The organism is Desulfovibrio sp., assembly GCA_016208105.1.
Lineage (GTDB): Bacteria > Desulfobacterota > Desulfovibrionia > Desulfovibrionales > Desulfovibrionaceae > Fundidesulfovibrio.
Window position 1 is genome coordinate 228,460 of the sequence record JACQYS010000019.1, and the last position, 115,343, is coordinate 343,802.

Genomic DNA, 115,343 nt, shown 5'->3' on the forward strand with positions numbered 1-115,343 from the left:
ATGTTCAAGGTGGGCGATGTGGTGCGTGCCAAGGTGCTCACCGTTGACAAGCAGAGCGAGAAGTTCACCCTGGGCATCAAGCAGCTCTCCGACGATCCCTGGCACGACGTGCCCGCCCGCTACCCGGTGGGCGCCCTTGTGAAGGGCATCGTGACCAACATCACCGATTTCGGTCTGTTCGTGGAAGTGGAAGAAGGCATCGAAGGCCTGGTCCACGTCTCCGAGATCAGCCGCAAGAAGGTGAAGACACCGGCCGAGCTCTACAAGGAAAGCGACCAGATCGAAGCCCGCGTCATCCACGTGAGCGCCGACGAGCGTCGCCTGGGCCTGTCCATCAAGTCCCTCAAGGAGGACGAGGACAAGCGCAAGGCCAAAGAGTACCGTACTTCGGGCCCCGAAGTGGGCGTCGGCCTTGGCGACCTGCTGCGTCAGAAGCAAGAGCAAGAGGATGCTCAATAACACTACCAACGAACCAAAGAAGGGGTTCAGGCAGCGCCACCCGGTGCTGTTCACCTTCAGTGTTCTTATAGCGGCCATGGTCCTCACAATGGGGGCCATAGCCCTTCTCTCTTCAGCTTATCTGGACGACGAGGAATTCGCCTTCAGCCTCCCCGACTCCGAGCAGATCGGCATAGCCTACCTGGATGGAACCATTGAGTCCTCCAGCCGCCTGGTCACCTATCTGCGCAAGCTGCGCGAGGACCAGGACGTCAAGGGAGTTCTCCTTCGCGTGAACTCCGGAGGTGGTGGATTCGGGCCTTCCCAGGAAATTTTCCGCGCAGTGAAAAAACTGGCCGAGAAAAAGCCAGTGGTGGCCTCCTTCGGTTCCGTGGCTGCCAGCGGGGGGTATTACGCCGCCTGCCCGGCCAAGGTCATTTTCGCCCTGCCCGGCACCATCACCGGCTCCATCGGGGTTCGCAGCATGTTTCCCAACGTGCGCGGGGCTTCCGAAAAGCTCGGCTTCACCTTCTTCAGCTTCACCACCGGCAAGTTAAAAGACGCCGGTTCCCCCTTCAGGGATATGACCGAAGAGGACAGGGCGTACCTTCAGGAAATGATCACCGACCTGCGCGACATCTTCGTGGCCGATGTTGCCCAGGCCAGGAACTTGAACCCCACGGACATAAACGCACTGCAAGGCAAAGCCATGACCGCTGCCAACGCCCTGACCATCGGCCTGGTGGATAAAATGGGCGGCCAGGAAGAGGCCATGGAAGAGCTCAAAAAGCTTGCCGGAATCACCAAGAAGCGCCCCAAGCTGATCCGCGGTCCCAAGAAGGACCAGTCCCGCCTGGAGGAGTTCTTCGGCCGGCTTGGCGCCTCCTTCGTGCATGGCATGACCGCTTCCGAACCCGGCCTCGAACTGCGGGCCGAATGATTATGCCTCTTCGGTAACCATCCCGCTGCTTTCCCCACGTTCCATTGACACCTTGTATTCTTTCATGAAATCGTGACTGCAACATTGTCAGGCACGGTATTATCAGATGACGCAACACTGCTTGCGAAGCTTAACTGTCCTGCTCGTTGAGGACGACAACACCGCCCGGCAGGGCTTGGCCCTTGCCCTCGAAGCGAAGGTCTCCCGTGTATTCCAGGCGGATAACGGAGACTCGGGCTTTTCGCAGTACGCAAGCATTCGCCCCGATATCATCATCACCGACATCCGCATGCCCCGCATGGACGGATTGGCCATGGTCAGGGCCATCCGCGACAGCGGCGGCGACCCGTTCATCATCATCGCTTCCGGAGCGGGCGAGGAGCAGGCGTTTCTTGAAGCCATCGAACTCGGGGTGAACCTGTTCATAAAAAAGCCCTACAACGCAGAGGACATTTTCACAGGACTCGAACGCGCGGCCGCAGAAATCGCCAGGCGCCGCCACGACACCTACCGCCGGGCCCTATCCGACGGTTTGCTGGCCCATGTGCCGAACTGCCACCTTCTCTCAGACGGCGCAGCCGTCCTGTACTTCAACGATCCCCAAGCCATACTTCAATACCCGGCGCATGAGGGCCAGGAACTCGGGCCCTACCTTCGCGAAAATTTCACGGTTTCCATGCGCCAGGGAGTCGAGCAGTCGTCCCTTCCTTTGAACATGGATGCCTGGCTCACCAAGCACTCCGGGAGCGAATTCGTCCTGGCGGGCAACGGACAGAGCCGGAACGGCCATCCCGTCAGGTATCTGCTGAGGCTTGACCGGGTCCGCATCCACAGCCAGGAACGCCACCTCCTCACCTTCACGGACATCTCCCTTATCGAATCCGAACGTGAGCGCTTCTACCAGTTGGCGGGCCGGGATTACCTGACAGGAGTCGGCAACCGGCAGGCCTTTGAAACCGAACTCGCCAGGGAGATCGAACGGTCCAAGCGCTACGGTTCAGACTTAAGCCTTGTGATGTTGGACATCGACGATTTCAAATCCGTGAACGACACCTTGGGGCATCAGACCGGAGACGCCGTGCTGGTCGCCCTGGCCCGGTGCATGGCCGCCGAGGTGCGCGTCACGGACATCATCTGCCGTTTCGGGGGGGAAGAATTCATGGTGATCATGCCCCAGAGCGAGCTGGAAGGGGCTCTCAGCTGCGCGGGCAAGCTCGGACATTCCATCGCCGAGTACGATTTCGGCATCGGCAGGCGGATCACGGTCAGTTTGGGCGTGGCCCAATACCAACCGGGCGAATCGTCCCACACCCTGGTCCGCCGCGTGGACACGGCGCTCTACGAGGCCAAGGGGACAGGAAAAAACCGGGTGGTCACCGCCCTGGACGCACCCTTTTCTTGCAGCGACAATGAAGAGGCAGGCCCATCCTCAAGGTAGAAAGAGCCGGCATTACCTTATATTCCTCTGCTAGCAGCACCTATCCCAAGGCATTCACATTGGCCGGCCCCCGTCTGACGGGACGGTGGTATTCGACGTCCGGTCTTCCAAACAGCATGGCGTACCCAAGGACATGATCGTTGGGGATGCCGAGCTTGGCCACCAGGTCGGGGCACACGGCAAGGGCCATCATGAACAAGCCGTCCCACAGGGTTCCAAGCCCGTTCGCGCTCGCCAGAAGCTCAAAGGTGGCCAGGGCAATATGAGTGTCCTGGACAGGACACGGGGCGTCCTTGGGGGCGCTGGTCACGAGCATATGAGGAGCGCCCCGAAAGATGACGTCCTTGCCTTCGCTCCTCCAGGCGTTGACCACCCAACCGAGGTACTGGCCGACCAGACCATCCGGGAATCCACCGGCTTCATCCAGCGTCATGAGCCTGGTCAGGGTTTCCTGACGAAGGGTGGCCATGAACTCGCGGCTCTTGACCACCGTGAACAAAACGTCACGCGCATTCACCCCTGTAGGGGCGTGGCATGAAGCCTCCAGGAGTTCGTCAATAACGGCTGGGGGCAAGTTCTCATCCTTGTAGCGGCGTACCGAACGTCGCCATTTCACCAGATTTTCCATCTGCCCTGGACCAGGCAGGCTCTTGGCCAGTGAAGAGCTTGCATCAGGTTTCAGTCCCAGAATGGACAGGGCTCCCTCGGGGCAGACAGCGTAACAATGCTGACAGCGAAAGCACCGGGCTTCATCCGTCAGATCCGGAAGGTCGTTCATTACGATGATTCCGGCCGGACAGTCTGCCGCGCATTCACCGCAACGCACGCACCGGGTTTCATCAATACTGAACTGGAGCATCGCTTCTTTCTCCCTCAGTAACCTGCCCAACAGGGCGGGGATTGAAATCACTCACTGCAACAACGCGTTCTTCCAACGGACACGCTTGCCAGGCCCGCAAAAGCTCCTCCGCTTGGTCCGGGCTGCCCTGCTTCAAAACGGCAAGAGGTGCCCATTTATCAAACCGTTGCCCAGCGGATCTACATGGCCCTGGTGATCGCGAGCCCTCCTATTTCCTTGGCCGCCCCTTCCAGTTGCTCCTGCGAACCGAGCACCACCACCGGCGCGTCCTGCATGGCCCTGCGCATCACTTCTCCCGCGCCACGCAGATCATCCAGGGTGGTGTTCATCACTTGGCGGCGTACTTCCTGGCGTGCCTGGTCCGAATCGCCCGCCCAGTGTCTGGCGATGGCGGCATGGCCCTTGGCGTCGGGGAGCATGTAGGAATCGATGTCTCCCACTGTGCCGATAATGGCCCGCTCAAGCTCTTCAGCGCCAATATCAAGCCCTGCCAGGAAATCCCCGGCCTGCGCAAAGGCGTCCAGGGTTTTGGTGATGTTGGGGTCGCGGTAGGAGAGCATGGTCAGCACGCCGGACCAGCGGTCATACGAGCAGAAGGACCCGTAGGCGCCACCGCGCACGCGGACCCGCTCCCACAAATAGGCGTTGCGAAGATAACGGCAGGCCACCAGCATGGAACCGTGAGGCTCGTACCCGAGCTGGCTCAAATCGCGACCCTGAGCCACGAAGTTCACCTGCACCGGGGCCGAGAGTCCCTCTCGCCCGGCAAGCTCAAGTTCCGGCCAGTCAACGGGATCATACCCCCCATCCGGCAGCTTGGAGAGCATGTCGATCAGCCTTGGCTCGAATGCCTCGAAGTTTTTGGCGTCCAGGGTGACGTTCACGTGCAGGTTGCCCCTTCTTAGAATCTGTCTGCGAAGCTCGAACAGGCCGTCGCGAAGCCACGGCCAAGATTGGTCGAACCCGTTGGCCCAAGACCGCAGGGACTCGATGCCCGTAAGTCCGGACAGACGTTCCTCCGCCAGGGCGGCCCTGTGGAATCTGGCCTTGAGCCTGCGCGCCGCGTAAGCATGCCCGGAGGGCGCTATGCGGCGCTCAGCCCTGGCCTTGGCCTCGAAAAGCATCTCCCGGAAACGGGTTTCGTCTGCGAGATTGGAATTGGTCAGGGCGTCGGAGAGGATACCCAAGAAGTCAGCCGCCCTGTCAGGAGTGGCCTTGCCGGCAACAATAAGCCGCGAGGAAGCCGCTTGCGGCCCAGCTCCCCGCACCGCTGAAAGCGACACCTCCCGCCCGATCCCGCCTGTCTTTCGGGCCATGCGGTTGAGGAAAGCCGCGAAGTCCTCCCGGTCTGTTCCCATTTCGATAAGGCCCCTGCCGAACAGGGGAACCAAGGGCAAGAGCTCTGGGCTCACCCCGGACAGATCGAAACCCAACTCCAGGTAGATGACCCCGTTTGTGGGAAGGTCGTGGAAAAAGACGTTGCCGTCGCGCCAGACACCGGGAATCGCCTTGTTCTGTGTGGGCAGATCCTTCAAATGCAGCTTCGGGATGGCCGCCAAGGCTTCCGGGGAGTCCGGAGTATCCTGGAAAGCCTGAATTCGCGTAGCCAAATCCAGGGCCCGCTCTCGCTCCCTGGGCGTAAGCGCGGACTGGGCCGCCTCCAGGCGCTCGTTCTCTTTGGCCACCAGGCGTTCCCCCATCTCGGGATCAGGCAAGAGTTCCACCAGGACGCGGTGGGGGTTTTCCAAGAAATGTTCGCGCAGGAGCTCTTCCAGCACGTTCTTTTGTGATGCGAGCCTGGCTTTGAGCGCATCGAGCGGGGCCTGGAAACGGATTGGAGCCAGAGGGTCACCGCCGTGCAGCCAGGTGGTGAGCGCCCGGAGCATGAGCGAGAGTCCCCTGGGATAGGCCCCGGTGTTGTTCTCGCGCAGCCTGAATTCGATGGTGTTGATGGCCGCTTCGGCAGCATCCGGGTCCAGACCGTTTTTGTGAATTTCCTCCAAAGCGTTCAGCAAAAACGCTTCCGCTTCCGGCAGCCGGGCGGGTTCCACCCCTTTGAGCCCCAGGGAGAAATACATCTGGCGGAGTTCGGTTTCCAGGCCGCCACCGGACAGATCCTCGCCGAGCCCGGAACCGATGAGCGCCCTGCGTAGCGGCGAGCCCGGAAGGCCGATCAGGGCATGTTCGAGCACGGACAGGGCCAGCACCTGTTCCATGTCGCGTACCTCGGGCAGAAGCCAGTTCATTGTGAAGTACGCCTTGGGAGCGCTCCCTTCTTGCAGCTTGCCGCAATCGTAGAACGCCTCCACCTTCCTGGGCTCGCTGGCCCGTGCCTGGAGTCCTACCGCGGAATCGACCTGAATCGATTCGAAGTCCTTGAGGTACTCCTCCAGTATTTCCAGGCGGCGTTCTGGAGCATCGTCGCCGTAGAAGAAAAACTTGGCATTGGAAGGATGGTAGTAGCGGCGATGGAAGTCCTTGAACTGGGCGTAGGTGAGGCTTGGGATCACGGCCGGGTCTCCGCCGGAATCCACGCCGTAGGTCACGTCGGGAAACGTCTGTCTCTGGGACTGCTCGGACAGCAGGCTTTCCGGAGAGGAGTACGCTCCCTTCATTTCGTTGTAGACCACGCCCTTGAAGACGAGTCCGCCGTTTTGAGGATGAAAATGCCAGCCTTCCTGGCCAAAAATTTCTTCCGGGATGCGCGGGTAAAATACGGCGTCAAGATAGACGTCCACCAGGTTATAGAAGTCCGAGAGGTTGGCGCTGGCCACCGGGTAGCAGGTCTTGTCCGGGTAGGTGAAGGCGTTCAGAAAAGTCTGCAAGGAGCTTTTCAAAAGCTCCACGAACGGTTCCTTTACCGGGTACTTGCGTGACCCGCACAGCACCGAATGTTCCAGGATGTGTGGCAGGCCCGTGGAATCACTGGGGGGGGTGCGGAAACTCACCCCAAAGACCTTGTTGTCGTCAGGGCACGACAAGGAAAGCACTTCGGCTCCGGTGCGAGTATGGCGATAGAGCCTGGCATGAATGGCGTACTCCTCGATGGAGCCTTCGTGGACGAGTTCAAAAGCATGTGTGGCGGACATTGTCTCTCCAGTGAATGACGATGTCTGTTTGTAGCCCAGGGGGGGGCTTTCGCCAATACCAGCCGGTCCACCCTCGCCCAGAGTTGGCGAAAAGCGGGGCGAGCACAGCAACAAAACATTAAACTTTGTTCACATTTCACACAGGATTGTTCTTGCCTAACAGTCTGGGAACCTGCGCTATTGCTCGAAAAGCAGCGTTCTCGCAAAAATTTTGCCCGGCAATGTGACCAATTACTTGCTTAAACTTTTGAAATGAACTAGAGACAAAACTGTCTTCGGGAAAATCGCTTGCCCAGCAGGTGTTTTTTCAGGTAGTATTTTTGGGAGGAAACGTGCGATCCAGTGGGAAGTGTTCCCATGCGATCCGCGTCTTACTGGTTTTCTAGGGTGGCTCATTTTTTACGCGACAATCACATTGATTCGGAAGGAGGACTTATGTCGGGCATGAAAAAAATGCGTATTATCGTGGCCATGCTGATCATGGCCCTGGTCGGCACGGCTCTTCCGGCCGCTGCCAAGAAGATGGTCCCGAAGGTGGACAACTTCATCCTGTTCGTCGACCACTCCAGCTCCATGGCGTTTTCCTACAAGGGTCAGCGCTATGTGCAGTTTGGCGGCGTGTCCAAGATCATGATGGCCAAGTCCACCTTGGTCGAACTCAACAAGCTGATCCCCGCCCTGCCCTACAAGGCCGGCCTGGCCACCTTCGCTCCTTACAAGGAATACGCGAAGGTTGCTCCTTACGACAAGGCCGCCATGGATAAGGCCATCGCCCCCATCAAGACCGACTACGAGCCCTATGGCCGCATGACCCCCATGGGTGTTGGCCTGCAGGACCTCGACAAGGTTGTGGGCGGCCTGTCCGGCAAGACCGCTGTCATCATCCTCTCTGACGGCGACTCCAACCGTGGCGTCGACCCCGTTGCCGTTGCCAAGCAGATGCAGGCCAAATACGGCGACAAGATCTGCTTCAGCGTGATCAGCTACGCTGACAACAAGAACGGCGAGCGCATCAACAAGGAAATCGCCGCTCTGTCCAAGTGCGGCTGCTTCGCCCTGGGCGAAGAGATCCTTCGCAACCAGGCCGCTCGCGAAGACTTCCTGAAGTGCGCCCTGTACGACTTCATCGACGACGAAGTGGTGATCTTCCGCTCCATCTACTTCGACTTCGACAAGTACAACATCAAGAAGGAATTCATCCCGGTTCTTGACGAAGGCGTCGCCATCATCAAGTCCAAGCCCAACCTGGCCGTGATCCTCGAGGGCCACACCGACTCCATCGGCTCCGAGAAGTACAACATGGCTCTGTCCATCCGCCGCGCCAACAGCGTGAAGGCCTACTTCGTGAAGAAGGGCATTGACGCCGGCCGCATCACCGCAGTGGGCTTTGGCAAGATGAACCCCCGCTACGACAACAAGACCGCCGAAGGCCGCAAGATGAACCGCCGCGTGGAGATCAAGTTCAAGTCGAACTAGTCTCCCCTGGTTGATCAGCGAAACATGCAGGCGGGGCCGAAAGGCCCCGCCTGTTTTTTTGGGGCCCGGTTGCGGTTGCCCTGAAGGCCTTCATGGCTTATTTGTCTCAGCACTGCCAAGCTTGTGTTTGAAGGCGGAAAATCCGTCTGGACCTTATGGAGGTGCGTTCATGGTCAAACCCATTATCACTGTTCTAAGCTTAAGCCTTATACTTTCCGGCTGCGGCCTGCTCGGAGAGAAGCCTGCCCCGGCGCCTGTTGCACAGGTTCAACCCGAACCGACTCCGCCGCCGCCACCTCCGCCGCCGCCACCGCTTACTCATACTGTCAAGAAAGGCGACACCATCGCCGCTCTGGCCAAGAAATACGCAGTTCCTGCCAACCAGATCCTCGCAGCCAACAACCTGGCCAATGCCAAGGCAGTTAAGGCCGGAATGGTGCTGACAATACCCGGCAAGACAGCCCCCACTCCCAAACCGGTTGAAGACAAATCCGCACCCGTAGCGGCAAAAGAGAAAGAGCCCAAAGCCGGAAAGGGTTCCAAGAATGATCCGTACGGGGTCGAAGCTGCCACTGCGCCGACCAAAGGCAAGAAGTCGAGTTCGAAATTCGTCGACGACGACGCCACCTATGAGAGAACCAAGAGCGAGTTCCATGAATACGCCAAGAAGTGGCTGCAAAAATCAGCGGCTCTTGCTCAGAACACCAAAGATCGCAAGGAAGTAAAACAAGAAGACGGCCGCTATGTGGCCAGCTATTCCGTGATCATACTCGATACCATGCAGACCGAGGTCAAGCGGGTGCAGTATGACGATACTCCGTATGTCGGGCACATCACCTATCAGATCGAGGTCCATCGCACCTACGGTCCATCCGCGCAGGCCGCCGCCGCGTCCAAGGATGAAGAAGTCAAACAGGAATCCATGCGCGAGATATTCAGTTTTTCAAGGCAAAAACACGCCTGGCGCTAGTCCGCCCTTTTCAAGGCCCGTCCGCATACCAACGCGGACGGGCCTTTTGTTTTCCGCATTATTCATTCCCTTGCTACGGCCAGAAAGCGGACGCGAAGAACTGCTTCCCCAAAAGCTGTTCTTTAGACTATTTTCCATGTAGCCATTTTTCTGGATGATTTTTTTATCAAAATGTGTAGGATCGATCCCGCTAGGAATAATTCCTATTAAGAACGCGCCATCTCTGGAGGTTTGTATGTCCTGCGATAATAATGAGCATCATCACCACAAGCATCATGGGCATTGCTGCTGCGAGAAGCAGGCCCGGGTTGGTAAAGCCGTGGAAGACTTCACTATGGAGGTCTTCGATCCTGAGGAAGGCTTCTTTGGAGAAGTAAGCCTGGAAAAACTTAAGGCTGATAAGAAATGGACCGTACTGGTCTTCTACCCAGCTGATTTTACATTCGTATGCCCCACGGAATTGGCCGATCTGGCTGAAAAGCATGAGGCCTTGAAAAAGTTTGGATGCGAGGTGCTGGCGGTATCCACTGACACCAAGTTCAGCCATATGGCCTGGAAGACCAGCGAAAAGCTCTTGGAGAAGGTCCGTTACAAAATGGCGGCCGATCCCACTGGCAAGGTCTCCCGCTATTTTGGAGTCTATGACGACGAGTCCGGCCTGGCCCTGCGTGGCACGTTCGTCATCAATCCGGAGGGAGTCCTCGTCTGCTCTGAGGTCAACTTCTACAATGTCGGCCGCAATGCCGACGAACTGGTCCGCAAAATGGAAGCCAACCATTACCTGAAAGACCATCCGGCAGAGGCCTGCCCTGCCAAGTGGACCCCGGGCCAAAAGACCCTTACCCCTTCTGAGAAGTTGGTGGGCAAGGTTTACGAGGCTTTGAACAGCTGACGGTATATTCCTGGATGACACCGGCGTGTGCTTTACAGCGCCGGTGTCACTCTCCTTCTTTCCCGCTGCAAAGCGCCCCATCTCCCTTCAGTCTATCAGCCACAACCGGCTCCCTCTAGTTCAGCATCCGAGCTTTTCATCTTGACGCAACTAGACGACCGGTCTACTAAAGGCCCCGTGAGGAAAGACTCGCGAAACACCATACTCGAGGCGGCTGCGCCCCTCATCCACAGCCAAGGCTTCCACAAGACCGGGCTCAAGGAAATTCTGGACGCGGCCGGAGTACCTAAAGGCTCGTTCTACTTCTACTTCAAGTCAAAGGAGGAGTTCGGGCTGGCTCTTGTGGACTATCTGGCCCAGTCCATGCGCCAACTTTCCGCGCCGATTTTGCAAGACAAAACAGTGCCTCCGCTCGAAAGGCTCTCACGCTTTTTTACCATGCTCTCCCAGAGCCTTAAAGCCGCAGGCTTCGAACGTGGTTGCCCCATCGGTAACTTGGCCCAGGAGATGAGCGATCTCTCGCCTGGGATGCGCGAACACTTGAAAAACGCAATGGCGGCTTTCTGCAAAGGGACAACGGCTGTACTCCAGGAGGCGATGGAGAGCGGCGAATTGAGCGGAAACCTCGATCCGGCTGAGGCCGCTTCATTCATATTCGACGCATGGGAAGGAGCGCTATTGCGCATGAAGGCCGAAAAGAGCTCCGCGCCTTTGGAGCGGTTCCATTCTTTTATTTTCAATCGGTTGTTACGGTAGTTTTTTCTTTGCCGGCACAATAGACGACCGGTCAACTATAAACCAGGAGACACCTATGTTCTTACTGAAGACGCAAAGCCCAGAGAAGGCCACAGGCAAAACCGCCGAGGTTTACTCCGTGTTCCCCAAGCAGATCGGCGTGCCCATCCCCCTGCAGCTTCTTTCGGCAAGTCCTGGCATCCTTGAGCGCCAGGCAGATATGATCCGCTACTTCATGGGGCACCCTCGCCTGACGCCCGGCCTCCTGGCCTCCATCCGGTATGCAGTGGCTGCCAAGACCGGGCATAGCGCATGCGAAGCCCTCAACCAGGGATTGCTCAAGCAGATGGGGATGACCGAGGATGAGATAAAGGCGCTTCACATGTCACCTTCCACCGCTCCATTGGAAGAAAGTGAAGAAAAGATGTTCGCCTTCGTGATGCGGGCCTTTAACGACCCGGCTTCGGTAACACAGGCCGATATCGAATCCCTGCGTCATGCGGGATATACTGACGGGGACATCCTGGACGCCATGTACCACGCTTCGGGAATGTTGGCGGGATCGGTGCTGTTCAAGGCTTTCGTCAGGATGTAACAATAATAAGAGCCGGGGTCCCGGTAAAGCGGCCCCGGCTCAATCCGAAATAAAGAGCGTTTCTTTGCGTTCCGCGGGGTAATCGCACCGGACACCCAAGGTACGCTGCCGCGCGCTCGCAATCAGTTGAGCTTGCGCAGCAGCCTGAAAGAGCGCATGCCGTGCACCATCTCCTGCAGCCTGGTCCCGCCGCCACCGAGAAAGGCTTTCACCGGCAAGACCATTCCGGTGCGCACAAAACAGTAGAGCACGTTACGCAAGCGCTTTGCCCATGTGAGCTCCGGAAAAATCTCCTGTTTTAGCACCAACTCATAGGCCAGGGTCGGGTCGCCCCCTTGCTTGAGGGTTCCCAGGCAGGCATCGGCCGCCATCTCCCCCGTGCGCAGAGCGTAGTGGATACCTTCCCCGAAAAACGGTTCCACCAATCCTCCGGCATCCCCAACCAGCAGGGTTCGGCCTGAAAATGGGCGCTCAAGCCAGTTGCCGTAGGGAAGGGGGTGGCCTTTCACAGCCAGGCCGTGGTCTTCAGGCAAGCCGAGAAACCTCAAAAAATCCGACAGACAGTTGCGGATCATGCCGCTTGGTTTGTTTCTGTAGAGCCCGCAGATGCCCACGATGACCCGGTCCCGGTGGGGGAACGTCCAGCAGTAGCCCGCGTCGATGAAACCCGAATAGATGGTGGGGAAGTCGGCCAGCACGTCTTCGTGCAATCCCAACCGTGCAGCCAGCCAGTCTCGGGGAAGATAGATCTCCAAACCCATGCCCTGTTCCTGCCGCCATTTGTCCTGGTCGACTCGGCAGTGGGCTCGCACAACGCTCAACGCTCCGTCCGCTCCGATCAGAAATTGCCCGCGATATTCTCTTCCTAGCGAGGAGCGTACCACCGCGTTCACCGGATCGGCCCAGACCACGGCCTCGCCCTGGTGGACCCGCGCCCCGGCCTTCTCAGCGCGGTCCAGGCACCAGGCATCGAAAACCCTGCGCTCCACGAAATGAAAAGGATACACCAGCTCGCCCTCGGAAAGCGACGTCTGGCGATGGCGGATACGGTAATAAGAGCTCTTGTGGTTGATGATACCCAAAGACAGCAGATTCTCGGCGGACTCCCCGAACACCCGCCCGAGGGTGCGCACCGTCTTCCAGGTGAGAAGACCCGCGCAGAGTTTGTCCCGAGGAAATGTGGCCTTGTCCAGCACCAGCACCTTGGCCCCGGCCCCGGCCAGAACTGTGGCCGCTGCGGCCCCGGCAGGGCCTGCGCCCGCAATGAGTACGTCGTAGCCTGTCATCTTGCCCCCAGAGGGTCCACCTGATACCCGGTTGAGGGCTTGGAGGCAACGATGCACAATGGCAAGCGCCTGCGCGCGGTCGTGTTCGACTTCGACGGCACCCTGGCCCGCCCGGCCCTGGATTTCCCCCTGATGAAGCGCCGAATCGCCGCGCTGGCCCAGGAATACCTGAACACACCCGAGCCTGGCCAGACTCCCGCCCTGGAGTGGATAGAGGCACTGGCAAAGAACTTGGACGCAGACCAAGCTCGATCCTTCCGGGACCGGTCCCACGCCTTGATACAGGACATGGAGGAGGAAGCCGCCTCGCGCACAAGCCTTTTCGAGTTCGTCCGTCCGGCGCTCAGGCGCCTGAGCAGCCGGGGCATCGCCCCGGCGGTGATCACCCGGAACAACCGTCAGGCCGTGGCCACCGTTTTCCCGGACGCAAAAGACTACCTGTCAGCGCTTCTTACCCGCGAGGATGTCGGCGCCGTGAAACCAGACCCGACCCACCTGCTGGCCGCGCTGCAGGCTGTGGGAGTTGGTCCGTCCGAGGCACTCATGGTGGGCGACCACCCCTCGGATGTGCTCACGGCCAGACGGGCCGGAACGTTCGCCGGAGCCGTGGCCAGCGGAGGAACCCCGATGGAGGAGCTCCTGCGTGACGGGCCGGATTTCTTCGCGCCAGACGTGGGCGAGTTGCTGCGTAGCCTGGAAAAAGCAGGATGGGTCTAAGATAATAAGACGCCTCCGGCGGCCAAAGGGACCAGTCCCTTTGGAATCCCATATGGCTTCGCGGTGATCAATGCGGACACGGCCTGAACCGAAACCCCGGCAGGATAAACGTTTAGATCTCCTTGAACTCCAGCTGTCTGCACAAGGTCTTGTGCACCGGGCAGGCCTTGACCGCGCGCTTCAGTTTCTCGATGTTTTCCGGACTAAGAGCCCCCTGGTATTCCACCGAATACTCGAACACTGCCTTGGCCGGGTCTTGCCGGTCGAGATTCACTTGGACTCTCACCCCTTCCAAAGCGAGCCCATGTTTTTTCGCGTACATACGCGAAATGATGACGATGCAGTTGCCCAGCGCCGCTTCCAAGAGATCGTGGGGTTTGAAGCCTTCGCCCGAGCCCCCATGCTCCGGGGTGGTATCGGAAACCGCAAAGTTCTCTCCGTCGCTGAATCGGACCTGGAAATCCTTCTCCAGGCTTTCGCAGACAATCATGATTCCTCCACGTTCACTGTATTGAGTCCCTTAAACTGGCCGGCGAATAAGCGCCAAACCAGCGATCCCCAGCAGACACCGCCGGATTTCGTACGGAACGATCCCAAGCTTTGATAGAAAAGCTTCCAGACCGCCACCGGCCATGAATTCGCGGTAATGAGCGTAATGCTCCCGCCCGGCCAGACGCTCAACTGCCTTTATACCAAAGCCCGCAAACACCTGACCGGATGTTTTCGGACAAAGGTAGTCCACCACTGCGATCAGCCCGCCAGGGGCTGTGACCCTGATTATTTCGAAAACTATGGCCGGGCGCGCCTCTGGCGGCTTCTCGTGCAGGGCCATGGAAATGGATGTGAACCGGAACGTTCCGTCCGTGAAGGGTAGCCGCCCGGCATCTCCTTGAACCAGCCTGAGAAATCCGGACTGAGAGGCGCGGGCCAGCATGGAAGGAGAAAGATCAAGCCCAGTGGAGGGGATTCCTGCCCGGGCCAGGAACAGGCATTGCCTCCCTGTTCCGCAGCACACATCCAGCGCGCTGTCCGCGCCCGCAGCCACCGCAATGTTTGCCAGCTCCCGGCGCAAGGGATCGAGGGCCCATGCGGTGGCAGGATCGTAAAGCCGCGCCACCGAGGAATACTCGTCTGTGAGGAGGTGCATGCCTCATGCTCGCCGGTCAGTGGGAGACTAGGCCCGCCAAGGGAAAAACAGACGGCCCGTATCCCGTGTCAGGCTCATCTCCCACGCCCGTAGAGCGTTGCCAGGGCTTCAAGCCTCGTGGCCAGCACGTCGTTCAGTCCCTCTTCCCCGCACCGCCAAGTCCAGTTGCCCTTGGCCTTGGAGGGCATGTTCATGCGGGCCTCCTGGCCCAGTCCGAGCAGGTCCTGCATGGGCACGATGGCCAGTTTGGACACGCTCATGTAGGCCAGACGCACCATGGCCCAGGGCACGTCTTCCCGGGGCATCTCGCGGCCGATGTAGTCGAAGAAGATCTTCCTGTCCGCCTCGCTCGCGTCGTTTTTGAACCAACCCAGGGTGGTGTTGTTGTCGTGGGTGCCGGTATACGCCACGCTGTTCTCCACGTGGTGGTGCGGCGCGTCGCGATTTTCACCCACACCGTGCCCGAAAGCGAACTGCAGGACCTTCATCCCCGGAAAGCCGAAGCCGTCGCGTAGCTCGCGCACGTCCGGGGTGATAACTCCAAGGTCTTCAGCCAATATTGGCAGCACAGGGAAATGCCTGAGCATGGCCTTGAAAAAGGCCGGCCCGGGCGCATCCACCCAGGAACCATTTTCCGCGGTTTCTTCCTCTGCCGGAATCTCCCAATACCCGGCGAACCCCCGGAAGTGGTCCAACCGGACCAGATCGTAGAGCTTGAAATTGTGGGCAAGGCGCTTGATCCACCAGGAGAATCCCTCGGTCTTGTGAGCCGCCCAGTCGTAGACAGGGTTTCCCCAGCGCTGTCCGGTCTTGCTGAAGTAGTCCGGCGGCACTCCGGCCACGAAGAGAGGCTCCTTGTCCGGCCCGAGCTTGAAAAGTCCCGGATTGGACCACACGTCGGCGCTGTCCTGGGTGACGTAGATGGGTGCGTCACCGATGATCAGGATGTCGAGTTTTGAGGCGTATTCCTTGAGCCTGGACCACTGCTCGCTGAACAGGAACTGGACGAAGGCTTCCTTTACTACCTTGGCGGACAGCGCTTCGGCTCGTTCGGCCAAAGCGGCGGGGTCGCGGTCGCGCAGCTCACGAGGCCAGCGCGTCCAGGAAAGCCCGCCCAGGGAATGCTTGATGGCCTTGAACAGGCAGTAATCGTCAAGCCAGTGGGCGTTCTCTGTCCTGAAAATGGTGAAGGGGCAGTGCTGCTCAAGCGATGCTCCGTGCTTGGCGAATGCCGCATCCAGAAGCCGGTTCTTGAAGGAGGCCGCTTCCGGATAGGCCGCCCGGGAGGGGTCCAGATCTGGCAGAACGCCCAAATCTTGAGAAGTGATCCACCCGTCCTCGGCCATGAGTTCGGGGCTTATGAGCAGCGGGTTCCCGGCGAAAGCCGAGTCTGACGAATAGGGCGAGTCTCCGATGAAGCTGGAGGTCGGTGTGAGCGGCAGAATCTGCCAGCAGGACTGCCCGGCCCGAGCCAGAAAATCCAAAAAGACCCGAGCCCCGGGGCCCATGTCGCCCAGGCCGTAGGGTGACGGCAGGCTCGTGATATGGAGAAGAACTCCCGCGCCTCGTTTGTGCATCAAGCGTCTCCTGACTTAATCCGATGGGTTGGAGCACTCCAGGAATACCCGGTTGCGACCTTCCCGCTTGGCGGAATACAGACACTTGTCCGCCATGGTGATGAGACGCTCCATTTCCCCTGAGGAGCGGACCCGTTCGAGATACGCAGCACCTACGCTCACCGTTACGCCTATTCCGTGGTGGAGTGTTTTCTCAACCGCATCCCGGACCTTCTCCGCAACAACGTTCATATAGGCCCGTTCACACCCGGGCAGATAGACGATGAACTCCTCCCCGCCATACCTGCCCACCACGTCCGATCGACGAAGCACGCGACGCAGTGATCCTGCCACCGAAGCCAGCACCTTGTCACCCGTTTGGTGGCCATGGAGGTCGTTGACGTCCTTAAACCGGTCCACATCGATCATGAGAAGCCCGGCAGGCTGAACGTTTCGGACATTCAGAAACACCAGCGGCTCGATGACCCTGAAAAAACCCCTCCGGTTTAAAATACCAGTGAGCGGGTCCGTGTGCACCTGGACCACAAACAAGCGGGTCTCTTCCCAAATGCGAGCAAGAAGCTCCCCGATGAGTTCCATTTCCGGTGTAAGACGCCCGAAACGCTTGAGACCGTCCACAAAATGCTGAATATGGTCCTCATATTGGGTGTCGGGGCTGGTCATGGGCATGGGCAGGTTGGAGTCGTCGGCAAAGCGGAAGAGCGTTTCGAAGGCCGGGTGCATGAGTGCCGATTCAAGCCGGTAACAGAGCACAAAGGCCCTGTTCACGTCGTCACACCCCTGACAGAGAAACACCAGGCGTTCGACCTCGGCTCGCCCATGGGCCAGGCCTTGAAGCATTTTTTCGGGGTTCTCGAAAACCTGAGGCAAATGTCCATCCAGGGCGAAGGCTTTGAGTGCCTCCCAGAAGAGGACATGCTCCCTTTCTTCGTCGGCCATACTCCGCCAGAAAGCGGCCAGGTCTGGGTCTTTGAATGTGATTGAAAATTGTGAGTACACTTCCGATGCCTGACGGTCCATCGCAAGGCATGAATCGATGATGTCGATCAGAAGAATGTCTGTCATACACACCTTTTTGGTAGGAATTACCAAGTAAGATGCATCAGCAATCAGTCCTGTCAACCGGCGTTTTCGGAAAAACCGTCAACCACCTGGGCGATCCGCCCTTTGAAGGTTTCAATGAGCTTCAGGCTGTTTCTCAAAATAGCGGTTCGACTGCGCTCGGCCTTGTCTTTACGAGCCATGGCCTGTTCAATGGCCTCGCCAGCCAACCCTATCTGACGCTCAAGGCATAGCTCGGCTCGATCCGCATCCACTTGACCTGAAGCCACCAGGTACACCAAAGCCGGGACGAATGGCAGATCCAGACTTCCGTTGCCCTTAATGGCCAGGAGGATCTCAGAAAGGCTTGGCAGGGGAGTGAAATTCGCCGAGGCCATGCCGTAATAGGGCACAAACTGTGAATCGCGAGCAATGGTCTCCTGTCTGGCCTGGAGCAACTCCCGGTGCTTTTCGCTTACAAGCTTACCGTCGCTCCACAGAGGGGGAGCGGCTTCGGAAAAATCGCAGGCCAGCCGTTGGCTCAAGGCGCTCAGGGGCACATTCTGGAGCATCTCAGGAAACTTGGGGTCCAGGGGGAACGCCCGGCAGACCTGGGGACGGCGCTCATACATGCCGCAGGTATTGTTTTTGAGAAGTGCCGGACACTTGGTTGCGCCCGCCTCAAAGTTCCCAAGACTGCAAGCAGTTACTGACAAAAAAGTGATCACCCTCTCCCCAGTGGATTTGATCCGCCCAACCTGGAAGACCGTGTCGCGGCTCAGATCCGTGGCCAGTTTGTCCTTGCGGTATGCCAGGGCAGTGAGCAGGTCGTCATGGGAGATGGGGTAGTCCGGACGGTTCTTTTTAAAGTCGCCCAGATTCCACGTTTCCATGGAGAACACCAAGGCCAGAAGGAATTCCTGGTCGTAGTCCAGAGCCTCGGCCAGACCCAGCGGGATGCTGGCCCGGCAACACGATCCGCAGCGAGTACACTCGAAGTGCTTGGTTTCCATGTCCCGAAGGTGCCTTTTTTTGAGGATTGATCTCTCGATGGGCCAAACTGCTATTCTGGACACAGCTGGACGCAGCGTCAACCAAAAGAGCCTCCGCGGCCAGGGGGAAAGCCTACCCCCAGGATCATTACAGCTCCAACGCCTCTACCGGAGGCAAGAATCCGTAAGCCTCTGGACCCGACAATTTGCTTCGCGGATCGCCAAGCCGCCACACAGAGCAAAAAGGGAGTCCAGAGGGCACTAGCCCTTTGGCCGCCGGAGGCTTTTTCGCTGCTTATTCACCCGGCAGTGCGTATCAAATATCCAGCCCTCGAAAGCCAGAACGTCCGGGTCGACCTCGTCCGGTCCCGGCAGGCCGTAGTTCTCGTGGTGCCTGCTCCAGGCCCAGGCGGCCTGGACAGCACAGATGAGCGAGTCCAGGAAGTCTCCTTTGGCGTCTTCAACCATATGTCGGACATGAAGATCGTCCATCTTCACGGTGAAACCGTAGGTTTCACGCAATCCCTCCCCGAGCATCAGCCCGATCATGCGTTCGCGTTTTGCGACGCGCTCCAAGACCAGGTCTCGTTTGCCATCCTTGTACCCCTTGTCCCCGCAGAAACGCTCGGCAAAAACGCCAGGATACACCTCGAAAAGCTTGCGCGAATCGCCATTGGGGCGTTGCGGCACCACTTCGCAAGGACACTCCAGCAGAAGTCTTGCCCCTTGATGGAACATAAGCCCCACTGGCGGGAAATCCACGTGCTGGGGGCTGCAGGCATTGGCGGCATGCCCGGCGACGCGTTTTCGCTCGCGCACTCCCCGTGCGTCCGGCGGGCAGGTTTTCATGAGTGTCTTGAATTCGGCCTGGGTGAGACCAGAGATCGCCGTGAGATACTCTTCCCAGGCCACGGGCCACCGCAAATCCCGGATGTGTTCCGGAGCCTCCTGAAGAAGCCTGGCTGACTGGGAGAACGGAAAATCGCAGCCCATTGCCCAGGGGCCTGGGGAACGCAAAAGGTCAATCAGGGGGTCATAGCTGGCAAATGCTTCGAGGCTTTCGAGAACAAGTTCTTTCTGCTCCAGCCAGCAACGCGATATGGCAAGGGGTTTACCCCGCCCCGGGGCACTGGTGAAATCGAGACCGTAGATTCGCATTGCCACCGCCCAACGCTCAAACCCCGCAAAGCGATATGGGATTCCAACGGGACGCGTCCCTTTGGCCGCCGGAGGCTTCTTCTCTTATTCTTCCGCCTTCGCGGGCTTCAAAATAACCACCCCGAGCGGCGGCAGGGTGAGCCTGAGCGAGTACGGCCTGCCGTGGATCTCACTGTGCTGCGCCATCACGGCTCCTGCATTGCCCACTCCGGAGCCGTGGTACCACTGGGAGTCGGAGTTGAGCACTTCCCTCCACAGGCCGTCCTTGGGCACGCCAACCAGATAGTTCTCGCGCACTATGGGGGTGAAGTTGAAGCAGGCCAGGGTCATGTTCTGGTGCTCCTTGTCGAAACGCAGGAAAGAGAGAACGCTGGCTTCTGAGTCGTGAAAATCCACCCACTCGAAGCCTTTGTGCTGAAAGTCGGTCTGATGCAGGGCCGGATCGCTCTTGTAGTGTGCGTTCAAGTCCGAAAGCCAGCGGCGCACGCCGGCATGCCCTGGGTAGTCGAGCAGGTTCCACTCCACTTCGCCGTCGTGGTTCCACTCGGACCACTGGGCCAGTTCGCACCCCTGGAACAGAAGTTTCTTTCCAGGGTGAGACCACATGTAGCCGTAGAGCAGGCGAAGACCCGCGAACTTCTGCCAATCGTCGCCGGGCATCTTACGCACAAGCGAGCCTTTGCCGTGCACAACTTCGTCGTGGGAGAGAGGCAGCACGAAGTTCTCGTTGAAAGCGTACCAGATGGAGAAGGAGAGCTGGCCGTGATGATATTTGCGAAAGACGGGGTCCTTGGAGAAGTAGTTCAGGGTGTCGTGCATCCAGCCCATGTTCCACTTCATGCCGAAGCCAAGCCCCCCAAGGTAGGGGGGACGCGAGACCATACCCCAGTCCGTGGATTCCTCGGCGATGGTCTGGATGCCGGGGAAGTTGGTGTAGGCGGCCTCGTTCAAGCGGCGAAGCAGTTCGATGGCGCCCAGGTTCTCCTTGCCGCCGAAGCAGTTGGGTACCCACTCTCCGTCTTTGCGGGAGTAGTCCAGGTAGAGCATGGAAGCCACGGCGTCCACGCGCAGGCCGTCGGCATGGTAGCGGTCCAGCCAGAAGAGTGCCGAGGAGATCACGAAGGCGCGCACTTCATGGCGTTCGTAGTTGAAGATGTAGCTCTTCCAGTCCGGATGGTAGCCTTGGCGGGGGTCTTCGTGCTCGTAGAGGCAGGTGCCGTCGAAGCGTCCGAGGCCGTGGCCGTCGGTTGGAAAGTGCGAGGGCACCCAGTCCAGAATGACCCCGATACCCGCCCGGTGCAGGCAATCCATCAGGTACATGAAGTCCTGTGGAGTACCGAAACGGCTGGACGGCGCGAAATAACCCAAGGTCTGATAGCCCCAGGAGCCGTAAAAGGGGTGCTCCATCACGGGCAGGAACTCCACGTGGGTGAAGCCCATCTCCGTGAGGTAGCCGGGCAGCTGCTCGGCCAGCTCACGGTAAGAGAGCGAATCCCAGGTGTCGTGGTGGCGTTTCCAGGAACCGATGTGCATCTCGTAGACGGACATCGGAGCGTCGAAGGCGTTTCGCTCGGCGCGTTTGCCCATCCACTCCGCATCGTTCCATGTGAAGTCCATGTCCCAGACCACCGAGGCGGACCTGGGGGGGATCTCCCAGGCCATGGCGAATGGGTCGGCCTTTTCCAGGTGCTTGCCGTGCACCCGGGAGGTGATGTGGTACTTGTACACCGTGCCGGACCCGAGCCCCGGTACGAAACCTTCCCATATGCCGGAGCCGTCGAGGCGAACTGTCATGGGATGCCTTTTGCGATCCCACCCGTTGAAATCCCCAATGACCGACACCTGACGGGCGTTGGGGGCCCACACGGCAAAGAGCGTTCCCTCCTGGCCCTCCACGGTCATGGGGTGGGAACCCAGCTTCTCGTAGAGCCTGAAGTGGGTGCCTTCCTTGAAAAGGTAGATATCATGCTCGGTGAGCAGGCTCACCCCGTGAATGACGTTGCCGGACATGTCGTCTCCTGGATGCTGTGAAGATCAAACCATACAATAGGACAATTGCCCGGTGAGGGAAAGGGGCGTCGCGGTTCTTTCGCCGGATGCCCGCCAGCGCTGATGAGTCCGGCGTATCGGAAAAAGAGGAAACTTCGCGCGGATTTCAGCCTCGGGCCCAGGCGGGCACGTAACGGCGGGCGGTCCTGAGGTGACGGTCCAGTTCCATGGCTCCGGGCCGGATCGATTCCAAAAAACTCCAGAACTTGCCGGAATGGTTCAGGTGGACGGTATGGGCCAGCTCATGGGCCAGTACGTATCCGGCCAGTTCCGGAGGGAGAAAAAGCAGACGGGCGTTTAACGATATGACCCCTTTGGCGGAGCAGCTGCCCCACCGGGTACGTTGCAACCGTATCGTCACTGCAGAGAAGGTAAGATTGGTCCGGGCGGCCTCGGCTTCTAGCAAGGGAGGAAGCAGGCGGCCTGCCTCGCGTTTGAGCCATGTCCGCAGAGCCTGTGTCACCGAGTCCCGGCAGGCGATGTCCCCGGTAACGCCGAGACTCGAAAAGCCTTCGCTGCGCACCCGGACGCCTCCTCCTGTTTGGGGGGACAACCCGTTGGCGCCACAGTTCTTCGCCCTGTAGCGCACCGTCAGGAGGCTGCCCACCGCGCGCAGTTCCACCGTGGCTGGCGCAAGCGTTGCCTCCTCTCGCGCGGCCTGGGCCTTGTCCAAATGATGGTTCACCCAATTGAGGCGTTCCCGGACGATACCGGGGACCAGCCCGGGGTCGAACCCCTGGGGTGTGACCACCGTGAGCCCGGACTCTGGCGTGATCACCAGCCGGACTCTCTTGGCGCGAGCCGAAACACGCAGGGCAAAGGCCGGTAGAGGAGGGACATATGCCAACACGCTGGGATTATGGCCCAAGGCGGCTCTTGCTGTCAAAAATGGGATGCCGTATGGAAACGCCAAACAATCGCACAGAATTGTAAATTTCTTGTAGTAGGAGCCGTACCATGTCGTTCAGTATTCGAAGCCTCAGCATCCCCGGCAAACTGACCGCAAGCAGTCTGGCATTCGCTTTGCCCATCGCACTGTTGACCTATTACACCGTGCACGGCCTGGAAAAGGATATCGCATTCGCTCAGATGGAGATCAAAGGGAATGCCTACCTGAGGCCCCTCGTCAAATTGCTGGAACATGCTCCCAGGGGTGCTGAAAGCAAGAATGAGATGGACCAGGCCTTTACGGCGCTGGGGAAGGCCCAGTCTGAATTTGGAGCCGAACTCCAGTTTACGAATTCCGAGTTGGCAAAACGCGGACGGGAAAAGCTTCATCCAACCAAAGTGGAAACTGCCTGGCGCCAAACTAAGGACAAGCCGACTCCGGAATCCGTCGACGCAGTCATGGCAGATGTTAGGGGAATGATCGCCCATGCAGGAGACACCTCCAACCTCATCCTCGACCCTGACCTGGACAGCTACTACATGATGGACGTGGTGCTGCTGGCCCTGCCCCAGACCCAGGAACGTTTGGCAAAAGCCCTTCGCGACGCTCTGCCGCTCACCGGCGGCAACGACTTGACCACCGCTGAACGCAGCACGCTTCTGGTGTATGCGGCCATGCTGCGTGAATCAGACCTTGAACGCATAGTGGCCAGCATCAACACAGCCCTCAAGGAAGACGAGAACTTCTACGGCAGGTCCGAATCCCTCCAGGCCAACATCCCGGCCAAACTCGAAGCGTACTCCAAAGCGAACGAGGCATTCATCTCAGCCCTGAACCGGATGGCCAAAGGGGGCAAGCTAACAGACAAGGAACTCGCCAAACTGGGCGCCGAAGCCTTGTCTGCCAGTTTTTCCCTGTGGGAGGCCTCTTCGCGGGAACTCGACGTGCTGCTCGCCAAACGCATCGCCCACTACACTTCCAACAAACTATGGGCCCTGGGTTTGAGTCTTGCGGCCGTGGCGGTAGCGGGACTCAGTGTCATCCTCGTGGCCCGGGGCATCGTGAGGCAACTCGCCGGGATTCGCTCCTACTCCAGACAGGTGGCCAAGGGGGACCTCTCCGCGGCTCCCTGCACCGAGTGCGAAGCGGAGTTAGGCGAACTCTCCAACGACATTCAGGCAATGGTCAAAGAGTTGCGCAGCCGCCTAGGGTACACCCTTGGTTTGCAGAAGGCGTTCAAGGTCCCACTGCTTGTGGCTGACAGCGAGGCCCGGGTGACCTTCACCAACCGCGAGCTGCTCGACTTCATTGAGGTGACCGGAGAGCCCGAGGCCTGGGTAGGGCTCACAGTGGCTGAGCTGGTGCGCAACGACGCCACCAAGGAAACGGTCATGAGCAATTGCCTCAAAAAGAATCAGTGCGTGTACAAGGCCGAAATCGCCTTCACCACGCGCAAGGGCAACATCCGCCACGCCCTCGTTGATTCCGACCTCCTGCACGACCTCGACGGCAACACTATCGGCGTGGTGGGCGTCCTCTCTGACATAACAGACATTAAGCGCCACGAATCGGAGTTGGAACAGCGCAACAACTCTCTGGCCCAGGCCGTGGCCACATCCCAGGAAATTGCCGAGGGGCTGGGGCAAGCCATGCGCCGCCTGGCTGAATGCATCGCCGAAGCAGCCGAGGGAGCCACCTTGCAGAACCAGCGAGCCTCCCAGACCGTGGAGGCCATGGCCGCAATGAACGCCTCCGCCCAGCAGGTGTCCGACCTGGCCGGCGAAGCCTCACACGGCGCGGACAGTGCCAAAAGCACCGCGCTTGAAGGCGAGAACATGGTCCGCACCGCTGTGAAATCCATCTCCGAGGTGCAGAGCCAGGTGCTGGAGCTTCAGGAAAAGATGCGCGAACTGGGTGCCCAGGCTGAAAACGTGGGCAAGATTCTCCAAGTGATAGGCGACATTGCGGACCAGACAAACCTTCTGGCCTTAAACGCCGCCATCGAAGCCGCAAGGGCGGGCGAGGCCGGGCGTGGCTTCGCCGTGGTGGCCGACGAGGTACGCAAACTGGCTGAGAAGACCATGCAAGCCACCCACGAGGTGGGCTCCACCCTGGACAGCATCCGCACCGGAGCGGCCCAGACTCTTTCCGCTACCGAGCAAGCCGCCAGGGAGATAGTGGATTCCACGCGCCTGGCGCAGTCCTCGGGCGACTACCTGGGCCAGATCGTTTCCATCGTGCAGGGTTCTTCCGAACAAACCAAGGCAATCGCCCAGGCCGCCGGTGAACAGGCTCGGGCCAGCTCCCAGGCCAACCAGGCCATGGCGGAAATCGAGAACATCTCCTCACGCACAGCCCACGGAATGGAAGAGGCTTCCAAGGCCCTCGAGGATGTGAACCATCAGGCCACCAGCCTGGAAGAACTCATCAGGGGCATGCGCAGCTAGAAGCGGGCCAAGCCGTCAAACATCGTGTTTATTGGTTTCGATAGCAGATGTTGTTGGCGAAGCGTCGTTAGCGTACAGAGATAAAAACTCCGGGAAGGTGTAATGGTGCCACCAGAAATCGTAACGTTTTTCCCTTGGATCGCTGGCATTCTGGGACTTGTTTTCGGCAGTTTCTACACCGTCTGCGTGCACCGTTATCTTTCCGAGCAATCCATCGTGCTGCCGGGTTCGCACTGCCCGGCGTGCAAGCACCCCCTCAGGTGGTGGGAGAATATTCCGCTTCTCTCGTTTCTCCTGCTCCGCGGCCGGTGTTCAAACTGCAAAGCTCCCATCTCCTGGCGTTACCCCCTGCTGGAGGCGATAAGCTGCGCCTGGGCAGTGGCTTTAGCCATGCGCTTTGGACCAAGTCTGCCCTGGCTGGCCCTCATGGCCGTGGGCGGGGTTTTTCTGGTGACCTCGTTCATCGATCTTGAAATCTATATCCTGCCCAATATTCTCACCTATCCGGGCGCGCTCCTGGGCATTGCCACAGGAGTGTTCGCCCTGGGACTCACCTGGGAACAAAGCCTGATCGGGGCGGCTGTTGGTTCAGGCCTGTTCGGGCTGCTCCGCTTCGTGCACATGCGGGCAAGGGGAGTGGAAGGACTGGGACTTGGCGACGTGAAGCTGATGGCCATGATCGGGGGGCTTACGGGCTGGATCGGTCTGCCCCCGGCCATATTATTTGCCGCCCTAGGCGCGCTTGTTTTGGCGCCAGCTTTTAGGCTCGCTTCGAAAGAGTCCGGGCCGCTGCGCATCCCCTTCGGCCCGTTTTTGTGCCTCGGGTGCATGGTTTCCCTTCTGTGGGGCGACGCCTTCATGAGGCTTTTGGCTGGCAGGCTTTAGGAATGTCAGCGGGGATGAGGGGAGAAAAGAAGCTTCCGGCGGCCAAAGGGACCAGTCCCTTTGGAATCCCATGTTGCTTCGCGTCTTGCTCGCAGGCGTGGCGCTCAGGCAGACCTCACCGGTCCGTTCTTAAAGAGCCTTGCCGTATTTTGCCGTGACCTTTTCCACGTAGTTCTTGGTCTCGGCTATGGGCGGAACGCCTCCATGCTTGCTCACCGCTCCAGGCCCCGCATTGTATGCGGCCACGGCCAGCTTCACGTTCCCGCCGAATCGGTCCAGAAGCTGACGCATATAGCGCGTGCCAGCCTCTATGTTCTTGGACGCGTCGAAGCTGTCTTTGAGTTTCAAGTCCTTGGCCGTGCCGGGCATGATCTGCATGAGCCCCTGCGCCCCCTTGGGCGAGACCGCCCGGATGTCGAACCCGGACTCCACCTCCACCATGGCCCGGACCAGGGCCGGGTCCAGACCGTAGGTCTTGGCGTTGCGGTTGATGAGATACAGTACCTGGCGCTTGTCCACATTCTGCGGCAAGCGGAAATAAAAAAATGGTTTGAAGTCTTTGGTCGTCTGCGTGTCGCTCAAATGCACCACGCCGCTGGAATCCTGGTAATGATAGATTGTTTGCGCGTGAACGAGCTCTGCGGAAAAGAAGATTGCCACGACAATGGAAAAAACCGCCAGGAAGCGGAACGTCTGAAAATTCGCATTCCGCATCCTCATTGTCTTGTTGCCCATGAAACGCCAATAACCAGCCATACGCGCATTGGCAAGGTTTGGACTGAAACTCGATCCAGATTGAGAATAACTTTAGTGATCCGAAACGAAGAATTGAACCTATGCTGCTTCAGTTATTAGGCACTTTTCAAAGAAGTTTTGAGGCTAGCGCATCCCAATTTTGGGGATGGAGAAGTAATACTGCCCTGTCGAAGCTCCAGTGGAAACCTGGTAGCCATACACGAAGAACTGAAACATTGTGTGCTCTGCAGCCGTCATATATACGGTGTACTGTAGTGTAGGGCTAGACCCCGTATAATCCACAGTAATATCATCACACCCCGTTCCTGTGCAGCCGTGCCACGTCTTTATCACATAAGCGTACATGTTATAATGGGCATTGCTGGAGTTGGTTGACACCACCGCGGATGGACGGACCAGCTCGATGCGCACGGGCACGGGGCTCGCCGTACCAACCATCAGGGTCCTGGTTATGGACAGCAGCCCAGGAAGGCCTGAGCCGCCCGGGTCGGTTGACGAGGCGGAGGGATTAAAGGGTTTGTAGTCTGTTTTGTCATTAGCGCCGCCAAGATTGTGTACGTTGTCGTCGTATGCGAACGAGGATGACGTGGTGTATGTGTTGGTCGGTGGGGTAGTCGCGTTAGTGATATTCCAGGTGGTTCCCCAGAATATGTTGGCGATGTGGTGGTTGTCCGGGTCGTTGCGGCCGTCGTCGCTTACCCCGCTATGGCCACTGTTGGTATAGATGTCGAACTCTATTCCTATTTTCGGAGGACGGATTCCCTTACCATTTCCCCAATAGGGATACCCCGGCCCGGAATAGCCCAAGAACGATCCGTGTGAGACACTTGCCAACGGCCCACCCGCGTCTTGCGGCGTGTTCCAGGTGCCATTTTTTATGGCAAACACGAAACCGTCGGCTGCGGACCCCGAAGTGATGCTGTACGTGAAGTACACCCGAATGCCGTTTAATAGGCTCCCGATACCGTTGTTGAAGTTGGCAGAGGTAACGGAGTTGTTCGGCGCGCCGGCAAATCGCGGGTCGAAGCTTATGCCTGCGGTGTAGTTGGTGAGCGCGGAAGCATTGACGGACACTGACGTCGGAGAGGCAACAGCTGTCCCGGGTTTGGATTGAACGATGAAGATACCCGAATCCACAGGGGAGTTTATTACGTTCGTGACCTGATAGTTGGCCTCGAAAGGGGTACCTACATTCACGCTGCCTATGGACTTGACAGTGTAGTCATAGGTGTTTGGGCTGTTTTGCTTCACATCCAGGGTTATCTTCTGGTTCGTCCCCAGGTCAGTGGTGATCACCCTTCCATCGAGATCCTGCTCCATGGTCCGGCCACTATGATGCCCGATGTTGACTTCCCCGGCATAGGCCGAGGCGTAGTTTATGCCGGACTCCGCCAGCATCCGAGCCTGAGTGTCGAAGGTGAGCATCATCTCGTTTTTCTTTGATGTGTTGGAAACGGACAAAACGCCTGCCGTCAACGAAGCGATAATCGTGATGGCGGCCACCACCCACACCAGAGAGTAGCCCGCTTGGTTTGTCGTCGCCCTGAACCTCAGCCTCGACATGGCGCCCAACCTTATTGGAAGCGCTGGGTATTCAGCGCGATGTTCGTGTTATAGGTCTTATTGACATTGCCCTTCCACGTTGGGACTCGAACGGTGAGTTGAATCACAACGGGGGTTGGCGGGTTTGCTCCAAAATTCTGCTGTGTGGCAACAAATCCCGTCCCGCTGACCACGTTCCCCACCAACGTATTGTTGTTTATTTGGAGATTTGTTCCATTAAGTTGTATTATTGTCTGAGACACATCTGTCATGTAATAGTATGTCAAAACATTGCTCGAGATCCATGAGGATGTAAGCCGCTTTGTATCGGCATTCGCTATCTCATGGGTAATACGCGTCAAAGCTGCTTGAATGTTTTCTTCCGCAGCGGCCTCGTTCTTAGCCAAGAGCCATCCCTGCAACACATTCATCAACACGGGCAAAGCACCAGCAGCGACAATTCCCAAGATGACCAATGTCACAATCAGCTCAATAAGAGTCGTTCCCCGTTGGTTTTCTCTAGCACTAATCATGTCTTCATCCTGGCTCATTACGTTTGTAACACACCAGATCAAAACTGCTGAGTAAAAATATACGTTAGCGACTGACCAGTTGCCTTATCCGTAACAGTAAGCCGGAGAGACGGGTTGATGTCATTGGCGTTAAAGCGATAATTTGCATTCGTATTTATTGTATACAGTGAGTTCAACTTGTAGACACTGCTATTTGAAACAACTATGTTGCTGTTAAGCTGCGTGAGATTATGTAAATACGTCCCGCTATTGCTGTAATCCGTAATAATATTGGCCATCACAAGCTGCAAGCGAAGGGGCGGAGGCATCTGATCAAAGGGCTTCGAACTCGTGGTCACACCGGACAAAAAATAGGGCACGACCATGGCGGCCATTATCCCAACCAAAAGGATAGTGACGATCAGCTCGATAAGTGTGAAGCCCTTGTTGTTCATCACTTACACCTTGATCAGGGCACGTAACCCGTGCCTGGGGTGATCACCACGGGACTATATGAACAGTCTGTCACGGCAAAAGACATGGTCCCCGATGGCACACCACGCGTACTGAAAGTAACGGTTCCGGCTGCCACGCCACCAGTGGCGAAAGTGATGGTACTGTGGTCGACACCATTTCGCTGAAGCGTCCCGGTTTGCCCGCTCACCACGAAGGACCAGGGGACGATGTCAGCCATAGCTCTCGTCCTGGTGTTTCGCAAAGCACCTTTGAGGGTTTCAGCATCGGCATAGGCGTCGTAATTGGTGGTGGACCTGCGGGACATGACCACCACGCCGATGATGGCCACGAGCACCAAAGTTACGGCCAACTCCTTGAGCGTAAAACCCTGGCTCGCCGATTGGCCCCGGATATCCCGCGGCACAGATGCATGAATTCCTTGAAGGAGGGGCTCCGCACACACGCCTTGCGGCCCCAATTCAGGGGCCCAGGCTCCAGCCTCAGCTGGCAGCGTTTCAATGAAGAATATTTTTTCAAGCCATCGAGACAGCATCGTGACACCCTCCGGCGCGATTACCCCAACCGGTTCACGCGAAACCTAGCAAGTCTCTTTGCGCACTTAAGCCGGGCGGTACCCCCTTGGTCCCGCCCGGCTCGGGCTTACGCCCTTTAACTCAAACTTCCGAAGAAGTTATTGCAGTACGACCGTCTTGCCCTTGTCGGTGGCGGGGATATTGGCCAGCCTTTGACTGATGGAGTTCACAAGGCTGTTGGTTACCAGGATATCAACGCCAGTCGAGTTGTTCGAAGTGTTAGCGGTGTAACTGAGCGTGAAGTCGCCCACGTTGTTGTACGGAGCGCTGCTCAGAGTGGTTACCAGGTTGGTAAGGTTGAAGTTACCGGCGATCAACTGCTGGGAATAGACCATGGTGACGTTAGAGGCACCGGCCGCCACAGCACCCTTCACTGCGCCCGCAGCCGCCTGGTCCTGCATGTCCAGGTACCTGGGGATGGCCACGGCTGCCAGCATGCCCACGATAACCAGAACCGCGATAACTTCGATAAGGGTAAAGCCGCCCTGGCCGCTTCCGATGGTACGAGTCTTCATGATGTCTTCTCCTCTAATGGTGATTTGTATTCGCCTTCCCTGAGGCGTCCCTCTTCTCGCCTTTTCGCCCCAGGGTGGTGAAGTTTCCTGTCTGGGGGCCGGGCAGGATGTCCCGCGCCGATGCCCGACTTAAGCATTCACCGTGCCAACTTCCACCATGACAAGATAAGACAGCAAAATTATTGAGCTTTACCTCTCAACAAGTACCCAAAACAACTCCCGGCGCCCCTCTCTCCTACAAATTTTGGAGGTCCTTCAACGCGCTTTGAAGGCCCGCACGCCTTCTTTCGCATTGCTCGTGGCACCAAAAAGGGGAAGAAACGCACTTTCTACTTCGCTAGCCGGGGGATATTTGTACAGTGGAACAAACGGTTAAGAATCGTCGTCCCTACTCCCCTGGGGCAACTCTGGTTTTCAGAAGTGTAGGGCTGGCAACAATCCGCGGTTTTGAACCGCAGGTTCCTGTATACAGGGAGATGGCCCGGCAGATTGGATAACTTAGCGTCCGATGGCAGAGTTTAATTTCGTCCTATACTTTTCAATTTCCTTGATCAGCTCTTCATCCTCAGCAGGGGCTTTTGTCAGGGCCATATCTAGCAAAAGAAGGCCTTCCCGGCCCTTGCCCGATAAAGCAGCCACAATTCCCAGATCGTAGAGGTCTTTGGCCGGAGTATTCCATACCAACGGATTGGCAACATCCTTCAACGCCTCGTACCCCTTGGAATACTCTTCAAGCCTAACATACGCAGCATAAAGGTTGCGTTTGATGCTCACCCCTTCAACCGGGTTGGCTCGGTCAAGGGCCTTGAGGTTTAGTTTGACCGCTCGTTTAAAGTCGTTCTGCTCGAACGCGACTTGTGCACCCAGGGCATACCCCATGAAATGCTCTGGGTGCCTGCTTACCATCATTTCAGCATGAACAGCAGCTTTCTCCAATTGTCCTTCGGCCATGAGAATCTTTGTCACCACCGCGTTTGCCACAAGCCCTTCCGGATACACCGCCAGGAGCCTTTGTGCTTCCACAAGGGCCTTTGCCCTGGTTTCGCTATTCATCGCCTTGTAGTCGGCGCTTGCCATGCCGGCTATCGGCAAAGCTTCCATGCGGTATTTGCCCACAAGGCCAGGGTGTTTGTCCGAGTCGGCGTAGAGAACGGCGTAATCATCAAGAAAAACCGGCACGAGACGAGGGAAACCAGCCATTGTTTCAGCGAAGCCCTGGTCATCCTTGGCGATCATGATGAAATCGGGCGCATAACGCTCAAGCATTTTCCCCAAAACCGTTTTGTCGTGTGCGAAGTTGGAGCTTTGAAAGAAATCAAAGCTGCTAAAGAGCATGGTCTCCATGTCCATGAACAAACTGTATTTGGGATGCAGTCTCCAAACCAAATAACCGCCCGAGTTTGGTTCGTTCAGAATGCGGCCGCCGGGACCCTCTTTCTCAAGGAAGTCGCACACGCCTACCGGCAGTTGGCCATGGCTCAAGGGGAAATGCGGCCTGTATCCAAGATATCCAACCACAACAAATATGGTTCCGCAAACCATGGCCAGCCCGGTGGATACGGCGGCCCTCCAGGATATATCGCGAGTCTTTTGGCTCAACAGGAAAAGGGCATCCCCTATCAGAGGCAGCAGCAGCAGCACGAACTCATAAGTGAACCGGCGTGACTGAGGCAGCAGGAGGAGGCCTCCAGCAATGAGGATAAGGCGGCTTAAGCGAATCCGGCGCATTACGCACAGAACCGTGGCACTTACCCCCAGGATCACCATGAGCAGATTTGCCAGGGAACCTACTGCGTTGCTCACGGGATAGAGTGAGAACACCACAAGGTCGCTCAGTTTCGTGGCGCGGAGTTCGTTGATAACCAGTTCGTGGAACAAGGGCGCGGCAAATGGTTTGAGCAGAAGACCCGTCCCCGCCGGGGTGGCCAGCACCGTGTACATTGTGGCGATCAACGGCCACCGGAGCTGCCGCAACTCGTTCGGGACAGGACGGCGCAAAAGCTTCGCGATGAAATACTCGCAGAGATAGGCTCCGCAGATAAGAAGCATCACCGGATACTCGACTCCGTGCAGATTTACCCACACGACTCCGATGGCCGGCAGGAGCCACCCCAACTGCGGACGTTGATTGATAATCAGCATGAATACAGCAATGCCCATGTAGGAAAAAACGTGAGGCCGCAGAAGAAGATCACGGGGGAGTATGGCCATGGCGTACAAAATGGTGAGGCTCAGGACCAGCAGCGTGGCACCGTTTCCGCCCTGCCGGGCCTGCCCGGACAGATACCGGTAAACGAACCATACCGTGAGGATAAACAGAGCAGCCCGCACCAACACCAGGGCTTCGTACCCACCCAGTTTGAAAAACGTGTACAGGAACACCTGGTGAAGCCAGTAATAGTCCACCCAGGTACCTGCTGAAGCAAGGTAGGAGAAATACGGTCCGTCGGGCAGGCGGAGGTTTTCAAATATGTATCGCCCGCCAGCCAGATGATAGAAAAGGTCATTATCATAGGCGACTATTGGCCATAGCGCTAAGAGCACTCCCATACCGGCCAAGAGCGTCAAGACAAGGTAGGATCGGAAGGAATTAGCTCCTGGGTGCCCAAAATTCATCACTGAAACTCCTTAGCCCCTGCCAAACTCGTTTTTATGCGCTCGTTTCAAAAGCACGCACCGGCCATGAAGACCGGTGCACTTGTTCAGGTCAGTTCGGCTTGTAGGCAGCGGGGTCCAACCCGAGCTTTTTGATGCGATGCCAAAGACTGCGCTCTTTTATGCCAAGCATCTCGGCCGCCCGAACCTGAACCCCATGACTTTTGATAAGTGCCGCTATGATAAGGCTCTTCTCTATCTCTTCAAGACGCTCGTCCAAGTCCTTGGCCCTGCTCTCGGGCATTACTGGCAGTTGCGGCTCAGTGGCGGAAACGAGCCTGAGCTGTGCGGGCAAATGCTCGGGCAGAACCATGCCATGTTCATCTGCCAGGACCGCCGCCCGCTCCAGAGAGTTGCGCAATTCACGTACATTTCCCGGCCAGGAATACGCCATCAGCAGCTGCAGTGCTTCCGTTGAAAGAGTGAGCCCAGGCCCGAAGCGCTCAAGAAAGTGCGAGCACAGCATCGGAATGTCCTCAGGCCGGACGCGTAATGGCGGCAAGAGAATCGGGAAGACGTTCAAGCGATGGTAGAGATCTTCCCGGAACTCGTTGCGAGTGATCATTTCCTGGAGATTTTTGTTGGTGGCCGCAACCAGCCGGACATTGAACCGAACCGGCTTGGCCCCACCGACCCTCTCGGCCTCCCCGTTTTCAAGGGCACGCAAAATTTTGGCCTGTGTCTCCAAAGGCATGTCGCCTATCTCATCCAGAAAGAGTGTACCGTTGCTGGCCTGCTCGAACTTGCCTTTTTTTACGGCGATTGCCCCGGTGAAGGCCCCTTTTTCGTGCCCGAACAGCTCGCTCTCCATGAGTCCGGGGGGGATGGCCGCGCAGTTCACCGCCACGAAAGCCCTATCTTTGCGTTTGGAGTGGGAATGGATGGTGTTGGCGAACAAATCCTTGCCCGTTCCGGATTCCCCGGTCAGCAATACAGTTGCTTCCGAAGGAGCAACCTTGGCTACCTGGGACATCACTCCCCGCAAGGGTCTGCTCTCACCAATGACGCCCGGGAAAAGCGCCTTTGCGTCCAGGCTTTCCATCACCTGGGTGACGTGCTCGAACATTTGGCCCAGAGCTTCAATTTCTGCGCCACGGGCCCGTTCCATCCGTTCCGCTGGTTCCTTGAGCATCGGCAGTTTCTTGGCCCTTTCCAGAAACTCCTTTACGGGCTTCAACACCAGAGTTCCAAGCAGCATGGCTACGCCGAAAACAGCAAGACCGGTAACAGCCGCCGTGATGTAGCCGTTGCGGGCCGAAGCCCCTCCCTCAAGAAAACCGAATCGCCAAGCAGCCTCCGTTCCCAATACGCACAGCGAGGCGATCCCCCCCAGGATGAAGGGAATGAGCACGCCAAGGGATATGTCCACACGCACTCGCTGAAACATCTATTTCACCATCTTGGTCAAATCCCACATGGGGAGGAAAATGGCCAAAGCAAAAAAACCGACCACCCCGGCCAAACCGACTACCAGTATTGGATTGATTGCTTCCGACAACGAACTTACCGCATACTCCACTTCCGCATCATAATGGTTGGCCACGGCCATAAGCATCTCTTCCAGATTGCCGGTTTCCTCGCCCACGGCCACCATATTGATGACCATCGGAGTGAAGTATTTTGCCTGGCGTAGCGGAGAGGAAAGTCCGCGCCCTTCCTTGAGCAGCTCCTTGATGCGCGAGAACTCCAAGGCAATGGCCGCATTGCCTATAGTTCCTTCTAAGATATCCAGGGTGGCCAGCACGCTTATGCCGCTGGCCTGGAGAATGGAGAAGATGGAAGCAAAGCGGGACATAGCCGCCTTAGTAAAAAGAGGCCCGAAAATTGGGATGCGTAACCACAGGTTGTCCCACCAAAGACGGCCCCCTTTTGTTCTTAGAAATCTGATAAAAAGAAATATTCCAACAATGATTCCGCCTAAGAGATAATATCCGTAAGCATCGAAAAATTCATACAGATTTATTGCAATCACAGTTGGCGCTGGCAGTTCGATTTGAGCCCTTTTAAAACTAACCACAAACTTGGGCACCACGAAGTTTAACAACACGTAGAAAGCAGTACCCAAAGCAACGACTATTGTAGCCGGATACTGTAAAGCGGAGCGTATGTCCGATTTCACCTTATGTTCGTGCTCTATGAGATAGATGAGGCGGTTGAGCACCTCCGGGAGTGCTCCGGACTGCTCACCCGCCAGAACCATATTCTGGTAAAGCCCGGAAAATACCTTGGGATGGTTTGAAAAAGCCTCAAACAAGGTTTTGCCCTGTTTGATGTCCGCATTCATGATCGTGCAGACTTGCTTAAGCTTTTTATTCTCGGTTTGCTCTTCTAAGATACGCAAGATTTCGAGAATGGAAAGTCCGGCTTGCACCATGGTCCGGAACTGTTTGGTAAAAAGGATGAGATCTTTAAGCTTTACTGCGGTAAGCTTTATCTCGGTTTCTTCCCACCATCCCTCCAAGCCGCCTTTCACCCTGCCCCGGGAAATTGAAACAGGAATGTACCCCAAAGCCATAAGCTTCTGGCGTGCCTGATCAACCGACTCGGCTTCGATCACTCCGGATATGGTCCGGCCGGATTCGTTCAGGACTTGGTAGGAAAAAGAGGCCATGGAATTATTTGAGGATGATCTTGAGTCCCGAAGGAGTCTTTTCCACCACCGGCCGGATCGGAGCCGCCGAGGCGTCCTTGAGATAGACTGCCACCCTCAGTTTATCTGGATGAACGGCGCTGCGTACTTTGTCAATGCGTGAGGACCCGACGGACAATTCTCGTTCCGTTTTCCTTTCCCAGGCCCCGAAAAGATCCACCACGATTCTGGACGGGTTCGGCTTGAAGCCAGCCTCAAAGCGCTCGACAGGTTTGTCTGTAAGTATATCTAAGGTTTGCATTCCATCCGCAAAGTCCGCGCGAACTCCGGTGAAGCGAGGCAGGCCCCCAGAACGATTATTTCCCGGCTGTTCAGGAACGGTTGGTTCGGCACCCAGGAGGGAGGGGGCGTTCAGGTCCTGCGTCGGTTTAAAGGCATTGGGTTCTGTTTTTCCCTCTACAGACGTCTGATAATCCGGTTGCGGACCTGTAATGCCTTGAGCGGGCGTTCCCGTCTTATCCTGTCCGACAGTGGACAACTCCGCAGCCGGTTTGGTCTCCTGAGCAGGCGCGGACGCATCGGTGGGCACGCTCTCCTGCCTGGATGCCACGCTGGAGCGAAACCACGAAGCCACATCCGGCATGTGTACCTCCGGCATGGAAGCCCTGATCCGCCCGACTTCAAAAGGCACAAGCCCCAGATAAACCGCCGCACCCGCCACCGCCAGCAGGATGCAGAGCGCTCCGGCCAACGCCCATGGCCAGCGTCTGTGCCGAGGCAATCCCAAGGTACGCCAGCGCATGCAGCTGCGCACCACGCCCCACGTTACCCGTGGCCTTTCTTTTATTATAACAGCCAGAAGCGCTTGGTGGCACAACTGCACGATCTGACGCGGGAAACCGTCCGTGGCCAGAAATACAGCGAGCAACGCCCCAAAGCTGAAAAGCCCTTCCGGAGAAATATCCTTTGAGCACATGGCCAGCCGGGCCTGGATCAGCTCACGCGTGTCCTGGAAGTCCAGAGGCTCTATCCTGTAGCGCAAGTTCACCCTGTCAGCCAGGTTGGCCTTGGCTTCCAAAATCGGCTCAAATTCCAACTGGCCGAAGATGACGATCTGCAACAGCTTGTTTTCGTTGGTTTCGAAGTTGAGAAGCTCCCGGAGGATCTCCAGACACTCGAGAGACATCTTCTGGCCTTCGTCCACAATGAGGACCACGAGTTGGTCCTCTTCGACTGCAAGCCCCCACAGGGCATTTTTGATGTTTTCCCGAAGCTGCCAGTCGCTGGCCTGCCCCGCCGCCTGTGCATCCACCCCGAAAAAACCATTCAATTGGACAAGCAGCTCTCTGGCGTCTGAAAAGGTCGGGTCCAGAATGAGATGGGTGACTACTCCCTGGCGCTCCGCTAGCACCCGGATGAGCTGACGGCACAAGGTGGTCTTGCCCGTTCCCACGTGCCCCGTGACCACGGACAAGCCCCTCTTGAGGCGAATGGCTATCTCAAGAGCCTGCAGACATTCCCGGTGCTGTTTGGTGCGATAGAACAGCTCCGGGTCCGGGGAGTTGGAAAAAGGCTCCCGGCGAAGATTCAACACCTCGAAATACCGCATGTCAGCTGCCGGGTCTTCCAGGCTGCGGAACGGTTGGAGCCGGCCCCAAGGGTATCGGCTGCCGGTCTGGGGACCCTGGACGACCTGATGGAGTCTGGGGGGCCTGGGACATGGGCTGAGGCCCCTCAGCTATTGCCGTTCCGCCTTTGAGGATAGTGGGAGTGATGAATATGAGGACATCCTGCTTCGTGTCTTGCTTGCTCTTGTCGCCGAACAGATAACCGGCTGCGGGAATATCCTTGAGCCCGGGGAAACCCTGGCTCGATTTTGATTTGGTGTGTTTGGCCAGCCCTGAAATGATGATGGTGGAACCGTCCTCCACGATGAGTGTGGTGTTGGTCTCCTTCTTGCGGATGGGCGGATTGCCCTGCACCCATTGCGTCTGATCCGTGACCACTTCATCATTTTTTATGATGAGCTTCATACGCAGATTCCTGCCGTCGATGACATGCGGCGTCATTTCCAGGCGCAGCACCGCATCTATGAACTGCACGTTAGTACCGTTCTGAGAAACTGAGACATACGGCACCTTCTCGCCATTTTCGGTGAAGGCCATGCTGTTGTCCAAGGTGGTGAGCGATGGCTCGGAGAGGATGCTGACCTTGCCGTCCCGGGCCAGCGCGGTAAGCTGCATCTGGAGAATGTTGTTGTTGATATTGCCCCAAAGGAAGTTGATGGCCGCTCCCTGCGCCCCCAGGCCCGCACCCGGAGGCGAGCCTGTGTTTGTGATTGCGGCAGGGAAATTGAAGGCGTACCCGCGACTGGAAGGCCCAAGCCCGTAGGTGTTGGTATAGGTGACGGTACCGTCCGACGCAACGGTCCTATCGGTTGAGGACTGTATAAAGGCACTGTTGCCGCTGGGGTCCGCGATGGACTTGAAAAAGCCGCCCCATTGAAAACCTATGTCTTGCAAAGAGTCCTTGGTGGCCTCCACGATGAACGCCTTCAGGTGCACCTGGAGCCTTGGCTCGTCGAGTTTTTCAACGAGTTTCACCAGCATCTCAGCATGTTCTCTGGGGGCCTGGATGACGATGGAACTTGAATGCCTGTCGGCCACGACCAATCCCTTGATCTTCCCTGCAAGTTCATCGCTGCCCGAGGCGGCGCCAGCAGCCGGGGCGCCTGGCGCTCCGGGAGCAGCGCCGGGAGCACCACCTGGAGCCGCCCCAGAGGAAGCCAGGTATCCCTTCAGAGTTTTTTCCAACTCGGTGACGTCCGCGTAGTTCACCTGAACCTTAACGGTCACCATGGGCTCAACGGTTTTTTGCTTCTCGGTTTGGGCCATTTTCTCAGCAACGGCCTTCTTCATTTCGTTCTGGCCCTTCATATCTTCCAGTGTCATGACACGGATGATCTCCCCGTCCCAATCGTAGCTCAATCCGTTGGCATTGAGGATTGAATTGAAGGCCTGGTCCCAGGGAGTCTCGCTGACGTTTAGGTTCACCTTATGCTTACCCTGGTTCTCGGGAGCCTGGAGGGAGGCGGAGAGAATGATGTTTTGATTGGCGATGCGAGCCATGGAACGCAGCACCGCCTGAAGGTCCGTATTGTAGAAATTGAGCGACACCCGCATTGTGGGCAGGTTGCGTTTTGGCTTTTCGTCTATGATTTTTGCGTCTGACTTCACCTGGAGCTGGGAGAACTCCACTTTACGGTCCTGGTGCGTATAGGTTTTGTCTTTTGTTTCTTCTGCTACTTTCTCCCATTTCTCCATGAAGGGGTCTTTCTCTTTCTTGTCCGCACAGGCCGCAAGCAGGATGACAAGCCCCAGCATAGCCGCCCATAAAATTCGTATGTGGAAATGGATATTTTTCATTCAGCACTCCTTGGCGCGGCTGTCCACGCCCCCTACCGTCCGGTGAAGAAACTCGGGTCCTGGTAGGGAATGCGCACCTTGTTTTTGCGCACAACGCCCTGAAGCACCACTGCTTCAGGCGTAATCTCGCCAACCTCGAATCCACCGCTCTCGAGCTGCTCGCCCACCTGGTATTCACGGCCATTGATTACGGCCAGACTGCGGTCGCCGATGCGGATGAACCCGGTAAAATGAAATTTGTCACGGTCCACTTGCGCTTCAGGGTCGGGAGGTTTCGGCCCCAGGGGGTCACGCGGCCAGGCGTCCTGGGCATTGGTGACCGCATGTATTTCGCGGGGCGTAAGCTTCACCCTTTCCAAAGCTTGGAGCTGAGATTCCGCGGCCTTTCTTGAATCGGCCAACTTTTGTGGAGTCATCTCGGGAGAACGGGGAGCCGAGGACGGCCAAAGCAGATACACGACCGACGCCAGTATGGCCGCACCCATTCCGCCGAGCAGGATCCGTTCTCGCTTGGATATTTCCATATCCTACTCCGCGGCCACCCACACCGTGAGGGTGTAGTCCCTCGGCCCGTTGCCGGGTGCAACCCGAAGGGTTTCGATGTTCTCGAAACTGGCCATCATGGCCAATTCGCCAAGGAATGCCCTGAACTGCTCCAGCGAACCTCGTACGTGAATGTTCACTGCGAGCGATTTGGAACCCTTGCCAAGCGTGCTCGGGTCTGGGACTACTGATTGGGCTTCCAGCCCGGTTTTCACGATCAATTGCGCCATCGAATCCGTGAGTTCTGAAACGTCTTTCTGCCCGAGGCTTTGTCTCTCTGGAAGTTTAGGCGCCTTTACCCCTCCCGCCTGGGCGATTCCCAGCATTTTCATATAGATGGGGTGCAGTGCGCTTTGTTCCTCGATACGGTACTTCACCTGCTCGATCTGGCTGTCCTGCTCCAACAGGTGTTTCTGCATGGGGATGATGCCCAGAAGCACAAACAGTACGACCACTCCGGACCCGATAAGCAGATACAGCGCAGTCCTGGGGGGAAGATTGCTCAATAAATTTCTGGCGGACATCTATCGCCTCACCTGGCAGGAAAGGGTGAACCTAAGAACATCCTCCCCTGCAGCGGTCATTTCCACTGAACGCTTGCTCACCGAGGGCTCGCCCAAAAGAGGAGAGGTACGAAGCTGCACCAGGTAAGCCGACAGCAGCGACTCGAGTATTTGGCTGTCTCCCTTGACGTACCCCTCCAGAGTGAGCGTATCCATGGCTTCACGACCCTTTCCGGCCGGGCGCGGCCCTGGTTTCCCTTGGGTTTCCTGGGTCGTCTGAGGCTGCTCCTCCGGCGTGCCCAGATCCATGGAGATACTGAACAATTTGACATTCTCCGGTGTGAGGCCTGTTATGTCGCGCAGCACTGCGGCCGGCCTGCTCCGGTTGGCGAAACGACGCATGTTGTCTACCGCTTGGCGCACTTTGGAACCGGTGCTTAAAAGCAGGGGCATGTCCACTAAAGGTTGATACTCCCTGAGCCTTCCTTCTAAAACGCTGAGTTCTTGCTTTTTGACGTAGGATTGCGTCTGTTGCCAGATGAAAAAGCCAAGAATCACGACAGCCACGCCAAGCCAGCTGAGTGCCACCACCCGGTTGAGACTCTCGACCCGGTCTTCCTCCTCCTTCTGTTTGTAGGTGTGGAGGAGGTTGCAGGCAGACCTTTCCGCCCCGGTGAGCCCTAGAACTAGACCGTAGGGCTGCCGTTCCGCCAAAGAAAGGAACGGGGCTGCAATTTGAAGCCTTCCAAGGTTGTCCGGAGACAACGGGTCAAGCAGCCTGCAAGGCAGGCCGAGTTTCCCGCTCAGGTAATCAAGCATCCCTGGATCGCCGCCCAGGGGGCCGCTCAGGGTAAGGCTCCCTACCTGCTCGTTTCCCAAGGTGACCGCGTGGTGGGAAAAGGTCATCTGCACTTGCCGCAGCAGGCGCTCCCAGGCTGGCTTGAGCATCTCCAGCACGTCAGCGGTCGTGAAATTCCTGCCGGGGTGGCCCTCGGGGAGGGACTGTGGCCCGTCGGCAAAGTTTTCAATCAAAGCCAGCGACTCCTCCACACTAAGACCTGCGGGTTTTGCTTCGGCCACATCGGGCTTAGATGCCATAGACTCGATCTCTATTGGGATGGCTGAGGAAAAAACCGCCTCCTCGGGCACCACGGCAATCGACTCTCCGGACACAGGTTCCGATCCGACAATTGCTGGATGCGGAGTGAATTCCTTGGACGCTTCGGCCAAGGACTGAGCCATGGCCGAAAGCCCCCCCTTGAGCACCCGAACAATCTGGAGGTTTCCTCCGCTGAAAATTTCGATTCGTGAAAACTCGCCGCCAAGATGCAGGCAGGCTTGGGTTTTTTCGCCGTCCTCAACCCAGCCACCCCGCAAAAGGTTGCGCATTGAGACGGAAGGCAGCGTGATCCCGGCAAGCGGATAACCCGCCTGAAGAAAGAGATTCCTTAATTTCTCGAATTCTTCCCGCTTCACCGTATAGGCTAGCACGGAAAGGCGCGGAGCCCCCTTCTCAATCACTTCGCCCTGGAGCTCGTAGTCGAAAACCACCTCCGCGTCATCGAAGGAGGCCTCTTTCTTGGCGGTCCAGTAAATGGCGTTGGACAGCTGTTTCTTGTTGGTCTTGGGAACTTGCAGGAAGCGCAGATCAGCGGTTTCAGCAGGAACAACCGCCCAGACATCGGCATCGGCCTTGCCAAGAAAATCCTTCAAGGCCAGGCGAAGAACAAGGGAGAGTTCCGGGGCGTCCGGGCCTTGTTCTGGAATTGAAATGGTTTTGAATTCAAGTGCCCGGGAGCGCCCGGACCCCGAAGTGAGCTTGACCATGCGGATGACCCCGCCAGCAAGCTCCACCCCAAGGTGCACATTCTTGGAACTGCCTCCCGCGCCCGGGCCAGCCTTCAAAGAAAGTCCAAAATTCCACTTTCTTTTGGGCGCCAAGGGTTGTGGTGCGGGAGTTTCCACCCCGCCGCCCTTCTTCCCCGAACCCCTGATCATATCCAGGAGCTTATCGGTGGACGATGCTTTGGGAGACGTGTCCACTGCCGAATTCTCCAACCTGTGCTGCACGTTGTTGGAAAACAACGATGGCGATTTGCAGAGAAAAGTCAAGCGCTATCCCTGAGACGCAACACAAATTTCAATGCATTGTCATCGTGTCCAGGGTTTTCTCGCGTTGTCAAAAGCACTCAAACAGCAACCGGACCGCACCTTTCCCTCCTCATACTTACAACGCATATGCATGCCCCTCCAGGGAGCATCTTCATCACGTTTCCCAGGGATATGCTTTAGCCCACAGCGAAAAAATGATCTAAAACATCCGCGATGATCGCTACTGAAGATTCATCTCCAGAGAAACCCATCGGGCAAACAGCTCTTCCCTGAACTTGGACAGAAACACCTTCAACGCAAGAGTCTTCGAAGACAATTACAAAATAGCAATGTGTGGAACAGCCAAACAATCTTTACGGATCATACGCAATGACCCCATTGGACTGCCGGGCATGATGATGTATATGCTTGAAAGAGAAACCCCAGGGGAGAGCACATGGCCCAGATCGACGCCTTTTTCTCCATGATGCACGAACTCGGCGCATCCGACCTGCACCTGTCCAGTGGTTCCCAGCCAATTATCCGCCTGCATGGCGCGCTGCAGCGGGTAAAGTTCAAGGTTCTCGAGCACGAGGAGCTCAAAAAGCTCCTGTACGAGATTACGCCCGAGCCCAAAATCAAGGAATTCGAGGAAACCGGCGATGTGGACTTCGCCTACGCGGTGCCCGGGATCTCCCGCTACCGCGTGAATTTCTATTTGCAGAGCCGGGGGGTCGCAGCCGCTTTCCGCACCATCCCGGAGAAGATACTGTCTCTTGAAGACCTAGGCCTGCCCCCCATCCTCCAGGAATTCTGCAAGCTCCCCAAAGGACTGGTGTTGGTTACAGGCCCCACCGGTTCGGGCAAATCCACCACGCTGGCGGCCATGATCGACTACATCAACACCCAGCGCCAGGAACACATCCTCACCATCGAGGACCCCATTGAATTTTTACACCAGCCCAAGAACTGCCTCATCAACCAGCGAGAAGTCGGGCGCGACACCAAGAGCTTCAACTCCGCCCTGAGAGGGGCTCTGCGCGAAGACCCGGACGTTATTCTGGTCGGCGAAATGCGTGACCTGGAAACCATCCGGTTGGCCCTGGAAGCGGCCGAGACCGGCCACTTGGTGTTCTCAACACTTCACACCATAAGCGCCGCCAAAACCGTGGACCGCATCATCGAGGTGTTTCCTGGCGACCAGCAGGAGCAGATTCGCTCAGCCCTGTCGGAATCGCTTCGAGGCATCGTGGCGCAGACGCTTTTTAAACGCGCGGACAAACCCGGCCGCGTGGCTGCCCTGGAAATACTTGTGGCCCTGCCGTCTGTGCGCAACCTCATTCGCGAAAGGCGAACCTTCCAGATCAACTCCGTGATCGAGACTGGCAAGAACCAGGGGATGCAAACCCTGGACGACACCATCATGGAACTCTACGATGCTCGAAAAATCACAGCCGAGGACGCATACAACAAGGCCATCCAAAAGGCTCGATTCAAGGATCTTCTGCCGCAGCCTCCGACAGGCATGGACGACTAGGACTGGCTGAACGGCAGGAACCCGTACCGAACGGAAAGAGAACTACTCACCTCTGCCCAAGCCAGCGGATACGGCTTGTTTTGTCCATGACCGCCTAAACGTGGAGATCCCGAGATGCTCAGATCGCACTTCGACCATCTGATCGGCCTGGCTCTAACCCAGGCGCCATCGCTTTCCGACGTGCTCTTCACCGTGGACAAGAAGGTCCAGGCCGAGCAGCACGGTCAGCTGACCGATCTCGATCTGCCGCTTGGTCCCTTGGTGGCCAGGCAGACCGAGGCCATGGCCCAAGTGCTCATGGGCCGGGGCGTCCGCCTCTATCGGGACCTCATGACCCGGGGTTCCTGCGACCTCTCCTACGAGCACCCGTCCAAGATCCGTTTCCGCGTCAACATCTTCTGGCAAAGAGGGTCACTGGCCTTGGTGCTCAGGCAGCTCTCCTCCATGGCCCCAACCATGGCCCAGCTCGGCCTGCCCGGCCAGTTTGGCGAAATGGCAAAAGAGAAGTTCGGCCTCATCCTTGTTACCGGCGCAACCGGAACCGGCAAGTCCACATCATTGGCCGCGCTCATCGATGAAATAAACGAGAAGAACGCGGTGCACATTGTCACCCTGGAAGACCCCGTGGAATTCGTACACCCCCACAAGCGGGGCACGGTGAACCAGCGTGAACTGGGCCAGGACTTCGACTCCTTCGCCTCCGGGCTGCGCGCGGCCCTTCGCCAGGCCCCCAAGGTTATCCTGGTGGGCGAAATGCGCGACCGTGAGACTGTGGAAACCGCCCTGCAGGCCGCCGAAACCGGCCACCTGGTCCTTGGCACCTTGCACACCTCGGACACCGGCCAGACCATCAACCGCATCATCGGCATGTTCGAGACCAGCGAAGAGCAGCTCATCCGTCAGCGCCTTGGTGCCAGCCTCAAATACGTTGTGTCCCAGAGGCTCATGCAGAAGGTGGGCGGCGGACGGGTCGCGGCCTTTGAAATTCTCAAAAACAACCTCCAGATCCGCGAGATCATCCAGACCGGTGAATCAGGAGAAAAGACCTATTACGGATCGGTTGAGTCCGGCTCCACCTACGGAATGTTCACCTTCGACCAGTACCTCCTGGCGCTTTACGAAAAGGGTCTCATCGAGCGGGACACCGCCCTGACCAACGCAACCGACCGGGCCAAACTGACCTTGGCCATCGACCAGGTCCGCCTTTCCCGGGGCGAGAAAGTCTCTGACTTGGGCGAACTCAAACTTGATATGGATTACAATAAAACAAGCAAGGACGATGAGGAGGATGGGCTATGAGCGAGGTGCAACCGGCTATTGAGCCTGAGCTTATCCCCTACGGTATGAAAGCGGCGCTTGTGTGCCTTGAAGACGGACCCTGGCGCGACGGTGCAAAAGCCTATTTCACCCAGCAAGGCTACTACCTCATGGATGAACCCGACTCGGCCGTAGCGGCGGCCAAGCTCAAGCTCAATTCCCTGGATGTGGTTGTGGCTGGTGAAGCCAAGACCGAGGCTCTTGGGGAAATGAACTCCCGCCCGGGCCTTAGGCGCCGGGAGACGACGCTTTTCGTCGTGGGCGCACAGCCCAGCATGGATGCGTGGGCCGCGTTCCAGTCCGGGGCGGACTGGGTCTTGAACACAGCCGACGCCAGCCGTTGCGCCGAGCTTCTCACTGAGGCCCTCAAACGCCAGGAAGCCCAAAGGGAACCCTGGAAGCTGGCGCAGGAATAAGGGATCACTCCTCCCACAATGATGTGGCTTCCTCTGCGGGACACGCCAGACAGGTGAGGGCGGCTTGCGCATGAGAAGCCGGGCGGGTATGTTTCCGAAGCCCCACATCCCCCACCGGAAGGTACCGTGCAGCCTCCCCGCGCTCTTCTCCTTTTTGCCATCATACTGGTCGCCCTGGCAGGGGGGCTCGCCTCCCTCGAATACGGCCGTTTGACCAGAGGCTTCTACTCCCAGGTTGTCTCATCCGAAGGCCGCGGCGTCAGAGAAAGACTCAATATCCAGCTCTCCCCGCCCCTGGCCGCTCAGAACCTCACTGGCAAGCTGCTTGCGCAAGCCAGCCAAACGTTAGCTCCAAATGACGCCAAGACGCTCATTCTTTCAGTCCTGGCAGACGAACAGAGCCTAAGCGCGGTCACCCTTTCGGACGCGCAAGGCATTTCAGCCATGGCCATACGGCTTCAGGACGGCTTTCTTCTCTTTCTTGGCTCTGGAGCTGATGGCTCCGAGGGGAAATGGCAGCGTCTTGATTCCGGGATGCGGCCCCAAGGGAGCGCCGACATCCCCACGATCTCCCTGGACGCCTTCAGTTCTCTCATCACCCGTTTGGTCAAAGGCCATCTTGGTGCCTGGCCCATCTGGACCGACACCCATCCTCTGCCCGGCAGAAGCGCCGCATCCATCTCAAGCATCGCAACTGCCGGCCCTGCGGGTGACGTTTACAGAACCCTGACCATAAGCTTCGGCCTGGACACCATCTGGAAGGTCCTCGCCGCTGACCAGCCCAGGAGCGCCCGTATTCTCCTGTTCTCCCAGGAAGGCTTTATTGTCGGCCCGGGCGCGAGCGAAGAGAACGAAGTTTACTCAGGCAGCAAGGACCCGTTGTTCATCCCCTGGGAAAAGGCCACCGACCCGGTTCGGACTCAGGCAATGAACGCCTGGCGGGAAAAAGGCAGACCTTTAGCGGAAACATTCAGCTTCACGGCCGCCGGCAAGACGTGGTGGGCCTCCCTCCAACCCTTGGCCGAGGAAGGCGGAAAGACTTATGTTGGCCTGGCCCTCTCCCAGGAGGAACTTCTTGGCCTGCTGCTCGAAGGGCGCAAGGCTCCGGTACTGATCGGGAGTGGACTTATAGTAGCCCTGCTGCTGCTCGTGGTGCTTGTCGTCCAGTCTAGACGGAAGTCCCGCTCCTTGGCGGCGTCCTTTTTCGAAACCGAACAGGAGATTCGCCAGCTCCTGGATAAAGGGGAAGGCGAGAAGCTGGAATTCAAGTCCACCTTGCGCTTCAACCTTGCCGCGGGAAAGCCTGGGAAAGAAATAGAACTGGCCGTACTGAAGACCCTTACCGCGTTCATGAACACGGACGGCGGCGTTCTGGCGGTGGGAGTGGACGACCAGGGCCGAGCCATGGGCCTTGATGCCGACGGATTCGAAAATGACGACCATGCCTTGCGCCACTTCAGCTCCCTGTTCGCGCAGCACATCGGGGTGGAGTTCTTAAGCTTCGCCACCTTCGCCATCCGTCCTATCGAGGGGTGCAAAATCCTCTTGGTGGAGTGCCGCAAATCCAAAGAGCCGGTTATCCTGAAGAGTGGCAAGGACGAGGAATTTTACGTGCGGGCCGGTCCGTCCAGCCGCAAACTGAACCTTTCGGAATTCATGCGCAGGGTGACGCGAAAAGACGCAGGGGAGTAAAGCCGGGGTGGATGAGGCTACAGGAATGCGATGCTCGCGGCCTCTTCAATGGTGGTGAGCCCGGCCACGACTTTGGAGAGCGCGTCCATCTTGAGCGTGGAAAAATTACCGGCCTCCACAGCGGCCTGCTCGATCTCCCGGGCTGAGGCCTGGCGCAGGATGAGGTCCTGCACCAAATCGTCCACGTAGAGCACCTCGTAGACTCCCACGCGCCCGGCGTAGCCCAGGCCGTTGCAATCCGGGCAGCCCTTGCCGCGCATGAACACCACATCCTTCAGGTGCTGCATCTCGAAAACCGACACCAGTTCCTTGGGAGGGGTGTAGGGCTCCTTGCACTTTGGGCAGATGCGCCGCACCAGCCTCTGCCCGATCACCACCGCCAGGGTCGAGGCCACCAGGAAGGGCTCAATACCCATTTCCATGAGCCTGGTCAGGGCCTGGCAGGCGGAGTTCGTGTGCACAGTGGAGAGCACCTGGTGGCCGGTGAGCGCGGACTGCACGGCAATTCCCGCAGTCTCGCCGTCGCGGATTTCGCCCACCATGATGATGTCCGGGTCCTGACGCAGGATGGCTCGCAGGCCGGAGGCGAAGGTCATGCCTGCCCGGATATTGAGCTGCACCTGCCGGATGGTCTCGATGCGGTATTCAACGGGGTCTTCCAGGGTGATGATGTTCACCCCGGGTTGATCCAATTGCCTAAGAACAGCGTAGAGGAGCGTGGTCTTGCCTGACCCGGTGGGCCCGGTGGCCAGGATCATGCCGAACGGGCGGTCCATGCCCTTTTGCAGCTTGCGCCTGTCTTCGTCGCTCACGCCGAGTTCGTCCATGTTGCTGCCCCGGGAGGAACGCATGAGAAGACGCAGCACCAAATTTTCCCCGTGGATGGTGGGCAGGGTGGAGGCGCGCACGTTTATCTCCTTGCCGTCGAGCACGAAGGAAAAACGTCCGTCCTGGGGGATGCGCGTGATGGTTATGTCCATGTTTGCCAGGAGCTTGAGCCTGGAGAGCACCGTAAGGAACACCGACTTGGGCGGCGTGGGAAATTCGCGGAGCTCCCCGTCGATGCGGTAACGCATCTGGATGGTGTTCTTCATGGGGGAAAGATGGATGTCCGAGGCGCGCTCCCTGACGGCCTGGGCCAGAATCTGGTTCACCAGACGAACCACCGGGGCTTCCTGGACCGCGCTCTGGAGCGCCCCGGCCAGGTCTATGCCTTCTTCGGCCTCGTCCCCGGACTGTACCGAGAGCTCGTCGATGATTCCCAGCATGTCGCCAAGGTGGGACTGCACGCCGTACTGCCCGGCCATGAGCTCCTCGAGCTCGGCCTTGGTACAGAATACCGGCTCCACCTCCAGCATGGCCACACGTTCTACCTGGTCCAGGCGGTTGATGCTTTCCGGATCTGCGGTGGCAACATAGAGCACGCTGCGTTCAACCTTGATGGGCACAAGGTTGAACTTGCGGGCCATGTCCTCGGGCAGGGTATCCTTGAGGGATTTGTCCAGGACGTACTTTTCCGGGGAAAACTTGTCGATCTTGAGTTCGCGGCTGATGAAGTCGATGAGCTCGTTCTCGTTGAGCCGACCCTGATGCATGAGATACTCGACGATCTTCCAGCCGGACTTTCGCTGAATCTGACGGACCTGATCCACCTCTCCCTTGGTGACCAGTCCGGAATCGACGAGTTTCTCGTGAAGCGCCTTCATCTAAAATCCCCGGAATACCTTTATAAGAGGAATCCTAACTCGCTTGGCCCCGCGTGTCCATGATGCCCTCTGGCGGCATGCAAAATGGACACGCGGGAAAAGGTGGGTTAGGAACGCAAAAGCCAGGGCAACACCATAAGGAAGACCACCGATGTCAATGGATGCCGGAAGCCAATTTTACGTAGACACTTTTTTCGCCAGACAGCCCGTCTTCGACAGCAAGAAGAACGTCTATGGCTACGAACTTCTCTATCGCAAGAGTCCCTTGGACAGGTCCGCAAACTTCTCGGACAAGGATCTGGCGACTCTCACGGTGATATCAAGCGCCCTGCTTTCGTCTCCGGAAGCGGACCAAGCCGGCAAGAAGATTTTCATCCACTTCTCCCGCATGTCTATCACATCCCAGGTTCTCGAGACATTGGCCCCGAAGACCACCGTGGTTGAGATCGAACCCGTGGTCGAGCTGGAGCCCGAATATGAAGACGCCCTGACAAAAGCCAAGGACAAGGGCTACACCCTGGCCATCAGCCACTTCGTGCAGGGGCAATGCGCCAAACGCTTGGTTGAACTGGCCGACATCGTGTTCGTGGACTTCCTGGACAAAAACGAAGCGGAACTCAAAGCGACAATCAAGGAGTTGGAGGGATGCGAGTGTTTGCTCGCAGCCAAGCGGCTGGAGGACGACGCGCAGTTCCAGATGGCCCTGAAGCTTGGTTTCAACCTCTTTCAAGGGTTCTTCTTTGAGAAACCCGTGATCGTTCCCGGACGCAAGCTCCCATCAAACAAGATCACCCGTTTGAACATTTACCGGGGCCTGGAAAAGGGCGATATGGACCTGGAGGAGCTCACCCGCAACATCGAGTCCGACGTTGCCATAAGCTTCAGACTGCTCACCTTCATCAATTCCCTTGCATTCGGGCTGCGTTACAAGGTCAGCTCCATCAGGCACGCCATCCTCATGCTCGGTTGGCACCAGATCAAGAGCTGGCTCTGGCTTGTGGTCCTCTCGGACATGATGCCAGCGGACAAGACCTCCGAGCTGCCCTATCTGTCTTCCATCAGGGCCAAGTTCTTGGAACGCACCGCAGTCAACCACGGACTGAGCGACGTTGTTCCCGAAACACTGTTCCTCATGGGGCTCTTTTCCCTGCTCGAGCCCATGTTGGACACTCCCATGCGGGAGCTCGTGGAATCCCTGCCCTTGGAGGACGACGTCAAGGCCGCCCTGTCGGGCGAGGATAACGATTACAGCCACTGGCTGGACGTGGCCAAATGCTTCGAATCGGGTGACTGGGGCAAATTGGACGAACTCACTCGCTCCCTTGGGCTCGATTCCATCAAAGTGGCCAGTTCTTACTGCGAAGCCCTCAACTGGGCCAAAGAACTGTATGAACAACCCACTGGCGAAGCCTAAATCTCAAACGGAGGAAATGAATGCGTAGAACTTTCGCCATCCTGATTCTGGTCCTTGCCCTGGCTTCCCAGGCCTTTGCCGCCGAGAAGCGCATTCTGTTCATCAACTCCGCCGACCAGCAGATCAAACGCATCCATCTGGCCCCGGCCGGAAGCGGGAAATGGGGCCCCAACATTCTCGACAAGTGGAAGCTCAAGCCCGGAAAGAAGGTCAACATCCCCGTTCCCCACGATGAAGGCGACTGCAAGTGGGACCTCAAATACGTGGTCCGCCAAAAGATGGCCTACACCATAAAGGATGTGGACATCTGCAAGGCCGTGGAGATCAATCTTTTCCTCAAGAACGGGGAGGCATGGGCCAACGTCAAGTAAGCATTCGAGCGCGGCCGGGGCGAAGAACGCCCCGGCCGCTATCCCCATGACCCAACCATCCGCTACGCTCACCATCTCCTTCGTTTCCTCCATGCACCAGCTTAACCAGGAGGAATGGAACTTACTCGCCGGGAACTCTAGACCCTTTATGCGCTGGGAATGGCTCGCCCTGTTGGAGGATTCCGGTGCGGTATGCCCTAAGACCGGTTGGCTGCCAGCCCACTGCGCCGTACACAATGGGGAGAAACTGATCGCTGCGGCGCCCCTCTATCTGAAAGGCCACGGCAGGGGCGAATTCGTCTACGACCAGATGTGGGCCGAGGTGGCCGAACGTCTGCAGCGTCCCTACTACCCGAAGCTGATCGCGGTCAGTCCGTTCACCCCCGTGGCGGACTACTCCTTCCTCACCCACCCAGGAATTTCCCGCCGCGCCCTGTCTCCTGTCATGCTTGAGTCCATGGCTCGTCTTGCCGAGGCCAACGATCTTTCCAGCCACCATGTCTTGTTCGCCGAGCCTTCCTTTGCTGAGGAACTGGAGGCGGCGGGGTTCATGGCCTGGGAGCACCAGGGGTTCATGTGGATGAATCAGGGTTTTTGCAGCTTCGAGGATTTTCTGGGAGAATTCAGGGCCGGACAGCGCAAGAACATACGTCGCGAACGCAGATTGCTGCGTGACTCGGGGGTCCGCGTGGAGGTCGTGCAAGGGGCGGACATACCAGACTCCTGGTTTGGCCTCATGTACAGGTATTACGAAGATACCAACGACAAATTCGGGGAATGGGGGTGCAAGTATCTGCCTCAAACTTTTTTCGAAGGCCTAGCGGACGGATTCCGGGAACGGCTGGCCTTTTGCGCGGCCTTCATACCGGGCACCGCAGATCCCGTGGGCCTGGCCCTTCTGGTTCACGGCGCTGACAAGCTCTACGGACGCTACTGGGGCGCGTCCGAGGACATACCCTTTCTTCATTTCGAACTGTGCTATTATACTCCCATAGAATGGGCCATCGCCAACCGCTTGAGCTACTTCGATCCTGGCATGGGCGGAGAACACAAACCCCGCAGAGGCTTTTGCTCCCGCGTAACCCGCAGCATGCACCGTTTCCGGGACCCGGTCATGACCGGGGTGTTCTCCCGCAACATTCCACAATTGAACGCCATGACCCAGGACTACATAGAGGGGCTCGATTCCCTCTCCGCCTTCAAAAGGACATGCCGTTCATGACACAGGCCATAGCCATCTCCCTGCTTGCCTTTCTCTTCGTTTCAGCCTCCCCTGCCCGCGCCGAACAGGACGAGATGAACCTGCTGTTCACGGCCCAGGAATGGCAGGCCAAGGGTAATCTCGAAGCCGCCAGGCGCGCCGTTCAGGAGACCCTGGGCCTGGATCCCCAGAACGCTTTCGCGCGGGTCCGCCTGGCCCAGATCGACGCCGCTTCAGGCCAGCTTGAGAAAGCCCTGGGAGAACTGGGCGAGGTACTCCGGCTTGATCCGGGCAATCTGCTGGCCCTCCTCTGGAAAGGGCACATCCTCCTTACTGGAGGGAAACTCGCTGACGCCGAGGCCTCCTATCGTCACGTTTTGAAACTGGACCCGCCAAATGGATGGGCCAACCTGGGAGTTGCGGCCTGTCTGTTGGCCCAGAACAATACCGCCCAGGCGGTCGCCTTCCTCTCCAAGGCCCAATCCCTTGCCGGGGAAGACTCCGACCTGCACCTGGCCTTGGGGGACACCTTCTCCCGGATGGGTTTGCCTGCCAACGCCCGCATGGAACTGGAACGATCCCTGGAGCTCAACCCCAGAGGGGTGCGCGCCTTGGTTCTGGCGGGCGAAGTCTACCTTAAAATGGGGTTTTCAGGACTGGCATTGAACGCCTGGCGGCAGGCCCTGGCCTTGGACCCTGCTTGCGAACAGGCCCGGTTCGATCTTTTGTTTGAACTGGGGCGCCAGGCCGAGCGGGACTTGGCCCAAGGCCGCAAGGAGGAAGCTGTTCGCGGCTGGAGGATCATGCTGAGCTATGATCCACGAAATCCCGAAGCACTCAGCTCGCTGAAGTCTCTTAAATAAGTCCCGTAGACGCTCCGCACCGCTTCCCGCTGAATTCCGCCTCTTTCAACAAAAACGCCGGCCCGGATGATCCGGGCCGGCGCGTTAGTGCGTGCAGGTGCCAAGCTTAGCCTGCGGGCTTTTCGTCCTTGGCGGCTTTGGCCTTCTTCTCCTTGGGCTCCTTGGGCTTGCCCTTGTAGAAGATGACGTCCTTTTCATACGCGGGCGGCTTGGTGACGTTGCTCATGGTCATGCACTGGGTGGGGCAGGCCTCCACGCAGTTTGAGCAGTACACGCAGGCGAAGGAATCGCAGGTCCAGGTGCGGCCCTTGATGTCCACCTCGATGCACTGGCTAGGGCACTTCTTGGCACAGGTGCCGCAGAAGATGCACTCGTCCACGTCGATATCCAGGGTGCCCCGGAACCGCTCGAACGTCTCGCGTTTGGCGAAGGGATAGAGCCTGGTGGAGGATTTCCCCATCAGGTTTTGCAGTACGTTTTTAGTCATCTCGAACATGCGGCGGCTCCTCTTAACGCTCCGTGCAGGAAATGCACGGGTCGATGGACAGCACGATGACGGGCACGTCCGCCAGCTCGCATCCGGGCAGAACGGCCAGGAGCGGCGGAATGTTGGCGAATGTTGGAGTGCGGATGCGCACGCGCTCCAGGTTTTTCGAACCGTTGCCCTTGATGTAGTAGAAAAGCTCGCCCCGGGGCTGCTCAACCCGGTGCCAGACTTCGCCCTCGGGCTTGCCTTTCACCTTGGTGTTGATCTCGCCCTCGGGCAGCTTGGCCAGACACTGACGGATCAGGTCGGCGGCGGCGTAGACCTCGCGGAAGCGGACCTTGGAACGGGCGTAGGAGTCGCCGTCGTATTCCACCACGGGCTCGAAATCGAGCTGCCCGTAGGCGGCGTAGCCGGTCTGGCGCACGTCCTGGGCCCATCCGGAGCCACGCAGCATGGGGCCGACGGCGCCCAGCTGGTGAGCCTGTTCTTTTGTGAGCACGCCCTTGCCGCAGCAGCGCTTCTTGACCGTGTAGTCGTCAAGGATGGTCTTCTCCAGAGCGCGGACTTCCTTCTCGATCTTGTCGGTCTCGGCAAGGATCCAGGCCTTCTGTTCGGGAGTGATGTCCTTGCGGACGCCGCCCACGATGTTGGTGGAGATGACCACGCGGTTGCCTGCGGTGGCTTCCATGAGGTCCATGGCGCGCTCACGGATGCGCCAGAACTGCATGAACAGCGACTCGAAGCCGAAACCGTCCGCGAACAGGCCCAGCCACAGAAGGTGGGAATGGATGCGGTGGATCTCGCCCCACATCACGCGCAAGAAATGCGCGCGCTGGGGAACTTCGAGACCGAGGAGTTTTTCCACGGCTTCGCAGTAGTTGAGCGAATGGATGCAGGAGCAGATGCCGCACACGCGTTCCACGATGTTGACCATCTGGTTGTAGTCGCGGATGTCGGTGAGCTTCTCCAGGCCGCGGTGCACGTAGCCCAGGTTGGGCAGGGCCTCGACGACCGTTTCATCTTCCACCACCAGCTTCAGGTGGATGGGCTCGGGCAGCACCGGGTGCTGGGGACCGAATGGCAGTATGGTACGCATGGTCTAGGCCTCCTCTTTGCCCTTTTCTTTGCGGGCAAAGGTGAAGGTGCAGAACGGACTCTTCACCACCTCGGGTTCCAGGTACAGGGTGCAGCCGAAGTCGATGAGGATGTTCTGGAAGTTGACTCCGAACTGGTCCTTGATCTCGTTCTCGTAGAGAAGCGCCGGGAAGTAGACACCGGAGACTGAAGGCACCGGGGCTTCCTTGGGCACGTTCAAGCGGATATGCGAGACCTCAAGGTCTTTGTCGAAGTGGTAGAGCACGTCGAAGGTGCTGTCTTGCTTGATCTCCACGGCAGTGACGCCCACCAGGCGCAGCCCCGCGTCGAAGCGCTTCTGGCACTCGGGGATCAAGGTGTCCACCGTAATGGCTTGTTCATTGGCAAGCATCTGGGATACCTCGTGAAGTTATGTTTAGCCAGCGGCTTCCAGCGCGGCCTTGACCTTGCCCAGGGCATGGACAACGCCGTCGATGATGGCCTCGGGTTTGGGCGGGCACCCCCGGACGTACACGTCCACGGGAATCACCTTGTCCACGCCGCCCACCACGTTGTAGGCCTCGCGGAACACGCCGCCGGAGAGGCCGCAGGCGCCCATGGCGATAACCGCCTTGGGGGAGGGCATCTGGTCGTAGATGTTTTTCAGCACGTGCTTGTTGCGGTGGTTCACGGTGCCCGTAACCAGCAGCACGTCGGCGTGCTTGGGATCGCCGATGTTTATGATTCCGAAACGCTCGACATCATAGATGGGCGTCAGGCAGGCCAGCACCTCGATGTCGCAGCCGTTGCAGGAGCCGCAATCGAAATGGACTATCCAAGGGGACTTCAGCCGGCCCTTGTTGATCCAGTCTTTGAGCATGCTCATGGGTTGTTCTCCCGATAAGAAGGATTAGCCGGCGTAAAGCCAGAGCAGGTTCAGGACCGACAGGGCCAGGCCCCAACCCCACACTGTCTTGAGCATCCACTTGTAGGTCATGCGCGCGGTGACGTTGTCGATGACCAACTCAGCAAAGTAGGTCACCACAAGCAGGATCGCGCAACCCCAGAAGCTGGTGGCCCAGAACAGGGCGCACAGTCCCAGGACGAAGACCACGTCGTACCAGTGGGCGATCTCGATAAGAGCCAGCTGCGGGCCGGAATACTCCGTGAGCACGCCGCGCACGATTTCCTGGTGGGCATGGTGGCAGGCGGAGATGTCGAAGGGCGACTTGCGCAGCTTGATGGTCAGCGCATAGCCCAGGACCACGAACATGAGCGGCAGCTGATACAAGAGCGGCTTGCCGTACGTGAACACCTCGGACACCTTGAAGCTGCCCGTGACCATGGCGATGGACACGAACACCAGGATAATCAGCGGTTCGTAGGTGAGCATGGTCACCAGTTCGCGCTGGGCGCCCACCTGGGCGTAGGGCGACTGGGTGGACAAGGCGCCCATGACGAAGAACACGGCGCCGATTGTCAGCACGAAGAACATGAGCAGAAGGTCTGAACCGAGGAAGAACAAGAACACGGTCAACATGGAACTCACCAGGTAGACCCACACGGTGAGGATCTGCCAGGGGTTCATCATCATGGGCGATTTGCCCAGCAGTTTGAATACGTCGTAGAAGGGCTGCAGGATCGGAGGACCGACGCGCGACTGCAGCCAGGCGGTGCATTTGCGGTCAAGACCGGCCACAAGGCCGCCTATGACCGGGGCCAGGATCACGGCGATGGTTGCGAGCAGGAGCTTACCCATTAGATCACCCCTCCCAGCAAGAGTCCCAGCATGACAGCGAGCAGGACGCCGGACACCATGTTGATGGGCCCGCTCAGGCGATCCTCTCCGAAGATCCAGGACAGATAGAAGTTGCCGGCCTGATAGCCGACGTTGGCGCGGCCGGTGCTCACAAAGGCCTTGTTGTCGTCCGTGGCCTGAGCGCCACACAGGTAGGGGCCGACGCATTCGGCCGGGTTAACCTTGCGGGCAGCCTTCCAGGCCAGGTAGAAACCTACGCCCAGCACCAAAAACAGGGGATATATGTAGAATATGCCCTGGGCGCTGACGAAGTTCAAAGAATCCATGATGTAGCCGGCGGCCTTGTGCGAGCTTCTTACGGCAGGCTCAATGAGTCCGCCGTAGAGGAAGGGCACGAACAAGGACAACAGGACCGCGCCGTAGGCCAGGAGAACCAGAGGAGCACGCACCGTGGAGGGCTGGGGCTCGGCCGGAACGTCCTTGGGATACGGGGTGGAGAGCAGGATGCCAGCCCACCTGGCCCAGAACATCACGGTAAGGCCGGAACCAAGGGCCAGCATGATGGTCACGGGCATGTACTTCACGGCAGCGGCGCTTTCGATGGCCATCCACTTGCCGAGCAGCACGCCGAAGGGAGGCAGCAGCATGGTGACCACGCCGATCAGGGCCACGATGGTGGTCTTGGGCATGGTCATGTACAGCCCGCGCATGTCTTCCAAGTCGCGGGAGTGGATCTTCTGCTCGATGGTGCCCACGCACAGGAACATGAGGGCCTTGGACACCGCGTGGAAGATGATGATCACGATGGCTGCGGTGATGGCCGCCGGGGTGTTGATGCCCGCGCAGGCGATGATGAGCCCTAGGTTGGCGATGGTCGAATAAGCCAACACCTTCTTGGCGTTGGACTGTCCGACGGCCAAGGCCGAGGTGGTCAGGAAGGTGAAAGCCCCAAACATGGCCAGCATGCCCGAGAGCATGGTGCCCGAGTAAGCGGGAGACAGGCGCAGCACCAGATAGACGCCGGCCTTGACCATGGTGGAGGAGTGCAGCAACGCGGAGACCGGGGTCGGTGCGACCATGGCGCCGGTGAGCCAGCTCTGGAACGGCACCTGGGCGCTCTTGGTGATGCCCGCGTAGCAGAGCATGAACAGCGGGATCACGGCAGCCGCGCCGGCAGCCGAGAAGCCGGGCTTCAAAAGCTCGGACAGGTACAGGCCCACGCCGGACTTTTGCATGAAGATCAGAGCGAACACGAAGGCCACGCCGCCGGTCATGTTCATCCACAGGGCGCGGGTGGCGTTCTTCACCGAGGTCTCGTCGCCGTCATGCGCGATGAGCATGAAGGAGCAGAACGTGGTGACTTCCCAGAAGAAGTAGAGCCACAGCAGATTGTTCGCCAGCACCAGGCCGTTCATGGCGCCCAGGAAGGCCACCAGGAAGAAGAAGAACCGGGGCTGCTTGGACTTGGCCAAGTGCAGGTGTTCCTCGTGCTCGGGCATGTAGCCCAGGGCGTACACGCAGATAAGCGAGCCGACGATGGAGATCACCAGAACCATGATCAGCGAGAGCTTGTCCGCGAACATGGCGGGAGCAGCTATCGCCGGGCCGTGGCCCATGAAGAATTCCAGATAGACGAGCCCGACGACCTGAGCGGCCGTCAAGGCGGCCACCAGAGTGCTCTTGAGTTTCGTCACTGCCATTATCAGGATGACGATGAGCAGAGCGAAGTCGAGCAGCATGATGAGCCCGTCAAGACTGATTCCCAGCAGGCTTTTTGGGGAGTACTCGAACGATCCTTGCCCGACCAGGGCCAGGGAAGCAGCGGCCAGAACCACCGCCGCTCCGACCACGACCAAGCTTCTGGAGCCCTTGTCCCGAAGCAGCAACAGGGCAATTGCCGCCAGGAACGGGAGCACCACGGTCGTGAAAACCAAGATGTCCATATTCACCTCACGTTAGGTTGTGTCGAGTCAATTACCTCGCCTCGATACGTTGATTAGCTGTGCGAACTCCTCCCTTTTGAGAGTTGAAGACTCTCCGACCCCCCGGCCGGCAGGTATCAGGTATGACCTGGACTAAGAGCGTAGAGCGAACTCTTAAGGAATTGAAATTCCTTGGTCAAGTAACCTGAAAGTCCCGACAGGGCGGGGTTTGGTGCCCAGGCAACCGGAAGTCCAACTTCCCCTCCTCATAAGCGGTTTTCTTGGGCCGGTGAACGGTAGAAATCCGTCGGTGAACGGCACCGCTTTTCCGGGATGCAACAAATACCCCAAAGAAAAATCCTCGGCAACAGGAACGCAACGCACGCCCGCTTTGCCTGCCGGGGAATTTTAGGCTACATGGCCTCCATCGCTGCGGGCCTCTGCCCGCCTGGAGGTTGGATGCGCTTGTTACCCTGTCTGGCGGCCCTGATCCTGGCCGCCTCTTCCTGCACTTTCGCCTGGGCCGAGGAGATAACCTTCGTCGGCAAGACATACAGCCCCAACCACATGGAAGTACTGAGTCCTCACGCAACTCCCGAGGAGCTCAAGGTCTTCGACGCCATGGCCAAGGAAGTGAAACAGAAGCGGGGCGAAGATGCTGAACCACCTGTCAAACCGTTTACAGGCAGGATGAAGGTCACCAAGATGATGGCCGACATAGGCCATAAAGTGGACCTCGACCAGCGGCTACTGGAATACGCCTTCCCTCCCGAGGATCTGCTCTCTGAGCGGCGCAAGGTATCCCAGGCCGAAATCAGATCCCTTGAAGCTTCAGCTGAAAGCGTTCGTGCCGATGTCACCTCAAAGCGCAAGAAACTTGAGGAAGCGCGCTTGCGCCATAGCCGGGGCTCGGCGTCCGACCAGGAAGTCAGCGACATGACAAAGGATCTGGAACTCGCCAAGCTCAAGGAGCGCATGCTCGACGAGAACCTCCGTTTCGAAAAGGAGATGGCCAAGGGGGAGCTGGACCTTGCCAAGGCTAAATTCGGGGCCAAGACAACGCAACACCATATACCCGGGGTTTCCTGGATCACCACACCGGTGGCCGGTTATGTCCTTTGGGCGAACCCTGAAGTGAAGCCTGGCATCATCCTCTCAAAAAAGACCAAGCTGTTCGTCGTTGGTTCCATGGACCCCATACTCATTCGTGCGCTCGTGCATGAGATTCAGCTGTCCAAGCTGCGGGTGGGGGACAAGGCCAAGGTCGTATTCGACACCCTGCCCGAAAAGAGCTTCGAGGCCTCCATCATCCGTATTCCCATGACCGCCAATCAAACTGATGTTCAATTGCCTTCTCATTTCGAGGTTGAACTGTCCTTGCCCAATCCCGACCTCTTTCTTAAGGAAGGAATGCGCGGGCAGGTGACTGTCCAGATTCCCGATGGCCCCCGATAGGAGGCGTAATGGACGACAGCGATTACCGGACGACCTTTCGAGTCGAAGTGGACGAAACCATTGTTCTTGAACTGGCAGTGTGGTTCAGGCGCAGAAACGAGATGGGACGCGTCCACTTACGAAACCTGGGCGAGCCCAAGATGCTCCAGGGAAAGCCTCCCGAGCCCCGTATCGAAGACATCTCCTCCACCGGACTGTGCCTTTCCTTCAGAGGATCACAGCCCATGGGTGTGGAAAAGTTCGCAGGAGTGTACGTCATTCTTTTCTTCCAGCTTGTGGACCCAACGGATATGATGGGGGAACCCTTGAGCTTCCTGGCCGGATTCGACGTGAAGCACTCACAGTTCCACAACGAAAGAAATTTTTTGGGGCTTAAGCTGCGCTGGGATGGAGTCCCGGATCAGAACGACAAGGCGATCTTCTTCGCGGACGCATCCAAGTATGGCATCGCTGATCTGACCAAATGGTGTGACGACATGAACCGCAAGGTCAGCGGCATGGAGAGCCTGCCCCCGCAGGGGCTCAGACTGGACAGGCTGTTGCGGGAACTGGACATCGTCCAGCGAGAGACTGCCAAGAAAGCCAGCACGACGGCCGCGCAAGGGTAAGTCAACTCGCCATATCACCGGCCACAGAGGATTCATCGCTCCAGCGAAGTTGGTGCCTCGCCCTCCAGGGCTTGCTTAAGCGATCCTGAAAAAAGAAACCAAGAACCTCAGGCGGCGCTAGCCGCCCTTCTTCATTCCCTCTTCCAATTCTTCCATTGAGGGCTGCACATTGGTCGGGACAGCCCTCCTTGCGTATTCAACGGCCAGGATAGGGGCGAGACCGATGGAATAGCCCATGAGCGCGGACTTCAACACCTTGAGCCTGGCCTGCTTGGCAGCGGCCTGATGTTCCAACATCGTGGCCATGGGGCCTACGAAACCGTAGCAGAGCAGAACGCCTAAGAAGGTTCCCACCAGCGCCGCGGCTATGTGGTTGCCGAGAACTTCCGGCGGCTGGTTGATGTCGCCCATGGTGATGACGATGCCAAGCACTGCCGCCACGATGCCTAGGCCCGGCAGGGCGTCTGCGGTCTTGCTGACAGTGCCGCCCGCGAGCAGGTCGTGATGTTTGCGGGTGCTGATGTCGGTATCCATTATGGCTTCGTAGTGGTGCTGTTCGATGTTGCCCGCGATGACGATCTTTAAGTTGTCGCAGATGAAGTTCAGAACGGTCTTGTTCTTGGTCACTGCCCCGAAGCGGCGGAAGATGTCGGAGTCGGCGGGGCGGTTCACGTGCGCGTCCAGGGCCACTGCTCCGGAGCGGCGGGCCAGCTGGAACAGCTCATACATGAGGGTGAGCATATCCAAGTAGAAGGCCTTGGAGTCCTCCTTGGCGGTGAAAATCTGGGGAAGGTGTTTGAAGACGTCCTTCACCACGCTCATTGGGGAGGAAATGAACAGCGCGCCCAAGGCCGCGCCGCCGATGGTAAGCAGCTCGTAAGGCTGAACTAGGACCGCTAGCTGGCCATGGGAGAGCACGTACCCCCCGATGACGCTGCCCAGAACCATGATGACGCCGATAATCGCTGTCATACATTCCCGCCCCTCCAGGCGAGTGGCACTTCTTTTATTAAAGGGAATAACCGTTCCAGGCGCACCCAGACACTGGCTCGCAATATCAGTGTTGTGGCCCGGGGTGCCGCGGGGACGCAACGGCAATCAGGAAAATCTCCAGAATATGCTTGGAAGTCAAGTGTACTCTTGCACGCGGGGGCTCTGCTCTAGCTTGGCATTTTGCAGACGAAACAGAATTTTGGAGTAATTTCGAGGATAGCTGAGCATTATCGAGAATTATTCGTTTTAAACCTTCTGGCAGCCCCAGACTTTCTTCCATCTTTTGCTTCCCTTGTTGGCATTTTCGGGTATGTTCCCTATTACGCTGCCCGACGTTAGCACTCATCTGTTGTGAGTGCTAACAGTCTAAATACGAAAATTCCATCCGGAGGATTATCCGCAATGAAACTCAAGCCTTTGAACGATCGTGTTCTGGTGAAACGTCTCGAGGAGGAAACCAAAACCGCTGGTGGCATCATCATTCCTGATTCCGCCAAGGAAAAGCCCATGAAGGGCGAGATCATCGCCGTGGGCCCCGGCAAGGTGGGTGAAGACGGCAAGCGCGTCAAGCTCTCCGTTGACAAGGGCAACAAGGTGCTCTTCAACAAGTACGCTGGCACCGAGATCAAGATCGACGGTGTGGAATACCTGATGATGCGTGAGGACGACATCCTCGCCATCGTCGAGTAGTCCCGGTAAGCAACTCATTCATCTCATTTTTATTGAAGGAGACACGATATGTCCGCCAAGGAGATTCTGTACGACGCCCAGGCTCGCGAGAAGCTGAAAAAGGGTGTCGATAAGCTCGCCAATGCCGTTAAGGTTACCCTGGGTCCCAAGGGCCGCAACGTGGTCATCGAGAAGAGCTTCGGCTCCCCGGTCATCACCAAGGACGGCGTGACCGTGGCCAAGGAAATCGAACTCACCGACAAGTTCGAGAACATGGGCGCCCAGATGGTGAAGGAAGTCGCCTCCAAGACCTCCGATGTGGCCGGCGACGGCACCACCACCGCCACCATCCTGGCCCAGGCCGTGTTCCAGGAAGGCGTGAAGCTCGTGGCCGCCGGCCGCAACCCCATGGCCATCAAGCGCGGCATCGACAAGGCTGTTGAAGCCATCGTCGGCGAGCTGGCCACCCTGGCCAAGCCCACCCGCGACCAGAAGGAAATCGCCCAGGTTGGCACCATTTCCGCCAACTCCGACGCCACCATCGGCAACATCATTGCCGAGGCCATGAACAAGGTCGGCAAGGAAGGCGTCATCACTGTCGAGGAAGCCAAGGGTCTGGAGACCACCCTGGACGTGGTCGAGGGCATGCAGTTCGACCGCGGCTACCTCTCCCCCTACTTCGTCACCGATCCCGAGAAGATGGTCTGCGAGATGGATGATCCCTTCATCCTGATCAACGAGAAGAAGATCTCCACCATGAAGGACCTGCTGCCCGTGCTGGAGCAGGTTGCCAAGATGGCCAAGCCCCTGTTGATCGTTGCCGAGGACGTCGAGGGCGAAGCCCTGGCCACCCTGGTGGTCAACAAGCTGCGCGGCACCCTGCAGGTCTGCGCCGTGAAGGCCCCTGGCTTCGGCGACCGCCGCAAGGCCATGCTCCAGGATATCGCCATCCTCACCGGCGGCCAGGCCGTCTCCGAGGATCTGGGCATCAAGCTCGAGAGCATCGGGCTTGCCGACCTGGGCCGCGCCAAGCGCGTGGTGATCGACAAGGAAAACACCACCATCATCGACGGCTCCGGTAAGGCCGAGGACATCAAGGCCCGCGTGAAGCAGATCCGCGCCCAGGCCGAAGAGACCACCTCCTCCTACGACAAGGAGAAGCTCCAGGAGCGCCTGGCCAAGATCGTCGGCGGCGTCGCCGTGATCAACGTTGGCGCTGCCACCGAGACCGAGATGAAGGAGAAGAAGGCCCGCGTGGAAGACGCCCTGAACGCCACCCGCGCCGCAGTTGAAGAAGGCATCGTGCCTGGCGGCGGTGTGGCCCTGGTGCGCTGCCTGAAGGTCCTGGACAAGATCAAGCCCGCTGACGACGACGAGACCGCTGGCATCGAGATCGTGAAGCGCGCCTGCGAAGCTCCCCTGCGCCAGATCTCCGGCAACGCCGGGTTCGAGGGCTCCATCGTGGTGGCCAAGGTGCGCGACGGCAAGGAAGGCTTCGGCTTCAACGCCGCCACCGGCCAGTACGAAGACCTGATCAAGGCCGGCGTCATCGACCCCAAGAAGGTGACCCGCATCGCCCTGCAGAACGCTGCTTCGGTTTCCGGCCTGCTGCTCACCACCGAGTGCGCCATTGCCGAGAAGCCCGAGCCCAAGAAGGATATGCCCCCCATGCCCGGCGGCGGGATGGGCGGAATGGGCGGAATGTACTAGGCCATAAGCCGGTACACGCCTGATCGTCTGATATGAAGAGGCCCCGGAGCAAATGCTCCGGGGCCTTTTTCTTCACAACAGAGGGGAATGGTTCTCCGGAACCCGCGCAATCAGAGTAGCCTCCTCACCCAACCTTGCCCGGGTAGCGATGCGTGGCCAGCTGCTCCTCATAGAAAGCCTCCACGCCGATCTGCCTCATGCGGTCACTGAGCTGCATCCATCTTTTGCGCAAGGGCATGCCAGCGAACTGCCCCTCACACGGGTAGTCCGGACACTGAAAACAGAAATCCACTCCTTTCTCCCGGGAACACGTCCGAGCCAGGCAGTCCAAAGGACAGGTGACGCGATCAGTGCGGCAACCGCCGCATGATCCTTGGCCCAGCGACTCCAGCACAGCCTGGAATTCCTCGAACCCGGCGAACTCAGGCCTGCCGCCAGCCTTCAAGGCGGCGACCCGGCCGTAGTTGCCCAGAAGCTCCCTGAGGCGGGTGCTCAGGGCTTGAATCTCTCCGCCATCGAGATCGGCGCATCGCCCGCAATCCAGTCCACAGGGGGCAAGATGTTTGAGGATCTCGGCATATTTCACGGTCTGTACTCCTTCCCAGCCATTCAGCGCAGCATGCTGGCCACGAAGCTCACACCCTTTTGCTTGCGCGCGCACTCCGGGCACAGTTCCTGATCCATTCGGGCGCTAGAAGCCAACTGCTCGCCAATCCGGCTGCGTAGATGCTCAAGATACTGCTCGGTGGGCAGCGGTTTACCGCACTCCACGCAGTAGGGGGGGTGAATCTCGCTTATGGCGTGGCCGGTGAAGGAAATGGCCGCCTCCCCCTTTTCCAGCACCATGCGCATGGCTCCTGTGGGGCAGATGTGGGTGCAGGCCCCGCACCCCACACACTTGCCGGTGGGCCTGTCGAAATCCTCGAACACCAAGCGCCCGCCCACGTCCTTGAACCGAAGCGCGTCACCTCCAGCCTCCGAACACACCAGCTGGCACAGACCGCACCCGATGCACACGTCGCAGCGCAGGCAGCGCCGGGCTTCGTTCTCGGCCATGTCCTGGTTGAGCCCAAGTTCCACCTGCTCGAAATTCATACTCCTGGCGCTGACAGAGATCATGGGAATATCCGGGCGTTCATGCTCGGACCAGCCGCAGCCGTGTGAGGAGCAGAGGAGCTCCTGTTCCCAGCGCGGCCTGGGTTCCACTGAGGCAGGATCAAAGGGAACGCCTCGCAAAAAGGCGTCGATGGCGTGAGCCGCGCGCTTGCCGTCCCGGATGGCCTCAACCACTGTTGCCGGGCCCTGGGCGGCGTCCCCTCCCGCGAAGACTCCAGGCCTGTCCGTGGCCAGGGTGGCGGAGTCGATCTGAATGGTCTTCCACTTGGTCAGACATACTTCACCCAGGGTGCCGTCGGAGCCCTGGGTAAAGGATTCATCGCAGAACTGGCCGATGGCCGAAATGATCATGTCGCAGGCGAGGATGCGCTCCGTGCCGGATTTAGGCTCAGGACGGCGCCGCCCGGACGCGTCGGGAGCGCCCAGGGCCATGGTGATCACCTCCATGCCCTCGAGTTTCCCGCCTTCCCCAACCAGCCGAGTTGGAGCGGCCAAAAAGGTGAAGTGCACGCCCTCATGCTCGGCCTCCTCCACCTCCTCCAAGGCCGCGGGCATTTCGGCCCTGGAGCGGCGGTAGACCACACGCACCTCCTGGGCCCCCAGGCGCACGGCCGTGCGGGCGCAGTCCATGGCGGTGTTGCCTCCGCCGACCACCACAACTTTGCTGCCAACGGCCGGAGTATGCCCGAGCCCGAGCTCCACCAGGAACTCCGTGCCGGAGACCACCCCAGCCAGAAGGCGCTCCCCCTCCAGTCCCAGGGCTCTACTGGACCAGGCTCCCAGGCCAAGAAACACTGCGTCGAAACCCTGGCCGGCCAGACCGTCCAGGGAAATATCGCTCCCGAGAGTCTTGCCGGTTTCGACAGCCACCCCGAGCGAAAGGACGGTTTCAATCTCGCGGTCCAAAATGGCCTTGGGCAGGCGGTATTCCGGTATTCCGTAGCGCATCATGCCCCCGAGCTTGGGCATGGACTCGAAGATCGTCACCGCATGGCCCATGCGCGCCAGAAAAGACGCACAGGAAAGACCGGCCGGCCCCCCACCCACAACGGCGACCTTCCTGCCGGAAGAGGCCGCCCTTTGACACACCGGCGGATACCCCCCTGTGGCCTCCATGGCTGCCTTGGTGGAAACCGCCTTCATGGCCCGGATGTGAATCGGCTTGTCCACCTTGCCGCGAAGGCAGACCTTTTCGCAGGGTGCGGGGCATATCAGGCCGCAGGCGTAGGGCAATGGGTTGTCCTGCACCATGATGGACACGGCCTTGGCATGCTCGCCCCGGCCCGTGAGCGAAAGGAAGTTGGGGATGTCGATCCCTGAAGGGCAGCGCTCCTGGCAAGGAGCCACCCGGCGGGCACGGCAGGTGCCCGTGCCGCAGTTTCCCCTGGAGTGTTCGAGCCACTCTTCGGGAAAGGCTGCCAGGGAGCTTTGCAGCGTTCGAGCGGCCTTGAGGCCGGCTTCATCAAGAAGAGACACTGCATTTCCCAGCTCCTCAAGCTGCTCGGGTCCTCCGCGACCGAGGGCCAGCTCCGTGGCCAGCCTAGCAGCCCGGGCCAGAAGGCCCCGATGAGGATGGCCCTCCCGTACGGCGGCACAGCGCCAGTGCTGGTACAAAGCCTGGCGTGTCAGGTCTACCGGACACTGCGTAGCTCCTATGCCCCGCAACTGGGTGAACCCGGGGTTCACAGCCATGCCTGTTAACAACTCTGGATCCCAGGGCAGGGGAGAGTTCGCGGCAACGAACCCGGAAAGGCCCTCGTCCAGGCATAATGCCCCCATTTCTCCGGAGGCCTGCCTGAAATCATCTCCGAATGCGGCCTCCACCGGTTTCTGGCCATTGAGGACAAAGCCGGAGCGAACGAGCATACCGCCTGATGAAAATGCGGCTGGCAGCCGCATCCATGTCCTTAGCCCCAGTCTGAAAACACCCGGATCAACTGTTGGTGCGGTAAAATCCGGCTCTTGAGTCTCGAATGCGACTTCCAGTGTCAGCCCTGCCTGCGCCACCGCCGGGACGACCGAAGCTTCGGCCAGAACCTCTCTTATGCGTTGCCAGAGCATCTCCCGGCCGGGCGAGAGCAGTATCCTGGCGGTGTGCCGCCCAAGGCTTAATGCCGCATGAGCCAGGGCCTCAATCAGGCCGAACGGATTGGAGACGATGAGAGAGTGCGGAAGAGGGTCACCGAGGAACGTGTCGCGGGCGTCCACGGCCAAAAGCCCGGCTCCGGTACGTTGGGCGGACCATGTTACGAATACAGGCCATGCGGGAGACAGGTCGTCACGCAAACCGCTGTCACGCAATACCGCCGCGCGCTGGCCTGGTGACATTTCCCGAAGAGTGTCCAGGGAAGAATAACCGCCGAGACTCAGATAGCCGGGGAGCCCGACTCCAGCCAATGCATTGCAGAGAGTTGTCACCGGCGCTGGCCCTGAAGCCATATCCAGAAGGGAAGACGTCATGAAAGCCCCCGTACGCTTAGGTTGCCCTCACCTACCGTCCGGGGAGAGGAAATGCAATTCTGCAAGGGAGTCGTCTGTTTTGTCAGCCTTTGTAGGAAACAACGCAGTTTCGTCCGGCCTGCTTCGCCTCGTACAGGGCCTCGTCCGCCGCATTCACCAGCCGCTGCTCCAGCGCGTCCGTCCAATTGCCGAGATTGGCCACGCCGAGACTGATGGTCAGCTTGATGCCGGAGTCCAGCACTTCCCCGTCCACATCCCGAATGATGAAATTATAGTTCTCGATGCGCTGGCGCAGATGTTCGGCCAGGGCCACACCCTGCTTGAGCGTCATATCCTGGGCGATGAGGGTGAACTCCTCGCCCCCGTAGCGAGCGGAAAAGACTTTCCCGCCATGGTCCACCTGGCGCTGGCATTCCCTGATGACCGAAGCCACTGTGGAAAGGGCCTGGTCGCCCCTTAGATGGCCATGACGATCATTGAACGCCTTGAAATGGTCCACGTCAGCCATGAGCACGCATAAGGGTTTTTTCAAAGCCCTGGCCCGGTGGATGGCCCTGCCCAGGGCCTCTTCGAAGGCCCGGCGGTTGTTGAGACCGGTAAGTGAATCCGTGAAGCTCAAGCGCGCCAGGTTTTCCGCGTCCTCCTCCATGTAGCGGACCACGTCCTGGAATCCGCGCCGGATGTCATCCAGGACACTGTCAATGTCCTTTCCGCTTTGCACGGTCTCAACGGTGCTTGATTCCAACTGCTGCAATTCCCCTTTGCGTTTGAGGATCATTCCCCGGGAATCGTTGATGGCCCGGGAGAGGTCGCTCAGGGCTGTCTGGAGTCGCATGCGCCAGGGGGACGTGATGATTTCCTCGGTTTTGCGGGAGAGCTCGGCAAACCTCTCCTCGGTCAGATCCCGCTCCTTGAGCACGTTGACCACCAGTTCCTGGATCTGCCTCTTCTGCTCCGGCGAGTAGATATCGTAATCCTTCATGGACCGCATAAAAAGGATAAGCGCCCGCCATTTAGAATTCCGGGGCACCCCCAGCTTATCCATTGTCTCGCAGATTCCGTCGAAACAGTGCAGCTTTGTTGTCTTTCCCGAATTGCGAGGAGTCATGTTTCAACTCATACTGAATGTCCCCACTCTTTACCAGAATTATTGATACCTTCTTACTTCCAACCGAGAATTATCCTGGCAGGACAATACATTGCCGTTATAGTCACCCGCTCCCCTCCGTTCAGTTCCAGAGATTCACCCGCGCGGACAGCCATGTCCCCTCCGTCTTTCGGACAGGTAACCCAGACCACTCCGTCCTGACATTCAACCCTGGATCTGCGCGGGCCGTCCAGGGAAACCGTCTGCCCCGTTTTCAACTCTATCCGGAGCATCCCCCAGGGGGTAAGCCACGTGAGCATTTTCCGGAAGAGCACGCTTGCGAACTGCACCGATTTGCCGGACTCGACTGCGTCGTCCACCATTCCCCGGTTCTCAAACGGCCAGGTCCTGGGTGTTAATTCCTGCGCCATAACCACCTCCCTTACGTATTCCTGCTTTGCTTGAACCACGAAAACTGTTATCGGAACAGATACAGTTACCTGAAACATCAACCAGTACAGTTTATATGTCCTCTGAAGCCTACCGATACGAAACGGTCCGTCAGAACGTTCTGGACATGATCGAATCCGGGGCTCTCAAGCCCGGCGAAAAAGCCCCGTCCCTTCGACGTCTGGCCGGACGCATGCGGGTAAGCCTTTCCACGGTCGCTCTGGCCTACGCCCAGCTTGAGAGCGAAGGCGTCATGGAAGCCAGACCAAAATCCGGGTTCTATGTTCGCAAGGCCAGGCAGGTTCTGCCTCCACCAAGCTCCAGGGAGCAGGATGCCGCACCACCAGAGCCGCTCAACCGGGCCGGGCTCATCCGAAAGGTCATGGAAGACATGGCCCGGCGCGACACGCTCCCGCTTGGAGTGGCCAGAACAGCGGAGAGTCTCCTGCCGCTTAGGCAGATCAACCGCATTCTGGCCCAGGTCCTGCGCGACGAGGGAGAGCGGGTGGGTTTCTACGGCCCGGTCCAGGGCCTTGAACCCTTGCGCCGCCAGATCGTGCTGCGCTCCATGGAGGCCGGTATCGAATGTGGGGCTTCCGATATCCTGGTGACCAGCGGTGCAATGGAAGCCTTGCACATCGCCCTGCGCTGCGTGACCAGGTCGGGCGACACCGTGGCCATAGCCTCGCCCACCTATTATTGTTTTCTGCAGCTCTTGGAGAACCTGGGGCTTCGCGTGGTGGAAATCCCCTCCCGGCCAGGCGAAGGCGTTCGCCCGGCGGATCTGGCCCAGGCTGTCGAACGTTTTCGCGTCGCGGCCTGCGTTCTCACCCCAAATTTCAACAACCCGGACGGGGCGCTCACCCCGGATGATGCCAAGGCCGAGATCCTGGAGATTCTGGCCGCCAAGGACATCCCGCTCATAGAGGACGACGTATACGGGGACATGCATTTTGCGGCCGAGCGCCCCAAGTGCTGCAAGGCCTTTGACCGCAAGGGGCTCGTGCTCACCTGTTCGTCCTTTTCCAAGACCATCGCACCGGGCTACCGGGTGGGCTGGCTTCTCCCCGGGCGCTTCAAGGACACCGCCCTGGAAGTGAAGGCCACCACCAGCGTGGCAACGGCCACTCCCACCCAAATGGCCCTGGCCGAGTATCTTGGGTCCGGAGGCCATCACAGGCATTTGAAACGGCTTCGCCCGGCGGTGAAAGCCATGATGGAAAACATGCACGCCCTGGTCTGCCAGTATTTTCCGCCCGGCACCAAGGCCACCAGGCCCGAAGGCGGCTCCGTCATGTGGGTCGAGCTTCCCGGCTCCACGGACGGCGTGGAGTTCATGCACCGGGCTTTGGCCAAGGGCATCACCGTGGCCCCTGGCGTCTTGTTCTCCTCGCTGGACCGCTTCGGTGAATTCATCCGCGTGAGCTACTGCGTGCCGGACAGCCCGGAGCTGACCCAGGCGGTGCGCACCCTGGGCGAGATAGCGGGGGACTTGATGCGATAGCCTCATGCGGCCTATCTACATCGCCGCACCGGGCGCAATCCAATCGCAATGTCTGAATACTGCCTTAAGGATTCGTGAAGACCATGGAACTCTACCACCTGCGCACCTTCGTGGCCGTGGCCGACGAGGGGAACCTCTCCCGGGCCGCCGAGAGGCTTCATCTGTCCCAGCCGGCCGTGAGCGCACACGTGAAAGCCCTGGAAGAGGAGCTCGGGGTGGGCCTGTTCACCCGCACGTCCCGGGGCATGGACCTCACCGACAGCGGACGGAGGCTTACGCTCACTGCGCGCGACGCATTGAGCCGCGCCCAGGAGCTTCTTGTGCAGGCCAGGGAACTGCGCGCCGGGATTAGTGGAGACATTATCCTCACCCGCAACACCGACCCGGAATTCCTGCGCCTTCCTTCCGTACTTGCCGAGCTAGCCACCGACCATCCGGAGGCACTCGTCCATATGGACTGCTGCGATTCCTACAACGTGGCAAAATGTCTGAAAGAAGGGCGGATGCATTCAGGATTCGCCTATGGCGATTTCGACGATCCCCAGATTACCGCCCTGCCATTGGGCATGGCTCCGGTGCGGGTGGTAGGGCCGGCCTCCTGGGGAGAGATGCTGGCAAAAGCCACCGTGCGGGACCTGGCCGACCTGCCGTGGGTCTGGTTCCACGAGCGTTGTCCCTTCGTGCTCATGGCCCAGGAACTCTTGGTCGAGAGCGGGGGGAAGCCCAAGACAGCGGCCGTGATCAATGACGAGCACACCATCCGCGCCCTGGTCGCCTCGGGACACGGTCTCTCCCTGCTGCGCGAGGACATGGCCCGGTCCCAGGTTTTAGGCCAGGAACTGGCCATCTGGCCCGGCGGCGCGCTCGCTATTCCTATAAGTCTCGTGTTTCTCAGCAGGCGCCTGGACGAACCCGAGGTCAAGGCTTCAGCCCGAGCCGCCTGCAAGGCCTGGGGGTTGAACAGCGACGCGGTGGGCGCATGAAGCTTTTCCCCCACGGCGGCGATGTGCGCCAGCTGGCCAAGCTCGCAGGATGCGAGCCTTCGCAGATCACGGATTTCTCGGCCAGCATCAACCCTCTCGGTCCGCCCGAATGGTTGAGAACCGTCATTTCCTCCGCGGTTGACGAGCTTGTCCACTACCCTGACCCGCACTGCCGCGAGCTTATCGCAGCCGCCAGTGTACGCCACGGGGCGCCTGCGAAGACCCTGCTGGCCGGCAACGGCACCAGCGAACTCCTTTTCGCTTTGGCCCAGGCCTGCGGGCTTCGCCGGGCGGTGATCCCAGTTCCATCCTACTGCGATTACCAGACCGCCTGCTCAAAGGCCGGGATGGACAGTACACTCCTGCCCCTTTCGGAAAACGAAGGATTCACCCTGGACCAGGCTTCTCTCGCGGCCGAGCTGTCCCGCCAAGAATCTCCTACCGTTGTGTTCGTGGCCAGACCCAACAACCCCACGGGGATGGACGTCCCAGCGGACCTGGTGCGCACTCTGGCCAAGGCGCATCCGCAGTGTTTGTTCGTGGTGGACGAGGCCTTCGGCTCCTTTGTTCAGGATTTCGAAAGCCTTCTTTCCAACCGCCCAAGCAATGTGGCCGTGCTCCTATCGCTCACCAAGATGTTCGCCATCCCCGGCCTTCGCTTGGGCCTTGTTTGCGCCGAGGAGGCTCTCATAGAAGAGATGCGCCAGCGCATCGCGCCCTGGTCGGTCAACTCCCTGGCACAGGCCGTGGGAATAAGGGCCATGAAGGATGAAGCATTCGAAGAGCGCTCCCGGGAAACGGTAACCCGCCTGCGTGAGGACCTGGCCAAGGGATTGACCACTTTTCCGGGCATTACTGTTTTTCCCGGCGCGGCAAACTATCTGCTCTGTCGGTTGGATCCGCCGGGCCAGGGAGAGACAGAGGGCATTCGCGAAGTTTGCGCACACGATTGCGCCAAAGCACCGAACCCGGGGTTCAGTTCTGGGAATCATCCGCAGTTCCATGATGTTCCGTTCCTTAGAGCCAAGCTCCTGGAAAAACACATCGCCATACGGGACTGTTCCAATTTCGCGGGTCTCGACCAGCGCTACTTCCGGGTGGCCGTTCGCGCCGAGGGAGATAACGACCGGCTCCTGGAATCCCTGGCGGAGATCCTCGCACCGCACACCAAGAAGACGCTGCGAAAGCGTCCCACCCCCGCGCTCATGGTGCAGGGAACCTCCTCCAATGCCGGCAAGTCCGTGCTCACCGCGGCGCTGTGCCGCATCCTGCGCCAGGACGGGATCAACGTGGCTCCGTTCAAGGCCCAGAACATGTCGCTCAATTCATTTGTCACCGCCCGGGGGGAGGAGATGGGCAGGGCCCAGGTACTCCAGGCCCGGGCCTGTGGCCTCGCCCCCCAGGCCCGGATGAATCCGGTGCTGTTAAAACCCTCTTCGCACACCGGCTCCCAGGTCATCGTCATGGGCAAACCCGTGGGCAACATGCGGGTCCGCGAATACGTCTCCTACAAACCGAAAGCCTTCGAAGCGGCCAAAGCCGCGTACGATTCTTTGGCAGGCGAGTTCGACGCTGTGATCCTGGAAGGGGCCGGAAGCCCGGCGGAGGTGAACCTCAAAGCCCACGACATGGTGAACATGGCCATGGCCGTCCATGCCGGTGCCCGGGTTCTCTTGGTGGGCGACATCGACCGGGGCGGGGTGTTCGCAGCCCTGGCCGGGACCATGGAGCTTCTCAGCCAAGCCGAGCGCGCCCTGGTGGGCGGCTACGTACTCAACAGGTTCAGGGGCGATCCGTCGCTCTTGGAACCCGCCCACCGCTTCATGCTGGAGCTGACCGGCAAACCGGTGCTGGGAGTGATCCCCAACATCGAAGACCTGGGCCTGCCAGAGGAGGATTCCGTCAGTTTCAAGGCGGACGGATTTTCCTGCAAGGAACCACGGGACTTGGACATCGCAGTGGTGGACCTTCCCCACATCTCCAATTTCACGGATTTCGACGCCTTGGCCCTCGAACCGGACGTGGCCCTGCGGGTGGTGCGCTACCCTGATGAGCTCGGCTCTCCGGACGCCCTCCTCCTCCCCGGCAGCAAGAACACCCTGGCGGACCTGGCAAAGCTGCGCGAAAACGGCTTGGCAAGTGCTCTGGGAGAACTGCGTGGCTGTGAGATAGTCGGGATATGCGCCGGACTGCAGATGCTTGGAGAACGCATCACCGATCCGATGGGGCTGGAATCGCAGCTGGGCGCGGAGCATGGCCTGGGCTTTCTGGCCATTGAAACCGAACTCATGCCGGAAAAAATTCTGGCCCAATCAACAGCGCTGCACAAGCCGTCACACCTCGAGCTGTCCGGGTACGAAATACACCATGGGGTCACCCGGGCGCTAAAGGGCCATCAGGATGAGTTGGCTGTCCTGGCTGAACGGCCGGACGGCCAGCCCGTGGCCTGGGGCCAGGCGGGGCAGGTCTGGGGCACCTATCTGCACGGGGTGTTCGACTCTGGCGGGTTCAGGCGCTGGTGGCTCAACTGTCTGCGTTCGAAAAAGGGGTTGGCCCCTCTTGAGTCGAGTACCGGCTGCGGGCTGGATGCTGCCCTGGACAGGCTTGCGGCCACTGTTCGAGACAGCCTGGACATGACGGCTCTCTACGCCCTGCTGAGACTTTAGGGCCTCCAGTCCCGGCACGAAGAAGTGCCGGCGCACTTGAACCCTCCGCCCGATGGGTCTATGGTTTTTATAAGGATCGTGGCGTTGAATCCCGTACCCATCATGAACACAATCACTTCACGTCGATTCCTTCTGGCGCACCCTTTTGTCCGGATCTTCCTGATCGTGGTCTCGGTTCTGGCCGCCGTCGCCTACGCCCTGCCCCCGGCGGCAACCTTCCTGATCGGCCAGGAAGCTCTTCGCACCCACGCCCAGGCAGCGCTTACCGCGGCGCTCGAGCGGCCGGCCATCATCGAAGGCGACGTGCGATTGACCATGGTTCCCTGGTTCGGACTGCATACCGGAAAAGTCACTCTTCCAAACGACCCTGGCTTCGGCCCGGAACCGCTTCTTGGTCTGGATTCCGCCACCATTTCCCTAAGCCTTCCCGCCCTTTTTTCGAGAAGGATAGTTGTGGATTCCATCTCAATGAATTCGGCCACCCTCAATCTTGAGCGCGACCCGGCCGGCCGGGAAAACTGGCCGATATTTCCACAGGGAAGCGCTTCCGAAGTTCCTACCGCCAAAGGCTGGACGGTGGAAAGTCTCCCAGCCGGGCTGAGACTCTTAAACGCCACCCTCACCTTCACGGACAGCCAAGCCGGACTTTCAATCCAAGTGCGTCGTTTGAATCTGAACTCCAGCCCCTCGCGGCCATTCAATTTCTCCCTCTCATGCGAAGTTACGGTGAACCCGCTTGGCGTCACCGGTGAACTGCATGCCGAAGGTCAGGCCAGTTACAGCGGGAGCGGCGAGCACGTACTGGTGCACAAGTCCACTGCGGCCGGCTGGGTGGTGTTGCCAAAGGAGTCGGGGCTGCCGGCAGAGAGGGTGAACTTCTCTGCCAAGGCCATGATTCATGGAGAACAAGGCGCCTTCGAAATTACCAGCCTGATTTTGGACGGACTAGGCGCCCGGGTTACTGGCCAAGTGAACGCCGCCGGGCTCTACGAAGAAAAACCCTATGTGTATCTGAACCTCGCGGCCAAGGCGGACAGACAGGGTGTTTGGACAAAATTCCTCGGGATGGAACACCCCGGCCGCCCGGCCCTCCGGTCGGGAGAAACCAGGATACACCCCTCCTTCCAGCAACCGCCGCCCACCGGTGACATCAACGCGGAATTGGAACTCAGCTCCACACCAAGCGGATGGATGGCCAGCAAAGTCGTCCTTCGAGACGGGCCGGGCAAACTCTCCGGATCAGTCAAGGAGATCGGCGGAGACATTTCCTTTGATCTTTCGGCTCAGAATCTCAACCTTGGTACGTGGCTCGGCAGCATTGCTCCCCGCTGGATATGGAGCGAGGACGGATTCAAAAGCTTGAACGGCCGCTTCGCCGGTACTAATCTTCGAGCTGGCTCCATGGAGATAACCGACATGGAGCTTTCCGCACGCGGCCAAGAAAGGGAGTTCCGCATTTATCCCTTCACGGCCAAAACTCCACACGCACTCTTCACCTCGGATATTCGGGTCAAGCCTGGCCAGACGTCGTCGCTTTTTTCATGCAGCGCGAACGTACAGGCGCTCGGGCTTGAGAGTGTTTCGCCGCAAGCCGCTCCTCCCATGGTGGAATTGGCCGTCAACGGCGAAGCCGGCCCCGGAGGAATCGCAGGCAAAGCTCGTCTCGGGTTGGCCGAGTACTCCAAGAATTGGCGGCCAGAGGTACTCTCTGAGGATATGCGCCAGGCATGGTCGATCCTTGGGGGCTCAAGCGCTCTCTTGTCTTTCAAGTCGACCACCGCGCCTCAAGGCTGGGAGATTATTGATCTCGATCTCCGCACCAGCCTGTCCCACATCACTGGCAAGGCGACCGGCGGCCAAGCCGCCACTCAATTGGACCTTCAAGCCGACCGGATTGACGTCACTAGGTTGCGCCAATTGGCCGCGCTGTTCGGCGATACCGGGAGCGGCTTGTCCCCCTGGCCTCTTGAAGGCAGGATCTTCGCCAAAAAGGTGAACACCCCAGACTTTGACATCGATGATATGCTGGTTGCCGGGCACGCCTCGTCCTCCTCGCTCAAGCTGTCCACGCTTTCGGGTTCAACGCTGGGAGGAAAATTCTCTGGCGGACTGGAGATTGACGATTCGCCGGCACGCCGGAACCTCTCCATGAATCTTACAGCACTGGGAGTCCACAGCGCCCAACTTTCCACACTTTGGCAGCAGCTCCCGAAAATGAACGGTCCTCTTGAATGCCGGTTTAACGCGGAATCCTCGGTCAGTCCGGAAGTCCCTGTCTGGCAGGGGCTGCATGGCCAGGCGGACCTGCTGCTGACCCAGGGATCTGTCATGTTCTCTCCCGAGCAGGGAGTGTCCCAGCCTTGGCCGTTAAGCAGGGCCGCCGCGAATCTCAAGTTTTCCAGCAAGACCGCCGGAACCCATACCGGGGAGCGACAACGCGAAGCCGTCCTGGTCGACCTTTCCGGGGCGATAAAAGTGGATTCCCTGGGCATGGTCCGATCTTCCCAAGTGGATGTCAAAGGCCAGGCGGCCCTGGACAGCGCTGGAACGCCATTGTGGTACAAGCAGCCCAAAACTGAAGGCGTACACCAACTGGCCTTGCCCTTCGCGGGTCCCGGCAAGACCTCCCGTGCTTCCTGGACAGGAAAATTCGAAGCCGATCTCGAAAAGGGCGGCTTCAATCTCTCCGCGCTGGAACTCAATCTGGCCGGAGTCCCAGGCCGGGCCGCGATTGCTGGGCAGCCAGCCCAGGGAGGCGTGAACCTCACGGGTTCCCTGGACATACCTGAATTCAGCCCGCGCGAGGTGGCGCCTCGAATCGGCATGGCCATCCCTGCCGGAGCTGATCCCAGCGCGTGGCGCAGAGCAAAGCTTTCGGCCGCTGTCGGGGGTAATTTGCGCGAGATTCGAATAAGCCGCATCCAGGCCTCCCTGGACGACACCATCATCACCGGCCAAGGGTCCATCAGCGGAGCGAGGAACCGGCTGGAGCTTTCAGTCAATTCTCTGGATCTGGACCGGCTAAGCCCTGCGCCCAAGCATTCGGACCCGACCAAACGACCGGACGAACCCTTGCCCATGGCCGAGTTGCGGGACCTTTCCCTGGAAGCCAAAGTCCGCTTCGGGTGGCTGCGCAAGGACCGTCTTCTCTGGGAGAACGCCTACACAGAGTTCTCAGCCCTTGCGGGCCGCTTCCAACTGCGCCAGAGCGCTCCCTCCTTTTACGGGGGGCCTTACTCCATCGACATCCGGGGGGACGCGCGCGGCAGCGAGCTCAAGGCCCAGATGGAACTCAAGCTGAGCAACTTCTCCGCCGCTCTTTTGCTCAAAGACCTTGCCGGAGCGGAGACCCTGTCCAAAGGCATCTGCGATTTCCACGTGAATGTTGACACCCACGGAGCCACAGACCGGGCCCTTCGCCGCCACGCCACGGGATCAGCCGGATTCATGGTCCGCGACGGCAAACTGTCCATCAAGGAAGGCACAGGAAAACGCGAAACTCCGCAGGCTCCTGTAATCGGAGACAGGGACGCGCCACAGCCTGTGCAGCATCAGCCAACCGAAGGGCTTTCCTTCAGCAAACTGGGAGCGAGCTTTACCATCCGGGAAGGGCTGGCCATCACCCGGGACATGATCCTGACCGGCAGTGGCTTGAACGCCAGAGGAGACGGCTGGGTCAACTTGGACGATGAACGCATTGACTTGAACCTCATGGCCTCAGTGCCGGACGTGGGCGAGGTGCCAGTGCGCATTAGCGGGCCGCTCTACGACCCCAGGCTGGACATCGACAAGTCCAAGATCATCGGGGAAACCATTATGAACATCCTCAAGGGCGTGATCAGCATCCCCGGCAACGTGCTCGACCAGCTACGCAGAGTGTTCTAAGGGATTTCCAGACCTCGGGCAGCCTTTCGACACCACTTCCTGGCTCTTCCCAGCCTGATCATCAAGACGGCAGAGCGCAGACGCAAGAGCCGGGCGTTCGTGCAAATGTCAGCGCCCATGTTCACCATCTACAGATTCAGCTGAGCCAGAAGATCGTCCACTTCCGACTGGGAGACCTTGGCCTTGGCGTCCTTTTTGAGTTCCTCCAGGGGTTGTCCCGGCTCCTTTTCCTGGGCCTTCACCAGGATTCCGGTGGACACATAGAGTTCGGCCACCATGTCGCGCACCTTGCCAAGCATGTCGATGACGCGCTTGATGCGCTGCCCGGTCAAATCCTGAAAAGACAGGCACGTCATGATCTCAATCAGGTCCTCCGAAAGCCTCTGGCAGAGTCGCCCGGCCGTGTCCCGGTGCTCCGGATCGCTTGTGCCCTTCTGGAAGAGCACCATCAGCTCGGCTGGCACGTGCATGTTGCGCTCCACCAAATCGATTATCTCGAAGGTGGCTTTCTCCGTGGCCTGAATCACCTGATCCAGCCGCTGAGAAGCCTCGTCCATGAGCACCCCGGCATGAGCCGCGTTCTCGGGCTTCCCCGAATTCCCTCCAGGCCCTTGGAACATGGATATCTCGCGGTAGATGTCCCCCAGGTTGGCCATGATCTCTTCGTTCAAACGCTTGAAGAATTCCTCGCCACCCAAGTGCTTGCCGGCAAGCACGGCAACTTCCTCTCGCACGGCCTCCCGAACAACCTCGCGGATGAAAGGCTTGAACGTCTCGGTCAGCTGGGCGGCGAAGGCGTTCAGGTCTGTTTCATCCATGGCTTTCTCACTTGAAGTAGCTTGATTCATTGTAAAAAGAGTAGCCGTTTTTTCCGGATTTTTTGGCTACATACATGGCATCGTCCGCTTTCTTGAGGAGCTCCTCAGGATCTATTCCGTCCGTGGGAGCCACTGAGATGCCAAGGCTCGCGCTCACATTCACCGACTGGCCTTGCCAGGGGATGGGCTGGGTGATGGATTTGATCACCCTGTTTCCCATAAGGCCGGCATGCAGTCCGTTACGCAATTCCCCAAGTATCATCACGAACTCATCTCCGCCGATGCGGGCCGCCGTGTCGTCGCTCCTGACAGCATCCAGGAGCCTTGCGGCAGTGACTCTGAGCACCTCATCGCCGCACTTGTGCCCGTAATTGTCGTTGATGGGTTTGAATCCGTCCAGATCGACGAAGACCACTGCCACGAAATCCTTATGGCGCTTGGCGCGGGCCAGGGTTTGGCGCATGCGGTCCAGAAGCAGGACGCGGTTGGGAAGTCCCGTGAGTGCGTCGTGCAGCGCCAAATGCTCCACTCCACCATCGGCCAAATTCCCTGCTGTGGGCCGAAAGACAACCGCCAACTCGTCCGTGTCGGACAGCCTCAGACAGTGGACCTCTACCGGCAGGAAGTTCCCGTCTTTCACCCGGATCTTCAGGCGTTTAAAGAGCGACACCTCTTGCCCCGCCTGCCTGGACATTTCCCCAAAACTCCCTTTTCCCACGAGTTCCGCCAGTGACACGGACGCCACTTCCTCTGGCCCAATCCCCAACGCGTCCTGAAAAGGATCGTTCACATACAGCAGCCGCCCGTCCGAGGCGGCTAAGCACGCGGGATCGAAACTCAAATCAAGCACATTCCGTATGGACATGGGCGGCTCCGAACGGACAAGTTCAGGAGAAAGGATGGACCATTTCGCGGGTCCGCGCAATATCGTATTCCTTAAAACACGGTCTCGCGTTGCCACGCATCGAGACAATGAGTGACGAAAAGACCCAGCCCGCATGATCCGGAGCAGTTTAGGCCGAGAGCTTGCTCAAGATGTCCTTGAGCATGACCGTGGAAAGCTTCTCGCGCATCTTCTCACGGACATCGCCAGGATGTTTCGCGGCCAGCTTGTGCAAATTGGCCGTGCTGTTGGCCGTGGCCTGGGCGTTTTGGTTCAGCAGCGCCCCGGAAAGGCGTGCATGACGCACGGCGAGGTTGCCCTGATAGACGGCCGTGTGCCCCAGGGCCGCCAGGCGCAGGTCGTGGTCAAGGTCGTCGTACTGGGTCGGGGAGAAGCGGATGTCGAACTCCCCGCTTTCGCGCAGCAGTTCCGTTCTGAACAAGTGAAAACACCCCGTGACCGAAAGACAGGGGCGAATGTAGTCGAACTGGCCGAAATCGAGGTCCTGGGTGCACAGCGAGGAAAAGGCTGGCTCGGGGCCGCTGGCTTCCAAAAGATGTATGTCCACGTTCTGAATACGGCCCGGTGCGTCCAGGTCCACCACCTTGCAGCCCCAAACCCCGGCATCCGGGCTGATCTCCACCGCCCGCCCGAACAGTCGCGACCAGTCATGCGGTACCATGGCGTCGTCGTCCAGGTAGGCAACGAAATCGCTCGATGCAACTACATCGTGGCGGGCGAGCCAGTTGCGGGCGGCCGGAGCGCCCACGTTCACCGGCAGGGTGATGGTCTCCAGAATGCCACCTGCGCGGTCCCGCCAAGCGGCCAGCACTTCGGGCGTGGCATCCGGGCTGCCGTTGTCCAACACCACAACGCGCGCCCCAGCGAGCTCCGAGGAGAACAGCGCGGCCAGGGTTGCATCGAGCTCGGCTGCCTTGCCACTGGTATAAAGGCACACGGCCACTGGCCCGGAAATCGGACGGCCCGGAAGATCCCTCCCTGCCAGTCTGTCGAAATACCTCAAGAGCAGATTGATGTTCCAGGGCGCCTGGGACAAGGACCGGCGCCACTGGCTTGCCGCTTCGTCTGGCCGGCCCAGCCTGAACAGGCAGTGGCCGAGCCTTATTCTGGCCGGACGAAGAAGCCTGGCCCCTTCGTACCACAGAGCGGCTTCCTGGTAGTCGCCGCGCTGGAAATGGACATCGCCGCGGCTTTTATCTCGCAAGGGGGCTAATCCCTCGGGCCAAGGCATTTCAAGACTTCTCAGAACGATTTCCCAGTCAGCAAGGAGGTAGGCCAGATCGAGCAGGTGCTGGCGCCAGAACAAATTGTCCGGTTCCCGAATGCAGTTTGATGCGAGCCAATCCTTGAGTTCATCGTAAGACCGGTTCGCTGCCAGAACGGCCATGGGGCCCGTGTCGTCCGGTTCGCGCCAGTTCGCGGCCACCGCGTTCACCGCCGCCCTCACTTTGGGAGCCAGAAAACCCGCTCGTGTGTCCAGCCCGGCAAGCAGTCTGGCCAGAGTCCCGTCAAGCGGTCCCGCCTCCCAGGCTGCCAGCAGAATATCCAAACCGAGCCTGGACGTTTCCGGTGCGGCCAGAGCACGCCTGGCCAGGTCCGCCAGATGCGGCTTGCCCGTGGCTCCCAGCAGGAGTCCATAGCGCAGCCCTTCCGGAAGATCGTGCCAGTTGAAATCACCCGCTGGCATGGCACACCCGCTTCCACACCTTCAAATATCCCTCGGCGCCGGTTGTCATACCCCAACGGCTACGCACCTCGGCAGCAGCCTGGTGACCCAGGGCGCGCCGGAATGGAGCGTCCTCCACCAATTTTACCAGGGCCTGCTCCCATTCGACCGAATCACTCCCCGCAATCAAGCCCGTTTCTCCGTGGCGTACCGATGCGTAGGCAGGCAGATCCGCATAGACGCCGGCGGTTCCAAGTGCCGAATATTCAAGCCACTTCACGGCGCTTTTGCACCTGTTGAAGGCGCTGTCCGCTAGCGGGGCCAGGCCGATGTCCGGTGCCAGTTTTCTCAGCGCGGCTGCGTATCCGGCGTAATCCTCGTTGAAGCCGATGACCGTAGCGTCAATCCCCGACGGGGAACACCCCATGAATACAATCTCCACGGCGTTCCCGAAGTGTTGTTTCACGGCAGCCAAGGCAGGAAGGACGAGTTCCAGATCCTTCCCATGCGAGGGAGTTCCCGCGAAAACGATGCGCACCGGACCCGGCTCCCTCCCACGGGCCATCGGTCCGATCCAGAGGCGTTCCTCCAGGAAATTGGGCAGCACCTCAATTTTGTGGGCCAACCCCTTGAAAGCGTGTCTTAATTCCACAGTACTGACCGTGACCAGGGTGGCCCTGGCAAGAAGCTCCCTGGTGAACGGCTCTATGGGAGCCAAACGTTGGCGCATGGGGTGGTCAGGGGGAACAGCCAGGAAATTGTCGTCCACATCGTAGACCACAGGCCGCCCAGAGCTTAGGGCCTGTTCCACTATGGGCCAGGTTTCCTTCATTGGAAAGTACCGTTGGAAAATGACGGCATCCGCCCCGGTCATGGCAGAGGAATCAATGGCGTAGTCCGTACCGTTGCTCGTGGCGGCCCAACGCATGTCCACCCTGCCACGCAGGATCGACGCCGGACCCAGCAGGCGAATTCGGGCGCAGGCATAGGCGGGCAGATCCAGGGAATACGCGGCGATGGTCAGCATCTGGGTATTTACTGACAAGAGCTTCCGAGGGCTTCAGTGTGGACCCTCCCGGCACCGTTCAACAATTGCATCACCCTTCACCGCCTCCCTTTCAAGGTTCGGAAACGATCTGTTGCCCTTGGTACGCCGGGTCGTTTCTGAAGGCCAGCTCCAGATAAAACCGTCGATGGCCTGGAGGCAGCGGCAAAGCCTCGTCCAGGGCCAGAACCCGGTAGGCGTTGCTCATGCGCGCCCTGATCGCGCCACAGTCGGCTATGCGGCGCTCATGGGCGCGGCCGTCGCGCAACTCCTGGAGGATAGCCGTTATCTCGGCCGCACGCACATCCACAGTGTGCTTGGACAAAACCTCCTGACGGCCGGCCCGGGCAATGTCCGGCAGTCTCGGATCATTCAGCGCGCCCAGGGCGGCCTGAGCCGCCGAACGGGCGTTGGCGCGCTCATAGACCAGGACGTTCTCACCGGGGGTGAACAGTTCGGCAAGGCCGTTGCCTGTGGCCTCGGTGAGAACCGCCGCTCCGCAGGCAGCCGCCTGAAACAGCCTGAAGTTGAGCTCCCCGGCTGCGGATTGGTTGAGCACTATGCGGCTTCGCCCGAACACCGGCCGATAGTCGCCGCTCAGGGCCACCAGAGGGGCCTGTTTCTTGAAACTATCTAGAAACATCTTGCGGCCAGGATTCGCCGGGCTGTCCAGGGTTCCCACGAAGCTCACCGGAATGTCGCGTTCCCCCTCGGGAGAGTTATCGTGGGCCGGATCGCAGAAAAGAGGCATCCAGCGGGCTGGGCGGAAATGCTCGGAGGCGAAGACTCCGAGGTACTCCTTCTGGGCCACCAGGACCGTGTCGAAGCCGGACGAATAGGCGACATGCCAGGGGTTCATGTACTGGTCGATGGAATAGGCCACGCTCGGCCATGGCAAAAGCTCCAGGCCGATCACGGTGGGCGGCTGGCAGGTGTCCGCCCAAAGCATCGCGTCCGGGACGAAGTCTTTGGACTTCAGGGTCTCAAGCAACCTGCTGAGGGACAACGGCTCGGACAAAGGCACGTCCACCCCGGGCGAGGAACCGATGCACAGGGTCTGGTGTCCCTGGGCGGCCAGGGCACGCAGGAAGTATGGTCCGTCCACGCAGAGAATACGCATGGTTTTGTGTAGAGCATCTGGCAAGCCCAGGGCAAGAGTGATACTCGCATGAAAAAGGAGCTGCCATGGACGGTTTCACGTTCGAACTGACCGGTGACGAGAAAAAATACCTCAAAGAACTGGTCCGCCAGAGCATCGCGGCAGAGCTCGCAGGAAACAGCGGCTGGAAAGCTCCCGATCCTCCATCGGACAAACTGCGCGAAACCTTAGGCGCCTTCGTCACCCTGACGCTTGGAGGCGAACTGCGCGGCTGCATCGGCCACATCGTCGGCGACAAGCCCCTCTACTTGACCATTGCCGAAATGGCCAAGGCCGCCGCCTTCCAGGACCCGCGCTTCCCGCCCCTCTCCAGTGCCGAATTCGATGAGATCCACACCGACATTTCAATTCTAAGCCCCATCACCCCCTGCCCGGATCCGGCCCTGGTGACGGTTGGCCGCCACGGGCTCATCATGCGCCAAGGGTACAAGCAAGGGCTTCTGCTTCCCCAGGTTCCCGTGGAATGGAACTGGGACCGGGAGACCTTCCTGGCCCAGACATGCCGCAAGGCGGGATTGCCGGCGGATGCCTGGAAAATGCCCGAAACCCAGATATACTGGTTCGAAGCCGAGGTGTTCTAGTCGTAAGGACTGGTGTCTACTTGTGGAAAACGGGCCAGGCCCGCTCACATGAGGGTCAAGCAAAATCGGCTTGCGGTGGCAGACGGGAAAACTAGGCGGCCCAGGTGGCAGTCTTGCCGCGAAGGGGCGAACACCAGGAGATGGCCAGTTCATAGGCCTGGTTGATGGACTTCATCATCTCTTCGTCCCCGCCCAGGTCCGGGTGGTGTCTGCGGGCCTGCTTGCGGTAGGCGACCCGTATGTCATCCGCATTGCAGGGGTAGGTGATGCACAAGAGCGCGCAGGCCTGGGTCAAGGTCATACGCCCCTGGCCGAGCGGAGATTTGTGGGAGCGCTGCTTGTACTCCTGATAGCTCGACCCGCCACCCGGTCCCGTGGTGCGGTGGCGATGTTCCTGCTTCTGGCCCGCCTTGTGTCCGGCCTGCTGCCCGGTCTGTTGTCCGGTCTGTTGCCCAGCCTGTTTCCCAGTGTGTTGTCCGGCATGCTGATACGCACGCTGCTGGCTGGAAGAGCCCGTGGCTTCAGACCTGGCTTGGCCCGCGCCCGGGGACGCCTTTTGCTGCCCGGCAGAGCCGGAGCCCGTGGAAGTCCTGGCGGAAGATGCCGACGAAGCGTACTCGGTCTTGGCCCTGAAGCTCCAGGAGAACCCGGTTCCGGCCTGGCTATCAGTTTTTGATTTGAATGTGCTCCCCGCCTTGGCCTGTCCAGATTCGGCAGTTTTGCCAAAAGGTGCCTTGCCAAAGGTGGATTGTCTGGCGGAGGAGTCTGTAAATCTGGAAGAAGTGGTCGATTGCGAAGTTGAGGACTGAAAGCGGGAGCCGGCTGGTCCCTGGGGTTTCTGGGCACCGGCGGCAGGACCATTCTGCCGATGCCCATGCTGGCGACGCATGCCGTCCGCAGGGCTGTCTGTTTTGCGCCATGCCCGTCCGGCACTCTGATACTTGGTTCCGGCGGACTTGAGGTTGTCGAGGACTGTGCGCAGGTGGGAGAGGATGTCTCGAAGAAGATCTCTGGTGTCGGAGAGCCGCTTCTCCAAGGCGCCCCAGTCGGCGTCTGAGAAACCTGTGGCCCGGTTTTTAAACTGGGAGGCTGGCTCTTGGCGGCTCTGCATCGTGTGTGATGTCCGCCCGGGAAGCTTCCAGCCGGTTCGGGCAGGGCGCGGTCCCGGCCGCCCGTTGCGGCCCGGCTCCGTGTGTGCCCGGTAAGTCATGGACCGGCTATCGGCGTCCACGGCGTCTTTTAGGAGGACTACATCACCCGGATGTAAATGGCAAGACGCTGCAGCAAGTACACCTCGACGTTGCCCCTGCCCTGGCGCATTTCCAGGTGAGATGAAAAATGCCTTGAAAACTTACCCTGCGAAAAGATACTGGTAAGAACTCGGGGGGCACTTAGCCGTTACGGGCGATTAAGAATCCACCTGCCCCACATGCAGTACGATACCGATTCAAGGACCGGCCATGAACGCCAGCGACGCCGAGTTAGCCAAGCCATTCATCCAAGCAACCAGACACGTGCTCTCCACCATGGCCATGCTTGATCCGACCCCGGGGAAACCCTACGTCAAGCACAACGACGCCGCAGCCGGGGATGTTTCCGCCGTGGTGGGCCTCACCGGCGATAAGCACGGAAGCATTTCCCTTTCTTTCACGAAGCAGTGCGCGGTGGCCATCGTAAAAAATATGCTTGGCGACGACGTCCAGGACATCATCCAGGACGCCAAGGATGCTGTCGGGGAGCTCACCAACATGATCTCCGGGCAGGCCCGGGCGGGGTTGGCCCAGATGGGGCTTGCCATGCAGGCTTCCACCCCGACCATTATTTTCGGGGACAACCACACCATTTCCCATGTCTCCGCAGGCACAGTGGTGGCCATACCTTTCACCACCGAATATGGTAACTTCACTGTGGAATTCTGTTTCGAATAGACGTTCGAATACACCATGACCACACCCTGGCCAGCAGCTGTCTTGGGTACGGCCGCATTTGCGGCGGCCGTAACCCATACATTTCTAGCCGGGAGATTTCTGGCACGCTCCCAAAAAGAAAGCCCACACCAGGGGCTGTGGCACATCCTGGGCGAGGTCGAAGCGGTTTTTGGCTTCTGGGCCGCTGTTTTCCTGGTCCTGCTGGCGATTCTTAGCGGCCCTTCCAGCGCAATCACGTACATTGAATCCATCTCCTTCACAGAACCAGCCTTTGTGTTCGCCATCATGCTGGTGGCTTCCACGAAACCGGTTGTGGCGCTTGCCTCAAAAATCATCATCATCCTGGCTGCAAGATTGCCCATGCCACTCGGCACGGCCGTGTGCTTCACTGCGCTTACCATCGGTCCGCTCCTGGGGTCATTCATCACCGAACCCGCGGCCATGACGGTCACGGCGCTCATTCTGTACCTGGTTTTCTTCCAGCACCCCTTGCCCGAAACGTTCAAGTACGCACTTATTGGCACGCTTTTCGTCAACATTTCCATTGGCGGCGTGCTCACCCATTTCGCAGCCCCACCTGTTATCATGTGCGCTCCCGCATGGGGTTGGGGGCTGTGGCACATGTTCTCCAACTTCGGCTGGAAGGCGGCTATAGCTGTAATTGTGAACGCAGCTGTTCTGACCATGGTTTTCTCCGCCCGCCTTAAACGACTGGACATCCACATCCCGCAAAGCATGCGCGAGGACATCCCGCGCTGGGTGACGGCCGTGCATTTGGCGGTGCTCACGGCCATGGTCGTCCTGTTGCACCACCCCCTGGCCTTCATGGCCGTTCTCGTTGTCTTTCTTGGTTTCACTGCCGCGTACGAACAGCACCAGTCCGAACTCATGGTGCGTCCGGCGCTCCTGGTTGGCGTTTTTCTGGCAGGGCTCGTCATTCTCGGGCCACCGCAACGCTGGTGGGTACAGGCCCTGCTTGAGCGCATGGACTCCTTGGCTCTGTACTTCGGGGCGACTGCCCTGACCGCCGTCACCGACAACGCCGCCCTGACCTATCTGGGAACATTGGTGGAGAATCTCTCGGACCAGAACAAGTTCGCCCTGCTGGCCGGTGCGGTCACCGGCGGGGGGCTCACGGTCATCGCCAACGCCCCGAACCCGGCAGGCTTTTCCATCCTCAAGCACGGATTCAAGAACCAGTACATAAACCCCCTCGGGCTTTTGCTGGCCGCCCTTTTTCCCACGGCCGTGGCCGTGGCCGCGTTCCTAGTCTTTTCGGCATAGTTTCTGCTTTACCTCTCTTGAAACGCTGGCGTATGCTTGTTCCTATTATGCGGAGCCCTGCCATGCATGGATTTCTGACTGTCCTGGCTTTTTTCTTTCTCCTGGCGTCTCCGGTTACGGCCCAACCCACACCGGTTTCCGCCAGCTGGGAATTGGCCACTCTTCCCGGGAGCGGGCTGGTGGCGGTGCTTTGGCTCACTCCGGGCCAGGGTTTCAAAGCCTACGCCAACGACCCGGGGCAGACAGGGCTTCCCACCCGGGCCGAAGCCGTGCTCACCCCCTCGGGCAAAAGCCTCACGGTTCTTTATCCTCCGGGCAAGACAGCCCAGGATCTTTACGAGAAGGACAAGACCGTCAAAATCTACGATTCCCCCACGCCGCTTTTCATCCCTGTGCCGCACGACGCGCCGCCGGGGTTCGGCGTCCAGGCCAAGGTGAACCTCCTGGCCTGCACCGACAGCAGTTGCTGGCCGATGTCCTTGGAAACCGATTTTTCCTCGAAAGAGGTTCCCAATCCCGCCCCCGCAGACAGACAACCCTGGTGGAGCATGTTCGCCGGGCTGGTCAAAGAGGCTCCAGCCACTTCATCGCTTGGCGTCGCGGCCAAGGCCATCGAAGCCGCACCTGGCTGGACCTTCGCGCCCCGGTCTTTGCAGCCCCACCTGGAAGTGAACGGACTCCTTAAAGCCCTGCCCCTGGCCTTTTTGGCCGGATTTCTTCTCAACCTCATGCCATGCGTGCTGCCCGTGGCCTGCCTGAAACTCTCCGGACTGCTGGCCGTTTGCCGCGAAGGCGACCCCACCTGCGACCGCTTTGCCTTGATCCGGCAGCACAACATTTTCTTCTCGCTGGGAGTGCTGGCCTATTTCTGCGTTCTCGCCGTTCTGTTGGGACTTGCCGAAATGGCCTGGGGGGAATTGTTCCAGCAGCCGGGGCTCATTCTTGGAGCGGCTGTGGTGCTGTTCGCCCTCGGGCTGTCCCTTTTCGGAGTTTTCCATCTGCCGGTGATCGACCTGAAGCTCACCCCCCGTCCTGGACACAGCCCCAGATCCCAGGCCCTGGCCACGGGCTTTCTGGCCACTCTGTTGGCCACCCCCTGTTCCGGGCCGTTTCTGGGGGGAGTGTTGGCCTGGACCCTCATGCAGCCGGTGGCAGTGGTCATGACTGTTTTCGTGGGTATCGGGATGGGTATGGCTTCGCCCTATCTGCTCCTGGCCGTGAGGCCGGAGCTCACCAAGTTCGTGCCACGGCCCGGCCCATGGATGAGCCACTTGGAGAAGCTGGCCGGATTTCTCATCATGGGCACCTGCCTCTACTTCCTGGTCATATTGCCAGCCGCGCTCTTGCCCGCTTCCCTGGTGGCGCTGCTGGTAACGGCCTTCGCCTGCCACGCCTGGGGCAGCTGGACCAACCTCTCCCAGGGCGCGTTCACCCGCTGGACCATCCGAAGCGTTGCAGCGGCAGCGGCAGTGGCAGCCTGCGTATGGGCTCTTTCAGTCCCAGCGGCTGAGAGTGCGGCCTGGGAACCATTCGACAAAGCGACATTTCATCAGATGCTTGGCAAGGAGGATCTGCTCGTGGACTTTACCGCGGACTGGTGCCCCACCTGCAAGGCACTGGAAAAGACCGTGCTTCGCCCTCCGGCTGTCGCCAGGCTCCAGAAACGCTACGGGTTCAAGGCCATACGCGTGGACCTGACCCGTGAAAGCCCGGAGGCCATGGCGTTGCTGCGTTCTCTTGGATCCGCTTCGATTCCGTTGGCTGCCGTCTTCCCCAAAGGTGCCGACTCGCAGCGGCCAGTGGTGTTGAGAGACCTCTTCACATCAGGCCAGTTGGAAGAGGCCCTGGAGATGGCTTTCGGGCAGGTGAAATAACATACAGACTGACGGGGGACGATAGTTTTCCCTGGAAGCCTTGGTCAAAATTGCCGTTTTCGCGGCGTGGATTTTTTTCAGAGGGAGGAGTGCGTGAACGAGGATAACAAACCTGAACTCAAACGCCCCATGGACCCCAAGACAGGAGCTGTCATCCTGCTGGGTTCCCTGGGCGTTACCGCCGGCGTCACCTGGCTTCTGTCCCGGGTCGTCCCCTTCGGGCAGGAATCGCTGGCCCGGCTGCAGGGATCGCTTACCAACGAAGGGGCCTGGATGATCCTCGGCGCCTGGGTGATCTTTCCTGCCGTGTTCGCCCTAGCGTTTCTTCGCCTGGCCCAGGGGGTTGACCCCAGGCGGCTGACCTTCGCCTATGCGGGGGGAGTCTATTTCCTGCAGAGCTACGCGGAATTCGTGGCACGAGACACCGTGTCCCTGTGGCCGGAGCTTCTGCTCACGGCCGTGGCCACCATCATCTTCCACAGGCTGGCAAAGAAAAACGCCCCAGAATCCGAGGACGAATCAGCGTCCTCTTCCTGAAAGAAGCCAGAAGTCGGCCAGGGTCAGGCAGACCATGGCCTCCAGCACCGGATTGATGCGCGGAATGGCGCAGACGTCGTGGCGGCCGCCGACCACAAGGGTGGTGGCCTCTCCGCCCACGGTCACGCTGTTCTGCTCCTTGGCAACCGAGGGGATCGGCTTCACCGCGCAGCGGACAACGATGTCCTGGCCTGAGCTTATGCCGCCCAGGATACCGCCGGCCCTGTTGGATGCGAAGCCGTCCGGGGTCATGGCATCATTGTTCTTGGAACCGTAGTTGCGGGCGGCCTGCATGCCTTCCCCTATCTCCACGGCCTTCACAGCGCCCACGCCCATGAGTCCATACGCCAGCCTGGCGTCCAGTTTGTCGAACACCGGTTCGCCGAGCCCGGCCGGGACTCCGGCCGCGGTGACGCAGACGATGCCGCCGATGGAATCACCTTCGGCCTTCACCTGGCGCACCCGGTCCTCCCAGATGTCCACCACGTAGTCGTCCGGGGCGTAGAAGGGGCGTTCGTAGGCATTGCGCGGGTCCATGCACTGGGCCGGAATGTCTCCCACCTCCTTCGTATAGGAATAGACCTCCACTCCGTGGCGGGAGAGGAGCTGCCTGGCTATCTCACCTCCCGCAACACGCGCGGCTGTCTCGCGGGCCGAGGCCCGCCCGCCGCCGCGATAGTCGCGCACGCCGTATTTTGCCTGATAGGTGAAATCGGCGTGGCCCGGGCGGAACACGTCCTTAATCTTGGAATAGTCATGAGAGCGCTGGTCCGTGTTCTCGATGACGAACCCGATGGACGTGCCCGTGGTCACACCCTCGAATACGCCCGAGAGCAGGCGGATGGCGTCCGGCTCCTTGCGGGCCGTGGACGCGAGGCCACCCTGGCCGGGACGGCGCTTGTTGAGACCCTGCTGGATCATTTCCTCGGTGAGGGGGAGCCCGGCCGGGCAGCCGTCGATCACGCCGCCCAATGCAGGACCATGGGATTCGCCGAATGTGGTGAGCCTGAAAAGGCGTCCGTAGGTATTTCCGCTCATGGGCGGGCACGCTAGCCCGGATTGGGGGGCGGGTGCAAGGGCAACCTGACGAAACCCGGCTCTCAAGAAAACGTACCGAGAGCGCACCCTTTCCACGCCCCCCAAGCCAAAACGGCCCGGAGGCTTTCGCCTCCGGGCCGTCTTTTCACTGTGACGTGATCAGACCAGTTATTTCTTTTTCGAGCTCTTTTTCGGTGCTTCCTTCTTTTCCTCCGGCTTCACGGAGCCGCAGGCCAGGGGCCACACCTCGTCTATCTGCTCGATGAACTGCACCTTGATGCGCCCGCGAAGCTCGGACGGTATGTCCGCCAGGTCCTTTTCGTTGCGCGCCGGGATGAGCACCCGCTTCATGCCTGCGGACACCGCCGCCAGGATCTTCTCCTTGATGCCGCCCACGGGCAGCACCCGCCCGCGAAGGCTGATCTCGCCGGTCATGGCGATATCGCTGCAGATGGGCGTGTTGGTCAGCGCGGAGATAAGCGCGGTCACCAGGGTCACGCCAGCTGATGGGCCGTCCTTGGGAGTGGCTCCGGCCGGAATGTGGATGTGGATGTCGCGTTTCTCCAGGAATTCCGGATCGATGCCCAGCTTGTCGGATTTGGCCCGGGCATAGGAAAGCGCGGCCTGGGCCGACTCCTTCATCACGTCGCCCAGCTTGCCGGTCATGATGAGCTGGCCCTTGCCTGGCATGGTGGTCACCTCGATATGCAGTATCTCGCCGCCCACCGGAGTCCAGGCCAGGCCCACGGCCACGCCTGGCGGCAGGTCGCGTTCCTTCTCCTCCTCCAGATAGCGCGGGATGCCCAGGAGCTTGGGCAGCATTTTGCTGCTGACCTTGAACGGCCCCTTCTCTCCCTCGGCCTTCTTGCGGGCCAGCTTGCGGCAGATGGCGCCCACTTCGCGTTCCAGGTTCCTGAGTCCCGCCTCCCGGGTGTATTCCCGGATGGTCTTGCCCAAAACCTGGTCGCTCATCTCCAGGTCGGCCTTCTTGAGCCCGTTCTCTTTCACCTGCCGGGGCAGAAGATACTTGCGCGCTATCTTCACCTTCTCCTGCTCGGTGTAGCCGGGGATGCGGATCACCTCCATGCGGTCCAGCAAGGGGCCGGGGATGGTGTCGAGCATGTTGGCCGTGCAGATGAACATCACCTTGGAGAGGTCGAAGGGCACCCCGAGGTAATGGTCCTGGAAGGAGAAGTTCTGCTCGGGGTCGAGCACTTCCAAAAGAGCCGACGTCGGGTCGCCCCGGTAGTCCGCACCCACCTTGTCGATCTCGTCCATCATGATCACCGGGTTTCTGGTCCCTGCGGTCTTTATGGACTGGACAATGCGGCCAGGCATCGACCCTATGTACGTGCGCCTGTGGCCCCTGATTTCGGCCTCGTCACGCATGCCTCCAAGGGACATGCGTACGAACTTGCGCCCAAGCGAACGGGCGATGGACCGGCCGAGGCTGGTTTTGCCGACGCCCGGAGGGCCTACGAAGCACAGGATGGGGCCCTTCATCTTGGGGTTTAGCTTGCGCACGGACAGATATTCCAGGATGCGCTCCTTCACCTTGTCCAGCCCGTAGTGGTCTTCCTGGAGGATGCGGTGGGCCTCCTTGATGTCCAGACGGTCCTTGGACAGTTTCTTCCAGGGCAGTTCGGTGAGCCAGTCCAGATAGGTCCTTATCACCGTGGCCTCGGAGGAATCCGGATGCATGGAAGACAGCCGTTTGAGCTGCTTGTCCGCTTCGGCCTTCACTTCCTTGGGCAGCCCCGCCTTTTCAATGGCCTTGCGCAGATCATCCAGCTCTTCCGTCTCTTCCTGACCCTCGCCCAGTTCCTTGCGGATGGCCTTCATCTGCTCGCGCAGGAAGAAATCCTTCTGGGCCTTGTCCATGCCTTCCTTGGCCATGGACTGGATCTTGTGCTGCATGGAGGCCACCTCGACCTCCTTGTTGAGCTGTGAGTTCACCAGTTCCAGGCGGCTCACCGGGTCCAGGGTCTCCAGTATCTTCTGGGCCTCCTCCACGCGCATGCGCAGGTTGGAGGCGATGAGGTCGGCCAGGCGGCCAGGCTCGTTCACCGAGTTGAGCACGCTCATGATGTCCGTTGCCGATATACCCCGCAGGGAAAGGATCTTCTCGCTCTGCTCGCGGGCGGCGCGCATCATGGCTTCCTCGCCAACGCCCACTTCCTTGGTCTCCGCTTCCTCCAGCACTTCGGCCAGAGCCTCCAACTGGGGCTCAGTTTTGGTGAACCGGCGCACGCGAGCCCTGGTGAGGCCCTGCACCAGCACCTTGAGCCTTCCGTCCGGCATCTTGAGCATGCGCATGATCATGCCCACCGTGCCGGTCTCGTAGAGGTCCTCAGGCCCGGGTTCGTCCACTTTCTCGTCCTTCTGGGTGAGGATGAGGATGTAGCGGTTGGAGTTGAGCGCCGCGTCCACCGCTGCCACGGATTTCTCCCGGCCTACGAACAGCGGCAGGATCATGTAGTTGAAGACGACTATGTCGCGCACGGGCAGCACAGGCAGGATGGCCGGTATGTCCAGCTTGGCCTGATCAGGCCCGGCAGCGGTCGGATCCTCGGAAACGGGGTGCTCCTGATGATCTTCCGCTATTACCGTAACTTCGGTTTCTTTATCGTTTTCTATTGTCATGGATTTCTCCTTACTCACATTTTAGAGTCTCACCTGAAATGTGGTGCAAGACCCGTCAAAAGGCCCTTCTGATATTTCCACCGCGTCCACCCGGGCCCAAACCGGCCCTTTGCGCAGCCGCCTGGCAAACTCCTCCAGGGCTTCTTCAGTCCCCTGAGCCATCGCCTCCACCTGTCCGTTGGGCAGGTTCCTGGTCCAGCCGGTCAGCCCCAGTTCGTGAGCCTGGTCCAGGACAAATGCCCTGAAACCAACACCCTGTACCCTACCACTGACGAGGCAATGCAGGTTTTTCATCGATCATTCCTGCTTCCAGGGTTCTTCAATCCCGGGTTGTGCCATGATGCCTCGGTCTCTCAACATCGCCCGGGTCGTCGAATGAATCCCCCAGTTCCGCAGGGTCTCACCGTTTCCGGCATCCGCTCGCGGATCAGACCTACTCCACATTACATCAATCGGGCCTTCTTGAAACTGAAATACTCTTTCCCGGCAATTATCACATGGTCGAGCACTTTCACCCCCAGTCCGTGGGCGGCCAGCTTCACCTGGCGCGTGATCTCCTGGTCCTGGGCTGAGGGTTTCGGGTCCCCTCCGGGGTGGTTGTGCACCATGATCACGCCGCAAGCCTGCCTGGAGAGGGCCAGAGCCAGTATCTCGCGAGGGTACACCGGGACTTGGTCCACAGTTCCCTTACTTACCCTCTCCCAACACAAAACTTTGTTGGCGGTGTCGAGAAGAAGAACCCAGAATTCTTCCCCCGTGATATTGCCCAAACGCTCACGGGCCAGCTTCGCCACCACCTTGGGGTCGTCCACCAATACCCTGTCCGCCACATCCTGTTCGCCCAGACGGGCCAGAAACTCCCGCCAAAGGGTCCAGAACGTCTCCAGCCCGTCTCCAACCCCTTCCACACTGGAAAGGTCGGATGGACGGGCCTGGTATACTCCACGCAGTGTGCCAAAACGCGACAAGAGCTCCTTGGCCAGCGGCTTGTTGTCACGGCGCGGATTGGCGTAGCCGAGGAGCAGCTCAAGGATCTCGTAGTCGGCCAACGACCTGGAATCCTGACGCAAACGTTCTTTCAGACGGCTTCTGTGACCCAGGTAGTGCGGACGGTTCTCTTTTGTAAGCATGATTGTGCCTTCGCGCAAGCCCTTGAGGCAAAAAGGTGGAAAATCCCCGCCTGCGGAAGGTGAATAGCGGAAAAGCGTGGGGGTATCAAAGGATAAACGGGTCAAACACGCGATCTAACCTTGGCAAACAGGGCATGCAGATCAGCCACGAGCATCTCCAGGGCCTGGTCTGGGGATTTGCGCCCGAACTTCACGGAAGACTCCACCTCCAGGGCCAAATCCCATAATTTGGCCAAGCCCACTGCCCCCAGGCGCCCCGCCATGGGGGTCTTCAGCTTGCGCACGTAGGGGTGGACCTTGCAATCCGGGTCCTCGTGCAGCAGCTGCCACATGGTTCTGGCCTCGCGCGAAAGGATGGCCATGAACTGAAACAGGAAGCCGTCCTCGCCTGAAAGCTGATGGCCGAAAACCGTACGCCAGACCCCGGCCGGGTCGCGCCCTTCTTCCAGGGCCTTAAGGAATCCAAAAATGTCCAGATCCTTCTCGACGCTTAAAAGATCCAGAAGATCCATGCCGATCTCGCCATTGTGGGCGGCCAGCTCCAGTTTCTCCAGCTCGCGGGCGCAGGCGGTCATGTCCCGGGGCAGAATCCTGGTCAGTTCCTGAAGCACGCCCTTCTCGAAGTTCAGATGACGGGCATTGGCCCAGTCGCGCAGGGTGGGGACCATGTTTTCTTCGGTAAGCCCCGGGGAAATCCACACCCACCCCTTTTGCTGCCCCACCTTCCAATAGGGCCTCTCGGATAGCCCCTTGGGGAGCGCTGGCCCCTTTTTTGCGTCGTGCGGGCCTTCCAGGCAGATGACCGGCCAGACGTGCTGGTTGAACCCGGCCAGGGGACGTGTCAGCTTTTCCCAGAAATCCTTGTCCAGTCCCTCGGCGCGCCGAAGCACCACTGCTTTTGGTTCAGCGAAAAGGCTCACCGTGGAGAGCGCCTGCCAGAAGGTTGCGTCGAAATCGTCCGCATCGCCCCAGAACACCTGGCGGGTGAATCCGCCTCCGGACGAGGCCATGAGCCGCTCCAATCTGCGTTTGACCATCTCGGGATCGGGGCAGACGAGAAATGAAAAACCTTGGCGTTCGGTCATGGCTTCCTGAAGGGCCTGTCGCCCAGTTTGAAGAGTGTGCGCCGCTTCCAGGCTTCCAGCCACCAACCGGTTTCAGCCAGCAGGAGGTACAGCCAGGGGGGAACAATGGGCTTGGCGGCCAGGGTCTGGGCTTCGAGGGATATTTCCCGTCCGCTTGCGAGGTCTTGCGCCGCCGTTTCCAGAGCACGGCGAAGATTTCTGGTCATGTTGCCGCGGACCGTCAGACGGGCCCCGTCGATGGTCCCTCCCCCTCCTATCCCCAGTCCGCCAGCCCAAGTGAGACCGGCCTTCCGGGAAAAAAGACGGCAGACATCAAGGCAGATGGACGTGTGCTCTGGTTCGGGAAAACCGCAATTGAACACCGCTGCGAAACGGCGAGTCTTGGATTTCTGCCCGGGCTCTTCGGCCAGGAACTCCAGAGCCCGCATCACCGGGGCCGGGGGAGAATCCGCATAGACTGGAGCGGCCAGGATGGTAAGCTCCGCGCCCAGAAATTCTCCCCACAGTCTGGCCCTGCCTTCCTGCGCTTCCAGAAGCCCGGGGAGGACCAGGGTCTCAGACTGCCAGCCCCGAGCTGTGAGCCCATCCACCAGGTATTCTCCCAGCACCCGTGACGTGCTTTTGGACCTCGGGCTTCCGATGAGCAACAGAACTTTGCTCATCAGGCTGCTCCTGACGTTCTGGAAAGCGCGGCTAAGGCGTTCAGACACGTTTCGCGCTGCGCGGACCAGGGCCGGTCGCCATGGACCGCCGTGGCCTCCCACACCGGGGCGCGCATGTTGTATGCGTTGTGTTCAACCAGCCTTTTGAAAACCTGCGTCTGCTCCGGATCGGGTTCCGGCAGCCAGCCGACACCCCAGAGAGCCGGAAAATGAGAGTAGCGCCCCGTGTGCCTGGTCAGGCCCGAGGAGTCGAAGTGTGGCGACACCAGGCAGATCATGCGGTCCAAGGCTTTCTTGGCGATCCAGGACCAAGCCCCGAACCGAAGAGGGGAGTACCACACCGCCAGTTCAGAAGAGATGACCGCCCTGGTCACCATCTCCGAGGCATCCGGGAAAGGGCAGCGGCCCGGGGTGGCGGTCCAACAGGCGAAGCAGCCCCGGCATGGGGCCATCGGGAGCTCGGACAACCCGAAACATTCCACCGCATGCCCCGCGTCCACCAGAGCGCGACGCAGGGCGTCAGCGCCCTGGCGGCAGGAATCGTTGGCCGGGGGGGAAGCATCAAGGAGCACAGCGCGCATGGGATGATTTTTGCCGGTTGGAACGGCTTCGTCAATGGCTTATCCGTTATGCGGCCGCCCCTCGTAAAAGCATTCCTCCCAGACCCGTTTTCTTTTCACCCGCTTGGCCGTATCGTAGCGCCCCAAGAGTTCGCAGCGGAGCAACCATGCCTGAACTGGTGTCCATCTGGACAATATTCAAGAGTTTCTTCATTGCCGGGGCCACTGCCTACGGCGGCCCGGCCATGATGCCCACCCTGCGCCGCGAGGTGGTGGAAAAAAGGGCCTTTGTCAGCCGGGAGGAATTCCGCCTGGGGCTTGGCCTGTGCCAAGTCATACCCGGCGGTACCCTCATGCAGCTTGCGGCCTACATTGGGCTCAAGCTGAGGGGGCTCCCAGGGGCGCTTGCCGCCTACACGGGGTTCTCTGCTCCGGCCTTTTTGCTCATGACCCTTCTCTCATCCTTTTACATGCAAACCCGCAACGCCCCCCTGGCCCAGTCCGTCTATTCCGGGCTCAAGGTAGTAGTGCTGGCCATTTGCCTCATGTCCTGCCTGGACTTCGTGAAGCGCTTCTCCCCGACTCGCCGCCACCAGGCCTTCACTGCCGGGGCGGCCGCCCTGTTCCTGGCCGGGGCGGGCATCGTGCCCATTGTTTTCGGCGCCGCCCTTTTGGGAATGTTTTTTTTGGACCCGGGCCCCGCTCCAGAACCCGGAGACACCCCCTCAAACAACGGAGCACTGCGCCTCGCGGTGATCATGGGAATGGTGCTTCTAGCTTGCCTGGCCGCGTTGCGTATCACCGACAGGCTGCTTTTCGACCTGGCTCTTTCCATGATCAAGGTGGACCTGCTCGCTTTCGGAGGTTTCGGAGTTTTTCCGGTGATGTATGCCGAGGTGGTCGAGTACCGGGGCTGGATAGACGAATCCACCTTCATCGAGGGAATGGCCCTGGCCCAGGTGACACCCGGGCCGAGTCTTTTGGCTTCCGCCTTCATGGGCTACATGGTGCGAGGGATCACCGGAGCCGTGGTGGCCTCGGTAGGCGTTTTCGCGGTCTCCTTCGTGATCGTGCTGGCCGCTTCCCACTACCGCGAAAAGATCATCGGTTCGCTCAAGGCCAGACAGGCTCTCTCAGGGGTGCTGGCCACTCTTGGCGGGATGATCGTTGCCGTGAGCTGGACCCTGGGCAAGGCCGTGCCCTTGGGCTGGCCTTCTGCGGTTATTCTGGTGGCGACCCTGGCCGCGCTGGCAAAGAAACTCTCCGTTTTCTGGATCGTGCTGTCCGCGGCCGTGGCCTCCATGTTCCTCTACTGAGACTCCCATGACCACCCCTCCCTCCCTTGCAGCCATATTTTTCGAGTCACTGCGGATCGGGGCGATCTCTTTAGGCCAAGCCGCAGCCTTGCACCACATCCGTCGCCGGTTTTCAGACAACCGGGGCTGGGCCGCGCCCGGCCAACTAGACCACGGACGCGCGTTCCTGGACTGCCTCCCTGGAGGGACTCCGGCCCAACTATGTGGATTTGTGGGCCTTTCGCTTCGTGGCATACCTGGCGCTTTGGCCGCCTTTGCAGGTTTCATCCTTCCGGGGTTTCTCCTCATGGCCGGGCTTGGAGCACTCTATTCCCGGTTCGCTGGCCTCGCCATGGCCGGACCTGCCCTGGCCGGGATCAAGGCCGCCATTCCGGCCATCTGCCTGATAGCCGGAGTGTCCATACTGCGGACATCTGGCTGGTCAGGGCTGCTCTTGGCCTTGGCCTGCGGATCGGGAACACTCTTTTTCATCGGTTTGAAACCCTTTTCCATGCTGCTCGGCGGAGGCGTTATCGGCGTGCTCCTGCTCAAGGACCCAGAGGGTCTGCCCCCAGCTCCAACATCCATCCGGTATGGCTGGAGGATGCCAATCTCTCTGTTCACCATGTTCTCGGCATTTGCCGCCAGCTTTTTCCTGCTGGACCCCGCGCTTGGCAGATTCTTTCTTTCCGTGGGCAAGGCCGAAATATGGTCCTTCGGCGGGTTCGGGGCCTTTCCGCTGCTTTTCGCGGATGCTGTCCGGACGCGCCACTGGCTGGACGCCGCCTCGTTTGCGGACCTGACCAGCCTGGCCCAATTGGCCCCGGGCCCGCTGCTTAGCGCCTCGGCTCTGGCCGGAACCTACTTCAAAGGTTTTCTGGGGGCCGTCGCCGCGCTCACCGCTTTCTTCACTTCCTCCTTTTTTGTTCTTTTGGCAGCCGCGCCAGCGAGTGAGACAATCGCCTCATGCGCCTGGGCACGGAAAGCCGTTTTGGGGGTAAAAGCTGTACTCGGTGGCATCACCCTGGGAATGGCTGCCCTGTTCACTGCGGACATGGCCTGGGACCTTCCGCGAACGTGCCTGGCCCTGGCTTCCCTGCTGGCCCTGGTTTTGCGGGTCCACCCGGCTTTGGTGGTGTTGGGTTCGGCGGCAGCCGGTCTCTTCTTAGTATGACTTTTTTACTCGAAACAATCAGGCGAGACTAGCGGAGCACACCTGCGTGGTGTATAATTCTGCCGTGAACATCCCGTGCACACCCAAAAGGAGACCCCGTATGCGTCCCATGCTTCCCGCGCTTGCCCTCGTGCTGACCCTTGTCATGCTCACCGGCTGCAAAAGCCTTAACTCCATAACTACAGAGGAAGTAGCAGGTACTCCTTCCACCTACGCCAAGGTTCTCAAGGAGCCCAATCCATTGCTCATGGGCCATTATCGCCGCAGTGCTCCAGCAGAAATCAACAAGCCATGGACTTTCAACTATTATCTGGTGAAAAAAGGCGACAAGTACGCGGTATTCTACGATTACGACTCCCGCAAGAAGAACAGTTTCCATGGGTGGGCCGATTTTACCATCGACGGCGACCGGATAACCTCGGGAGTGGACGGGGTCATGTTCTATGTTAAAGACGGTCGTGTATTCATGCAGTACCCTGGCCGCGACACTCCCTACCACATGGATAAGGTAGACTAAATTTTTGACACCTTTCAATACAGAGACGGCCGGGTAAACCCGGCCGTTTTACTGTGTATGAGGGGCCAGTAACGCTTGCCCGCCAAGAGCCCGCTGGGTAAAGAGGTGGCTGCTTCGACCATTGCCAATGGAGGCCTGCCGCATGGGAAGCCAAACCCTGTCTGCCTATTTTGACGGGATGCTCGCGGCCAAGCCCGAGCGCCTGCGCGAAGTCATCGAATTCAGGCTCGTTGTGGAACCCGAGGTGGCCGCCCTGGCCGCAGCCAGACGCTCCGGGGATGACCTGGCCCGCATGCGTCGCCTTGTAAAAGAACAGGAGGCTTCTCTCGGAAGAGGTTTCTCCGAGCTGGACTCCCGTTTCCATATGACCTTGGCTCGGGCCACCAAAAACGAAGTCATCTGGGAAATGGCCGCCGTGCTCCACGATCTGCTCTCCGAAAGCCGCAGCGCTCCCTTGATGAACAAAGAGCGTTTCGAAGTATCCCTGCGGGGCCATCAGCGCATCCTGGACGCTGTGGAAAGGGCGGATTCGGAGTTGTGCCGCGAGGCCATGCGCGCCCACCTCAAGGATATCGGTGAACAGGTGGGAGGAGAGGCCCTTAGCAAGGGGTGATACGAAACACTTCCGGTCAAGCTGGAAGGCCCATCGGAGCTGAGGCCAGCGGACGGACCGAAACCTAAAAGCGGAGAGATCTCATGGACTTAGACATCAAGCAGCTCTCAGCCCTTTTCCGAACTCTGCTCATAGAGAGCCTCGCCACTCCTGGCGTGGCCCAGATGCTTTGGCAGAACACCAACGCCCGGGACCAGAGCCTCACGCACGATGTCTGGCAGCCGCTCAATATCCGCGACGAGCTTTTCCGGCTGGTAGCCCAGGACAGCGCCCGCTTCATCGAAGAAACCATCGTCTCGGACAGACTCGGCAACACCAACAATCTCTACAACCGCGATTTCCCAAACGCCTTCGCCCTGCTGGACGAAAGCATCAAACAGTCCGTTCCCGGCGGCTTGTACCTCGAGTTCGGCGTGTTCCAAGCCCGCACCACCAACCACATCGCATCCCTCATCAACGGCGAGTTGCACGGTTTCGACTCCTTCGAGGGACTCGCTGAGAACTCCGGTATCTGGGGCAAGGGGGGGTTCACCATGAAGGGCACCTTCCCTGAGGTGATGCCCAACGTCCGGCTGCACAAGGGCTGGTTCGACCAGACACTTGTTCCGTTTTTGAGTGAACACAAGGAGCCGGTCAGCTTCGTGCACATCGATTCGGACACCTATGAAAGCGCCAGGTACGTTCTCAAAACCCTGGCTGGCAGGATTCAGGCCGGGACGGTCATCCAGTTTGATGAATATTTTAACTATCCCGGCTGGAGGGAAGGAGAGCACAAGGCCTTTTGCGAATTTTCGGCCGAGCGCCATGCCAGCTTCCGGTTCATCGGGTATGCGGAACGGGCCAACTGTCTGTCACTGGTTATAGAATCGATCGATCCCGCCTAAATGCTTCAACCGGCTTGTCCATCCCGGCTTTAGGGAGTATGGATCAAATCCATACCATGGAGGTTCCAATGCCCATTGTACGAGCCGTGTGCACCAGTGAGAGGACTGGGGAAAAGAAAGCCCCTGTGGATTCCATTGAGTTGGTCGCTGATTACGGGGTGGACAAGGATGCCCATGCCGGCACAGGCCGCCAGGTGAGCCTGTTGGATTTCGGGAGCATGGAGGCCATGCGCGAAAAGCTGCCGACCATCGGACCTGGCGCTTTTGCCGAGAACATCGCCGTGGAGGGTTTGAACACCCTGGGCTTGGCCGTGGGGCAGCAGATCAAGATCGGCGACACCGCAGTGCTTGAGATCACACAAATCGGCAAGACCTGCCATCATGGCTGTGAGATTCGCCGTATCGTTGGCGACTGCATCATGCCCAAACAGGGACTCTTTGCCAAAGTGCTCAACGGAGGTCCTGTGCGCCCGGGGGACCACCTGGAACGCGTCCCACGGTAACGGACTCCAGGAGTTCATCCTCATCCGGCGCTCATGAAGCAAGCCTGACCTAGCTCAGGGGAAACTCCAGCTCGAACCGGGCCCCTGGTCCTTGGCCCACCAGCAACCTGCCTCGGAGTTGGCTCTCCAGGGCTTTCACCAATTGCATGCCAAGCGTTGCGGACTCTCCCCCTTCGAAAGATCCCGGAAGCCCCGGCCCGTTGTCTTCCACTCTGAGCAGGCACGTTTCTCCGTTTTTTCGCAAGAACACCTTCAGTTCACCCTGCGCCTCATGCTTGAAAGCGTGCTTGTATGCATTTGTGATAAGCTCTGTAACCAAAAGCCCCAGGGGGATAGCCTTGTCCACACCGAGCGAGACATCCTCCGCCTCCAGCATGGTCCTTACCCCGCGCGCGGTTTCCTGGTAGGACGCTCCTATCTGGTCCAAAAGATCCTCCAGGTATCCTTTCATGCCCACAGCCCCGAAGTTGGAACTTCTGTAAAGCCGTTCATGAACGAGGGATATTGACCTGACCCTGTTCTGCATCATCTGGAAAGCTTCGACCTCGGATTTGTTGGAGAGGGTGTCTGCCTGAAGGTTGATAAGGCTCATGAGTATCTGCAGATTGTTCTTGACCCGGTGGTGCACTTCCTTAAGCAGCACCGTCTTTTCCTCAAGGGAACGCTGCAGGCTCTCCTCGGCCTGTTTACGGGCTGTGATGTCTATCCAGCTGGCCCGGACGAGTTTGCGGTCGGGAGCAGGGAACAATACCAGCCTCACTTCGCAAAGCATCCGCTTGCCCTGAGCGTTGCGAATGGCCCGCTCGAATACCACCTCCTCCCCGGCCAACGCCCTCTTCCGGTATTCTCCGATGGTCTCGCCCATAGGCCTTCCGTCAGGCTGAACCTCCTGGTAGAATCTGCGATGCCCAAGGGCCAGCAGTTCCTCCCTGCTGCACCCGAACAGCTTCTCGGCATTGGCATTGACGATCACCGGCGATTCATCCTCCGCTTCCGACACGATGATGGCCTCAGGGGCCTGCTCCACCAGTAGCCTGAAGCGTTCCTCGCTGCCTCGCAAGGCGCGTAACAAATTCACCTGGTCCGTGATGTCGGAGAATATCGTGGCAAAGCCGTCCTCACCCCAAGGGGTGGCGGACACATGGAAATGCTTACCCATTGGAGCAAAGCCCGCGTCGAAGGCGATCGGTTCGCCCTTGGCCACAGCCTCAGTGTAGGCCGCCAGGAAGGGTGGCTCCGAGACGCCATACGCCTGTGTTGCCAAACGCCCTGCCACAACCTCCTTCTCCATCCCAAGGATGCGGGTGTAGCTCGGGTTGACGTCCACAATCCTGTAATTGATAGCCCTGCCTGATTCGTCACGCACCAGGGAATGCAGGGCCACTCCTTCCTTCATGTTGCGAAAAAGCGAATGGAAGCGTTCCTCGCTTTTCCTGAGTGCTTCCATTGCCAGGTCACGCTGAGCGTCTCTCGTGGCGATTTCATGGCCCATGCGGGTGAACGCCGCAGCCACCGCCCCGGTTTCGCCATCCGTCATGGGAATGTCTAGCCTGGCCGAGAAGTCCCCCCGGCCAAAGCGCTCGGCGGCCGCCGCCAGCTGTTCAAGGTGCCTGCCGATGGTCTTGTCACCCATGAACCAGACCGTAGCCATAGCCAAAAGGACAGCCACCGCCATGAAAACAAGGTCTCTCAGAAAAATTCGCCCGGCGTTCGCAAGCACTTCGTCATGAGGGATGCCCGCGAACATGTACATGTAGGGCTCACCTCCCGAATCCAGACGCACCTGTCGCGTGGCCACGACGCGTCTTATCCCGTCCTTGTTCACCAGAGTGATCAAACGCCTTTGAGGCTCACTGCCGGAGTTGTATAATGCTCCGGTGTCGTTGCGGTACAGTTTCTCGGATACGGAATCACCAAGAGGTACGGAGGGATTTTGGGGATGGCGGAACAGCCGGATTCCTCGGTGGTCGGCAATGGAGAAGAACGATCCTTGCGGGAAATCCGCCTGATCGAAGAGCTTACCGTAATAATTCAGCCTGATGGCGAGTATAATAACGCCAACCATGCTGCCAGCATCGTTTAGAACTGGTTGGGCAAAGGAAAATATCGGCTCCGAAACCGTACGGCCTATCATGAACTCACCTGCGGAAAAGTCCCTGGTGACCATGGTTTCCTGCACATGCTTGCGATCCCCAAAATTTACGGGCTTAAATGGAAGCGCCGATGCCAATGCGTTTCCTTCCATGTCCAGCAGATTGATGTTGGCGTAGATTGGATTCGCCCTAAGGATGGAGGCAAACAGCTCGGTGCATATGGGTATGTTGCGTTGTTTCACGTCAGGCAGCATGGTCAGGGTTTGCAGAAGCTGTCTGATCGATGCGGTGATCCGTCTCTGGTCCTCGGCGAAATGATCCACGAGTTGACTGATGTTCTTCTCGGCTTCCTTCAGGGCTTCGTTTCTTTTTTCAATGGCGGAAATAAAAAGAATAAGAAATGCGGGAACAGCCGCGAACAGGATGATCAGCATGAGCTTCTTGCGGATGGAACCTTGAAAAAACCGTCGAAGCATGGCCGACATCCTTTTTAACGCGACCCAGTTCCATCCGCGACGCGGTAGAGTTGAGAACTGTTCTCTGCGTATCCCCGAGCATCCAGTCCCCTGTCAACCTGTTCCGGATCAGGCACTCGGAAGCTATTCCCGCTGGGCCCTGGGGCAGAGCGAAAGGACCAGCGCTTTTCTGCGGATGCGCAAAAAAGTTACACCCTTCTGGCATATTACAAGCAACTCACCGTCATCATAAGCTTTCTTTTCCGGTGTCTGCGCTAAAGCCCACGGGAAGGCTGCCGATAACTCCAGTGAACACATACACAACGGCATCCACATGAACCACGACAAGAAACTTCCCGACGGCAACCAAGCCGATCCCCCCTTGGAGTCACCCGAGGAGCGGGCTCGGCGTGTGGCCGACATCAAGCGTCGCGTGGCGCAGGGGAAGTACTTGGTGAATGGCCGGGAGATCCTCTACAACATGCTCAAAACGGCTCCCTGACCCTCCACGGCTTGACTTTCCATTCCTCATCCGCTTTACATTCCTAATGCCGCCCGTGCGTTTGCGACGGCGAACGATTTACCGTGGAGACCCTGCCATGCCCAAAGCCTATGTCGATCAGGATGAATGTATCGGTTGCGAGTCCTGCGTGGAGATATGCTCCGAGGCTTTCCACATGACCGACGAGGCCAAGGCGGAAGTCCTGCCCGGCGCTTCCGGAGACGAAGAGTGCATCCAGGAGGCCATGGACACCTGCCCTGCGGAGTGCATTCACTGGGAGGGGTAAGGTCTCTCATTCCGCAGAACACGGAGGGGCTTCGTTTTCTCGGATACAGTTTTAGCGGGCCGATGTGTTCAAGAGCCGTTGCGCCTGCGCGATAGTTCCACGCCAGCCAGGGAGAAGGCCATGACTCCGTTGGAAAAGCATTTGTTGGTGACCATCTCCGAGGACATCAACGCCCTATTCGGCCTTCGTTACGTCTACGGTTTCTTCAGCAGACGCGATCTGGTGCGCCTTACCCTCTTCTACGTTTCGCCCAGAGTCGGCGACAACACCATGTCCGAATCCGTCATCCCCTACTGCGACGCGGGGGAGCAGCCCGGTTTCGGCAAGACCTGCCGCAAGCCCCCCCAGGCCCTGGCCACGGCACGCGACTGGCTCCTGGACATGGGTTTTCCTGCCAAGAGGGTGTCGCTCAAGTCCGCCCCGGCCAAGCTCGGCACTGTCAAGGACATCGCGGCTGAGGCTGAAAGAGGTCTTTACGACGCAGTGGTGCTCGGACGCAGAGGGCTCTCCTGGTTTGACGAAATCTTCGACGATTCCATCACCCACCGTCTGCTCTGGGAGAGCATCACTTTTCCTCTCTGGGTTTGCAGAAACCCCATGCGCCACCGCAAGAACGTGCTCTTGTGCGTTGACGGCTCCGACCAATCTCAACGAGTGGCCGACCACGTGGGTTTCATTCTCCGCAACGAACCGGAGCATTCCGTCACCGTTTTCCACAACCGTGCCCAGAGCCTTCCCGAAGGCGAGCGCATTGAAGACATCATGGGCCAGGCGGGTGAAATTCTTCGTCAAAATGGCATCGAGGAGGAGCGCATCGATTATCTGGTGAAATCCTCCATGGATCCTGCGGATCTCATTCTCAAACAGGCCCGCCAAGGCGAATACGCCGCCGTGGCCGTGGGCCGCACCGGCGGAAAACCCACCACGCGCGACAACATCTTCGGCACCACCAGCCTTACCCTTTTGCGCAAGCTCGAGGGTTCCGCTCTCTGGGTTTCCAAATAATCCGGCCCTGACCCTCCCGCGCCCGGCATGGGGTTTTGACAATTTCCCCAAAAAGAGCCACCACCCACTGCCTGGGAGACACCGCATGCGACGCAAATTTCTCTTTCTGGTTGCCGACGGCATGGGCGGCTGGCCCGGCGAGTTGGACGCAGCCACAGCCATGGAGGCAGCCAACACCCCCGAGATGGACGCCATGGCCCGTGAAGGCACCGTGGGGCTGGCACGTACGATCCCCCCGGGCATGCCCCCCGGCTCGGACGTTGCCAACATGGCCCTCCTGGGTTTCGATCCGACCAAGCACCATACCGGGCGTGGGCCCATCGAAGCCGCTGCCCAGGGTCTTAACTTGGCCGAGGACGACCTTGTCTGGCGCTGCAACCTGGTCACAGTCACCCGGTACGCTTCTGACGGCACCATGCTCGACTACTCGTCCGGGCATATAACAACCGAAGCGTCGCGCCCCCTTGTCGAAGCCTTGGACGCCTACTGCGCCAAATGCTCCGACGATTTCGCCCCGTTCCGTTTTTTCACAGGCGTTCAGTACCGCCATCTGCTGGTACAGCGCGGCGCGGCCTCCCTGCCCGAGGCCGGGCTTCCCATCAGCCCGCCGCACGACATAACCGACCGCCCCATTGCCCAGGATATTGAGGCCTACCGCTCATCGCCGCTGCTCTGGAGCCTCACGCGCTGCGCGGCCCGCTTTCTGGAAAGCCCGGCCAACACCACCAAAGCCAACGCCATCTGGCCCTGGGGCCAGGGCAAGGCACTTAGTCTGCCAGGTTTCGAAAACGCCTTTGGGCTCAGGGGCGCGGTGATCTCCGCGGTAGACCTCATAAAGGGGCTGGGGCGCGCGGCCGGCATGACCGTTATCGACGTGGAAGGAGCCACCGGGCTTCTGGACACCAACTATGAAGGCAAGGTCCAGGCCGCCATCGACTTCCTCAAAGATGGCGACTTCGCCTTCGTCCACCTGGAAGGCCCGGACGAATGCGGCCACGGCGGCGACGCGCAAGGCAAGGCGGAAGCCCTGGCCCGGTTCGATTCCAGGGTGGTCGCTCCCTTAAAGCAAGCCTTTCCGGACGCGGTGTTTCTTGTCACCTGCGACCACCTGACACCGGTGGCCAAGCGAACCCACGTGGACGATCCTGTACCCTTCGTGCTTTTCGGCCGGGGCATCGCCGCCAACGGGGCCCTTTCTTTCAGCGAGGCGCAGGCCCAGGCCACCGGCCTGTCCCTTGAACAAGGTCATCTGCTGCTCGGATGGGCGCTCAAACAGGCGGGCTTTCAGTGATTCGCCCGGGCGAACAATTCCCGGAATACGACACCTGGTTCGAGCTGTTCGTATCCTATGGCGAAACGGACGCCATGGGCGTGGTGTACTACGGCAACTACCCCCACTGGTTCGAGCGGGCGCGCGGCCAGTTTTTGCGACAGCGAGGCCTGTCCTATGCTGAAGTGGAACGCCGGGGGATCATGCTTCCGGTGCGGGAACTGGGGGTGCGGTACCTGGCCCCAGCGCGCTACGATGACAAGATCCTGGTTCACGCCGGCATAAGCCAGTGGGGCCGGGCCTCGGTAACCTTCGTCTACCAGGTGTTCGGACCGCCGGAGGGCACGAAGCTCCTCTGCCTGGGAAGCACCCAGCACGCCTGCGTGGACGCTTCAGGACGGCCAACCGCCGTGCCGGCCTGGCTCAAGGAAATCTGCCAACAGTGACGCTTGATATCCACACACACGCCTTCCACCCCAAGATCGCCGCAAAGGTCCTTGCCCAGTTGGAAGCCCACTACGGAATTTCGCCCCTTGGCTCAGGCTTGGTGGACGATTTGCTCTTCAGGCTTGATGCCGCCGGAATCGACCGCGCCGCGGTGCACGCCGCCGCCACAGCCCCGGCCCAAGTCATCCCGGCCAACAACTGGGCCATTGAGCTGGCTAGGACTCAACCGAGAATCATCCCATTCGGCACAATCCATCCCGGCTTCCCGGACTTCGAACCGGAACTGGACCGGCTGGAACGGGCGGGCATCAAGGGAATCAAGATCCATGCCGATTTCCAGGGTTTCAGGCTGGACGATCCGGCCCTTTTCCCGGTGCTTGAGGCCATCCGTGGCCGCTTCGTGACCCTGTTCCACGTGGGCGACCGCCTCCCCCCCGCCAAGAACCCCTCATGCCCGGCGAAGCTGGCCGCCATCCACCGGAACTTCCCGGGGCTCACCATCGTGGCCGCGCACCTGGGCGGCTATCTGCATTGGTCCGAAGCCCTTGATCACCTGGCTGGCCTGGACATCTACCTGGATACATCGTCCAGCCTTCCTTTCATCGAGAATGGCCATCTCCTGGCCATACTGGACCGGCACCCCGCCGAGAGGGTGCTTTTCGGCAGCGACTACCCTTTGTTCGATCCTGGAGTTGAGCTCAGAAGGCTCATTTCGCGCCTGGACCTTTCCAGCGAGCGTTTGGAACTGATGCTCACCTCAGGGCACGCTCTTTTTGACCCGGCCTGACCCCAGACAGTGTCGCCAAGCCCCACCCCGGAACAGACTGGACATCTCACCCTACTGAATCCCGGTACATCGTTCGACTTTCTTTCAGTCACGCGTTGACATTGATTATCAATTGCATTATCTAGGGCTCGTGACACGCAAAAAAGGCAAAACCATGATCCCTCTGAACCAGTGCCCGCGCGGGAGCAAAGTGAAGATCGTCACGCTCTGCGAGGACACACGTTGTCGCTGCCGCCTGTGCGCCATGGGTCTTACGCCCGGGGTGGAGGCAGAGGTATGCGAGGGGGGAGAATGCTGCCGTCTGAACGTTCGCGGCAGCGTGGTGTGCCTTGGGGCCGGCCTGGCCGGTCACGTCATGGTTACGCCAGTCTGATTCAAGGAGTGCCTTCCAATGCTTGAGAAAATTGTCGTGGCCGCCCTGGTGGTCCTGGCCGGAATCTATCTGACTCGCCGTTTTCTTCGTAAAGGCGCTTCCCCATGCGGCTGTTCTTCATCAGGTTGCTCCAGCTCCAGTTGCTGCGGAGGTGGCCAGGGTGAAATCAAGCCCATGCACGAATGCGGTTGCAGCCGGAAACAGTAAGCTTTTTTTAATCCTTCCAATTGATAATGAATATCAACATCGGAGACGGAATGCCTACGCCACGCTCGATTCGCCACCTCAAGGTCGGCGAGAAGGCTCAAATCGACCGTATAACTGCTGAGGGAGAACTTGGCCGGCGCATCAGGGACATGGGGTTGGTGCCAGGTGCGGAAGTTGAGGTTGTGGGCAGGGCCCCCCTCAAGGACCCCGTGGCCATTCGCCTGAAAGGATTCACCTTGTCCTTGCGCAACAACGAAGCTGACTTCATTTTGATATCGCCTCCGGAGGCCCAGTCGTGACCCATCTCGATACCCACAAGACAATCGAAGCCAAACCCGGCAAAACCAGCAAGGACGTTATTAGTTCCTACACCGTGGCCCTGGCCGGGAACCCAAACTCCGGAAAATCCACGCTTTTTAACGCCCTCACCGGCGCCCGGGCCCATGTGGGCAACTATCCCGGCATAACCGTGGAGAAAAAGGTCGGCCAGGTTCGCGCAGGGGACGCCATGCTCGAAGTGGTGGACCTTCCCGGAACGTATTCCCTCACCGCCTATTCCGCTGAAGAGCTTGTCGCGCGAGACTTCCTGGTGGACGAACGCCCCCAGGCCGTTGTGGACGTGGTTAACGCTGGTGCCTTGGAGCGCAACCTCTACTTGGCCGTACAGCTTCTGGAACTCGGCTGTCCGGTGGTGCTGGGCCTCAATATGATGGACGAGGCCCGCAAGATGGGCCTTAGGGTCGACTCCAAACGCCTGAGTAAGCTCTTGGGCTGCCCCGTGGTGGAACTGGTAGCCCGGGTGGGCATGGGTGTTGGCGAACTCGGCCGGGCAGCCGCCGGACTCGCCGCCGAGCGTCAGGGGAGCTGGAAACCCATGGACATCTCCTATGGCCCGGACCTTGATCCGGCCCTGGCCGAGATGACCACCAAGATCATGAGCAAGTCGCTGCTTACGGCCCGTTACCCCGCTCGCTGGGTCGCCCTCAAATACCTGGAGGGCGACGACCAGGTGAAGGAACAGGGACGCCTCGCCGATCCCGAGCTTGCCTCCTGGCTCGAGGCCAGGGCGCAGGAAGTGGCTGACCATCTCCGCGCCACCTTGGGCACCTACCCTGAAGCCGTGGTGGCCGACTACCGCTATGGCTTCATTGCCTCCATTCTCAAGGGAGGCGTGGTCACCCGGGACGACCTGGGCGAGCGTATCGCCGTGTCGGACAAGATAGATCTTGTCCTCACCCACAAATTGCTCGGCCCCATCCTCATGCTCGGGGTCTTGTACTTAGTATACCAGATCACATTCACATTGGGGAAATTCCCCATGGAGTGGCTCCAGGCTTTCTTCGCCTGGGGTGGCAAGGCCGTGGAGGCCGGGCTTCCGGACGGCCTGTTGCGGTCGCTCCTGGTGGACGGCATCATCGCTGGCGTGGGCGGCGTCATGGGGTTCGTGCCCCTGGTCATGCTGATCTTTCTGCTCATCGCCTTCCTGGAGGACTCCGGCTACATGGCCCGCATCGCCTACATGCTGGACCGGGTCTTCCGTATCTTTGGATTGCACGGCTGCTCGGTGATGCCCTTCATCATCTCCGGAGGCATCGCCGGTGGTTGCGCCGTGCCCGGGGTCATGGCCAGCCGGACGCTCAGAAGCCCCAAAGAGCGCATAGCAACCATACTCACAGCCCCGTTCATGACCTGCGGCGCCAAGCTGCCGGTGTTTATCCTATTAACGAGCGTATTCTTCCCGGAAAAACAAGCCCAGGCCATGTTCGCCATGACGCTTCTGGGCTGGGCCATGGCTTTGTGCGTCTCCTGGCTGGTGCGCTCCACCGTGGTGAAGGGTGAATCAACCCCCTTTGTCATGGAGCTGCCCCCGTACCGGCTCCCCACCTGGAGGGGCCTTGGCATCCACACCTGGGAGCGGACCTGGCAGTACATCAAAAAGGCCGGTTCCATGATCCTGGCCGTGTCCATCGTGGTCTGGGCGGCCATGACCTTCCCCGGCCCGTCCGAAGACAAAACCGCCGCTTTCGAAGCGCAGAAGGCAGAAATCACCGCCAAGATCGAAGCTCTCGAAGCGGCCGAAGCCAAACCGGAGGCCCCCGCTTCCGAACCTGAGCCGGATGCGGCCAAGGACGGCAACACCAAGCAAGAGATGGCCGGAGACCCGGAAAAGACAGCCACGCCCAGCGCGGAGGCCGATGAGAACTCGCTTGAGGCGCTCAAGGCCAAACTGGAGGATCTGAACAAAGCCCAGGCCGCCGGCGCCCTGGCATCGTCCCTGGCCGGCAGGATGGGAATTGCCCTGGAGCCGGTGTCCAAATGGGCCGGATTCGACTGGCGCACCAACATCGCCCTGGTGGGCGGTTTCGCGGCCAAGGAAGTCATCATTTCCACCCTGGGCACTGCGTACTCACTTGGCAAGGTGGACAAGGAAGACACCGCGCCCCTGGCCGAGATGCTCTCCGCCGAAGGGCTCAGCATCTCCGCTGGCCTGGCGCTCATGGTGTTCATCCTGCTCTACTCGCCGTGTTTCCCCACAGTTGTGGCCATAGGCAAGGAGACAGGCTCCTGGAAATGGTCGGCTTTCGCCATAACCTTCAACACCGTTCTCGCCTTCCTGCTGGCCTCTGCCATCTTCCAGGCCGGCACAAAACTGTTCCACTAGGAACCATACAGCCCCCTCCCACCCCACCTGACAGCCCGGCCGTGCCGGGCTGTCCGCGTTTTCAGCCAGTTCCGGGAGATTTCGAGAGCAGCGTAACCACATGGCGTACCCACGTCTCTAGAGGGTGTAGCCCAAAAAACGGATGGCGCGAACTGCCAGCGTTTTCTGTCCCGAATCGCCCAGGGTGGATGAGCCAGTTAGAGCGGTAACCATGTTCGGGACACATGCAAACCCCGGCTTTGGGTAAAGGAAACACCTTTCGAAGTTCCGGCTTATTCAAACCGGAACCAGACATTGGCGGAAAAGATGAACTCGGATATGTTTACAGGAGAGAATTTGCTGTGCATTCCATGGCGCACGCCGTACCCTTCGGCTTTGTCGGAGGCAACGCAGGCGGCGTAGTACGCAGGCAGCCGTCTGGGGGAGGGGAGTCCCCCATGATTGGCGTAAAAAGCATGAACCAGAGCAAGCGAGCGCAAAGCAAAGACGCCGAGGACGACGCCAAGACCATAAGGAAGGTTCTGGACGGCGACACGCAGGCCTTTTCGGTACTGGTCAAGCGCCATCAGGACTACCTGTTCGCCCTGCTTCGCCGGCACTTGCCCGTGTCGGAGGTGGCTGAAGCGGCCCAGGACTCCTTTGTGAAGGCTTTCGAGAAGCTTCACCAACTGCGCGTCCCGGAGTCTTTCCGAGCCTGGCTGTCGTCACTGGCGCTTAGAAGGGCCATTCGCTATTGGCGCGACGTGTCCGGCAGGCGTGAGGTCTCCATGGACATCGGCGGCCAGGACGACCACGATTGGCTGGAAGCCTTCATGTCCGAGGACTCCTGGCACCGCCACGACGAACTCGTCCGCAAGCGCGAGGCCAGCTCCGTGGTTACCTGGCTGCTCGGGCACGTGAAACCGGAAGACCGCATTGCGCTTGGTCTCTTTTACGCCGGGGATCACGAGATAACGGAAATCGCTGAAATGCTCGGCTGGAGCGTGGAGAAAGTGAAGGTTCGCTTGCACCGGGCTCGCAAGCTCATGGCCAAGGTCATGCAGGACGAATCTCGTCGAGGGGGAGAGTTATGAACGAGGACAAGGTATACCAAAAGCTGGACAGGCTGCTCTCGGGGGTATTTGCTCCCCTGGAAGGCGCGGCCGCACCGGGATTCGAGGCCCGGGTCATGGCCAGGATAATGGAAACGCGGCGCGAGCAGTCGTTCTGGGACTTTCTGCGCGAGGCGGCCAGCCCCATTCTCGTCTCCGGCTGGGCCACTGCCGCGCTGCTGGCTTTCGTGGCCTTGAAAGGCCTGGGGGAAAGCAGGGACATTGCCCTCGCCGCCCTCGTTAACGGCGATGCTGTGTCGCGCTGGCTTGTACTGTAGGAGGAGGCATGACCAGGAGCAAAGGATGGCTCATCGCCATTGCCATTTTTCTCACCGGAGCCGTGGTGGGCGCACTGGGGCTGGATGCCTGGCGCATGCTGCGCGGGGGACCGTTCGGCAAGGTTGAACGCCTGGGCCCGGCCGGCTTCATCATGGAGCATCTTAGCCGGGAGCTGGGGCTCACCCCCGAGCAACAGTCAAAGATTCGCCCAGTTGTCGATGAGATGGTCGTCAAGATGGATGAGACCCGCAAACCGTGCATCCAGGAAGATGAAATCCTGTTCGAGCAATACCAATCGAGGATTCATGGAATGCTCCTGCCTGAGCAGGCCAAACGGCACGACGATCTCCTCGAACGCTTACGGAAATTCCGCAAATTCGGCCCTCCCCCAGGGCCACCGCCAGTACCGCCCTCGCTGTTCGGCCCTCCCCCAGGGCCGCCACCGGGACCGCCTTCGAACTAAGTCTCCTCCCCTGCGGGCCTTTCCCAGGGAGGCTCGCAAACGAAAGGCCTCACGTGTCCATGCGTGGGGCCTTTTTGGCGTTCAGACGCCGAATCTGTAAGGAAAACGGGTCGCAGGAAGACTCAGGCCGCGCTTCTGCCTTTCTTGCGGCAGGTTGGGCAGATTCCGTAGAGGTACATTTTGTGGCGGGTCAATTTGAATCCATGCCGGTTGGCGACTTCCTCCTGGAGCTTCTCGATGGTCTCGTCCAGGACTTCCACGTTCTTTCCGCAATGCTCGCAGATAAGGTGGTCGTGGTGGTCGTTGCCGTGCTGGCGCTCATAGCGGGTCACTCCGTCGCCAAAATCGACTTCCTTTGCGATGCCTGCCCCTGAGAGAAGCTTGAGCGTCCGGTAGACGGTAGCTTGACCGATGGTCTTGTAACTTGACTTGACCTTCTCGTAGAGTTCCTCGGAAGTGACATGTCCCTCCTGTCCGAGAAAGACATCCAGAATGTGCCGTCTCTGCGGAGTCATCTTGAGCCGCTGTTGGGCTACATAGTCGGCGAAGAGGACGTGGGCGTCTTGCATCAAGGGCTCCCGCGCAATTTTTAGGCACGTATCCGGGAAGGTGCCGGGTGTCAAACAGCTCCTCGACGGATGCACTTGCCGGCGTTGGAGCAGAAAATCCAGGACGCTAGAACAGCGTCAGGCCGAAATCCTGACCCAGTGCCGCGAATTCGGAGGGATGGCGGGTCACAAACCGTTCCTCCCAGGCCAAAAGATGCTCGGCCAGGGATTGAAGCAATGCCGGCTCCACCTGCTGGAAGCGCTGCACGGTTTTTAAGTATTTCTCCCTGCTAAGCATCATCACCGCAGTCTGCTCCACGGCGCGCACCGAGTAGAGGCTCCTGCCGCCAAGGATGAGAGCCAGGCCGCCGAAGGAATCCCCCTTGCCGAGGTCCTTAACCCTTACTGCGGCGCCATCGACTTGGCGCGAGACTTCTGCCCGTCCGCAGGTCAGATAGTAAAACGATTCGGCGTGCTCCCCCTGGCGGACCAGATAGTCCCCAGGCAGGAAGGTTTCGGCCCGGCAAAGGTAGGCCAGGACCTTGCACACATCCAGCGGCACCCTGGAGAACAGGGGCAGGCCGCGCATGATGTCCAGAAAATCGCTGTAACCGCAGGCGCTATCCGCCGATTTTTGGTCCGTGGACGAGCTCATAGAGCATCCCCTTCCTGTCCATAAGCTCCTGGTAGGAGCCTGTTTCAACTATTTGTCCGGCCTTCATGACCGCGATTTTGTCGTAGCCCTTAATGGTATCCAGGCGGTGGATCACGGCGATCACCGTAGACTTGCCCTTCCACTTTGAGTCCAAAAGATTCTGGATGCGGGTCTGGGAGGCGTTGTCCAATGCCGCCGTGGCCTCGTCCAGCAAAAGAAGGGGCGGTTCCTTGAGAAACGCCCTGGCCAGGGCGACCTTCTGGCGCTGCCCTCCGGAGAGCCTGTCTCCCTGGGTCCCCACCTGGAAATCGAGCCCAAGTTCCACCATGCGCTCCAGCATATCCTCTTTGATGAGCAGCATGATGATGGTCTTGTTCACCGTATCCAAGACCTTGGAGCTTTCGCTCTTGAGTTTTCCGAAAAGGATGTTGTCCAGAATGGTCTGGGAGTGGATGTAGTTGTCCCGGCGATAGAACGTGATCTTGTCCGGGGCTTTGGAGGTTATATGCGCCATGAACGAAGCCCTGCCCGAGAGCAGCATGCGTTCGGACACGGCCGGAAGAGCGGCAAGGGTATGAATACCAGGAGTGAAGCGCAAAGCGAGGTTGAGAAGCATTCCGCGTTCGTCCTCGGACAGATCCCCCACCCCGGAGCGGTCCAGACGCTCGGCCAGTTGGGAGTATGCTTCGAATTCCTCCAAGAACATCGGGCTCTGCTCGAAGAAGGAGGCGTCCGCTCCTGGGACGTTCTTCAATATGTCCACGGTCTGGATCGTCAATTCGCGTCCCAGTTCCAAAAGCATCAGGGTGAGACCTGTTTCCTTCAAGAATGCGAGGAACTCTGGGTTTCTGGGCAGGTTCTCCGGCAGGTAGGAATCATCGTTGGGGTTGCCGAAAACCAGGTTGGCTGCAACGGAAGAATACTGCAGGTAGCGGCCCTCATCGAAGAACTCCACCTTGTTCTTGAGTTCTTCGCCCTGCTCTTCGTAGTAGGCCTCCCTGATGGCGATGAGCTTCTCCACCAGGTGTTCCTTTTTGCCCTTGCGGAACACCGTGTTCAGCCCGAACCGCAGGACATCCAGGAACAGGCCAACCTGCTGGATGACTTCGATGAGCCGGTCCAGACTCGGTTCGTTCTGAGTAGGGTCGACCCCCTTGTCCACGTTTCGCGAGTT

At 59.3% G+C, this 115,343-nt stretch carries 105 protein-coding genes (2 of these 105 only partly in view); 51 read left to right on the forward strand and 54 right to left on the reverse strand.

The features are described from left to right. The 3 genes from HY795_10935 to HY795_10945 form a co-directional block, all read left to right on the forward strand. A protein-coding gene (locus HY795_10935) for a 30S ribosomal protein S1 (protein MBI4805736.1) crosses the window boundary here: on the forward strand, positions 1–459 show its final stretch. 1,269 nt of this gene lie to the left of the window's left edge; only the last 459 of its 1,728 coding nucleotides appear in the window; its start codon lies off the left edge, out of view; it ends in the stop codon at positions 457–459. Next, a complete protein-coding gene (gene sppA / locus HY795_10940) occupies positions 449–1,378 on the forward strand; it encodes a signal peptide peptidase SppA (protein MBI4805737.1) in 930 nt (309 codons plus the stop codon). Before HY795_10935 ends, sppA begins: the two co-directional genes overlap by 11 nt. Positions 1,379–1,499: 121 nt before the next feature. Continuing rightward, positions 1,500–2,816, forward strand: coding sequence for a GGDEF domain-containing response regulator (locus tag HY795_10945; GenBank protein ID MBI4805738.1), 1,317 nt, complete (start codon positions 1,500–1,502; stop codon positions 2,814–2,816). Between the two features lie 40 nt (positions 2,817–2,856). Here HY795_10945 and HY795_10950 read toward each other — a convergent pair whose 3' ends face one another. Beyond that, positions 2,857–3,675, reverse strand: coding sequence for a nitroreductase family protein (locus HY795_10950; protein MBI4805739.1), 819 nt, complete (start codon positions 3,673–3,675; stop codon positions 2,857–2,859). Between the two features lie 179 nt (positions 3,676–3,854). Then, positions 3,855–6,764 carry an insulinase family protein gene (locus HY795_10955; GenBank protein MBI4805740.1) on the reverse strand — a complete coding sequence of 970 codons (2,910 nt, stop codon included), beginning with the start codon at positions 6,762–6,764 and terminating at the stop codon, positions 3,855–3,857. A gap of 471 nt (positions 6,765–7,235) precedes the next feature. On the opposite strand from HY795_10955, the gene HY795_10960 reads away from it, so the two are divergent. From HY795_10960 to HY795_10980, 5 genes are all read left to right on the forward strand, one after another. Continuing rightward, the gene (locus tag HY795_10960) at positions 7,236–8,240 is read left to right on the forward strand and encodes an OmpA family protein (GenBank protein ID MBI4805741.1); all 1,005 of its coding nucleotides are present in this window, start codon (positions 7,236–7,238) and stop codon (positions 8,238–8,240) included. Positions 8,241–8,409: 169 nt separating this feature from the next. Then, the gene (locus tag HY795_10965; GenBank protein ID MBI4805742.1) at positions 8,410–9,210 is read left to right on the forward strand and encodes a LysM peptidoglycan-binding domain-containing protein; all 801 of its coding nucleotides are present in this window, start codon (positions 8,410–8,412) and stop codon (positions 9,208–9,210) included. A gap of 235 nt (positions 9,211–9,445) precedes the next feature. After that, entirely contained in the window at positions 9,446–10,102 is a 657-nt protein-coding gene (locus tag HY795_10970; GenBank protein MBI4805743.1) for a redoxin domain-containing protein, read from the forward strand. A gap of 177 nt (positions 10,103–10,279) precedes the next feature. Then, a complete protein-coding gene (locus HY795_10975) occupies positions 10,280–10,858 on the forward strand; it encodes a TetR family transcriptional regulator C-terminal domain-containing protein (GenBank protein ID MBI4805744.1) in 579 nt (192 codons plus the stop codon). A gap of 55 nt (positions 10,859–10,913) precedes the next feature. Further along, on the forward strand, positions 10,914–11,432 hold the full coding sequence (locus HY795_10980) for a hypothetical protein (protein MBI4805745.1): 519 nt from the start codon (positions 10,914–10,916) through the stop codon (positions 11,430–11,432). A gap of 122 nt (positions 11,433–11,554) precedes the next feature. Here the strand turns inward: HY795_10980 and HY795_10985 are convergent, their stop codons facing one another. Further along, positions 11,555–12,718 (reverse strand): geranylgeranyl reductase family protein, encoded by a 1,164-nt coding sequence (locus tag HY795_10985; protein MBI4805746.1) that lies wholly within the window; start codon positions 12,716–12,718, stop codon positions 11,555–11,557. 51 nt (positions 12,719–12,769) lie between these two features. Here HY795_10985 and HY795_10990 point away from each other — a divergent pair, with 51 nt between their 5' ends. Continuing rightward, positions 12,770–13,435: an HAD family hydrolase gene (locus tag HY795_10990; protein ID MBI4805747.1), complete on the forward strand. Its 666-nt coding sequence runs from the start codon at positions 12,770–12,772 to the stop codon at positions 13,433–13,435. 112 nt (positions 13,436–13,547) lie between these two features. Here the strand turns inward: HY795_10990 and HY795_10995 are convergent, their stop codons facing one another. The 8 genes from HY795_10995 to HY795_11030 form a co-directional block, all read right to left on the reverse strand. Further along, the gene (locus tag HY795_10995) at positions 13,548–13,925 is read right to left on the reverse strand and encodes an OsmC family protein (protein ID MBI4805748.1); all 378 of its coding nucleotides are present in this window, start codon (positions 13,923–13,925) and stop codon (positions 13,548–13,550) included. A gap of 30 nt (positions 13,926–13,955) precedes the next feature. Continuing rightward, complete coding sequence (locus HY795_11000) at positions 13,956–14,582, reverse strand: class I SAM-dependent methyltransferase (protein MBI4805749.1); 627 nt, start codon at positions 14,580–14,582, stop codon at positions 13,956–13,958. 74 nt (positions 14,583–14,656) lie between these two features. Further along, positions 14,657–16,159 (reverse strand): 4-alpha-glucanotransferase, encoded by a 1,503-nt coding sequence (gene malQ / locus HY795_11005; protein ID MBI4805750.1) that lies wholly within the window; start codon positions 16,157–16,159, stop codon positions 14,657–14,659. Positions 16,160–16,174: 15 nt separating this feature from the next. After that, positions 16,175–17,224 (reverse strand): diguanylate cyclase, encoded by a 1,050-nt coding sequence (locus HY795_11010; GenBank protein ID MBI4805751.1) that lies wholly within the window; start codon positions 17,222–17,224, stop codon positions 16,175–16,177. Positions 17,225–17,277: 53 nt separating this feature from the next. Then, positions 17,278–18,213 (reverse strand): YkgJ family cysteine cluster protein, encoded by a 936-nt coding sequence (locus HY795_11015; GenBank protein ID MBI4805752.1) that lies wholly within the window; start codon positions 18,211–18,213, stop codon positions 17,278–17,280. A 240-nt stretch (positions 18,214–18,453) separates the two neighbouring features. After that, a complete protein-coding gene (locus HY795_11020) occupies positions 18,454–19,350 on the reverse strand; it encodes a hypothetical protein (protein MBI4805753.1) in 897 nt (298 codons plus the stop codon). Positions 19,351–19,434: 84 nt separating this feature from the next. After that, positions 19,435–21,360, reverse strand: a complete 1,926-nt coding sequence (gene glgB / locus HY795_11025) for a 1,4-alpha-glucan branching protein GlgB (protein MBI4805754.1) — start codon at positions 21,358–21,360, stop codon at positions 19,435–19,437. A 145-nt stretch (positions 21,361–21,505) separates the two neighbouring features. Beyond that, on the reverse strand, positions 21,506–22,177 hold the full coding sequence (locus tag HY795_11030; GenBank protein MBI4805755.1) for a M48 family metallopeptidase: 672 nt from the start codon (positions 22,175–22,177) through the stop codon (positions 21,506–21,508). Between the two features lie 179 nt (positions 22,178–22,356). Here HY795_11030 and HY795_11035 point away from each other — a divergent pair, with 179 nt between their 5' ends. Next, positions 22,357–24,735: a PAS domain S-box protein gene (locus tag HY795_11035; GenBank protein MBI4805756.1), complete on the forward strand. Its 2,379-nt coding sequence runs from the start codon at positions 22,357–22,359 to the stop codon at positions 24,733–24,735. Between the two features lie 102 nt (positions 24,736–24,837). Further along, positions 24,838–25,620 carry a prepilin peptidase gene (locus HY795_11040; protein MBI4805757.1) on the forward strand — a complete coding sequence of 261 codons (783 nt, stop codon included), beginning with the start codon at positions 24,838–24,840 and terminating at the stop codon, positions 25,618–25,620. A gap of 129 nt (positions 25,621–25,749) precedes the next feature. On the opposite strand, the gene HY795_11045 is transcribed toward HY795_11040, so the two are convergent. The 14 genes from HY795_11045 to HY795_11110 form a co-directional block, all read right to left on the reverse strand. Further along, positions 25,750–26,334 (reverse strand): transglycosylase SLT domain-containing protein, encoded by a 585-nt coding sequence (locus HY795_11045; GenBank protein MBI4805758.1) that lies wholly within the window; start codon positions 26,332–26,334, stop codon positions 25,750–25,752. Between the two features lie 165 nt (positions 26,335–26,499). Next, on the reverse strand, positions 26,500–27,879 hold the full coding sequence (locus tag HY795_11050) for a hypothetical protein (protein MBI4805759.1): 1,380 nt from the start codon (positions 27,877–27,879) through the stop codon (positions 26,500–26,502). A 71-nt stretch (positions 27,880–27,950) separates the two neighbouring features. Further along, the gene (locus HY795_11055; protein ID MBI4805760.1) at positions 27,951–28,469 is read right to left on the reverse strand and encodes a prepilin-type N-terminal cleavage/methylation domain-containing protein; all 519 of its coding nucleotides are present in this window, start codon (positions 28,467–28,469) and stop codon (positions 27,951–27,953) included. 20 nt (positions 28,470–28,489) lie between these two features. Next, positions 28,490–28,885, reverse strand: coding sequence for a type II secretion system protein (locus HY795_11060; GenBank protein MBI4805761.1), 396 nt, complete (start codon positions 28,883–28,885; stop codon positions 28,490–28,492). Between the two features lie 14 nt (positions 28,886–28,899). Next, on the reverse strand, positions 28,900–29,310 hold the full coding sequence (locus tag HY795_11065; GenBank protein MBI4805762.1) for a prepilin-type N-terminal cleavage/methylation domain-containing protein: 411 nt from the start codon (positions 29,308–29,310) through the stop codon (positions 28,900–28,902). A 267-nt stretch (positions 29,311–29,577) separates the two neighbouring features. Beyond that, on the reverse strand, positions 29,578–29,979 hold the full coding sequence (locus tag HY795_11070) for a prepilin-type N-terminal cleavage/methylation domain-containing protein (protein ID MBI4805763.1): 402 nt from the start codon (positions 29,977–29,979) through the stop codon (positions 29,578–29,580). A 513-nt stretch (positions 29,980–30,492) separates the two neighbouring features. Beyond that, positions 30,493–32,400, reverse strand: coding sequence for a pilus assembly protein TadD (locus tag HY795_11075; GenBank protein ID MBI4805764.1), 1,908 nt, complete (start codon positions 32,398–32,400; stop codon positions 30,493–30,495). Positions 32,401–32,701: 301 nt separating this feature from the next. Then, the gene (locus HY795_11080) at positions 32,702–34,036 is read right to left on the reverse strand and encodes a sigma-54-dependent Fis family transcriptional regulator (GenBank protein ID MBI4805765.1); all 1,335 of its coding nucleotides are present in this window, start codon (positions 34,034–34,036) and stop codon (positions 32,702–32,704) included. Then, on the reverse strand, positions 34,037–35,260 hold the full coding sequence (locus HY795_11085) for a type II secretion system F family protein (GenBank protein ID MBI4805766.1): 1,224 nt from the start codon (positions 35,258–35,260) through the stop codon (positions 34,037–34,039). Positions 35,261–35,264: 4 nt separating this feature from the next. Beyond that, the gene (locus HY795_11090) at positions 35,265–36,848 is read right to left on the reverse strand and encodes an AAA family ATPase (GenBank protein MBI4805767.1); all 1,584 of its coding nucleotides are present in this window, start codon (positions 36,846–36,848) and stop codon (positions 35,265–35,267) included. Position 36,849: 1 nt separating this feature from the next. After that, positions 36,850–38,664 carry a type II and III secretion system protein gene (locus HY795_11095; protein ID MBI4805768.1) on the reverse strand — a complete coding sequence of 605 codons (1,815 nt, stop codon included), beginning with the start codon at positions 38,662–38,664 and terminating at the stop codon, positions 36,850–36,852. A 32-nt stretch (positions 38,665–38,696) separates the two neighbouring features. Further along, complete coding sequence (locus HY795_11100) at positions 38,697–39,188, reverse strand: hypothetical protein (protein MBI4805769.1); 492 nt, start codon at positions 39,186–39,188, stop codon at positions 38,697–38,699. 3 nt (positions 39,189–39,191) lie between these two features. Continuing rightward, entirely contained in the window at positions 39,192–39,731 is a 540-nt protein-coding gene (locus tag HY795_11105; protein ID MBI4805770.1) for a hypothetical protein, read from the reverse strand. Further along, positions 39,732–41,822: a hypothetical protein gene (locus HY795_11110; GenBank protein ID MBI4805771.1), complete on the reverse strand. Its 2,091-nt coding sequence runs from the start codon at positions 41,820–41,822 to the stop codon at positions 39,732–39,734. Between the two features lie 436 nt (positions 41,823–42,258). Here HY795_11110 and HY795_11115 point away from each other — a divergent pair, with 436 nt between their 5' ends. The 4 genes from HY795_11115 (at position 42,259) to HY795_11130 (ending at position 46,763) form a co-directional block, all read left to right on the forward strand. Next, positions 42,259–43,338, forward strand: a complete 1,080-nt coding sequence (locus tag HY795_11115; protein MBI4805772.1) for a type IV pilus twitching motility protein PilT — start codon at positions 42,259–42,261, stop codon at positions 43,336–43,338. Positions 43,339–43,452: 114 nt separating this feature from the next. Beyond that, positions 43,453–44,637 (forward strand): PilT/PilU family type 4a pilus ATPase, encoded by a 1,185-nt coding sequence (locus tag HY795_11120; protein ID MBI4805773.1) that lies wholly within the window; start codon positions 43,453–43,455, stop codon positions 44,635–44,637. Further along, positions 44,634–45,071: a hypothetical protein gene (locus HY795_11125; GenBank protein MBI4805774.1), complete on the forward strand. Its 438-nt coding sequence runs from the start codon at positions 44,634–44,636 to the stop codon at positions 45,069–45,071. Before HY795_11120 ends, HY795_11125 begins: the two co-directional genes overlap by 4 nt. Before the next feature lie 126 nt (positions 45,072–45,197). After that, the gene (locus HY795_11130; GenBank protein ID MBI4805775.1) at positions 45,198–46,763 is read left to right on the forward strand and encodes an ATP-binding protein; all 1,566 of its coding nucleotides are present in this window, start codon (positions 45,198–45,200) and stop codon (positions 46,761–46,763) included. A 17-nt stretch (positions 46,764–46,780) separates the two neighbouring features. On the opposite strand, the gene tadA is transcribed toward HY795_11130, so the two are convergent. Beyond that, entirely contained in the window at positions 46,781–48,469 is a 1,689-nt protein-coding gene (gene tadA, locus HY795_11135; GenBank protein MBI4805776.1) for a Flp pilus assembly complex ATPase component TadA, read from the reverse strand. A gap of 151 nt (positions 48,470–48,620) precedes the next feature. Here tadA and HY795_11140 point away from each other — a divergent pair, with 151 nt between their 5' ends. The 4 genes from HY795_11140 to HY795_11155 are packed head-to-tail and all read left to right on the forward strand — an operon-like array spanning position 48,621 to position 52,318. Then, positions 48,621–49,883, forward strand: coding sequence for an HDOD domain-containing protein (locus tag HY795_11140; GenBank protein ID MBI4805777.1), 1,263 nt, complete (start codon positions 48,621–48,623; stop codon positions 49,881–49,883). Positions 49,884–49,903: 20 nt separating this feature from the next. Then, complete coding sequence (locus HY795_11145; protein ID MBI4805778.1) at positions 49,904–50,254, forward strand: hypothetical protein; 351 nt, start codon at positions 49,904–49,906, stop codon at positions 50,252–50,254. A 46-nt stretch (positions 50,255–50,300) separates the two neighbouring features. Then, on the forward strand, positions 50,301–51,476 hold the full coding sequence (locus HY795_11150; protein MBI4805779.1) for a GNAT family N-acetyltransferase: 1,176 nt from the start codon (positions 50,301–50,303) through the stop codon (positions 51,474–51,476). Next, positions 51,473–52,318: a tetratricopeptide repeat protein gene (locus HY795_11155; GenBank protein ID MBI4805780.1), complete on the forward strand. Its 846-nt coding sequence runs from the start codon at positions 51,473–51,475 to the stop codon at positions 52,316–52,318. Before HY795_11150 ends, HY795_11155 begins: the two co-directional genes overlap by 4 nt. Positions 52,319–52,424: 106 nt before the next feature. On the opposite strand, the gene HY795_11160 is transcribed toward HY795_11155, so the two are convergent. From HY795_11160 to HY795_11185, 6 genes are read right to left on the reverse strand one after another with little or no spacing between them, the layout of a single operon-like run. After that, positions 52,425–52,814, reverse strand: a complete 390-nt coding sequence (locus HY795_11160) for a 4Fe-4S binding protein (protein MBI4805781.1) — start codon at positions 52,812–52,814, stop codon at positions 52,425–52,427. Positions 52,815–52,827: 13 nt separating this feature from the next. Beyond that, positions 52,828–53,901 carry a nickel-dependent hydrogenase large subunit gene (locus tag HY795_11165; GenBank protein ID MBI4805782.1) on the reverse strand — a complete coding sequence of 358 codons (1,074 nt, stop codon included), beginning with the start codon at positions 53,899–53,901 and terminating at the stop codon, positions 52,828–52,830. Between the two features lie 3 nt (positions 53,902–53,904). Further along, the gene (locus HY795_11170) at positions 53,905–54,291 is read right to left on the reverse strand and encodes an NADH-quinone oxidoreductase subunit C (protein ID MBI4805783.1); all 387 of its coding nucleotides are present in this window, start codon (positions 54,289–54,291) and stop codon (positions 53,905–53,907) included. 24 nt (positions 54,292–54,315) lie between these two features. After that, positions 54,316–54,759 (reverse strand): NADH-quinone oxidoreductase subunit B family protein, encoded by a 444-nt coding sequence (locus HY795_11175; GenBank protein MBI4805784.1) that lies wholly within the window; start codon positions 54,757–54,759, stop codon positions 54,316–54,318. Positions 54,760–54,789: 30 nt separating this feature from the next. Then, the gene (locus HY795_11180; protein ID MBI4805785.1) at positions 54,790–55,638 is read right to left on the reverse strand and encodes an NADH-quinone oxidoreductase subunit H; all 849 of its coding nucleotides are present in this window, start codon (positions 55,636–55,638) and stop codon (positions 54,790–54,792) included. After that, positions 55,638–57,581 carry an NADH-quinone oxidoreductase subunit L gene (locus tag HY795_11185; GenBank protein ID MBI4805786.1) on the reverse strand — a complete coding sequence of 648 codons (1,944 nt, stop codon included), beginning with the start codon at positions 57,579–57,581 and terminating at the stop codon, positions 55,638–55,640. Before HY795_11185 ends, HY795_11180 begins: the two co-directional genes overlap by 1 nt. Before the next feature lie 438 nt (positions 57,582–58,019). Between HY795_11185 and HY795_11190 the strand changes: the two genes are divergently transcribed. Together HY795_11190 and HY795_11195 are read left to right on the forward strand one after the other, a co-directional pair. After that, positions 58,020–59,015, forward strand: a complete 996-nt coding sequence (locus HY795_11190) for an efflux RND transporter periplasmic adaptor subunit (GenBank protein ID MBI4805787.1) — start codon at positions 58,020–58,022, stop codon at positions 59,013–59,015. An 8-nt stretch (positions 59,016–59,023) separates the two neighbouring features. Then, entirely contained in the window at positions 59,024–59,623 is a 600-nt protein-coding gene (locus HY795_11195; protein MBI4805788.1) for a hypothetical protein, read from the forward strand. 117 nt (positions 59,624–59,740) lie between these two features. On the opposite strand, the gene motA is transcribed toward HY795_11195, so the two are convergent. Next, complete coding sequence (gene motA, locus HY795_11200; GenBank protein MBI4805789.1) at positions 59,741–60,595, reverse strand: flagellar motor stator protein MotA; 855 nt, start codon at positions 60,593–60,595, stop codon at positions 59,741–59,743. Positions 60,596–61,018: 423 nt separating this feature from the next. Here motA and groES point away from each other — a divergent pair, with 423 nt between their 5' ends. Continuing rightward, the gene (gene groES, locus HY795_11205; protein ID MBI4805790.1) at positions 61,019–61,306 is read left to right on the forward strand and encodes a co-chaperone GroES; all 288 of its coding nucleotides are present in this window, start codon (positions 61,019–61,021) and stop codon (positions 61,304–61,306) included. A 48-nt stretch (positions 61,307–61,354) separates the two neighbouring features. After that, a complete protein-coding gene (groL, locus tag HY795_11210) occupies positions 61,355–62,995 on the forward strand; it encodes a chaperonin GroEL (GenBank protein ID MBI4805791.1) in 1,641 nt (546 codons plus the stop codon). A 124-nt stretch (positions 62,996–63,119) separates the two neighbouring features. Here groL and HY795_11215 read toward each other — a convergent pair whose 3' ends face one another. The 4 genes from HY795_11215 to HY795_11230 form a co-directional block, all read right to left on the reverse strand. Next, a complete protein-coding gene (locus HY795_11215) occupies positions 63,120–63,581 on the reverse strand; it encodes a DUF3795 domain-containing protein (GenBank protein MBI4805792.1) in 462 nt (153 codons plus the stop codon). Positions 63,582–63,604: 23 nt separating this feature from the next. Continuing rightward, a complete protein-coding gene (locus HY795_11220; GenBank protein MBI4805793.1) occupies positions 63,605–66,571 on the reverse strand; it encodes an FAD-dependent oxidoreductase in 2,967 nt (988 codons plus the stop codon). Between the two features lie 82 nt (positions 66,572–66,653). Continuing rightward, on the reverse strand, positions 66,654–67,553 hold the full coding sequence (locus HY795_11225; GenBank protein ID MBI4805794.1) for a GGDEF domain-containing protein: 900 nt from the start codon (positions 67,551–67,553) through the stop codon (positions 66,654–66,656). A gap of 179 nt (positions 67,554–67,732) precedes the next feature. Continuing rightward, entirely contained in the window at positions 67,733–68,089 is a 357-nt protein-coding gene (locus tag HY795_11230; protein ID MBI4805795.1) for a DUF2917 domain-containing protein, read from the reverse strand. Positions 68,090–68,184: 95 nt separating this feature from the next. Between HY795_11230 and HY795_11235 the strand changes: the two genes are divergently transcribed. From HY795_11235 to HY795_11250, 4 genes are all read left to right on the forward strand, one after another. Beyond that, the gene (locus HY795_11235) at positions 68,185–69,612 is read left to right on the forward strand and encodes a PLP-dependent aminotransferase family protein (protein ID MBI4805796.1); all 1,428 of its coding nucleotides are present in this window, start codon (positions 68,185–68,187) and stop codon (positions 69,610–69,612) included. An 83-nt stretch (positions 69,613–69,695) separates the two neighbouring features. Continuing rightward, the gene (locus HY795_11240; protein MBI4805797.1) at positions 69,696–70,595 is read left to right on the forward strand and encodes a LysR family transcriptional regulator; all 900 of its coding nucleotides are present in this window, start codon (positions 69,696–69,698) and stop codon (positions 70,593–70,595) included. After that, on the forward strand, positions 70,592–73,261 hold the full coding sequence (locus HY795_11245) for a cobyric acid synthase (protein ID MBI4805798.1): 2,670 nt from the start codon (positions 70,592–70,594) through the stop codon (positions 73,259–73,261). The genes HY795_11240 and HY795_11245 overlap by 4 nt, the downstream gene beginning before the upstream one ends. 60 nt (positions 73,262–73,321) lie before the next feature. After that, entirely contained in the window at positions 73,322–77,146 is a 3,825-nt protein-coding gene (locus HY795_11250) for an AsmA family protein (GenBank protein ID MBI4805799.1), read from the forward strand. Positions 77,147–77,274: 128 nt separating this feature from the next. On the opposite strand, the gene HY795_11255 is transcribed toward HY795_11250, so the two are convergent. The 5 genes from HY795_11255 to HY795_11275 all read right to left on the reverse strand — a co-directional run bounded on the left by HY795_11255 (position 77,275) and on the right by HY795_11275 (position 82,699). Further along, entirely contained in the window at positions 77,275–77,964 is a 690-nt protein-coding gene (locus tag HY795_11255) for a protein phosphatase CheZ (GenBank protein ID MBI4805800.1), read from the reverse strand. Between the two features lie 7 nt (positions 77,965–77,971). Beyond that, positions 77,972–78,829 carry a sensor domain-containing diguanylate cyclase gene (locus HY795_11260; GenBank protein ID MBI4805801.1) on the reverse strand — a complete coding sequence of 286 codons (858 nt, stop codon included), beginning with the start codon at positions 78,827–78,829 and terminating at the stop codon, positions 77,972–77,974. Positions 78,830–78,977: 148 nt separating this feature from the next. After that, positions 78,978–80,555, reverse strand: a complete 1,578-nt coding sequence (locus tag HY795_11265) for a glycosyltransferase (protein MBI4805802.1) — start codon at positions 80,553–80,555, stop codon at positions 78,978–78,980. Further along, complete coding sequence (locus HY795_11270) at positions 80,542–81,579, reverse strand: glycosyl transferase family 1 (protein ID MBI4805803.1); 1,038 nt, start codon at positions 81,577–81,579, stop codon at positions 80,542–80,544. The genes HY795_11265 and HY795_11270 overlap by 14 nt, the downstream gene beginning before the upstream one ends. 73 nt (positions 81,580–81,652) lie before the next feature. Continuing rightward, positions 81,653–82,699 carry a glycosyltransferase family 1 protein gene (locus tag HY795_11275; GenBank protein ID MBI4805804.1) on the reverse strand — a complete coding sequence of 349 codons (1,047 nt, stop codon included), beginning with the start codon at positions 82,697–82,699 and terminating at the stop codon, positions 81,653–81,655. Positions 82,700–82,764: 65 nt separating this feature from the next. On the opposite strand from HY795_11275, the gene amrA reads away from it, so the two are divergent. Next, on the forward strand, positions 82,765–83,319 hold the full coding sequence (amrA, locus tag HY795_11280) for an AmmeMemoRadiSam system protein A (protein MBI4805805.1): 555 nt from the start codon (positions 82,765–82,767) through the stop codon (positions 83,317–83,319). Between the two features lie 91 nt (positions 83,320–83,410). Here amrA and HY795_11285 read toward each other — a convergent pair whose 3' ends face one another. Next, a complete protein-coding gene (locus HY795_11285; GenBank protein MBI4805806.1) occupies positions 83,411–84,430 on the reverse strand; it encodes a J domain-containing protein in 1,020 nt (339 codons plus the stop codon). Between the two features lie 349 nt (positions 84,431–84,779). Between HY795_11285 and HY795_11290 the strand changes: the two genes are divergently transcribed. The 4 genes from HY795_11290 to HY795_11305 all read left to right on the forward strand — a co-directional run bounded on the left by HY795_11290 (position 84,780) and on the right by HY795_11305 (position 88,942). Then, positions 84,780–85,247 (forward strand): chemotaxis protein CheX, encoded by a 468-nt coding sequence (locus tag HY795_11290; protein MBI4805807.1) that lies wholly within the window; start codon positions 84,780–84,782, stop codon positions 85,245–85,247. A gap of 15 nt (positions 85,248–85,262) precedes the next feature. Next, positions 85,263–86,531: a putative Na+/H+ antiporter gene (locus tag HY795_11295; protein MBI4805808.1), complete on the forward strand. Its 1,269-nt coding sequence runs from the start codon at positions 85,263–85,265 to the stop codon at positions 86,529–86,531. A 62-nt stretch (positions 86,532–86,593) separates the two neighbouring features. Further along, on the forward strand, positions 86,594–88,405 hold the full coding sequence (locus HY795_11300) for a thioredoxin family protein (GenBank protein ID MBI4805809.1): 1,812 nt from the start codon (positions 86,594–86,596) through the stop codon (positions 88,403–88,405). A gap of 93 nt (positions 88,406–88,498) precedes the next feature. Continuing rightward, positions 88,499–88,942 carry a hypothetical protein gene (locus HY795_11305; GenBank protein ID MBI4805810.1) on the forward strand — a complete coding sequence of 148 codons (444 nt, stop codon included), beginning with the start codon at positions 88,499–88,501 and terminating at the stop codon, positions 88,940–88,942. Here HY795_11305 and aroC read toward each other — a convergent pair. The 7 genes from aroC to HY795_11340 form a co-directional block, all read right to left on the reverse strand. Continuing rightward, positions 88,925–89,980, reverse strand: a complete 1,056-nt coding sequence (gene aroC / locus HY795_11310) for a chorismate synthase (protein ID MBI4805811.1) — start codon at positions 89,978–89,980, stop codon at positions 88,925–88,927. The two genes, HY795_11305 and aroC, sit on opposite strands and share 18 nt — an antisense overlap. 168 nt (positions 89,981–90,148) lie before the next feature. Further along, on the reverse strand, positions 90,149–92,623 hold the full coding sequence (gene lon, locus HY795_11315; GenBank protein MBI4805812.1) for an endopeptidase La: 2,475 nt from the start codon (positions 92,621–92,623) through the stop codon (positions 90,149–90,151). A 21-nt stretch (positions 92,624–92,644) separates the two neighbouring features. Next, entirely contained in the window at positions 92,645–92,917 is a 273-nt protein-coding gene (locus tag HY795_11320; protein ID MBI4805813.1) for an acylphosphatase, read from the reverse strand. Between the two features lie 149 nt (positions 92,918–93,066). Then, on the reverse strand, positions 93,067–93,753 hold the full coding sequence (gene radC / locus HY795_11325; GenBank protein MBI4805814.1) for a DNA repair protein RadC: 687 nt from the start codon (positions 93,751–93,753) through the stop codon (positions 93,067–93,069). 101 nt (positions 93,754–93,854) lie between these two features. Continuing rightward, a complete protein-coding gene (locus tag HY795_11330) occupies positions 93,855–94,838 on the reverse strand; it encodes a DNA polymerase III subunit delta (GenBank protein ID MBI4805815.1) in 984 nt (327 codons plus the stop codon). Beyond that, complete coding sequence (locus HY795_11335; protein ID MBI4805816.1) at positions 94,835–95,500, reverse strand: NAD(P)H-dependent oxidoreductase; 666 nt, start codon at positions 95,498–95,500, stop codon at positions 94,835–94,837. The genes HY795_11330 and HY795_11335 overlap by 4 nt, the downstream gene beginning before the upstream one ends. Further along, the gene (locus HY795_11340; GenBank protein MBI4805817.1) at positions 95,500–96,081 is read right to left on the reverse strand and encodes a flavodoxin family protein; all 582 of its coding nucleotides are present in this window, start codon (positions 96,079–96,081) and stop codon (positions 95,500–95,502) included. The genes HY795_11335 and HY795_11340 overlap by 1 nt, the downstream gene beginning before the upstream one ends. 146 nt (positions 96,082–96,227) lie before the next feature. Here HY795_11340 and chrA point away from each other — a divergent pair, with 146 nt between their 5' ends. The 6 genes from chrA (at position 96,228) to HY795_11370 (ending at position 101,046) form a co-directional block, all read left to right on the forward strand. Further along, on the forward strand, positions 96,228–97,376 hold the full coding sequence (chrA, locus tag HY795_11345; GenBank protein MBI4805818.1) for a chromate efflux transporter: 1,149 nt from the start codon (positions 96,228–96,230) through the stop codon (positions 97,374–97,376). A 7-nt stretch (positions 97,377–97,383) separates the two neighbouring features. Next, positions 97,384–98,529, forward strand: coding sequence for a chromate transporter (locus HY795_11350; protein MBI4805819.1), 1,146 nt, complete (start codon positions 97,384–97,386; stop codon positions 98,527–98,529). A gap of 100 nt (positions 98,530–98,629) precedes the next feature. Beyond that, a complete protein-coding gene (locus HY795_11355; protein ID MBI4805820.1) occupies positions 98,630–99,046 on the forward strand; it encodes a hypothetical protein in 417 nt (138 codons plus the stop codon). Positions 99,047–99,188: 142 nt separating this feature from the next. Then, on the forward strand, positions 99,189–99,659 hold the full coding sequence (locus HY795_11360; protein MBI4805821.1) for a FadR family transcriptional regulator: 471 nt from the start codon (positions 99,189–99,191) through the stop codon (positions 99,657–99,659). A gap of 83 nt (positions 99,660–99,742) precedes the next feature. After that, the gene (locus HY795_11365) at positions 99,743–100,543 is read left to right on the forward strand and encodes a class I SAM-dependent methyltransferase (protein MBI4805822.1); all 801 of its coding nucleotides are present in this window, start codon (positions 99,743–99,745) and stop codon (positions 100,541–100,543) included. 68 nt (positions 100,544–100,611) lie between these two features. After that, positions 100,612–101,046 (forward strand): MOSC domain-containing protein, encoded by a 435-nt coding sequence (locus tag HY795_11370; protein ID MBI4805823.1) that lies wholly within the window; start codon positions 100,612–100,614, stop codon positions 101,044–101,046. A gap of 49 nt (positions 101,047–101,095) precedes the next feature. Here the strand turns inward: HY795_11370 and HY795_11375 are convergent, their stop codons facing one another. Further along, positions 101,096–103,615 (reverse strand): PAS domain S-box protein, encoded by a 2,520-nt coding sequence (locus HY795_11375; GenBank protein ID MBI4805824.1) that lies wholly within the window; start codon positions 103,613–103,615, stop codon positions 101,096–101,098. A 313-nt stretch (positions 103,616–103,928) separates the two neighbouring features. Between HY795_11375 and HY795_11380 the strand changes: the two genes are divergently transcribed. The 13 genes from HY795_11380 to HY795_11440 all read left to right on the forward strand — a co-directional run bounded on the left by HY795_11380 (position 103,929) and on the right by HY795_11440 (position 112,966). Next, positions 103,929–104,096, forward strand: a complete 168-nt coding sequence (locus HY795_11380) for a flagellar biosynthesis anti-sigma factor FlgM (GenBank protein ID MBI4805825.1) — start codon at positions 103,929–103,931, stop codon at positions 104,094–104,096. 97 nt (positions 104,097–104,193) lie between these two features. Continuing rightward, positions 104,194–104,382, forward strand: coding sequence for a ferredoxin (locus tag HY795_11385; protein MBI4805826.1), 189 nt, complete (start codon positions 104,194–104,196; stop codon positions 104,380–104,382). Between the two features lie 120 nt (positions 104,383–104,502). Then, positions 104,503–105,387 (forward strand): universal stress protein, encoded by an 885-nt coding sequence (locus HY795_11390; GenBank protein MBI4805827.1) that lies wholly within the window; start codon positions 104,503–104,505, stop codon positions 105,385–105,387. Between the two features lie 85 nt (positions 105,388–105,472). Beyond that, a complete protein-coding gene (apgM, locus tag HY795_11395; protein ID MBI4805828.1) occupies positions 105,473–106,678 on the forward strand; it encodes a 2,3-bisphosphoglycerate-independent phosphoglycerate mutase in 1,206 nt (401 codons plus the stop codon). After that, a complete protein-coding gene (locus tag HY795_11400) occupies positions 106,648–107,103 on the forward strand; it encodes an acyl-CoA thioesterase (GenBank protein MBI4805829.1) in 456 nt (151 codons plus the stop codon). The genes apgM and HY795_11400 overlap by 31 nt, the downstream gene beginning before the upstream one ends. Beyond that, the gene (locus tag HY795_11405) at positions 107,100–107,891 is read left to right on the forward strand and encodes an amidohydrolase family protein (GenBank protein MBI4805830.1); all 792 of its coding nucleotides are present in this window, start codon (positions 107,100–107,102) and stop codon (positions 107,889–107,891) included. Before HY795_11400 ends, HY795_11405 begins: the two co-directional genes overlap by 4 nt. Before the next feature lie 154 nt (positions 107,892–108,045). Next, positions 108,046–108,264, forward strand: coding sequence for a ferrous iron transport protein A (locus HY795_11410; GenBank protein ID MBI4805831.1), 219 nt, complete (start codon positions 108,046–108,048; stop codon positions 108,262–108,264). A gap of 18 nt (positions 108,265–108,282) precedes the next feature. Beyond that, positions 108,283–108,471, forward strand: coding sequence for a hypothetical protein (locus HY795_11415; GenBank protein MBI4805832.1), 189 nt, complete (start codon positions 108,283–108,285; stop codon positions 108,469–108,471). 50 nt (positions 108,472–108,521) lie between these two features. Then, positions 108,522–108,770: a ferrous iron transport protein A gene (locus HY795_11420; GenBank protein ID MBI4805833.1), complete on the forward strand. Its 249-nt coding sequence runs from the start codon at positions 108,522–108,524 to the stop codon at positions 108,768–108,770. Between the two features lie 59 nt (positions 108,771–108,829). After that, complete coding sequence (feoB, locus tag HY795_11425) at positions 108,830–111,133, forward strand: ferrous iron transport protein B (GenBank protein ID MBI4805834.1); 2,304 nt, start codon at positions 108,830–108,832, stop codon at positions 111,131–111,133. A 437-nt stretch (positions 111,134–111,570) separates the two neighbouring features. Continuing rightward, a complete protein-coding gene (locus HY795_11430; protein ID MBI4805835.1) occupies positions 111,571–112,206 on the forward strand; it encodes an RNA polymerase sigma factor in 636 nt (211 codons plus the stop codon). Beyond that, positions 112,203–112,502, forward strand: a complete 300-nt coding sequence (locus tag HY795_11435) for a hypothetical protein (protein MBI4805836.1) — start codon at positions 112,203–112,205, stop codon at positions 112,500–112,502. The genes HY795_11430 and HY795_11435 overlap by 4 nt, the downstream gene beginning before the upstream one ends. 8 nt (positions 112,503–112,510) lie before the next feature. Next, the gene (locus HY795_11440) at positions 112,511–112,966 is read left to right on the forward strand and encodes a hypothetical protein (GenBank protein MBI4805837.1); all 456 of its coding nucleotides are present in this window, start codon (positions 112,511–112,513) and stop codon (positions 112,964–112,966) included. Positions 112,967–113,088: 122 nt separating this feature from the next. Here the strand turns inward: HY795_11440 and HY795_11445 are convergent, their stop codons facing one another. The 3 genes from HY795_11445 to HY795_11455 all read right to left on the reverse strand — a co-directional run. Then, positions 113,089–113,535: a transcriptional repressor gene (locus tag HY795_11445; protein MBI4805838.1), complete on the reverse strand. Its 447-nt coding sequence runs from the start codon at positions 113,533–113,535 to the stop codon at positions 113,089–113,091. Positions 113,536–113,641: 106 nt separating this feature from the next. After that, a complete protein-coding gene (locus tag HY795_11450; GenBank protein ID MBI4805839.1) occupies positions 113,642–114,169 on the reverse strand; it encodes a cyclic nucleotide-binding domain-containing protein in 528 nt (175 codons plus the stop codon). Then, positions 114,135–115,343, reverse strand: partial view of an ABC transporter ATP-binding protein/permease gene (locus tag HY795_11455; protein MBI4805840.1) — the final stretch only. 1,332 nt of this gene lie beyond the right edge of the window; the window shows 1,209 of its 2,541 coding nt (coding positions 1,333–2,541); its start codon lies off the right edge, out of view; its stop codon occupies positions 114,135–114,137. The genes HY795_11450 and HY795_11455 overlap by 35 nt, the downstream gene beginning before the upstream one ends.

Bases quoted from the DNA above. Each gene is read 5' to 3' on its own strand.
- HY795_11125 (MBI4805774.1), top strand. From the start codon at position 44,634: ATGAGCGAGGTGCAACCGGCTATTGAGCCTGAGCTTATCCCCTACGGT.
- HY795_11045 (MBI4805758.1), bottom strand. From the start codon at position 26,334: ATGCGGAATGCGAATTTTCAGACGTTCCGCTTCCTGGCGGTTTTTTCC.
- HY795_11295 (MBI4805808.1), top strand. From the start codon at position 85,263: ATGACCACACCCTGGCCAGCAGCTGTCTTGGGTACGGCCGCATTTGCG.
- HY795_11245 (MBI4805798.1), top strand. From the start codon at position 70,592: ATGAAGCTTTTCCCCCACGGCGGCGATGTGCGCCAGCTGGCCAAGCTC.
- HY795_11390 (MBI4805827.1), top strand. From the start codon at position 104,503: ATGACTCCGTTGGAAAAGCATTTGTTGGTGACCATCTCCGAGGACATC.
- HY795_11375 (MBI4805824.1), bottom strand. From the start codon at position 103,615: ATGCTTCGACGGTTTTTTCAAGGTTCCATCCGCAAGAAGCTCATGCTG.
- tadA (MBI4805776.1), bottom strand. From the start codon at position 48,469: ATGAAGGCGCTTCACGAGAAACTCGTCGATTCCGGACTGGTCACCAAG.
- HY795_11115 (MBI4805772.1), top strand. From the start codon at position 42,259: ATGGCCCAGATCGACGCCTTTTTCTCCATGATGCACGAACTCGGCGCA.
- HY795_11090 (MBI4805767.1), bottom strand. From the start codon at position 36,848: ATGCGGTATTTCGAGGTGTTGAATCTTCGCCGGGAGCCTTTTTCCAAC.
- HY795_10960 (MBI4805741.1), top strand. From the start codon at position 7,236: ATGCTGATCATGGCCCTGGTCGGCACGGCTCTTCCGGCCGCTGCCAAG.
- HY795_11255 (MBI4805800.1), bottom strand. From the start codon at position 77,964: ATGGATGAAACAGACCTGAACGCCTTCGCCGCCCAGCTGACCGAGACG.
- HY795_11430 (MBI4805835.1), top strand. From the start codon at position 111,571: ATGATTGGCGTAAAAAGCATGAACCAGAGCAAGCGAGCGCAAAGCAAA.
- HY795_11340 (MBI4805817.1), bottom strand. From the start codon at position 96,081: ATGCGCGCTGTGCTCCTTGATGCTTCCCCCCCGGCCAACGATTCCTGC.
- HY795_11085 (MBI4805766.1), bottom strand. From the start codon at position 35,260: ATGGCCTCTTTTTCCTACCAAGTCCTGAACGAATCCGGCCGGACCATA.
- HY795_11165 (MBI4805782.1), bottom strand. From the start codon at position 53,901: ATGCGTACCATACTGCCATTCGGTCCCCAGCACCCGGTGCTGCCCGAG.
- HY795_11040 (MBI4805757.1), top strand. From the start codon at position 24,838: ATGGTGCCACCAGAAATCGTAACGTTTTTCCCTTGGATCGCTGGCATT.
- HY795_11450 (MBI4805839.1), bottom strand. From the start codon at position 114,169: ATGAGCTCGTCCACGGACCAAAAATCGGCGGATAGCGCCTGCGGTTAC.
- glgB (MBI4805754.1), bottom strand. From the start codon at position 21,360: ATGTCCGGCAACGTCATTCACGGGGTGAGCCTGCTCACCGAGCATGAT.
- sppA (MBI4805737.1), top strand. From the start codon at position 449: ATGCTCAATAACACTACCAACGAACCAAAGAAGGGGTTCAGGCAGCGC.
- HY795_11370 (MBI4805823.1), top strand. From the start codon at position 100,612: ATGCCCATTGTACGAGCCGTGTGCACCAGTGAGAGGACTGGGGAAAAG.
- HY795_11440 (MBI4805837.1), top strand. From the start codon at position 112,511: ATGACCAGGAGCAAAGGATGGCTCATCGCCATTGCCATTTTTCTCACC.
- HY795_11385 (MBI4805826.1), top strand. From the start codon at position 104,194: ATGCCCAAAGCCTATGTCGATCAGGATGAATGTATCGGTTGCGAGTCC.
- HY795_11095 (MBI4805768.1), bottom strand. From the start codon at position 38,664: ATGAAAAATATCCATTTCCACATACGAATTTTATGGGCGGCTATGCTG.
- HY795_11015 (MBI4805752.1), bottom strand. From the start codon at position 18,213: ATGGAAACCAAGCACTTCGAGTGTACTCGCTGCGGATCGTGTTGCCGG.
- radC (MBI4805814.1), bottom strand. From the start codon at position 93,753: ATGCTTACAAAAGAGAACCGTCCGCACTACCTGGGTCACAGAAGCCGT.
- HY795_11415 (MBI4805832.1), top strand. From the start codon at position 108,283: ATGCTTGAGAAAATTGTCGTGGCCGCCCTGGTGGTCCTGGCCGGAATC.
- HY795_11170 (MBI4805783.1), bottom strand. From the start codon at position 54,291: ATGCTTGCCAATGAACAAGCCATTACGGTGGACACCTTGATCCCCGAG.
- lon (MBI4805812.1), bottom strand. From the start codon at position 92,623: ATGACAATAGAAAACGATAAAGAAACCGAAGTTACGGTAATAGCGGAA.
- HY795_11160 (MBI4805781.1), bottom strand. From the start codon at position 52,814: ATGTTCGAGATGACTAAAAACGTACTGCAAAACCTGATGGGGAAATCC.
- HY795_11195 (MBI4805788.1), top strand. From the start codon at position 59,024: ATGGACGACAGCGATTACCGGACGACCTTTCGAGTCGAAGTGGACGAA.
- HY795_11145 (MBI4805778.1), top strand. From the start codon at position 49,904: ATGCGTAGAACTTTCGCCATCCTGATTCTGGTCCTTGCCCTGGCTTCC.
- HY795_11320 (MBI4805813.1), bottom strand. From the start codon at position 92,917: ATGAAAAACCTGCATTGCCTCGTCAGTGGTAGGGTACAGGGTGTTGGT.
- HY795_11105 (MBI4805770.1), bottom strand. From the start codon at position 39,731: ATGTCCGCCAGAAATTTATTGAGCAATCTTCCCCCCAGGACTGCGCTG.
- apgM (MBI4805828.1), top strand. From the start codon at position 105,473: ATGCGACGCAAATTTCTCTTTCTGGTTGCCGACGGCATGGGCGGCTGG.
- HY795_11335 (MBI4805816.1), bottom strand. From the start codon at position 95,500: ATGAGCAAAGTTCTGTTGCTCATCGGAAGCCCGAGGTCCAAAAGCACG.
- chrA (MBI4805818.1), top strand. From the start codon at position 96,228: ATGCCTGAACTGGTGTCCATCTGGACAATATTCAAGAGTTTCTTCATT.
- HY795_11400 (MBI4805829.1), top strand. From the start codon at position 106,648: ATGGGCGCTCAAACAGGCGGGCTTTCAGTGATTCGCCCGGGCGAACAA.
- HY795_11140 (MBI4805777.1), top strand. From the start codon at position 48,621: ATGTCAATGGATGCCGGAAGCCAATTTTACGTAGACACTTTTTTCGCC.
- HY795_11410 (MBI4805831.1), top strand. From the start codon at position 108,046: ATGATCCCTCTGAACCAGTGCCCGCGCGGGAGCAAAGTGAAGATCGTC.
- HY795_11235 (MBI4805796.1), top strand. From the start codon at position 68,185: ATGTCCTCTGAAGCCTACCGATACGAAACGGTCCGTCAGAACGTTCTG.
- groES (MBI4805790.1), top strand. From the start codon at position 61,019: ATGAAACTCAAGCCTTTGAACGATCGTGTTCTGGTGAAACGTCTCGAG.
- HY795_11435 (MBI4805836.1), top strand. From the start codon at position 112,203: ATGAACGAGGACAAGGTATACCAAAAGCTGGACAGGCTGCTCTCGGGG.
- HY795_10950 (MBI4805739.1), bottom strand. From the start codon at position 3,675: ATGCTCCAGTTCAGTATTGATGAAACCCGGTGCGTGCGTTGCGGTGAA.
- HY795_11290 (MBI4805807.1), top strand. From the start codon at position 84,780: ATGAACGCCAGCGACGCCGAGTTAGCCAAGCCATTCATCCAAGCAACC.
- HY795_11300 (MBI4805809.1), top strand. From the start codon at position 86,594: ATGCATGGATTTCTGACTGTCCTGGCTTTTTTCTTTCTCCTGGCGTCT.
- HY795_10985 (MBI4805746.1), bottom strand. From the start codon at position 12,718: ATGACAGGCTACGACGTACTCATTGCGGGCGCAGGCCCTGCCGGGGCC.
- HY795_11035 (MBI4805756.1), top strand. From the start codon at position 22,357: ATGTCGTTCAGTATTCGAAGCCTCAGCATCCCCGGCAAACTGACCGCA.
- HY795_11080 (MBI4805765.1), bottom strand. From the start codon at position 34,036: ATGTTTCAGCGAGTGCGTGTGGACATATCCCTTGGCGTGCTCATTCCC.
- HY795_11230 (MBI4805795.1), bottom strand. From the start codon at position 68,089: ATGGCGCAGGAATTAACACCCAGGACCTGGCCGTTTGAGAACCGGGGA.
- HY795_11220 (MBI4805793.1), bottom strand. From the start codon at position 66,571: ATGACGTCTTCCCTTCTGGATATGGCTTCAGGGCCAGCGCCGGTGACA.
- HY795_11175 (MBI4805784.1), bottom strand. From the start codon at position 54,759: ATGCTCAAAGACTGGATCAACAAGGGCCGGCTGAAGTCCCCTTGGATA.
- motA (MBI4805789.1), bottom strand. From the start codon at position 60,595: ATGACAGCGATTATCGGCGTCATCATGGTTCTGGGCAGCGTCATCGGG.
- HY795_11445 (MBI4805838.1), bottom strand. From the start codon at position 113,535: ATGCAAGACGCCCACGTCCTCTTCGCCGACTATGTAGCCCAACAGCGG.
- HY795_11380 (MBI4805825.1), top strand. From the start codon at position 103,929: ATGAACCACGACAAGAAACTTCCCGACGGCAACCAAGCCGATCCCCCC.
- HY795_11420 (MBI4805833.1), top strand. From the start codon at position 108,522: ATGCCTACGCCACGCTCGATTCGCCACCTCAAGGTCGGCGAGAAGGCT.
- HY795_10955 (MBI4805740.1), bottom strand. From the start codon at position 6,764: ATGTCCGCCACACATGCTTTTGAACTCGTCCACGAAGGCTCCATCGAG.
- HY795_10970 (MBI4805743.1), top strand. From the start codon at position 9,446: ATGTCCTGCGATAATAATGAGCATCATCACCACAAGCATCATGGGCAT.
- HY795_11265 (MBI4805802.1), bottom strand. From the start codon at position 80,555: ATGCCAGCGGGTGATTTCAACTGGCACGATCTTCCGGAAGGGCTGCGC.
- HY795_11240 (MBI4805797.1), top strand. From the start codon at position 69,696: ATGGAACTCTACCACCTGCGCACCTTCGTGGCCGTGGCCGACGAGGGG.
- HY795_11190 (MBI4805787.1), top strand. From the start codon at position 58,020: ATGCGCTTGTTACCCTGTCTGGCGGCCCTGATCCTGGCCGCCTCTTCC.
- HY795_11155 (MBI4805780.1), top strand. From the start codon at position 51,473: ATGACACAGGCCATAGCCATCTCCCTGCTTGCCTTTCTCTTCGTTTCA.
- HY795_11055 (MBI4805760.1), bottom strand. From the start codon at position 28,469: ATGAGCCAGGATGAAGACATGATTAGTGCTAGAGAAAACCAACGGGGA.
- HY795_11355 (MBI4805820.1), top strand. From the start codon at position 98,630: ATGCGTCCCATGCTTCCCGCGCTTGCCCTCGTGCTGACCCTTGTCATG.
- HY795_11260 (MBI4805801.1), bottom strand. From the start codon at position 78,829: ATGTCCATACGGAATGTGCTTGATTTGAGTTTCGATCCCGCGTGCTTA.
- HY795_11330 (MBI4805815.1), bottom strand. From the start codon at position 94,838: ATGACCGAACGCCAAGGTTTTTCATTTCTCGTCTGCCCCGATCCCGAG.
- HY795_11100 (MBI4805769.1), bottom strand. From the start codon at position 39,188: ATGGAAATATCCAAGCGAGAACGGATCCTGCTCGGCGGAATGGGTGCG.
- HY795_10995 (MBI4805748.1), bottom strand. From the start codon at position 13,925: ATGATTGTCTGCGAAAGCCTGGAGAAGGATTTCCAGGTCCGATTCAGC.
- HY795_11185 (MBI4805786.1), bottom strand. From the start codon at position 57,581: ATGGACATCTTGGTTTTCACGACCGTGGTGCTCCCGTTCCTGGCGGCA.
- HY795_11010 (MBI4805751.1), bottom strand. From the start codon at position 17,224: ATGACAGACATTCTTCTGATCGACATCATCGATTCATGCCTTGCGATG.
- HY795_11150 (MBI4805779.1), top strand. From the start codon at position 50,301: ATGACCCAACCATCCGCTACGCTCACCATCTCCTTCGTTTCCTCCATG.
- HY795_11360 (MBI4805821.1), top strand. From the start codon at position 99,189: ATGGGAAGCCAAACCCTGTCTGCCTATTTTGACGGGATGCTCGCGGCC.
- HY795_11120 (MBI4805773.1), top strand. From the start codon at position 43,453: ATGCTCAGATCGCACTTCGACCATCTGATCGGCCTGGCTCTAACCCAG.
- amrA (MBI4805805.1), top strand. From the start codon at position 82,765: ATGGACGGTTTCACGTTCGAACTGACCGGTGACGAGAAAAAATACCTC.
- HY795_11365 (MBI4805822.1), top strand. From the start codon at position 99,743: ATGGACTTAGACATCAAGCAGCTCTCAGCCCTTTTCCGAACTCTGCTC.
- HY795_11225 (MBI4805794.1), bottom strand. From the start codon at position 67,553: ATGAAGGATTACGATATCTACTCGCCGGAGCAGAAGAGGCAGATCCAG.
- HY795_10990 (MBI4805747.1), top strand. From the start codon at position 12,770: ATGCACAATGGCAAGCGCCTGCGCGCGGTCGTGTTCGACTTCGACGGC.
- HY795_11275 (MBI4805804.1), bottom strand. From the start codon at position 82,699: ATGCGTATTCTCTGCGTGGACGGACCATACTTCCTGCGTGCCCTGGCC.
- HY795_11020 (MBI4805753.1), bottom strand. From the start codon at position 19,350: ATGCGAATCTACGGTCTCGATTTCACCAGTGCCCCGGGGCGGGGTAAA.
- HY795_11000 (MBI4805749.1), bottom strand. From the start codon at position 14,582: ATGCACCTCCTCACAGACGAGTATTCCTCGGTGGCGCGGCTTTACGAT.
- HY795_10980 (MBI4805745.1), top strand. From the start codon at position 10,914: ATGTTCTTACTGAAGACGCAAAGCCCAGAGAAGGCCACAGGCAAAACC.
- aroC (MBI4805811.1), bottom strand. From the start codon at position 89,980: ATGAGCGGAAATACCTACGGACGCCTTTTCAGGCTCACCACATTCGGC.
- HY795_11060 (MBI4805761.1), bottom strand. From the start codon at position 28,885: ATGAACAACAAGGGCTTCACACTTATCGAGCTGATCGTCACTATCCTT.
- HY795_11285 (MBI4805806.1), bottom strand. From the start codon at position 84,430: ATGCAGAGCCGCCAAGAGCCAGCCTCCCAGTTTAAAAACCGGGCCACA.
- HY795_11180 (MBI4805785.1), bottom strand. From the start codon at position 55,638: ATGGGTAAGCTCCTGCTCGCAACCATCGCCGTGATCCTGGCCCCGGTC.
- malQ (MBI4805750.1), bottom strand. From the start codon at position 16,159: ATGCACAAACGAGGCGCGGGAGTTCTTCTCCATATCACGAGCCTGCCG.
- HY795_10965 (MBI4805742.1), top strand. From the start codon at position 8,410: ATGGTCAAACCCATTATCACTGTTCTAAGCTTAAGCCTTATACTTTCC.
- groL (MBI4805791.1), top strand. From the start codon at position 61,355: ATGTCCGCCAAGGAGATTCTGTACGACGCCCAGGCTCGCGAGAAGCTG.
- HY795_11350 (MBI4805819.1), top strand. From the start codon at position 97,384: ATGACCACCCCTCCCTCCCTTGCAGCCATATTTTTCGAGTCACTGCGG.
- HY795_11250 (MBI4805799.1), top strand. From the start codon at position 73,322: ATGGTTTTTATAAGGATCGTGGCGTTGAATCCCGTACCCATCATGAAC.